This is a genomic window from Chryseobacterium endophyticum, assembly GCF_056333165.1.
In genome coordinates, this window is sequence record NZ_JBWGXE010000002.1 from 115,343 (window position 1) to 230,685 (window position 115,343).

84 protein-coding genes (2 of these 84 running past the window's edge) are annotated in these 115,343 nt (G+C 40.9%); 60 read left to right on the forward strand and 24 right to left on the reverse strand.

Annotated elements, in window-relative coordinates:
- The 4 genes from AC0N32_RS05005 to AC0N32_RS05020 form a co-directional block, all read left to right on the forward strand.
- Window positions 1-563: the 3' portion of a T9SS type A sorting domain-containing protein gene (locus AC0N32_RS05005; RefSeq protein ID WP_476392762.1), read on the forward strand. 367 nt of this gene lie to the left of the window's left edge; the window shows 563 of its 930 coding nt (coding positions 368-930); its start codon lies beyond the left edge, outside the window; its stop codon occupies window positions 561-563.
- A 139-nt stretch (window positions 564-702) separates the two neighbouring features.
- Entirely contained in the window at window positions 703-1,443 is a 741-nt protein-coding gene (locus AC0N32_RS05010) for a hypothetical protein (protein ID WP_476392763.1), read from the forward strand.
- A gap of 12 nt (window positions 1,444-1,455) precedes the next feature.
- Window positions 1,456-2,817, forward strand: a complete 1,362-nt coding sequence (locus AC0N32_RS05015) for a S41 family peptidase (RefSeq protein WP_476392764.1) — start codon at window positions 1,456-1,458, stop codon at window positions 2,815-2,817.
- Between the two features lie 2 nt (window positions 2,818-2,819).
- Window positions 2,820-3,086: a hypothetical protein gene (locus tag AC0N32_RS05020; RefSeq protein WP_476392765.1), complete on the forward strand. Its 267-nt coding sequence runs from the start codon at window positions 2,820-2,822 to the stop codon at window positions 3,084-3,086.
- A 74-nt stretch (window positions 3,087-3,160) separates the two neighbouring features.
- Here the strand turns inward: AC0N32_RS05020 and AC0N32_RS05025 are convergent, their stop codons facing one another.
- From AC0N32_RS05025 to AC0N32_RS05055, 7 genes are all read right to left on the reverse strand, one after another.
- Window positions 3,161-4,888: an FAD/NAD(P)-binding protein gene (locus AC0N32_RS05025; protein ID WP_476392766.1), complete on the reverse strand. Its 1,728-nt coding sequence runs from the start codon at window positions 4,886-4,888 to the stop codon at window positions 3,161-3,163.
- 187 nt (window positions 4,889-5,075) lie between these two features.
- A complete protein-coding gene (locus AC0N32_RS05030; RefSeq protein ID WP_476392767.1) occupies window positions 5,076-6,206 on the reverse strand; it encodes a serine hydrolase domain-containing protein in 1,131 nt (376 codons plus the stop codon).
- 198 nt (window positions 6,207-6,404) lie between these two features.
- On the reverse strand, window positions 6,405-6,686 hold the full coding sequence (locus AC0N32_RS05035; RefSeq protein ID WP_476392768.1) for a hypothetical protein: 282 nt from the start codon (window positions 6,684-6,686) through the stop codon (window positions 6,405-6,407).
- A 138-nt stretch (window positions 6,687-6,824) separates the two neighbouring features.
- Window positions 6,825-7,697 (reverse strand): helix-turn-helix domain-containing protein, encoded by an 873-nt coding sequence (locus tag AC0N32_RS05040; protein ID WP_476392769.1) that lies wholly within the window; start codon window positions 7,695-7,697, stop codon window positions 6,825-6,827.
- A gap of 81 nt (window positions 7,698-7,778) precedes the next feature.
- The gene (locus AC0N32_RS05045) at window positions 7,779-8,891 is read right to left on the reverse strand and encodes an alanine racemase (protein ID WP_476392770.1); all 1,113 of its coding nucleotides are present in this window, start codon (window positions 8,889-8,891) and stop codon (window positions 7,779-7,781) included.
- A gap of 1 nt (window position 8,892) precedes the next feature.
- A complete protein-coding gene (locus AC0N32_RS05050) occupies window positions 8,893-9,339 on the reverse strand; it encodes a GNAT family N-acetyltransferase (protein ID WP_476392771.1) in 447 nt (148 codons plus the stop codon).
- 10 nt (window positions 9,340-9,349) lie between these two features.
- Window positions 9,350-10,261, reverse strand: a complete 912-nt coding sequence (locus AC0N32_RS05055; protein WP_476392772.1) for a universal stress protein — start codon at window positions 10,259-10,261, stop codon at window positions 9,350-9,352.
- Between the two features lie 624 nt (window positions 10,262-10,885).
- Between AC0N32_RS05055 and AC0N32_RS05060 the strand changes: the two genes are divergently transcribed.
- Genes AC0N32_RS05060 through AC0N32_RS05070 form a run of 3 tightly spaced genes read left to right on the forward strand, consistent with a single transcriptional unit; the run spans window position 10,886 to window position 11,889 of the window.
- On the forward strand, window positions 10,886-11,173 hold the full coding sequence (locus AC0N32_RS05060; RefSeq protein WP_476392773.1) for a hypothetical protein: 288 nt from the start codon (window positions 10,886-10,888) through the stop codon (window positions 11,171-11,173).
- Window positions 11,079-11,639, forward strand: coding sequence for a hypothetical protein (locus AC0N32_RS05065; protein WP_476392774.1), 561 nt, complete (start codon window positions 11,079-11,081; stop codon window positions 11,637-11,639). Before AC0N32_RS05060 ends, AC0N32_RS05065 begins: the two co-directional genes overlap by 95 nt.
- Entirely contained in the window at window positions 11,632-11,889 is a 258-nt protein-coding gene (locus tag AC0N32_RS05070) for a hypothetical protein (RefSeq protein ID WP_476392775.1), read from the forward strand. The genes AC0N32_RS05065 and AC0N32_RS05070 overlap by 8 nt, the downstream gene beginning before the upstream one ends.
- Here the strand turns inward: AC0N32_RS05070 and AC0N32_RS05075 are convergent, their stop codons facing one another.
- Window positions 11,890-12,354: a hypothetical protein gene (locus AC0N32_RS05075; protein ID WP_476392776.1), complete on the reverse strand. Its 465-nt coding sequence runs from the start codon at window positions 12,352-12,354 to the stop codon at window positions 11,890-11,892. It abuts the gene before it with no gap.
- 71 nt (window positions 12,355-12,425) lie between these two features.
- On the opposite strand from AC0N32_RS05075, the gene AC0N32_RS05080 reads away from it, so the two are divergent.
- Window positions 12,426-12,857: a DUF6876 family protein gene (locus AC0N32_RS05080; protein WP_476392777.1), complete on the forward strand. Its 432-nt coding sequence runs from the start codon at window positions 12,426-12,428 to the stop codon at window positions 12,855-12,857.
- 29 nt (window positions 12,858-12,886) lie between these two features.
- Window positions 12,887-13,264, forward strand: coding sequence for a DUF6876 family protein (locus AC0N32_RS05085; protein WP_476392778.1), 378 nt, complete (start codon window positions 12,887-12,889; stop codon window positions 13,262-13,264).
- Between the two features lie 48 nt (window positions 13,265-13,312).
- Here the strand turns inward: AC0N32_RS05085 and AC0N32_RS05090 are convergent, their stop codons facing one another.
- The 4 genes from AC0N32_RS05090 to AC0N32_RS05105 all read right to left on the reverse strand — a co-directional run bounded on the left by AC0N32_RS05090 (window position 13,313) and on the right by AC0N32_RS05105 (window position 19,844).
- Window positions 13,313-14,119, reverse strand: a complete 807-nt coding sequence (locus tag AC0N32_RS05090) for a DUF4249 domain-containing protein (protein WP_476392779.1) — start codon at window positions 14,117-14,119, stop codon at window positions 13,313-13,315.
- Between the two features lie 2 nt (window positions 14,120-14,121).
- Window positions 14,122-16,455, reverse strand: coding sequence for a TonB-dependent receptor (locus AC0N32_RS05095; RefSeq protein WP_476392780.1), 2,334 nt, complete (start codon window positions 16,453-16,455; stop codon window positions 14,122-14,124).
- A 126-nt stretch (window positions 16,456-16,581) separates the two neighbouring features.
- Entirely contained in the window at window positions 16,582-17,271 is a 690-nt protein-coding gene (locus tag AC0N32_RS05100) for an AcvB/VirJ family lysyl-phosphatidylglycerol hydrolase (RefSeq protein ID WP_476392781.1), read from the reverse strand.
- Window positions 17,268-19,844, reverse strand: a complete 2,577-nt coding sequence (locus tag AC0N32_RS05105) for a flippase-like domain-containing protein (protein WP_476392782.1) — start codon at window positions 19,842-19,844, stop codon at window positions 17,268-17,270. The genes AC0N32_RS05100 and AC0N32_RS05105 overlap by 4 nt, the downstream gene beginning before the upstream one ends.
- A gap of 325 nt (window positions 19,845-20,169) precedes the next feature.
- Between AC0N32_RS05105 and gndA the strand changes: the two genes are divergently transcribed.
- From gndA to pgl, 3 genes are read left to right on the forward strand one after another with little or no spacing between them, the layout of a single operon-like run.
- Window positions 20,170-21,588 (forward strand): NADP-dependent phosphogluconate dehydrogenase, encoded by a 1,419-nt coding sequence (gene gndA / locus AC0N32_RS05110; protein ID WP_476392783.1) that lies wholly within the window; start codon window positions 20,170-20,172, stop codon window positions 21,586-21,588.
- 11 nt (window positions 21,589-21,599) lie between these two features.
- Entirely contained in the window at window positions 21,600-23,081 is a 1,482-nt protein-coding gene (gene zwf, locus AC0N32_RS05115; RefSeq protein WP_476392784.1) for a glucose-6-phosphate dehydrogenase, read from the forward strand.
- A gap of 25 nt (window positions 23,082-23,106) precedes the next feature.
- Window positions 23,107-23,820: a 6-phosphogluconolactonase gene (gene pgl, locus AC0N32_RS05120; RefSeq protein WP_476392785.1), complete on the forward strand. Its 714-nt coding sequence runs from the start codon at window positions 23,107-23,109 to the stop codon at window positions 23,818-23,820.
- A gap of 49 nt (window positions 23,821-23,869) precedes the next feature.
- Here pgl and AC0N32_RS05125 read toward each other — a convergent pair whose 3' ends face one another.
- A complete protein-coding gene (locus tag AC0N32_RS05125) occupies window positions 23,870-24,022 on the reverse strand; it encodes a hypothetical protein (protein WP_476392786.1) in 153 nt (50 codons plus the stop codon).
- 611 nt (window positions 24,023-24,633) lie between these two features.
- Between AC0N32_RS05125 and AC0N32_RS05130 the strand changes: the two genes are divergently transcribed.
- The 5 genes from AC0N32_RS05130 to AC0N32_RS05150 all read left to right on the forward strand — a co-directional run bounded on the left by AC0N32_RS05130 (window position 24,634) and on the right by AC0N32_RS05150 (window position 30,864).
- The gene (locus AC0N32_RS05130; RefSeq protein WP_476392787.1) at window positions 24,634-25,887 is read left to right on the forward strand and encodes a hypothetical protein; all 1,254 of its coding nucleotides are present in this window, start codon (window positions 24,634-24,636) and stop codon (window positions 25,885-25,887) included.
- A gap of 145 nt (window positions 25,888-26,032) precedes the next feature.
- The gene (locus AC0N32_RS05135; RefSeq protein ID WP_476392788.1) at window positions 26,033-27,463 is read left to right on the forward strand and encodes a TolC family protein; all 1,431 of its coding nucleotides are present in this window, start codon (window positions 26,033-26,035) and stop codon (window positions 27,461-27,463) included.
- Window positions 27,464-27,541: 78 nt separating this feature from the next.
- On the forward strand, window positions 27,542-28,537 hold the full coding sequence (locus tag AC0N32_RS05140; RefSeq protein WP_476392789.1) for an HlyD family secretion protein: 996 nt from the start codon (window positions 27,542-27,544) through the stop codon (window positions 28,535-28,537).
- A 15-nt stretch (window positions 28,538-28,552) separates the two neighbouring features.
- The gene (locus tag AC0N32_RS05145; protein ID WP_476392790.1) at window positions 28,553-29,719 is read left to right on the forward strand and encodes an ABC transporter permease; all 1,167 of its coding nucleotides are present in this window, start codon (window positions 28,553-28,555) and stop codon (window positions 29,717-29,719) included.
- Window positions 29,716-30,864 (forward strand): ABC transporter permease, encoded by a 1,149-nt coding sequence (locus AC0N32_RS05150; protein ID WP_476392791.1) that lies wholly within the window; start codon window positions 29,716-29,718, stop codon window positions 30,862-30,864. Before AC0N32_RS05145 ends, AC0N32_RS05150 begins: the two co-directional genes overlap by 4 nt.
- A gap of 208 nt (window positions 30,865-31,072) precedes the next feature.
- Here the strand turns inward: AC0N32_RS05150 and AC0N32_RS05155 are convergent, their stop codons facing one another.
- The 10 genes from AC0N32_RS05155 to AC0N32_RS05200 all read right to left on the reverse strand — a co-directional run bounded on the left by AC0N32_RS05155 (window position 31,073) and on the right by AC0N32_RS05200 (window position 42,405).
- Window positions 31,073-32,503: an anion permease gene (locus AC0N32_RS05155; protein ID WP_476392792.1), complete on the reverse strand. Its 1,431-nt coding sequence runs from the start codon at window positions 32,501-32,503 to the stop codon at window positions 31,073-31,075.
- A gap of 20 nt (window positions 32,504-32,523) precedes the next feature.
- Window positions 32,524-33,672 carry a porin gene (locus tag AC0N32_RS05160; RefSeq protein ID WP_476392793.1) on the reverse strand — a complete coding sequence of 383 codons (1,149 nt, stop codon included), beginning with the start codon at window positions 33,670-33,672 and terminating at the stop codon, window positions 32,524-32,526.
- A gap of 34 nt (window positions 33,673-33,706) precedes the next feature.
- Window positions 33,707-34,756, reverse strand: coding sequence for a linear amide C-N hydrolase (locus AC0N32_RS05165; protein WP_476392794.1), 1,050 nt, complete (start codon window positions 34,754-34,756; stop codon window positions 33,707-33,709).
- Window positions 34,757-35,083: 327 nt separating this feature from the next.
- Window positions 35,084-35,443 carry a prevent-host-death protein gene (locus AC0N32_RS05170; RefSeq protein ID WP_476392795.1) on the reverse strand — a complete coding sequence of 120 codons (360 nt, stop codon included), beginning with the start codon at window positions 35,441-35,443 and terminating at the stop codon, window positions 35,084-35,086.
- Window positions 35,444-35,570: 127 nt separating this feature from the next.
- A complete protein-coding gene (locus AC0N32_RS05175) occupies window positions 35,571-38,366 on the reverse strand; it encodes a COG1470 family protein (RefSeq protein ID WP_476392796.1) in 2,796 nt (931 codons plus the stop codon).
- A gap of 7 nt (window positions 38,367-38,373) precedes the next feature.
- Window positions 38,374-39,399, reverse strand: a complete 1,026-nt coding sequence (locus AC0N32_RS05180) for a hypothetical protein (RefSeq protein WP_476392797.1) — start codon at window positions 39,397-39,399, stop codon at window positions 38,374-38,376.
- A complete protein-coding gene (locus tag AC0N32_RS05185; RefSeq protein WP_476392798.1) occupies window positions 39,392-40,204 on the reverse strand; it encodes a fimbrial biogenesis chaperone in 813 nt (270 codons plus the stop codon). The genes AC0N32_RS05180 and AC0N32_RS05185 overlap by 8 nt, the downstream gene beginning before the upstream one ends.
- Before the next feature lie 81 nt (window positions 40,205-40,285).
- On the reverse strand, window positions 40,286-40,810 hold the full coding sequence (locus AC0N32_RS05190) for a hypothetical protein (protein WP_476392799.1): 525 nt from the start codon (window positions 40,808-40,810) through the stop codon (window positions 40,286-40,288).
- A gap of 291 nt (window positions 40,811-41,101) precedes the next feature.
- The gene (locus AC0N32_RS05195) at window positions 41,102-41,521 is read right to left on the reverse strand and encodes a hypothetical protein (protein WP_476392800.1); all 420 of its coding nucleotides are present in this window, start codon (window positions 41,519-41,521) and stop codon (window positions 41,102-41,104) included.
- A 53-nt stretch (window positions 41,522-41,574) separates the two neighbouring features.
- Window positions 41,575-42,405 (reverse strand): helix-turn-helix domain-containing protein, encoded by an 831-nt coding sequence (locus tag AC0N32_RS05200; protein ID WP_476392801.1) that lies wholly within the window; start codon window positions 42,403-42,405, stop codon window positions 41,575-41,577.
- Window positions 42,406-43,321: 916 nt separating this feature from the next.
- On the opposite strand from AC0N32_RS05200, the gene AC0N32_RS05205 reads away from it, so the two are divergent.
- The 37 genes from AC0N32_RS05205 (at window position 43,322) to AC0N32_RS05385 (ending at window position 103,506) form a co-directional block, all read left to right on the forward strand.
- The gene (locus AC0N32_RS05205) at window positions 43,322-44,029 is read left to right on the forward strand and encodes a polysaccharide biosynthesis/export family protein (protein WP_476392802.1); all 708 of its coding nucleotides are present in this window, start codon (window positions 43,322-43,324) and stop codon (window positions 44,027-44,029) included.
- A gap of 8 nt (window positions 44,030-44,037) precedes the next feature.
- Window positions 44,038-46,371, forward strand: a complete 2,334-nt coding sequence (locus tag AC0N32_RS05210) for a GumC family protein (protein ID WP_476392803.1) — start codon at window positions 44,038-44,040, stop codon at window positions 46,369-46,371.
- 2 nt (window positions 46,372-46,373) lie between these two features.
- A complete protein-coding gene (locus AC0N32_RS05215; RefSeq protein WP_476392804.1) occupies window positions 46,374-47,342 on the forward strand; it encodes an SDR family oxidoreductase in 969 nt (322 codons plus the stop codon).
- Window positions 47,343-47,360: 18 nt separating this feature from the next.
- Window positions 47,361-48,650, forward strand: coding sequence for a nucleotide sugar dehydrogenase (locus AC0N32_RS05220; protein WP_476392805.1), 1,290 nt, complete (start codon window positions 47,361-47,363; stop codon window positions 48,648-48,650).
- Window positions 48,651-48,852: 202 nt separating this feature from the next.
- On the forward strand, window positions 48,853-49,458 hold the full coding sequence (locus AC0N32_RS05225) for a sugar transferase (RefSeq protein ID WP_476392806.1): 606 nt from the start codon (window positions 48,853-48,855) through the stop codon (window positions 49,456-49,458).
- An 11-nt stretch (window positions 49,459-49,469) separates the two neighbouring features.
- Window positions 49,470-50,066, forward strand: a complete 597-nt coding sequence (locus AC0N32_RS05230) for an acetyltransferase (RefSeq protein ID WP_476392807.1) — start codon at window positions 49,470-49,472, stop codon at window positions 50,064-50,066.
- Window positions 50,067-50,086: 20 nt separating this feature from the next.
- Entirely contained in the window at window positions 50,087-51,244 is a 1,158-nt protein-coding gene (locus tag AC0N32_RS05235) for a DegT/DnrJ/EryC1/StrS family aminotransferase (protein WP_476392808.1), read from the forward strand.
- Between the two features lie 1,151 nt (window positions 51,245-52,395).
- Window positions 52,396-53,121 carry an NUDIX hydrolase gene (locus AC0N32_RS05240; RefSeq protein ID WP_476392809.1) on the forward strand — a complete coding sequence of 242 codons (726 nt, stop codon included), beginning with the start codon at window positions 52,396-52,398 and terminating at the stop codon, window positions 53,119-53,121.
- 18 nt (window positions 53,122-53,139) lie between these two features.
- Window positions 53,140-54,624: a xylulokinase gene (locus AC0N32_RS05245; protein ID WP_476392810.1), complete on the forward strand. Its 1,485-nt coding sequence runs from the start codon at window positions 53,140-53,142 to the stop codon at window positions 54,622-54,624.
- 98 nt (window positions 54,625-54,722) lie between these two features.
- Window positions 54,723-56,051: a xylose isomerase gene (gene xylA / locus AC0N32_RS05250; RefSeq protein WP_476392811.1), complete on the forward strand. Its 1,329-nt coding sequence runs from the start codon at window positions 54,723-54,725 to the stop codon at window positions 56,049-56,051.
- A 91-nt stretch (window positions 56,052-56,142) separates the two neighbouring features.
- Window positions 56,143-59,037, forward strand: a complete 2,895-nt coding sequence (locus AC0N32_RS05255) for a SusC/RagA family TonB-linked outer membrane protein (protein ID WP_476392812.1) — start codon at window positions 56,143-56,145, stop codon at window positions 59,035-59,037.
- Between the two features lie 11 nt (window positions 59,038-59,048).
- The gene (locus AC0N32_RS05260; RefSeq protein WP_476392813.1) at window positions 59,049-61,007 is read left to right on the forward strand and encodes a RagB/SusD family nutrient uptake outer membrane protein; all 1,959 of its coding nucleotides are present in this window, start codon (window positions 59,049-59,051) and stop codon (window positions 61,005-61,007) included.
- A gap of 88 nt (window positions 61,008-61,095) precedes the next feature.
- Complete coding sequence (uxuA, locus tag AC0N32_RS05265) at window positions 61,096-62,274, forward strand: mannonate dehydratase (RefSeq protein WP_476392814.1); 1,179 nt, start codon at window positions 61,096-61,098, stop codon at window positions 62,272-62,274.
- A gap of 45 nt (window positions 62,275-62,319) precedes the next feature.
- Entirely contained in the window at window positions 62,320-63,135 is an 816-nt protein-coding gene (locus tag AC0N32_RS05270) for an SDR family oxidoreductase (RefSeq protein WP_476392815.1), read from the forward strand.
- Between the two features lie 100 nt (window positions 63,136-63,235).
- Window positions 63,236-64,654, forward strand: coding sequence for a glucuronate isomerase (uxaC, locus tag AC0N32_RS05275; RefSeq protein WP_476392816.1), 1,419 nt, complete (start codon window positions 63,236-63,238; stop codon window positions 64,652-64,654).
- 102 nt (window positions 64,655-64,756) lie between these two features.
- The gene (locus AC0N32_RS05280; RefSeq protein ID WP_476392817.1) at window positions 64,757-65,755 is read left to right on the forward strand and encodes a sugar kinase; all 999 of its coding nucleotides are present in this window, start codon (window positions 64,757-64,759) and stop codon (window positions 65,753-65,755) included.
- The gene (locus tag AC0N32_RS05285; protein WP_476392818.1) at window positions 65,752-66,387 is read left to right on the forward strand and encodes a bifunctional 4-hydroxy-2-oxoglutarate aldolase/2-dehydro-3-deoxy-phosphogluconate aldolase; all 636 of its coding nucleotides are present in this window, start codon (window positions 65,752-65,754) and stop codon (window positions 66,385-66,387) included. Before AC0N32_RS05280 ends, AC0N32_RS05285 begins: the two co-directional genes overlap by 4 nt.
- Window positions 66,387-67,685, forward strand: a complete 1,299-nt coding sequence (locus AC0N32_RS05290) for an MFS transporter (RefSeq protein ID WP_476392819.1) — start codon at window positions 66,387-66,389, stop codon at window positions 67,683-67,685. Before AC0N32_RS05285 ends, AC0N32_RS05290 begins: the two co-directional genes overlap by 1 nt.
- Window positions 67,686-67,688: 3 nt before the next feature.
- The gene (locus AC0N32_RS05295) at window positions 67,689-70,184 is read left to right on the forward strand and encodes a glycoside hydrolase family 95 protein (protein ID WP_476392820.1); all 2,496 of its coding nucleotides are present in this window, start codon (window positions 67,689-67,691) and stop codon (window positions 70,182-70,184) included.
- A gap of 49 nt (window positions 70,185-70,233) precedes the next feature.
- Window positions 70,234-71,952 (forward strand): glycoside hydrolase family 43 protein, encoded by a 1,719-nt coding sequence (locus AC0N32_RS05300; RefSeq protein ID WP_476392821.1) that lies wholly within the window; start codon window positions 70,234-70,236, stop codon window positions 71,950-71,952.
- 69 nt (window positions 71,953-72,021) lie between these two features.
- A complete protein-coding gene (locus tag AC0N32_RS05305; protein WP_476392822.1) occupies window positions 72,022-73,644 on the forward strand; it encodes a glycoside hydrolase family 43 protein in 1,623 nt (540 codons plus the stop codon).
- 479 nt (window positions 73,645-74,123) lie between these two features.
- Window positions 74,124-76,049, forward strand: coding sequence for an alpha/beta hydrolase-fold protein (locus AC0N32_RS05310; RefSeq protein WP_476392823.1), 1,926 nt, complete (start codon window positions 74,124-74,126; stop codon window positions 76,047-76,049).
- Window positions 76,050-76,268: 219 nt separating this feature from the next.
- Window positions 76,269-78,713 (forward strand): glycoside hydrolase family 31 protein, encoded by a 2,445-nt coding sequence (locus AC0N32_RS05315; protein ID WP_476392824.1) that lies wholly within the window; start codon window positions 76,269-76,271, stop codon window positions 78,711-78,713.
- A 15-nt stretch (window positions 78,714-78,728) separates the two neighbouring features.
- Window positions 78,729-80,102, forward strand: a complete 1,374-nt coding sequence (locus tag AC0N32_RS05320; RefSeq protein WP_476392825.1) for a glycoside hydrolase family 43 protein — start codon at window positions 78,729-78,731, stop codon at window positions 80,100-80,102.
- A 123-nt stretch (window positions 80,103-80,225) separates the two neighbouring features.
- Window positions 80,226-82,241 carry an NPCBM/NEW2 domain-containing protein gene (locus AC0N32_RS05325; protein WP_476392826.1) on the forward strand — a complete coding sequence of 672 codons (2,016 nt, stop codon included), beginning with the start codon at window positions 80,226-80,228 and terminating at the stop codon, window positions 82,239-82,241.
- 26 nt (window positions 82,242-82,267) lie between these two features.
- Window positions 82,268-84,226, forward strand: coding sequence for a glycoside hydrolase family 97 protein (locus AC0N32_RS05330; protein WP_476392827.1), 1,959 nt, complete (start codon window positions 82,268-82,270; stop codon window positions 84,224-84,226).
- A 411-nt stretch (window positions 84,227-84,637) separates the two neighbouring features.
- Window positions 84,638-86,044 (forward strand): glycoside hydrolase family 43 protein, encoded by a 1,407-nt coding sequence (locus AC0N32_RS05335; protein WP_476392828.1) that lies wholly within the window; start codon window positions 84,638-84,640, stop codon window positions 86,042-86,044.
- 665 nt (window positions 86,045-86,709) lie between these two features.
- Entirely contained in the window at window positions 86,710-88,086 is a 1,377-nt protein-coding gene (locus AC0N32_RS05340) for a glycoside hydrolase family 43 protein (RefSeq protein WP_476392829.1), read from the forward strand.
- 2 nt (window positions 88,087-88,088) lie between these two features.
- Window positions 88,089-90,029, forward strand: a complete 1,941-nt coding sequence (locus tag AC0N32_RS05345; protein WP_476392830.1) for a glycoside hydrolase family 97 protein — start codon at window positions 88,089-88,091, stop codon at window positions 90,027-90,029.
- Window positions 90,030-90,061: 32 nt separating this feature from the next.
- On the forward strand, window positions 90,062-91,951 hold the full coding sequence (locus AC0N32_RS05350; protein ID WP_476392831.1) for a sialate O-acetylesterase: 1,890 nt from the start codon (window positions 90,062-90,064) through the stop codon (window positions 91,949-91,951).
- 47 nt (window positions 91,952-91,998) lie between these two features.
- The gene (locus AC0N32_RS05355; RefSeq protein ID WP_476392832.1) at window positions 91,999-94,527 is read left to right on the forward strand and encodes a glycosyl hydrolase 115 family protein; all 2,529 of its coding nucleotides are present in this window, start codon (window positions 91,999-92,001) and stop codon (window positions 94,525-94,527) included.
- 531 nt (window positions 94,528-95,058) lie between these two features.
- A complete protein-coding gene (locus AC0N32_RS05360; RefSeq protein WP_295200148.1) occupies window positions 95,059-96,285 on the forward strand; it encodes a DUF262 domain-containing protein in 1,227 nt (408 codons plus the stop codon).
- Window positions 96,278-97,414 (forward strand): AAA family ATPase, encoded by a 1,137-nt coding sequence (locus tag AC0N32_RS05365; protein ID WP_476392833.1) that lies wholly within the window; start codon window positions 96,278-96,280, stop codon window positions 97,412-97,414. The genes AC0N32_RS05360 and AC0N32_RS05365 overlap by 8 nt, the downstream gene beginning before the upstream one ends.
- The gene (locus AC0N32_RS05370) at window positions 97,411-98,307 is read left to right on the forward strand and encodes a hypothetical protein (protein WP_295200155.1); all 897 of its coding nucleotides are present in this window, start codon (window positions 97,411-97,413) and stop codon (window positions 98,305-98,307) included. The genes AC0N32_RS05365 and AC0N32_RS05370 overlap by 4 nt, the downstream gene beginning before the upstream one ends.
- A gap of 427 nt (window positions 98,308-98,734) precedes the next feature.
- Window positions 98,735-99,502, forward strand: a complete 768-nt coding sequence (locus AC0N32_RS05375; RefSeq protein ID WP_476392834.1) for a helix-turn-helix domain-containing protein — start codon at window positions 98,735-98,737, stop codon at window positions 99,500-99,502.
- 30 nt (window positions 99,503-99,532) lie between these two features.
- Window positions 99,533-99,919, forward strand: coding sequence for a VOC family protein (locus AC0N32_RS05380; RefSeq protein ID WP_476392835.1), 387 nt, complete (start codon window positions 99,533-99,535; stop codon window positions 99,917-99,919).
- An 863-nt stretch (window positions 99,920-100,782) separates the two neighbouring features.
- Window positions 100,783-103,506 (forward strand): T9SS type A sorting domain-containing protein, encoded by a 2,724-nt coding sequence (locus AC0N32_RS05385; protein WP_476392836.1) that lies wholly within the window; start codon window positions 100,783-100,785, stop codon window positions 103,504-103,506.
- A 168-nt stretch (window positions 103,507-103,674) separates the two neighbouring features.
- On the opposite strand, the gene AC0N32_RS05390 is transcribed toward AC0N32_RS05385, so the two are convergent.
- On the reverse strand, window positions 103,675-105,393 hold the full coding sequence (locus tag AC0N32_RS05390) for a S41 family peptidase (protein ID WP_476392837.1): 1,719 nt from the start codon (window positions 105,391-105,393) through the stop codon (window positions 103,675-103,677).
- Window positions 105,394-105,967: 574 nt separating this feature from the next.
- On the opposite strand from AC0N32_RS05390, the gene AC0N32_RS05395 reads away from it, so the two are divergent.
- From AC0N32_RS05395 to AC0N32_RS05420, 6 genes are all read left to right on the forward strand, one after another.
- Entirely contained in the window at window positions 105,968-108,604 is a 2,637-nt protein-coding gene (locus AC0N32_RS05395) for a glycoside hydrolase family 3 C-terminal domain-containing protein (protein ID WP_476392838.1), read from the forward strand.
- 68 nt (window positions 108,605-108,672) lie between these two features.
- A complete protein-coding gene (locus tag AC0N32_RS05400; RefSeq protein ID WP_476392839.1) occupies window positions 108,673-110,652 on the forward strand; it encodes an alpha-L-arabinofuranosidase C-terminal domain-containing protein in 1,980 nt (659 codons plus the stop codon).
- Between the two features lie 288 nt (window positions 110,653-110,940).
- Entirely contained in the window at window positions 110,941-112,656 is a 1,716-nt protein-coding gene (locus AC0N32_RS05405; protein WP_476392840.1) for a ribulokinase, read from the forward strand.
- A complete protein-coding gene (locus AC0N32_RS05410) occupies window positions 112,653-113,351 on the forward strand; it encodes an L-ribulose-5-phosphate 4-epimerase (RefSeq protein ID WP_476392841.1) in 699 nt (232 codons plus the stop codon). The genes AC0N32_RS05405 and AC0N32_RS05410 overlap by 4 nt, the downstream gene beginning before the upstream one ends.
- Before the next feature lie 202 nt (window positions 113,352-113,553).
- Complete coding sequence (gene araA, locus AC0N32_RS05415; protein WP_476392842.1) at window positions 113,554-115,050, forward strand: L-arabinose isomerase; 1,497 nt, start codon at window positions 113,554-113,556, stop codon at window positions 115,048-115,050.
- A gap of 23 nt (window positions 115,051-115,073) precedes the next feature.
- On the forward strand, window positions 115,074-115,343 hold the 5' end (the start) of the coding sequence (locus AC0N32_RS05420; RefSeq protein ID WP_476392843.1) for an aldose epimerase family protein. The gene runs 891 nt beyond the window's last position; 270 of the gene's 1,161 nt are visible here — the first part of the coding sequence; it begins with the start codon at window positions 115,074-115,076; its stop codon lies off the right edge, out of view.

Consider the following 115,343-nt stretch of genomic DNA (forward strand, 5'->3'; position numbering starts at 1 on the left):
GCGATTTGTGGATCTTTGTGAGCACGCCTCAGAAACCAGTACCTACTTTGGCTGATTTTCAGGCAATGACCGTAGACGGAAACGGAAATAATCTATCAAGTCCGTATGCCATTATTGCCGGAAATACCAATAATCCATGGCCTTCCACAGATCTGAACCAGACTGCTGAATCTTTGGTAAATCTTTCCAGTTTCGCAGGAAAGAAAATCTATATCGGATTCTGGTCAAACCGAATTTCAACAGGTCTTAACGTACAGAATATCAACATAGACGAAATAGGAATTTATGCTTCCTCACTCGTATTAGGTACGAAGGAATCCAAAAATCAAAAAAACAGTACGAAAGTAATGGAGAATCCTGTATCAGCTTCTTTACAGCTGCAGCTTAATCCTGCTCTTAAAGAAAGTACAACTACAATAAGCATTTATAATATGGCGGGACAAAAGGTTTTAATGTCGCGATATTCGAAAAATATCAATGTTAACACTTTATCTGCCGGAACTTATCTTGCCACCGTATCGGATGGGAAAACTACTGAAAATCTGAAGTTTATAAAAAAATAACAGTTTCTCACCAGGAGAAAACCATGAAAACTCAAACTAAACATTTCTTACGTAAATTTTTATAATTAGGTAATTGCCCAATGCTTTCGATGTTTTGGGCAGTTTTTCTAAAACAGATGACGAATTAATGATAAATAAGATGAAACACATTCCAGCACTTTTATTATTCACTGTATTTTTTTCATGTACGGATAATAATACTCTTGAGACCTATGATAAAGATCAGATCGCCGCTGAAGTCAATATAAAAGGATTTTCAAAACCGGACATCATCCAGATAAGAATGAACGGCAAACCGGTTTCCATCAACGGAGCATCTTCTTACACCGATAAAATAGAAACCCGGATCAATTTCGTGCTGGATAAAGGTGAATCCGACGAACTCGGAATTTATAATAGTCAGACAGGAAATCAGATTGCCAGGTACTCTATTGATTATGATAATGCCCAGAAGTATAAAAACCTGAATTTTTTTAATCTGCCCGGAATTTTTTTGCAGGCTTATGCCGTAAAGCCATCGGTAAATTTAGGAAAGGTAGGCTTTGAATTTATCTTTCCCAACCTCGGCGAGTTTTCAGGATCCAATGGCGAAGGGGTAAAAGGGATATTGAAAAGAGAAAACGGACTCGTACTTGCCGAATTCGAAAGCATTGGAAAAAAGGATTTTACCAATGTTAAGATTTATAATTATTTCAGCGCCACAGCTCCGGTTTACCTGGAACTCTACAAACCCGGAACAACAGAACCTTACACCGGATCGACCATTATAAAAGCCACCTTAAAGCAGGATATTGGTGCCAACATGATCGTACTTCAGGAAAAAATGGAAAATGGTGTTATGGTCGTGAAAGGTGACATTGATGTAGCTGATTATTTATAAGGATAATGATTTATGAAGGATTTTTTTAAAATTCAGTTTTTGCTTTTAATGCTGGGGTCCGTTTTTGCGGTCTCCTGCAACCGTACTGATGATGACGCACCTGAATTCGAGGAAGGCACTGTGGAATACACGAATCTTTGGATCCGGGACAGTATGCGGCGCTATTACTACTGGGCCGACCAAATGCCTGCAAAGCCCGATTATCATCTTCCTGCAAAAGATTTTTTTAAAAGTTTGCTGTCTCCTCAGGATCGTTTTTCATTCGCTGTCAATACGGCAGATGAGTCTTCTTATCCAAGGTCAGTAAGGAATATGTTCGGTTTCGATTATGCGATTTTGCAGTCAGCCGATGGGAAAGTGCAAACGGTCATCAAACTGGTTTTAAAAAATTCTCCAGCTTCAAATGCCGGGCTGGAACGCGGAATGCTGATTAAAAAAATAAACGGTAAGGAAATTACGGCATCAAACGCAGAACAGCTTGCCGGGGATATTCCCGGACATACCGTTTTGGAGCTTTCGGTCGGAAACTGGCAGAACGGTTCTTTAACCAATGAAAAAGAAATAACGGTATATTACGGTTATACGCTCGATCAGCCTTTGATATCCAAAATATTTGAGCAGAATGGCAAAAAAACAGGATATCTTTATATCTATGATTTTCCGGACGGAATGGCCTCGGCTTTGAATCAGAAGTTTGCAGAGTTTAAATCTTCAGGAATCCAGGAACTTATTCTGGACCTTCGTTACAATTACGGCGGTTCAGTTTCTTCGGCTGCGGCACTGTGTTCGATGATTCCGGCGGGAATTTCTTCGGGCTCACCTTTTATCACTTATAAAGGCAACAAGAATGGAGGCGAAGTACAACGGTCTTTTTCCCAGCAAATTGCCTATGATCCCGGTGCGATGCCTTTCAGTTCGCTGCACGCCCATTCTTTAGGTTTAAATAAAGTATATGTTTTAACCTCAAAAAGCACGGCTTCCGCAGCCGAAATCGTGATCAATAATCTGAAGCCTTATATGGAAGTCATCCAGATCGGGGATGTGACTTTGGGAAAAGATATGGCTGGGTTTTCCATAGAAGACAGGCGGAAACCGAAAAAAATTACCTGGCAGCTTCATCCTGTCATTTACAAAGTTTTTAATGCTGACGGAAACGGTGGTTATGTAAACGGAATCAGTCCGCAATTTACTGTCAATGAATTTAATACACTGCCTTTACTTCCCTTAGGCGATCCGGATGAAACCTTAATTTTCTATGTTCTGGGAAAAATTTATTCCAAACAGGCCAATATGATAATGGATAATAACTATAGTATATTGTTTCAGAGTGACAGTCCGGCAGCAGCATTTTCAAGGTTGAATCTAAACAGATAGTCATGCAGGGAATAGAACAGAAAATTCACACCAGCCTTATCGAACGGATGAAATATTATTCGGATCTAGTAAAAAACTGCGAACATCATTCTTTAATGGATACGAATGATCCACAACTGATAATGACTCAGCTGAATGAGCTTTATGAAGATTATTTAAACAAAAAAAGAAATCTTGAGAAAAGCATAAAAATCTACAGGGAATTCTACCAGGGACAGCAGAAAATCCTGACCCCTAAAATCCGTCAGCTGAAAAGAATCCGCAAATAATCATCACAACGAATTACAGAAAAAGCATGCCTAAGCAAGCTTTTGTATTAAATTATTATTGGTAATCTATTATATTATGATGATACGATCTTATCGGCAACGAAATCAGGTTTCAGGGAAAGGGCAACTCTTTTTCCGGCAGTATCACAAAAATCAAGTCCCGAATAATCCGGATTCAGGCCGGCAATATACGGAACAGCCATAATGAAAAGATTTTCCGTGGTTTTCCCATAATAATCAACCGCCTGAAAAGAATCGTTGATATTCAATCCGTCCACCCTCAGGTAATAATGATCAGGATCCGTTTTGAGGATTTTTGTATGGTCTTTTTCAAATTGCTCCCGTCCCGCATTCGTATCTTTAAATTTCAGATATCCTGAACTGATCAATCCTTCTTCACGCAAAGTTTTGAAAGGAATATCATTAAAATTGACGGGTTGCTGACCGATAGCGTCAACATACATTTTGTAGTGATCGGATTTTTTGTCACCGGTATGAGAATCGGTGTAATGGTATAGAACGCCTTCATCATCAGGTTCCACATAACTTTCGTCATCCACGCTTACAAGGCTGATCAATCCCTTATTGTACAAGGCAATAATTTCCCGGTAAGAAGATTGAGGAAGAGAAGCAATGATCACAGAAATCAAAGGAAGCAAAGTTTTTCGCATCCGGATCATATCTTCTGCGGCAAAGTGTTTCGCAGGATAATTTATGGCATAGCTAAAAGCGGCAAGCGTTTCTTTCCAGGCGATGGTCTGGTGTCTTTCGATTGATTTTTGTGCTTCGTAATATTCTGCTTTGAAAAGCTCAAAACTGTCGAGCTCCTCCCGAATGCTGAGCATTTTTTTTACAAATTCTTCAATGCTGAGGTCTTTGATCTCCTGGTAGAATTTTTCATTTTTCTTACGCAGGGGTTGCTTAAAATTTCGCTCGAATACGTAATCCAGATCTACAAAGCCGCCATGGTTTTTTTTATAATCATAAATTTCTTCCTGAGACATAATCCAGCCTTCTGAAAAAGCACTTCCTTCCGAGTGGAAACGTAGCGCGGGAAGATATCCTCTTTTTGAAAACAAAGTGAGTGAGAAATCACGGCTTTCTTCGTTTAATGTATACAAAATTTGATGATCGTTTTCAGTGAATTTCCCGTTGAGACGCGCCAGGGTTTTGATGGCATCTACGGCGGTCAGCGAAGTACCGCGTATCGCTACGGAATAATTGGTGGGACCGGAGAATTTTGAGGGCGGATAAGGAGAATCATACCAGCCTTGTACATGCTGTTCATATTTTTTTGGCCAGTGATGTCCCGTGCATAAGATCGTTGCGGAGCATTCGTAGACTTCATCATGATCGGTAACAATTTCAAATGAATCTCCTTTTTTGCGGATATCGGTAACTGTAGTCTCTGTACATACTTTTACGTGGATTCCCATTTTACCTGCGTTTCTGATCAGTATTTTAAATTGTTCCTCCATGTAATCGCCCAGTATAAGCCTGGGAATTACTTTATATTCATTAATGTTATGATAATCAGAAAATTCGGCGTGATGAGGATAAGGTTTTCTTTTGATAAAGGATGAAAAACTTTCGGGCAGCTCAGGAAGTTCATTGGATGAAACATTGGCCACATGCTCGTCGGAAGCTCCTTCGTGGCTGTAAGGCATTCCTGCTCCAAGCCGCTTGCCCTTCTCAAAAATATACAAATTTTGCGGGATAACGTTTTCTGAAAGAAGATGTTTTACAACAAATAATGCTGCAGGCCCACCCCCAACAATTCCGATACTGTCGATTTTTTCCATATCTATACTTCGATTTTTTGCAGTGATTGCTGTATAAAACCGGCTATAGCGAAATAATTAAACCGGTTTATGACCACAGTCATGATATTGTCTTCAAAGCGTATGCCAGCACCCCAATATGCTGATTTCTGTGGTACTTATTGTAGGAAGTCTGTTATATATTCAGATTTAATCTTAAATAATTTCATCACATCGTACGTGCAAATTCTTCCGCAAATAGTCTGACCTGAAGAGGCCTTTTCTTTTTATCAACTTCCAGTCTGTTGTAAAATCCTGTTTTTACGATTACCATTTTCTTTTCCGGGATCATGATGATAAACTGTCCCAGGAAGCCGTAAAAAAAGCGGTATTTCAAGGGCGTTTCATCATCTGCCCATATCGTAAAGCAGAAGGCGTCATTCACTTTTGTGGGAGTAAGCATTCTCTTGCAGTAATCTTCGCTGATGAGTTGCCTGCCTTTCCAGGAGCCGTTCTGCATAATAAGTTGTCCGATCTTTGCAAAATCTCTCGGAGTGGCATGAATACAGCAGAAAGCTTTCTCAATTCCCTTTTTGTCGATGCTCCATGTGGCAGGAAATTCCATCCCAAGCGGCTGCCATATTTTTTCAGACAGATAAGTAGCCAGATCTTTCCCGGTTACTTTTCTTAATGCCAGGCCTAAGAGTTGTGCGGCAACACTTTGATATTCATAATTTTCACCGGGCATTTCTTTAAAATCGATTTCAAAAGCCTGCTTCTCAAGATCTTCGACGAAGTATTGCTTAGAATTTTCAGAAAAAGGGTGGTGGTATTCTTCTTTCCAGTCAAGGCCCGTCTGCATCGTCATTAAGTGGTGTAAGGTGAGGTGCTTTCCATAAAAACTATTTTTATAGTGTGGAAATATGGATGAGAGCAGCTGGTGTTCAGACTGCAGATAACCGTCGTCGATGGCGCATCCGACCAGTATCGACAGCATGCCTTTAGCCATTGAAAAAGAATTCATCTGCGAAGAAGAATGGTGATCTTTCCAATATTCTTCGTGAATTAATTTGTAGTCTCGAATAACAATAAGCGAAGATGCTCTTGTTTTTTTGAGCTCTTTAACAATAGTTTCAGAAAGTCTGTTTGAATTATAATCAGCTGATTTTTGCCACGGATCAGGATTGAGGTTAGGAATGCTTCTTGAAGAAAATTTTTCTGCATCGTCACCGGAAGGCGTTAAGGGACCTTTTTTCATGTTCAGCGCAAAAGCTTTAAATATAAAATCATAGCCGGACAGATAGATAGCAGCCACAAGAGCCGAAGTGGTGATTACAAATGCAGACAATACTTTTTTCATAATTATAAAGTGAAAAGCGATCTTTGGTTACGGTACAGATGGCTTTTATCCTTATTCAAAGCCTATGCCGTTGGTTTTATCAACTATGAATTTTAGAAATGTGAATGATTCAATAAAGTATTGAAATGAAGATCGAATCGGAGGTGCCCTTAGAAGACAAAGGATGATTATAATTTTGACATTCTCAACGATAAATGCTTATTGCTTTATTATTTTTTCGATATTCGACTTTGCCATGCGTAAGGCTTCTTCAGCTTCCTCGTAAAGAACTTTCATGGAGATCTGGAAGCCGTTGCTCATAAAATAAGTAACCTTGCTTTCCGTGTCAAAACTCAGAAAATTAATTTGTTCAGCATTGATAATAAGAGGAAAACCTAAAACCTTTGCACCGTCCACAGAGTTGGGTTTACCGATCCTGATGATGACTGAGGCTTTAATATAAATTAATCCCTCTTGAGTCGTCTTTATGGTGTAAGCCACTTTTTATTTTTTGCTAAAATACTAAAACATCAGATAAAGACGGGGGAATGTGGTATGTGATATAAATTAAGAATTATTTATACATAAATTTTATAATAGATAATTTTTTTAAACCAATTAAGTTTAACCAATACATTTTCATGGCTTTTTTAGCGCTCTGTACTGATTGGGAGACATCGCGTTGGCCGATTTAAAATACTTGCCAAAATGTGAATTATCTGTAAATCCAAGTTCGTAAGAAATTTCCGTTACCGATAAAGTAGTGTGGAGCAGAAGTCTTTCCGCTTCAAGGATCACCCTGTTTCTGATGTAATTTCCGGCACTCATGGCAAGCTGATCTTTTACCAATGTATTCAGATAATTGGGCGTGAGGTTCAGCTTTTCAGCGTACGGCGCTGTGGTCTTAAATTCTTTATAAAACAGGTTGACAAGTTCTGAGAATTTTTCTACGGTTTCCTTTTTGTGATCGGCCGGTGCGGGAAGTTCATTTTGCCCGGCTGAAGCTCTGATGAACTGCAATATGAATATTTTCAGCTGCATGCAAATGATTTCCTTGCCATACAGCCTGTTTCCTGAATATTCCTTTTTAATGTTTTGTAAACTCTCATGGAATTCCTTTTTAAACGAAGCATTCATTTCGGTAATCGGTGGCAGATCTGCCAAGGCCGTGTCACTGCGAATAAGTTTATTTCCCGTATAGATATAATTGTAGAAAGATTTGGTAAACAAAATGGCGTACCCTTCAGGTTCGGAAGACGGATTAAAATAATACACCTGATTGTAATTTAAGAAAAGCATCTGGTTTTCACCCAGTTCATAAAGCTGGTTATCGATCACTACGGATCCCGATGCTTCTTTGAACATAAAGATTCCGTAAAACCGGTTTCGCCAGTGTTTTTTCAGATCAAATCTGGTGAACAATTCTGCAACAGGCCCAATCAACAGGTCGTTTTTCAGGCGATGTTTTTTTTCCAGATGGTGCAGCTGCAGTGTTTTAATGTTCTGTTTCAAAATATAAGGCTTTCCGTTATCATCTAAATATATAAAAAATACCGCAAATCTCTTCTGCGGTATTTTAGTCTTGTTTAAATTTTAACGTGCTGCTTTTTCGGGGATTTTTTTCATTTTGCCTGTATTGATGACCTTTTTATCCACATAATCAGAATTCATCGCCCGCAGTACGGCAAGATAGCTTACCCCGAAGTCAAGCTCGTCGCCCACATTTACCTCTTTATTTTCATCGGTAATATTTAAAATCATCATGTCTGAGCTGGCTCCCAGGATTTCAATACCTTCACCAAGAGGGTAGACCTGTTTTACATCGATGTCTAAAACCCCAAGATCCACAATTGCCCTGCATGACGTTTTACCCCTGTCATTCTGGTCATATTCCGGACTTTCACCCGTAAGGTTTTTACCTACTTTTCCTGTGGGGACCATCGGTTTTTCATTGACTTCGATCACTTCGGCCGTTAGGGCAAAAACATCACGGTGCATTCCTGTAATATAATGATCATTAAATACATCGGTTCCGAAAAACAGGCTTTCACCCACCCTGAAATGGTTGATTCCTTCAGGAACATTCCCGTCTTTTAGCAGCGGAATGGTAACGGAAGACCCGGCGCTGATATACGGAATTTTCTTTTTAAAATGAACCTCGGCATCCCGTCTGTATCGGATGAGGCTGTTGAGCTTTTCACGGTCAGGAAGGATCCCGTTAAGGCATTTCAGGTTGGTTCCGATTCCTGAAACCTCGATGTTGGGAAGCTTGATGACTTCAGCATAAAAATCAATCAGTGAGTCGGCCATGATTCCTTCACGCAGCTCGCCCATTTCGATCATGATAACGATTCGGTGAGTTATGTCTTGTTTAAAAGCTTCTTCCGATAATACTTTTATGGTTTCTATTTCAGAATTGAAGCTGACATCGGCATATTTCACAATGCTTGCTGCAAGACGTTTTGCAGGAGGTTTGATATAGACCGTTTTGGTTTCCGGCGACAGCGCTTTGATCTTTTTCAGGTTGCTGAGACGCGAATCGCAGACATCATTGTCGATCACGGAGAGGAGGCTTTTCAGAAAGATCTCATTTCCGCAGAGAAGTTTGGCAACGACGGCCCATTCAATATCGTGGCGGTCGAAAAGCTGGTTGAGAAAATTATAATTATGGGTTAGTTTTTGTTTATTTAAAGTGATATAAGACATATTATTTTTTTAATCGCATTTCAAGATATTTGGTTTTGAATCCCAGCTTTTCGTAAAGATGACGGGCCGGGTTTTCACTTTCGCAGTGGAGTGCGATATCTCCTTCTGCGGTTTCAATTACTTTTTCCATGATATTTTTTCCGATTCCCTGGCCTCTGGCCTGTTTGTCGGTGGCAATGTAAACCAGTATGTTCTCAGGAATATATCCGCTCATCCCTGTTTTATTGACTACACAGACACCTTTTAATTCCTGTGTATGCTGATCTTTGGCTGTTACGATAAGTCCACCGGGTTTACTGTCTTTTCCCAGGGCATAGTCAATGGCTTTTATAATATCAGACTGGTCATCTCCGTATTGCTCGAGATGTTCAAAAAGAAATCCGGAAATTTTTTTAATATCGGTGGTTTCGTTTGATGGTTTTGGTTTGTATATTTCTATTGTTATCATATTTATTCTGTTATCCCGGAAAGGGTAGGGTAATATCATATCCGCTGGGTTCCGGGTCCTGCGGTGTGGCTTCATCATCCTTAAAAAAGAGCAAAGGAACAGAAGTGTTGTTTATGATCTGTTTAAAGAAATTCTCTGCGAAGAAAGATTTCCAGCCCTCTTCGTCCTGATAATTCAGAATGATCAGATCAAATTTATCATCTTTAGAGGCTTTTGAAATTTCAACGGCCTTGTGATGATTGCTTACCACGAAAGAAGAATGGTGCATGGCTTCGTCTCCGCGCAGAGATTCCCTGGCTTTGATGAAAGCCTTCCGTACATCGCGGAAATGTTCATTGTCTGAAATGCCGAGAAGACCTATAAATCCCTTATTTTTTTCTGCAATAAGCTTTGAAATCTGAAGTTTTTCATCAAGCTTATTGGTAACCCTTACCGGAACGAGGATTTTTTCAAAAGTATACTGATGAGAATCTTCAGGCATGAGAAGAACAGAGCACTTGACCCCTGTAAGTATCTGATACGATGATGATCCCAAAATGAGCTCCCGAAGGCCTTGTTTTCCGGATGTGCCGGCAATGACAAGATCAACCGATTCGCTATCTATGATTTTGTTGATGCTGTTGACGATAGAGTCGTTGCCAATGATTTTGATAAAACTGACATCATGATATTTTACCTGAAGATTATCTTTCATCAGGCGCAGGCTGTTTTCCGCTTCCTTGTAATGTTTGCTTACGGTTTCTTCTCCTACCATCTGCCTTCCTGTTCTGTCGATGACATAAAAATGGGTCAGATTATGGAAAAGGATGACCCGTGCGTGGTGACGTCTGGCCATATGAACGGCAAGCAGTACTGCGCTGTCTGCTTTTTCACTGAAATCTACAGCAACGAGTATTGTTTTAATTCTGATCTGTTTTTCCATATCATTGTGATTTAGAATACAAAATTACGGACAACCCATAACTTTTCGTGTCACAAATCATTGTTATTATGGTATATTTTACATTGTTTTCGATGAAAATTTCACAAAAATTTAAATTTTTTATAAAAAAAATCAGTGAAAAAATAAATGTCAAATTTTGGTTTTTCTAGAACTTTTAAAGGTGAAATTCCTTAAAAATCATCAGCCGATAAAAAAATATGAAAAAAATATTCAGCGCATAATACTGTGCTGAAAAGTAGAGTTATTTTATTTTTATATATTTTTTTAAAACAAATCCGTTAAAAATTAATTTATGTAAATATTTGATAGTCAATTATTTGAAAATTTCCATTTTCAACTCAATAAAATTTACTTCATCACTTGTTGAATTATTAATTTTCCGATTATTAAATTATTTGGTTATTTAAGTGAATTTTAATTGTTTAAAGCTTTTAAAATCTGAATATATTTTAGTAAATTTGAATTCAATAAAAGGTGATATAAAAAACCGGAAAAATAATCCTCTGTCTTTTTTGATATAGGAAATGATAACTAATTATTTTAATTTTACTATTCTAAATTTGGGTCGTAAGGCTTATCTTTAGGTGCTAAATTTTTTTTATTATGAACATAAAACTATTATTATCCGGAATCTTATTACTGTCACTTTTAACGGCTTGTTCGGACAGAAGTGAAGAGGCAGACTCTTCCCCTGTTCAGACAAAAAGTTCCAAAATTTTCATGAAAACAGGTGAAGAAAACAGCGGAACGACAGCGAAAGTAGTAGCGGACTCAATGAAAACCAACGAAATTATCAATGCAACACAAGAAATCTCAGGCGGAATTTCCTCACAACAGGGAGACAATTCAGGAGAAACAATTGACCCGACAAAACCGGACAGGCCTAAGTAAGCTCATTATTGAGATCACGGCTTCTGTTTTTGTAATTATTTCTGCTATATTGCCTTTTCTGAACAATATAGTGGGGTATTTCATGGATGTGAGTGTGCAGCTTGATAACAACGCCGGGGTAAGAAGTCTCGATCTGGATTCTGCAATCTATTTCCTGTCGATACCGGTTTGTATGATACTGTTGGCGTTGGGCGGTCTGTTCAGAGCTAACAGGTTTACTTTTTATGCCGCATTAATATCCGGCTATTTTCACTTAAGCACGTATGTGAAATTTGTGTTTTTCAATCAGAACAAAATTTCTGCTATCGCCGATCTTGCTATTGTAAGTCTGCTTTTGGTGATTATAGTCCTTGTATTTCTGCTGGACAGGTACTACAGGAAAATTTATCTTCTGGATAAATTCAATAACAGTACATTAGAGAGGTTTTCTTCCATATTATTTAAACGATTAGGTAAAAATGAGTAGTCACAGAGATAGATTAAAGATTCTTGTTGCTCTCTCGGATAAATTATGGGAAGATTACGACAATGCAGTAATATCTGAAGAGGAATACATACGAAAAATGAATCTTGTAAAGAAAGAGATTAACAATGGTTTTATCAAAACCCTTGAGGATCTTGAAGTTTTCACCAATGAGCTTGGGTATCTTGTGATGTCTGTGCCTACGAAAAGCTTTATTTACGGATCGGAAAAAATAATCATCAACAAAAACTGATTATTTTACTGTTGTCTTCATGGCTGAAAGAATTTCATTCAACATTTTGTTTTGTTCCGAAATGGCTTTACTGTATTTCTGTTCAATTTTATTAATCTGGCTTTGTAAGAACATCAAACTTTTGTCCTGGGTATTGTACTGGGCAAAAAGGTTCGCAAGTAGATCTCCGATTTTATCATTAATATCATTCGCATAAAGATCATCATTCTGATGGTCTTTTTCATTTTGTGCTGTTTCCGTCAGCAATTCACCTTCACCGGTAATCAGCCAGATGAGGTTATCATTAAGTTCCGGATATATTTTTAGAATTCTGGCAAGTTTGTCTACGCCAAGGTCGCTTTTTAGACCAGCTCCCTTAAAATTCGATGCCGCTATTCCGGTTTCTCTGTAAAAAGACTCCTTTTTAATGCCGTTTTTTTCAAGAAAAATGAAAATTCTTTCTTTTGTGGTCTGAATTTTGTCCATAAATATTTTTTATAGTCGGAATTTAGTCTATATTTGCAAATATAAAACAAAATTACAGAATATCAGTATAAATGAAAAATTATATGCAGTCGGCCAATGACTATTATAGTCATTTTGTACAGCCAAATGATTTTGTTGAGTTTAAATCAGGATTTTTCCTCTCGGAAGGGATTTATAAAATATCCGTTGAAGAGCAGTGCTCCTGGCTTTTACAGATCATCTGTTTTCAGCCTAAATCATCAGAAGGAGAACTTTTGGAATTTTGGACACTGAAAAGAAATGAAGGACTACAATATCTGCTGCAGTGCAAAGACAGCCAAAGCAATATAATTTTTGAAAAGCCTTTTATCTCGCCTGATTTCTTATTTGAGGAAATCGTGATCTGGAAAATTGGCAATTACCTGATCCTGCCGAGTGAATATAATGAATTTGTAAAGCAGATCAGAAATGAAACAGGTACAGAACTTTATCAGAATATCGACAGTAAAACAAAATTGAATTAAAAACCTTTATAATTTATAAACTAAATCTCATGAGTATTATTAAACGAAACAAAAAAAGAAACTCTGCGAATACGCTTTACGATGCATATAAAGCAGCTGAAGATTTATACGAATATAAGCAAGGGTATAAATTGACAAAAGGAATTTTTGATGTATCCAGTGAAGAAGACTGCACGTGGCTACTTGAAATTATTTTAAACGAACAACCGAATTTATCCTGTGAGATCCAGCACTGGCATTTTAAGAGAGTGGAGGGTAATACCTTCACGCTGTATTGCAAGGATGAAGACGGAAATGTGCTTACGGAAGTAAACGATATATCAATACGTTTTTATTTCGACGATCTCTTTTTAATTGTAAAGAAAAATCTTCTGTGCCTGCCTATTGAATACAAAATGTACGCATAGAAAATCTATCATATATTAATATTTTTTGTTTAAGTGCTGATTCATTTATTATTGAATGACAGCACTTAACTTTTTTACCGTATGAGCAGAAAAATATCCCAATGCTCCGTTGCTGATGTTGCTCGGCGGATTCGCTGGCGTAGTTCCTCCACCGGGACCACTTCCTGAAAGCTGAAGAAGAGCAGAATAAAAGGTAAATATATTCTGATCGATACACTGCATTTCTACATTGATCGTGTCTCCCGCTGCAACTTTTATATCTCCCGGATCCGTGTCATCGTTCGGCAGCAGCAAAGGCCTCTGGTTCGGCAATCCATTATTTACATTATCGGAAAACTCTGAAAAAAACTTCTGCGAACTGTCATTTACGGTATACACAAACAGATAACGGTTGCCTAAAGCCGGCGGATCTGTGAACACCGGTAAAAGCGTATAGGTAGTTTCGCTTCCGATGGAGAAAGAATCCTGCTCAAGACCATTGAAGTCAACCGGCTGGGGCATTGTGCTGTTGGCGGTATATACATTTCCATCAACACTTACGCTTAGAGTATAAGTTTTTCCAGGTTCTCCCGTAAAGGTCTGTGCCTCATAATTTCCTCCCCCGATATGCTGAAGGGTTTCCTTGTGTCCCGCATTGTCGCTGAGGGTTACCTGCGCATTGTCGACCGAAGGATACTGGTTGTATTCCGTAAACGCTACGGACTTGGTAATTCTTACAAAATAGGGTCCCGGCTCATCAGTAATGTTTCCTTCAATAACGATTTTTCCGCTTTGATCCTCCAGGTCGAGGTCGATCTCTTTTTTACATGATATCAAACAGAGGGCTGATAATATAATGATGCACGTCTTTTTCATGATTAAAATTTAAAGTTATAAGTGATGTTGGGAACCCATCGGAATAATGAGGTTTGTACAGCTCTGGTCGTCCCGGGTTTGTCGGGATTGTTTTCAAAATTGATGATGTAGGCATTTTCACGGCCGTATACATTATAAACGCCGAATGACCACGAACCTTTAAAACGCCTGTTACTGGCCGGTTCATACGTCGCATTAAGGTCCATTCGGTGATAGGCCGGCATTCGGTCTGCATTTCTGTTGCTGTACTGAAATATAGTCTGCCCGTTGAGCTCATATTTTCCTGTGGGAAAAGTCACCGCATAACCGGTACTGTAAAGAAATAATCCTGAAAAAGACCATTTTGGATTCAGCTGATAAGTGGCAACCACGGAAATGTCGTGTGTCTTATCCAGTCTGGCATTATACCATTGATCGTCATTAATTCCATTGATTTTTCTTTCCGTTTTGGACAGCGTATAGGAAATCCAGCCGGTGAGTTTTCCGCTTTTTTTCTTGGCAATGATCTCAAGACCATAGGCTCTTCCTTCTCCGAAAAGAAGTTCGCTTTCGACATCGCTGCCGGTGTCAAACGTTATTTCGGCACCGTTCTTATAGTCGATCTGGTTCTGCATCGATTTATAATAAACCTCTGCATTCAGCTCAAAATTATTATTGCTGAAATTCCTGCTGTATCCAACGCTTATCTGATCAGCTATTTCAGGCTTTACCGTAAGGCTGCTTCCGATCCACTGATCGGTAGGATTTCCACTTCCGCTGGTGCTCAGCAGATGCAGATTCTGTGTATTCCTGGAATATCCTCCTTTGATGCTGCTGACTTCATTAAGCCGGTAATTGGCCGTGATTCTGGGCTCAAGATTGATATAGGTTTTCCCGAATTTTCCTTTTTCGATAAATTCCGAATTTGTTAAAATACCATTTTCATACGTGTTAAAGGTGTCGCCGCCCAATACACTGAACAGCGCAAGCCTTAAACCGTAATTAACCGTAAAACTTTCAGAGACTTTGTAATCGTCATTGATATACAGCGCATTTTCCCATGAATATCTCGGGTTTCGTGGATAGCTGCTGACACTTGTTCCCGAAGCACTGCTTGGGGTGATCGTATGGTAAACAGACTGAAGACCAAACTTTACAGAATGATTGTTGCCTGCAAACCAGCTAAAATCCTGCTTAAGATTCCAGTCTTCGATTTTGGAAGAAATGCCAAAAGTATTATTGTTACTGCTTAAACTTACATTATAGTTGTAATTGCTGTAAATCAAAGACGTATTGGAAAACAATTTGCTGTTGATGATGCTGTTCCACCGGAGGGTAGTCGTGGTATTTCCCCAATCCGTTGAAAAGGTATTTCCCAATCCTAAGACGTCTCTCCCGAAATATCCCGATAAATAAAGCCGGTTATTGTCGTCGATCTGATAATTAGCCTTTAAATTCAGATCATAAAAATAAAGCTTATTGTTTTTAAAATCGTCGGTCGTTTTCAGGAAAAGATCGGCGTACGTTCTTCTTCCCGACACGATGAATGAAGACTTTTCTTTCTGAATGGGTCCCTCCACGCTCAATCTGCTGCTGATCAGTCCTACACCGCCATTGATGTTATAATCTTTGTTGTTTCCGTCTTTCATCTTGACATCCAGTACGGAAGACAGTCTTCCGCCGTACTGGGCAGGGCTGTTCCCTTTGATGATGCTTACATCCTTCAGTGCGTCACTGTTGAAAGTACTGAAAAACCCCAGAAGATGCGAAGCATTATATACCGAAGCCTCATCCAGGAGAATCAGGTTCTGGTCGGTGGCGCCGCCTCTTACACTGAAACCGCTGTTTCCTTCGCCGGTGCTTTTAATACCGGGCAAAAGCTGTATCGTCTTCATAATGTCTTTCTCACCAAATAAGACAGGAAGTTTTTCGATATTTTTTATACTTAAAGTTTCCGTACCCATCTGGGCAGAGGTCAGGTTTTTGTCCTTTTTTACACCCGAGATTACTACTTCATCTATTTTCGCAACCCTTTCTTCCTCCTGCGGACTCAGTTGCAGATCCTGCTTTATATTGTCTTCAACCGTAACGCTTTGCCGGAAATCTTTGAATCCGGGATAAGAAATAATGAGGTGATAATCCCCTTTGGGAAGTGACAGAGAATAAAAGCCATATTCGTTGGACACTACGGAAACGGTAGGGTCCTCGGCTATTTTTACGGCAACACCAATCTGGAGCTCTCCGGTTTTTAAATCTTTTACGGTACCGCTTACCGAATATCGCTGCTGGGCAAAAACGGCTGTGCTTAAACAAATTGCAGCTGATGAAGCGGCAGTTTTAAATGAAAATATCTTCATTTGGTTTTTTTTGATGAAAATAAATTGAAATTTGACGCTGCTAAAAGTACAATTTTTCGGCGGACCAACCTATCGATCCGTCAATACTTTCAGCTTTCATAAGCCTTTCTGCAAAGAAAAACAAGGTTATTTCAGATGGGTGTTGATAAAATCGGCCAGCATTTTGGTATTGCCGCCATAGTGATGATCACCGGCAATATGTTTCATCTGATAATTGCTTTTTAGACTTATCTGCTGATAAGGAAAATGCGCAAATTCGAAATCACTGAGAATGACCATTAACGGAACCCCGGTCATCTTATTGATCTCCGGAATCACCGGTAAACTTCCCTTAGGTTCCTCCCCGAAATATTCCTCCAGATGTATTTTAAAATCATTGCTTTTTGAAGGTCCGATGATGAATACTTTTTGAATTTTATCCTTCAGGTCACTTGAAAACCTGTTGTATACAAAAGGGGTGACATCGGCTCCAAATGAAAATCCTACAATGATTACATGCTGGTTCTTTCTCCCTTTAAGCTGTTCATTAATATAGTTTTCGATATCGGATGAGGTTTGCTGCGGTGTTTTTTTATTCCAGAAATACGTCTTCGTATTCAAAGCAAAAACATCATAGCCGAAATGATGGAGGTTTTCTCCGAAGTTTTTCGAGAACGTATTAAAACCGGCGTCCCCGCTGATATAGAAAATGATCGGCTTATCGGTATGATCGTTCCATTGGGTGATCTTAAAATCTTGATCGGATTGGCATCCCACTAAACTCACCACGAAGGATACGCAGATGATCCTAAAAATTAAGGTTAAAAATTTTTTCACGGCTTCATTATTTTATTTAAAACGGCTGGCAGCTGAAGTAAGTCCAGATCGTTGTCGTAGATCAGATATTTGTTTTCCCACAGGTCGGCATATTTCTCTTTAAAATTTCTCAGGGTCTGATAATGTTTAAAGCTTCCCACGCGCTGGTAGGCAAATTTCAGGATTTCTTCAGCCGTGTTGTTGGGTTCTTCTATTCCTGCCATGGGGGTCATTCCCATGTTGATGAACTTGAGGTCTTTGCTTTTGGCGTATTCCACAAGCTTTACGATCAGGGCATCGGTACTTCCGCCGGGAGCATTTTCAGTTTTCCGGATCATATCGTAGCTGCATTCGTCAGGAGCACAGAAGGGGATGATATTAAGAAAAGCAATGCATTTCCCGTCAGGGTCGGAGATTGTTATGAGATCCTGGTTTTTTACAACCTCCCGCTCGTACATTCCCTCGGCAAAAACAATTTCTTTTTTGTCGAATTCCTTCAGCCATTCGTTAGAAACATATTCCACCTGATCCAGTGTTTTTTCATCATGCGGAGCATATTTTACCGCTGTGACATATCCTGATTTCTGGAGCGCATTGATTCCGTTTCTCACCGATTTTCTCTCTTTTCCCGTAAGACTGAAATTCTCTGCATCAAGAATGGCATCCTGGCCGATGTAAAGTTTCTGCTTATGAAGCGGATCAAAATAAATAAGACTGCTTTCCCCGACACGGTAATAAGAGGTTTTAAGGCTGTGGTGACGGCAATATTTTTCAAACTCCAGAATAAGATTGGTCTTATCATTCTCTGCACACACAGGATCTTCCAGCACCACCGCAAATCCATTGGCCGTTTTGTAAGAAAGAAAGCCTTCCTTGTTTTCATTAAAGAAAAACTGTTTATCCCAGGTCAGTTTAAAATAATCCAATGAAGAAACGCCGTATTCCCTTACCAGGTTTTCTGCATCGATATGGTCTTGCGTGTCATTTTGTTTTTTGTAGGCATTGGTTTTATAGAACGAAAAAATAAGAACCAGCCATGAAATAACACCTAGAATATAATTAAGCTGCTGAAAATCCCTGGCAAAACCCGTTCTGGGAACCAGTCCGGAATCTTTAAAAAGAAGAAAGGTGTGTAAGGTATAGTATAAAGCCTGCTGTTTCGTGAAGTCGATCCCGAAATGAGATTTACTAATAAAATAAAACGCCAGATAATTAAAAATAAAGATGGCGGCAAAAATCCCCAGAAACCAACCGAATCCGCGCTGAAGCGAAAACCTGCTGGTCCGGAATGTATATTCTTTACGGCTGTAAAACAGCAAGCCAAGCGTAAACAGTGCAAATAAGGCTTCTTCATAATCCAAAGCTTTGGCGATATTGAAAACCACGGAAGTGATAGCAAGGCCCACTGCAAAATACCATGCTCTTTTGGTTCCTTTAAAAAGATTGGCAGAAGTCACCAATAGCAAAACGCCCGCAATAAGTGTAAGCATTTTTGAAAGATGAATAAAATCTAATGATAAATAATTCTTAACCAGATCCAGCCGGTTGGCCAATGCCGGAGTAATAACGGAAAGTATGTTGATGACACCCAGCAGGAAAATCATGAGTACAGGCAACAGCCGGGCAAACAGTTTTCTTCCGCCCCAAAGAAATGCCGCTACGCCCAGGATCAGCGGGAGCCAGAACTCAAAGAAACGGTAAAGAAGCGTGATTCCCAATCCTTGTGAATGCTCGTATCCGAAAGCCGCAAGAATATATGTAAGCGAAAATTCCACAGCCCCCAGTCCTCTTAAAAAAGGAGATACGATCATCAGTAACACGGAAATAACGTATGAAATAGCCGCCGCAGAAAAAGATTCTTTTACGCCGAAGGCATACATGGCAATCAGCAGATGAAAAACCCCGCAAAATTCTATGGCAACCGAAACAGCGATGGTATAGCGGAAATTTTTCCTGTCAACCTCACTGCTGAAAATTTCTTCCGATGAGCTGATGATTTTAGGGAATTTCTTTTCAGTATAACGGTAGAGCCTGTTTTTTCTTTTAAATGAAATAAAGACTCCGTACAGCAAAGAAAGAACGAGAACCAAAACAAGTATTCCGATCCAGCTGTTTCCAAAATTTTTATGAATCGATACCGCATAGAACAGCAGTGGAATTCCAACGATGACCACCGTCAGCAGACCCACAAAGCCATAGATGGCACTGGCCTGGTGAACTTTTGAAGATTTGTAGCCGAGAATTCTTATATTTCTGGGAAGATAGGCCAGTGAACTTACGCCGCCGGCCGGAAGGAAAACACTTAAAAAGTTCCTTTTCAGAAACAGTCCGATGGCATCGGAAATACTGATATTCAGCCCGACACTTCTGAAACTGGTTACATACATTAATCCCTGGAGAAAAATATAGATAAGAGATAAAACAATTCCGGCGAGAATCCACATGGGATCGGAGTTCTTCAGTTGGGGCCCGATAGAGGCCAGTTCATGCCTTTCACTTCTGAAAAAAACAAATGCCAGAAGAAGAACAACGATAGCAAGGATCTCTTTCCAGCGGATTTGCCTGAACACTCCTGATATTTTAAGCGTTTTCATACCGGTTTAATTTCATTTAGCTTTTAACCAAAAATAATTAAAAGTTCCGGATTGCAAATAGGTATGCTCGGTAATTTTAATATTTAAAAAATCTAATGAATGTTTTGTTAAAATTTATTGATCGTCAAAACCGGATAAATATTATTTTAATGATGGTTAAATATGGTATATGTTGAATAAATTTTATTTTTTAACTGATTTAAATGAATATTTGATGATCTTTAATTATTAAGGAATAAACAATTTTTTCCGCATTATTTTTTTCATCATAAGCATTTACGTAATTTTATTCTCTGTATAACAGAATTTATATAATATCATTACAATGGAAGGATATAATTACGGGATGATCGGCCTCGGAGTGATGGGGAGAAATCTTCTCTACAACATTGCTGATAACGGATTCTCAGTGGCAGGTTTCGACCTCGATCAGGAAAAAGTAAACCAGCTGCACAGCGATGCAACTTCAGAAATGAAAATCACAGGAACAGGATCGATGCAGGAATTTGTCGCTGCGCTGGAAACACCAAGGAAAATTATTCTGATGGTTCCTGCAGGAAAACCTGTAGACGCTGTTCTGGATAGCATTTCACCACTCCTCACCAGGGGAGATATCGTTATTGATGCCGGAAATTCTTATTTTCAGGATACCAACAGAAGGGTGGCCGATATGGCAGTAAAAGGTCTGCATTTTATGGGAATGGGGGTGTCAGGTGGTGAAAAAGGAGCCCGTACAGGTCCCAGCATTATGCCCGGTGGCGATGCCGAAGCCTTCAGCCTTCTGAAGCCCATGCTCGAAGCCATTGCTGCAAAAGTAGACCATGAGCCATGTACCGCATATATGGGAAAAGGATCCGCTGGGAATTACGTGAAAATGGTGCATAACGGAATCGAATATGCCATTATGCAGCTCATCAGCGAAGCCTATGATCTTCTTAAAAGAGGAGCAGGTCTCAATAACGATGAGCTTTACGAAGTATTTAAAGAATGGAATAACGGTGAGATGAATTCTTTCCTTATCGAAATTACCAGGGATATATTCAAACAGAAAGATACTTTAACAAACAGTGATCTTTTAGATCAGATCCTCGACAAAGCCGGCGCAAAAGGCACCGGAAAATGGACCTCAGAGCAGGCCATGGAAATAGGTGTGTCGATCCCCACCATCGATATTGCGGTTACTTCCAGGATTTTATCAGCCTATAAAGAAGAAAGAATCCAGGCTTCAGAGATATATTCCGAAAAAGAAATCACAAACCCTGAAGACAAAGAATTGTTTATCCGTGAGGTAGGAGATGCCCTTTATTTGGCCACCCTCATCAGCTACGCACAGGGCTTGGCTTTATTGATAAAAGCTTCGGAAGAATATCAGTTTGAAATTCCTTTAAAAGATGTCGTAAAAATCTGGAGAGGAGGATGCATCATCCGTTCTTTACTGTTAGAGAAATTTTATGCCGCCTACACCGAAAATCCTGAACTGACCAATATTTTACTGGATAAAGAAATCTCTTTACTGGTAAAATCTAAAATAAAATCATTACGCAAAACGTCATCATACGCAGTTCTGAACGGGATTCCGAGTCTCGGTCTGCAGACAGCTCTGGGATATTTTGATGCTTATACCACCAGATCTCTGCCTGTCAATCTTATCCAGGCACAGAGAGATTACTTCGGAGCACACACGTATCAGAGAATCGACAGGGAAGGGGTCTTCCATACTTCTTGGAACAGTACAAATCAATAAATTTCGGAAAAATGAACGACAATAAAAGCCTGAGACCTACGACCGTAATTATCTTCGGGGCAACAGGCGATCTTGCAAAAAGAAAACTATTTCCGGCATTTTATAACTTATATATCGACGGAAGAATGCCTAAAGGATTCAATATTCTCGCTTTAGGCAGGGCAGACAATAAAGATGAAGATTTTAAGAACTATGTGAAGGAAAATCTTGAAAGCTTTTCAAGAAAGAAACTGACCCAGGAAGACTGGGCGGGTTTCCAGGCACATATTACCTATTTCAGACATCAGCTGGATGAAGAAAATTCATACAATGACCTTCAGAAGAAACTCGATGATTTCGATAAGATTTACGGAACAAGGGCCAACAGGTTATTCTACCTCTCTATCGGACCCAATTTCATATCTACGATCTCCAATCATATCAAAAGCAGCTCACTGGCTTCGGATCCTAAAAAAGACCGCATCATTATCGAAAAACCTTTCGGGCATGATAAGCAGTCGGCAATCGAACTCAATAACCTCCTTTCCGAAACCTTTGAAGAAGAACAGATCTACCGTATCGACCATTATTTAGGCAAAGAAACGGTGCAGAATATTCTTGCTTTCAGATTTGGAAATTCCATATTCGAGCCGCTTTGGGATTCCAAGCACATTGAATCGGTTCAGATTACCGTAGCCGAAGAAGTCGGTGTGGAGACAAGAGGAAGCTTCTATGAGCAGACCGGCGCACTGAGAGATATGATCCAGAATCACCTGCTGCAGATCCTCTGCATGGTAGCCATGGAACCACCTGCATCACTGGGATCCGGTGAAATCCGTGATCGCAAGGTAGATGTGCTCAAGTCGATCCGCAGAATTCCGGCAGATAAAGTTGATCACTATGCAGTAAGAGGGCAGTACGGAAGAAATGTAGTGAATGGCGTAGAGTCTAAGGGCTATCGCCAGGAAAATGGTATCGCACCCGACTCCAACACGGAAACCTTTGCGGCAGTCAAGTTTTATCTCGATAATGAGCGTTGGCAGGGTGTTCCTTTCTACGTTCGCACCGGGAAAAAAATGAAAGAGAAACACTCTTATATTACCATTCAGTTTAAGCCCCTTCCGCATTCCACTTTCTCAGATACCCAACATTTGCTGTCGGCCAACAGGCTGGTCATTAATATTCAGCCGCTCATGGATATCAGGTTGCAGTTTATGGCCAAAAAACCGGGACTTTCACTGGCTCTTGAGCCGGTAGAAATGATTTTCGATTATTTCGTATGCCAGGAAGACACGCCCGAAGCGTATGAAACGCTGCTCCTTGATGCGCTCTTAGGGGATCTAACCCTGTTTATGCGTTCCGACCAGGTAGAAGAAGCCTGGGACGTCGTAAAAACCATTCAGGAAGCATGGGCCAATAATAAAGATGCCTCGTTTCCGAATTATAAAGCCGGAACATGGGGCCCTGATGAAAGCTTTGCACTCGTTGAAAGACAGGGACACAGCTGGTGGTAAAATTGTTTAATATAAAAAACTGAAAATGAATATCACAGTATTTGATGATTTAGATACATTATATAAAGAAGCCGCCGATACTTTTGCAGAACTCGCCGGAAAATCAATACAGAAAAAAGGAAGTTTTGCCGTAGCACTCAGCGGAGGTTCCTCTCCAAAAGCTATTTTTAAATTGCTCGCCACAGAAGAATATGCCACGAGAATCGACTGGAACAAGATCGATTTCTTTTGGGTTGATGAAAGATGGGTGCCGTTAAATGACGACAAAAGCAACGCGAAAATGACTTTTGAAACATTGCTTGATAGAGTGCCGGTAGACCGTGGTCGTGTTTTTCCAATGTATAAAGACAATGTTCTTCCGGAAGATTTTGCAAAGGAATATGAAGCACAGATCCGAAATGTTCTTGGAGATGAAGGAATTTTTGATTTTATCCTTCTGGGGATGGGTGATGATGGGCATACGGCATCGTTATTTCCGGGTGAAAAAATTCTGCATGAAAAGGATAAATGGGTCGATGCCTATTACCTGAAACCCCAGGAAATGTTCAGAATCACACTCACCGCACCGATCATCAATAAGGCGGAAAATATATTAGCTGTTGCATTTGGCGAAACCAAAAGACATGCCCTGAATGAAATCCTCAACGGAGCCTACAACCCGGAATTATATCCGATGCAGCTTATCGAGAAAAAAGAAAATTTCAGGTTTTTTACCGATCATAAAGCGATGGGAAATTAAAATGTAAATAATCGGGCTGTCTCAAAACTGAGACAGCCCGATTTTATTTTTATTCTGAAAAACCGCTATCCGGTTTATCCACGATTTTGATGTAGCTGTTCTTTATTAAATCAGTGGGATAAATATGCTGATCCCCATCAGCACTCTTAACAACAATAGCCGGTTGTTCATCATTTAAGCATCGATCAATCTGCTGTTGCATTTCCTGCAGTTTTCCCGGTTCTACAGGTAAATGATACTCTCCGGTAGAGTGTCTGATAACAATGATTTTTTCGCCTATGCGCTTATTTTTTTTTGGTTAATATTGATTCTCTTTCAAAGTTAATTCTTTCCCGGTAACTTCGGAACATACATTTTAATAAGGTATAGTTATCAGGTTGTTTTCTGCTGAGCCGGATAACACCGGAACTCTGTAAAAGCATATTCTTGCCAGATAAGTTTACGTTAAGGCCAGGCAAGTTTACTTTTTTGCTTGGAAAGTTTATATTCTTGCATAGAAAGTTTACTTTCTTGTATGGAAATTTTACTTTCTCGTATGGAAAGTTTATGTTTTTGCATCTGCAATTAATATTCTCGCGCCTGTAAACTATATTCTTGCTCCTGTAGATTATATTTTTACACCTGCAAACCATATTCTTCCACCTGTAAACCATACTCTTACATCTTTACATCATATTCTCAAACCTACAGCTGATATTCCTGCAGTATCATCACGAAATCCCAAAACCGGCATTACACTTTTGTGGTATTTTTAATAAATCCGTTAAAATTTTTAGTTAAAAAAGGTAACTTTATGCTATAAAATAAGTAATTATGAAAGCATTAATTAAAAAAATGAAATACGGCCTGGGGATTATCCTGTTCCTTTTTGCCGGTGGAAGTTTATCTTCTCAAAACTATGTAGGGAAGATCATCGATCAGCTGCGGGGCCAGTCTTTCTCGCTGTATGACAACGGCCTGATCGTTCAGGATGGAAATCCGGGAAACAGAGGTTTTGCTCAACGTGACCCTTCAGGGGTGATGTTTCTCAGGCTGCCCGCTGTCAATCCCTACAGAAATGCCTACTTCCTCGATTATCGCGGAAACTTTATCGAAATCGATTATTCATTAGGCAGCAGAGTGATTGGTAAATACGATTTTCAGCCCCCGGCACCTCCTGTTGTAAATTATCAGCCCCCGCAGTTCAATCCCAATATAGGAATTATGACGGCCAGTGGAAATGTGACACCCATTCCGGTCAGTCTCGTGAATCGGGATCAGCCGTTTGGTGATGTGATGATGACCTCGGAGCAGGCTGCTCTTAATTGCTATAATCAGTCACTTACCTCAAGTAATCAGCTCAGTCAAAATGCATTCGGTGACTGTATGATCGCCAATATGACCGGAAAAAGAGAAAACGAAGTATATGAATGCGTTAAGAATTCCGCAACCGTTGAAGAGCAGACCTTATGTATGGTCTCCGTCATGGGAGGAAGCAGGGAACAGCAATATGCGCAGATGCTTACCAAATGCTACAAGGAATTCGGTGCCGACTACAGTAAATATCCTCTGTGCCTCGCAGGTGAAGTTTCAGACCCCGATCTGCAGAAACTTGTGTCCTGCGTAAAAGAGCAGGCGCAAACCGGTCAGGTTAATTTTATGAATACCGCCATGTGTTATGGAGCAGATAAGTTTAATCTGAATACGGAAGCAACCATCGCCGTTCAGTGTGCCGCAACATCCGGCGGACAGCCCTATGTGTTTGTAGGATGTGCCGGTGGTCAGCTTACGGCAATGGAACTGAATAAGTGTCTAACCAAAGGCGTCGGCGGAGACAGCGGATGTTTCGGAAAAAACAACACCATCGTGAAAACCCTCAATTCTTTAGGAAATGAAATCAGCAAACAGTTTGGCCCCAACAATGATCTGGTGAAGAATTTCAATAATGCGGTACAGGACTTTTCAACAGGTCCAGGATACAACCATGAAGCGGTTAAATTACTCAGGAACACAGGAAATGAGCTGAGTAAAGCCGGAGGAAATATCGAAAGAGAAGTGAAGAAAGTTCTCCCGAGGATAAAATGGTAAATAAATCATCAGTCTGATATCATTTAAATCATATAAAAAAAATAAAGATCATCTTTTTTTAACAGCCTTCCATAACCGGATTATGGAAGGTTTTCATTAAATTTGTTAGTGTTCTCAAAAAAATAATCACCACTCACAAATGTTTATGAACATAAAGAAAACTTCTGTGTCGCTTTTTTTGATGCTTTCAGCAAAAATATTCTGTCAGCAGTTTTCTTTACAGGATTGCATAGAAAAAGCACATCAGAACAGTACAGTCGTAAAACTCGCTGAGCAGTCCCTGGAAACCAGGCAGAAGCTTTTTAAATCTACCCAGAATAACGGACTTCCCAAGCTCGATCTCCTCGCAGGATACAACTATATCGGTGAGCCACTGAGGGTAAATCTCCAGCAGGTAAAAGACGGTATCGTGGAAGGCTCGGCCAATCAGGCAGTCTATTCGGCCAATACCGCTTATCAGCAGGTGACCGGAAACCAGCTGTCGCAGCAAGTGCAGGATGTCATTTACCAAACCTCAAAAGACATCATCAGTGCCGTATATCCCAATTACAATCCTGAAATTACCAAACAAAGCTACTTCCTGGCCGGACTGGTCGTACGCCAGCCGATTTATCTCGGAGGGAAGCTGAAATCATCCCGCAAACTTTCTGAAGAGCAAATGAAAAGCGGTGAAGCCAACCTTCAGTCATCAAAAGATATTACCACCTACAATATTGCATTACAATATATTCAGGTTATGTATCTCAATTCAATGATAGAGAAACAAAAGAACAGCCTGGAATCTTTGCAGAAAAATGAAACCTATGCCGGTAATCTCCTGAAAGCTGAAATTATCCCTCCCTATCAGAAAAACTGGACCGATATTGCCAAAGCTCATGGCGAAATAAACTTAAAGAGTTTGGTCATGGAAAAAGAGAATGCTTTATATATCCTGAAAGACATGATGGGAATTTCTCTTGACGAACCTGTAGAAATCAATGAAAAGCTAAATGAAACGACAGAAATTCCTGTTTTCATGTCATCTGGAAATAATGCAGATGTCAAACTTCTCCAAAGTAAAAAAGCCGAAGCCGAAACCGGACTGGATATCACCAGATCTTTATCCAGACCCAATCTCTTTGCGATAGGAAATGTTCAGTTTTTCCGGAAAGATCTTCCCGTTATCACCCCTCCGTGGCTCGTCGGGCTGGAGCTGCAATGGACACTTTTTGATCCGGAACGCCGCTCCAGGAATCTCGCCTCCGAATCCCTGGTTAAAGAAGCAGACCTTTTGATCGAACAAAAACAGAAGTCTGTGAATCTTGCCACTAAAATTGCTGAGAATAAGCTGGTAAGCCTTAAAGAACAGAGTGAAACTTTTGATGCCTCCCGGAAACAGGCGTATGCGACGACGGAAATGGTAAGAAAAAGAATGGAAAACAGCCTTTCATCCGTAAAAGATGTGAATGATGCTTTACAGCTGCAGTACGAAACCGAAAAGCTGTATTATACATCACTGGTAGCGTATCAGACTGCGCTGGCCACCTATTTTTACATCACAGGAAATCCTGAAAATATCACTAGTTATATTCCATAAATGGTCATGATTAAATGATCTTTAGCTAAAACAATAAATCATAAACCGGATCTGATCCGAAGAATAACCAACCGACCGATGAAAAATTTTATAAAAAACTACTGGGCTGTCTTTATACCAATCATAGTACTTGCAGCAGCACTTTTTTATCTTTTTAAAGAGAAGCCTTCCGAAAACCAGAAAGATGCCGTCATCGGAATGGTAGACGCTGAATTTGTCGATGTTTCCGCATCGCTTCCCGGCCGTGTCCTGGATATTCCGGTAAAGGAAGGTGATGAGGTAAAAGAAGGACAGGTCGTAGCCCAGATGAAAACTTCTGAAATAGAAACCATCCAGTCGCAGGTTGCCGATGCCGTTGAAATAGCCCGCAACCAGCTGGATAAAGTCGACCGTGGCGTAGAGCCTGAAGTACTGGCTTCAGCAAAAAATCTTCAGCAGATTGCCCAACAGCAGATGAATCTGATGTCTAAAACGTATAGCCGTTTCCAGAATCTGTATTCGGAAGGCGTCGTTTCCGGACAGGAGCGTGACGTGATTTATTTTAAATACAAAGCCGCCCAGAAAGAACTTGAAACCGCCAATCTGAATGTACAACTCTTACAAAGAGGAAGTAATAAAGAACTGAAGAACTCTGCACAGGCCATTCTTAACCAGACTCAGAATGCTGAAAAACTGACTCAGGAAATCAAAGACAATGCTTCTCTGAAAGCACCGGTCTCGGGAAGAATATCAACTATTGTTTCCAATAAAGGTGAAATGGTCAATGCGGGATATCCGATGATGACCATTCAGAAGGATGATTCGTACTTTGTAAAGTTTAACCTGCGGCAAAATCAGATGTCGGCCATAGAAAAAGGAAGTGCGGTTACGATGAAGATTCCCGGATGTGTTCCGGAAACGGTGAAAGGAAAAATTTCAGAACTGGCTCCTGCACTGGGTTATGCCGACTGGGTTCCTGAAAAGCAGAACGGAGAATTTGAACTCCGGACGTTTCAGATCAAAGTGAAGCCTGAAAATCCGGATGCCGTTAAGGGATTACGTTCAGGAATGACAGCACAGCTTATTTTACCCTAATTAAATTTTAATTCCTTGAAAAAAATCAGCATCATCATGGTACGGGAATGGAAACGGATCTTTTCGATTCCGAATTTCTATGTGGTTTTGCTGGTGATTCCGCCGATTATTTTTCTGTTTTACGGATTTATTTACCAGAAACAGTTTGCCCGGGAACTTCCGATGGCGGTTTGGGATGAGGACCGGTCATCGGTATCAAGAACGCTGACCGATATGATGGAGCAGAATGAGAACATTCATTTCACGAATGTAGTATTCAGCAATGCTGAAATCGAAACGCTGATGAAGGAAGGAAAAATCTTCGGAGCTGTTCATTTCCCTAAAAATATGGAATCGGATGCCAAGAAAAACCATCAGTCGAATATCACCTTATACACCAACGGCGCTTACCTGGTTCCTGCCAAAATGATTTATAAAGGAGCCGCCGAGATTATCATTAAGGCAGGTCTTGCCGTAGTTCTTCAAAAAGCGGAAAAACAGGGAATGCCTGCCGATAAAGCCAACACTCTTGTTCAGCCAATCAAGCTGAATACGACCGTACTTTACAATCCGGAATTCAATTACCAGATGTATCTGACGCCCGGGTTGGTAACGGTAGGACTTCAGATGGCTCTGATCGTTGCTTCGGTACTGATTCTTAACCTTGAATTTAAGAAAAATACCATCGGCAGTCTGCTCAGAATTTCCACTTCGTCTTCGCAGATCGTTATCGGGAAAATGCTGGCTCACCTTTGTATTGCCTGGCTTTTGTTTATCATGATCAGTTTTGTGGTGTTTCCGGTTTTTGATTTGGGGAAGCCACAGACGGATTTCAGCTTTTTTGTTCTGTATACTTTGCTGGCTTTGGCCTGTATCGGAATCGGGATGATGCTTTCTGCAATTTCTGATAATTTGCTGTTTGTGGTGGATGTGGCGTTGTTTTTCACTTCTCCGGCTTTTGTGTTCAGTGGTTTTACATTTCCCCGATGGGCTATGCCGTGGTATGATCAGGTCTACGCTGATATTATGCCTTATACTCATTTTCTGGACGGATTTATCAAGCTTTACTTTATGGAACTTCCCATTGGATATGCTTTTCCTGAAATGATCAGACTTTGTGTTTTCATTGGGATCACATTTCCGGTTGCGGTTGTTGTTTTCCAGAAGAAGATTAATCAATATTTAAAAAACATTCAGCATTGAAAGAAATTTTTGACATATTGAAAAGGGAAGTGAGAAATATCTCAAAGGATTCGAGTCTGTTTCTGATTCTGCTTATTGCTCCCGTGTTGTACGCATTTATGTACGGCAGTATCTACCTGAATAAAGGCGAAGAAAAGGTAAAGCTCGCCCTGATCGATGAAGACGGAACAGCAGTTTCCCGGTTACTAACCGAGCAGCTGAATTCAACACCGATGATTGAAATTATTCCCAGCTCAGATATTTCCGAAGCTCAGGAAAAAATGTACCAGGATGAGGTCGAGGGATATTTTTATATTCAGAAGGACCTTGAAAAATATATTCTTTCACAGAAGCAGGCTAATGTTAATCTTGTTCTGAATGCATCGCGTTTCCTGCCTTCCAGTGATTTACTGAGTACCGTGACGAAAGTCTGCCTTACCGTGGGAGCCGGTGTACGGAAAACCTATTTTAACAAGCAGGGAATGAACGAAGATGAATCGATGAAAATGACCAATCCTATTAATATGGATTACCGCCCGCTTTATAATTCAAGTATGACGTATGGGGCTTTCCTTTTGCCGGGATTACTGGCTATTATCCTTCAGCAGACGCTTCTGATCGGGGTAGCTGCCGGTTTTACCTCAGAAAGGGAGGAGAAAAAGCTTCGTGATCTTTATGAAATCTCAGGATGTAGCATCTCTAAGATGATCTTCGGCAAAGGAATGCTGTATTTCTGTGTTTTCATGATCTTCGGGGTGTTTTTTGCGGTTGTCAATTTTTCAGTTTTTGGCGTGACCATAAGAGGAAGTTTTCCTGATCTGGCATTTATTACAGCGATCTTTATTGCTTCGGTCATTATATTGGGAATGCTGATCGGCAGTTTTTTTAAAAGTAAGCTTTTTGCATTTCAGGTGTTGGTTTTTTCCTCTTATCCGATATTTCTGGTGACGGGATATTCCATGCCTTACCAGTCACTGCCTAAAGGGATTCAGGTATTTTCGGATCTTTTGCCGACTTCTCCGTTCCTGAAGGTGTATATCTCCATTGTTCAGACGGGCGGATCAGTCGTAGATAATATGGGTTCGGTTGTTCATCTTTTGATATTGCTGATTGCTCTTTTGCTCTTTCTGATGTTAAGGATTAAATATCTTGTCAGTAAAGCTTAAATGTCGTCTGTCTTCAATGATACTGTTTTAAAAGTTTGCTTGCTGTTTGTATCAATATTTTCAAGTTGATCACACTTAGGCGGCTAAGTGGATCTCACTTAGGATGCTAAGGGGAAACTCAATAGCAGGCTAAGGGAGACACACTTCTATGCGGAACATTAGACCTGCTTTTACTAACATCATTAAGAAATTGTTCAGTGAATAGCTTTTAATAATATCCTAACACTTTCATCCAGAGTCCGCCCAGTCCCATGTAAATAATAAGCAGGACAATTCCGATTTCTAATCCGCGGAGCCACCATGATTTAAGGTCTACATATCCGCTTCCGAAAAATACGGGTGCCGGGCCATGGCCGTAGTGGGTGAGTACTCCATAGATGGATCCCAGGAAGCCCAGCATCATGGCGAGCAGCATCGGAGGAATTCCTACAGCGATGCCTACACTGAGCAAAGCAGCATACATAGCGGCAACATGCGCCGTAGCACTGGCAAAAATATAATGGCTGAAAAAATACACCAGGATGATCACGGGAAAAGCAACTGTCCAGGTCATTCCGCCAATTTCAGCTTTGATAAGGTTGCTGAACCATCCGATAAATCCAAGTTCATTCAGTGAGCTGGCCATCATCACGAGCACGGCAAACCAGACAATGGTATCCCAGGCCCCTTTTTCAGACTTTACATCTTCCCAGGTGAGTACGGAAGTGAGCAAAAGCAAAGTAAGCCCGATGAAGGCTGTTGTGGTCGCATCAATGGAAAGGCTTCCTCCAAAAATCCACAGGGCGAGTAATATAAAAAAGGCGAGAAGCATGAGCCATTCGTTCTTGGTGATGGGACCCATTTCTTTAAGTTTTTCAGCGGCCATTCTCGGAGCGTCACCGGTTTTCTTTAATTCCGGCGGGTATAATTTATACAAAACCAGAGGAACAATAAAAAATGCGGCCAGTCCCGGAATGAAACCTGCGGCCGCCCATGACATCCAGGTAATGTCGATGCCCAAATTAGCGGCAAATTTCTGGCACATCGGGTTGCTGGCGGTGCCCGTAAGGAACATGGAGGAAGAGATGAGGTTCATGTAATAACTGTTTAGGGTTAAATAAGAGCCCAGTTTCCTATGGGTTTCCGGTTTCTCCGGGACTGAGTCGAAGCTGATCGCCATCGATTTCATGATCGGATAAATGATACCGCCGCCTCTTGCCGTGTTGCTCGGGATGGCAGGGGCTAAGCAAACGTCTGCCAGCCCGAGTCCGTACGCAAGTCCCAGGGAACTTTTACCGAAAATCCTGATGAATAAAAAAGCGATGCGGTTTCCCAGACCGGTTTTAATAAATCCCCTGGCGATAAAGAATGAGATACCGATCAACCAGATGACTTTATCTCCGAATCCCGACAGTGCTTTGGTGATTGATTTTCCGGCATCTCCCGGAGCTACGACCTGGGTAAGTGCGGTGAAGCCGATTGCCATCATACACATGGTTCCCATAGGTGCGGCTTTAAGGATAATTCCTAAAATAGTAGCTGCAAAAATCGCAAACAGATGCCATGCATTTTCGGTAACTCCTTTAGGAACGGGGATAAACCATAGAACAAGTCCCGCAGCAAAGGTGATCGCAATATTTTTAATGTTTATTTCTTTCATGATAATGGGTTTTAAATGGTTTAGAATCTGCTCTGAACCTGAATAATGAAAAGATTGTTATTGTACTGTGTGGTATTTTCGACCTGGTATTTGTAGCGGTCAAGCTGCATCCCCAGCTGTATTCTTGCGCCGTAGTTTTTCAGGAATTCAAGACCGAACATCGGGGTGATCGTCTGTCTGGGATTAGAATTCAGCCTGAAGTTGGTGTCTAAATATTCATACCGGCAGGAAAGCTCAAAGGCACTTAAGTTTCTGTGATTAACTTCATATCTTAGGTTGGGAAGGAAATAGGCTCCGCGAATTAAGTATTCATCGGGATTCTGTGGCCTTGTTTCGGGATTGGCGGCAAAGTAAAGAACATGGTTTGTAGCCTGTTTGGCTTCAAGCTGCATATCCAGACTCCATCTCGGATTAAAATTAACCAGTGAACTCACATCGACCCCTACCGCATAGATTTTTTTACCGAAGACTTCACCGGTGCCACCGTTTAAACCAAAATTCAGATGGTATTTTTCTGATAAACCGAAAACCAGCCGGCTTGAATACTGCTTACCGTTGTCATTGTCATTGATCTGGTTTTTACCGTTGCCATTAACGACAGAAACAGAATATTGAAACGGAATTTCACCCAGGTTAAGCTGTCCGGTTGCGGAAAGACCGATCTGAAAGCTCGTCCAGCCCAGTTTTCCGAATTCGGTATATTGATTGGACCAGTCCAGTGATTTGATGATATCGATAGGGTAGGTTTCCTCAATTCCGAACCACGGACGGAACTGCCCCGCGGTAAAGGCGAGTTTGGGATTAAAAGTATATTTCAGGTAAGCATTTTCCAGGACTCTCGATTTGGGATCATTCTTGAAATCGGCGAGATTGGCCAGGACTACCACTTCCGTGCGTTTGCTGATCTGGGCACGCAGTTGAACCCGCATATATTTAATCATGAAATTATTATCCGTACCGGTGTGGTCTGAGTGATGGAGACCGTTTACATCCACGTCTTCCGTTGTACCCACCAGGTAGCGGGCCTGGAATAATCCTTTGATCTGAAGCTGCGGATATTTTACGTCTTCCTTTTCAGGAGTACTATACAGGGAATCCGGTTTCTGCGCGGTAGTCAGGCTGAAAAGTATGATGAATAGAGGCAATAATGCCTTTTTTAGAAAAACCATATAAAATTGTATTTGATGAAAATGCTTTAAGAAATTACTTCAGCCCTAAAAATGTAAATGGCTTTGCTTCTTTAAAGCCTGGATTTGCTTTTCCGTTGTAGGTCTGAAAGTTGCTCAGATCAAGCTTCATGGTTTTTCCTTTGCTGCTGAGGTCAAATTCATTGAGATTAACCCAAAATGTATTTGGGGTAAAAACGGTTTCAAAATAATAGGTAAGGTTTTTCTGGTCGGCAACGGAGCGCCATCGGGTAGATGAAATATTCGGCTCTGTCTCTGAAGAGATGCCGTACGGAACGGAACAGTTTCTGATGACGCTGAACACACTGGCTACCGCAGTTCTGGTGTCTGCCGTTTTAGGAATGGCATCGATGTAATAGGAGGCCCTCACAAAGCGGTCGGCGGCACGGTTGGTCCCCGGCAGCATTACGGTTCCGGGAATTCCTTTCCAGTAGTTGTTTAGAGCCAGCTGCTGATCGAACACCGGTGAATTGGTCATTACCGTATAATCCGGTGAATGATGGATGACCAGTTTTCCGTTGATGTATTCAAAAACGGCGCTGTCTCCGGACGCATCGGAGATGGACAAATGTACGGTAGTGAATTTTTCGGTTCCGGGAATGTAATCGCTGACGATGACAAAGTTTTCTTTTCTTGCATCTTCCACCGCTTCTTTTACGGTTCCGAAATTATCGAGGAAATACTGTGCCCATAAAGAAATAGCAATTCCTTTTTGTTTGCCTTTGGGATCAAATTTGGGATATTGAGATTCGCCGAGCCATAAAAGATTGGCGACAAGACCTTTTTCGTTCATACCGTCGCAGGTAGCGATGTCCCATGAGGTGCTGACCACGCTTCCATATTTAGATTTCCATTTCATGGAGATCGGACCTACGGCGCCATTTCGATCTGTTCCTTTGGGGAGAATCCAGATGTTGGCGGGGATTTCATCACGCCAGTCCATGGAGCGGGCGGTGAGAATGGTATTTTCGTGACCTTTATAAACGACCCTTGTGCAGGCATCGGAATGGGTCCACAGCCCTGCAGAAAGAGCGACCAGTAATAGACTCAAGGAAATTTTTTTCATGATATAGTATTAGGTGATGTTCAAAGATTAATTATTATTACAAATAAATCTTTTAATGTTGAAATAAATTTAAAGAAATTATTTCTTAATTATTGATTTTATTGTCATAAATCTTTAATTATCTTCAAAATTTCCAGCTAATCATGAAATCTTAGATAAAGAATAAAGGGAATATTATAAAATGGGTGATCTTAAATGCCGATCAAATAAGATAAGCACTCATTGGTCTGTATATGAGTTCAGCCATCGGTGAAACCTTCCGTCAGGTTATGAATAACGAAACGGCTGTCATCTTCTGTGCTGACCAAACCCTATATACAGGCGGAATTAATTAAGTTCGTAGTTGAAGATAATCAGACTTAGCATAAAGTGGATGTAATTCTGATCGGCTTCTTTTCTGTTGATGAGTTTGTTTTTATAATCGTAAGAGTTTAGCACTCTGGATAATTGCTGATATTGTTCGAATTTGTCATCTTTGATTTTTACTCTCAGATTTCCGTCTCTTCTTTTAATAAGTTCATCATCCAGTGTTCTCAGCTTGAAAATAACTTCGCATAATTTAGGATTGAAATTCATTTTTCCGGTATATCGTTCAATGATATTAACCTTAAATGCATCGAATTTTATGGTGTTAAAGACAAGATTGGAGCCAGACTCTTGTGTGTTGAGCTCAAGCGTATAATTCATAAATTTAAATTTAGTACAAATGTAGTCAGAAGCTGAAAAAATTCAAAATAAATAGAACAACTAATATACCATTTATAGCAATTTATTTTTATTATGCCTTTTCCGGGAGCAATAATGGGGGGTAAAATTATTTACCGCCAAATTTTTTAACCCTGATTTTCTTTTCTTTCACTTTTATAATGAATACGTTGAGCTGGCTTATTTTTCCGGGTACCACTTCAAAATCCTGCATTATATTTTCGCAATAGGTATTGGAAGGCAATGAGTTTTCGTTGAGCTTTATTTTGTAGGTACCGGATTCTATAAAAGATACAATTTCACCATTATCATCCGTGATGCAATGTCTTACGAGCTGTTCGCCTTTATAGATTTCGAAAGCAATTCCTCCGGATTTCGGTTCAAACTCAAGAGCTGTTTTTTTATCGAACTCGTACATTATTTTTCCCTGAACAGTACCATTCTGATGCAGTGGAATCTGCAGGACATACTGGTGTGCAGTCACATCAAATTCAGATTCATTATAATACCATCCCTGCTGGACTACCGGTCTTAAGGTATATCGGTTGTAAGGAATCGCGCGGTATCCGATATTCCCGTCGTCGTCGGTTTTGAATGTAATGTCGTTGAGCATGATAATGTAGCCAGGTGCTTTCTCATCGCCTTCATCGTAGGTATTGTTATTATTGCGGTCATAATAGACAAAAGCGGTAAGATTGCTTTTCTTTCCGGCATCCAGGTTATTGCTCCGTAAATTAATGGTAACCCCGGCTTCGACGGTGAGAAGATTGTTGGTAAAATTATTCAGGGAGTAACTGAACCATGAAGAATTGAGATAGAATCCGTAACGTTCCTTTGAAAATTTCACATTAACAAACCCCGAAGGCGACTTCCCGTAAAGCGTATCATCGGTATACGACAAGCCTGAATTAATGCTCAGTTTGCCCTTCAGCATGGTATTGGTTATGAATGCTGACGCAGAGGTTTTTTCGTAATTACTGCTGGCCCCGAGTAATTTTGAAAAAGCATATTCTGAGAGATAGTAGCTTCCATACTGGTAGATGAACTGGAAATTCAGCCATTTGTAGGCATAGTTTCCCGTAAATTTCATCTGATATTGGCTTTTGTCGGCACCCGGGTAATTCACCAATCCTGTTTCTATTCCGACGATCGAAGAATGCTTTCTGTCGTTACTCGACCAGCTGATGCGCTCGATCAGTCTTTTTGCAGTCATTTCTTTCAGCTCCTTGTTTTCCGTAAGTCCGAAAAAAGTATTGTAGGTATTTGAATTTTCATTCTGATACTGAAAACTGATGCCCAGACCGAAATTTTTTCTCTTTGGGAAATTAAATCCTGCTTCCAGCCTGCTGCTGTTGGTTTCGAGATTGTTATTGTAAAAATAAAATTTAGGTGAAAAATTAGATACCATCATATTGGCATAAATGGAATTATCTTTAAAAATATTGCTGGAAATATTCTGTTGCACCTGGAATATTCCTCTCTGGTTGCCCGGATAATAATTGCTGCTGAATGAATAATTACCACTGAGATTGATCTTATTGATGATCCCTGAATACTGCGTTTCCAAAGCGCCTGAAGGTTTTGTGATATTGAGGCTTTCGTAAGTACTTAATCCGCTGTATAATTTTCCGCTTACTTTCCATTCTTTGCTTAGAGTATATTGGAAATCTGCCCCTAAAAGACTATGCTTAGCTTTTTCGAAAGGATCATTTTTAAACACATAAGCGGCCGAAATATTGCGGCTTGCATTACTTGCCCCGAGTGTCCCGCGAACATAAAATCCATAACCCAATTTCAGGAAAGGAGTTCTTTCTATAAGACTGAAGCTCTGGTCGATAAACCCGAATTCCAGCTTTTTATTTTTGTCGGATGAGGTGAAAGCGTATTCCGCGCCTCTTCCGTATAGTGAAAGTTCGATAATTTTACTGATATTTCCTACGGTAAATTCACTTTTTTCCCTTTTGTAAGTCACGAACGTGTTGTTGATGACAGGATCTTCCGGACCGTTTGTCTTGTAAATGTTTCCTCTTATGAAAACATATCCGGACGGAAGATTGAAGCCTCCTGAACCAATCATCTGGTATAGGAAAGATTCTCTTCCAAGATAACGGTAGCTTGCTGTAATGCTGTTTTTCGTATAGCTTAAAGTATTATTGTCCAAAGACTGATATCGCTGTGTAGACGAGTTATTCTGAATTGAAACCGTACTGTTCCCGAATATTTCCTTATCGGGATCCCGGAAGCCTACAATATTTACACTGAACTGAGGCGTTCTTACCAGATTGTTTGAAGGCCTGAACCTGTAAATGAAAACGGAGTCTTTCTGGATGGCAATACTTCCTTTCTTTTCAACAAAAAAGTTTCCCTGGTCTGCTTCAGGAATTTTAAATACAATAGTGACATCCTGCCTTTTATTTCCCAAATTAGAAACTCTTGCCCGTACCTCAATAGAATCATTTACATTGCTCATATAAATAACAGGGGTGTCGGTACTAATCGCCATTGAGTTGTTTTCAGCGATATGATGGGTAATTGTCTTGGTCACTAAGTTCTTATTCTGAAGGTCGGTAAGGTTAAAATCAATTTTACTTTCACCAAAACCGGCGTTGCTGTTGATAAGAATTTTTACAGGCAGATAAATATTTCCGCCCGGCTGAATATCAATATCCGAGATATTTCCTGAGATATTTCTGAATCCTGTGGGAACTATAATGTTTAATTTTCCGTTAAAACGGGTTTGAGAATCGTTTTTAATTTCGGCAACAGTGCTTATGATTCGATCTCTTCCCATAGTGGATTCCTCACGGATTTTCATGCTGAGGCCGTTCCCGGTCTGAGCAGAAACCAGCAATGAAAGAAAAGGAATGAGAAGGATGATGATTCTCCGAAAATGGTTAAAAGGCATTAGTTTTTTATTGAGGTGTTATCTCGTATTGAAGAGTCGCAGTATAGTCATCTGATTTTGCGCTGATGAAAATTTCATCATTATGGGTGGTAGAATATTTTACGTCGTAACTCACCGTATTTCCCTGAGTAGCGTTCCCTTTGGCAATGAGCTGGGACAACGGACTCAATGAGATAGGAAAAACATTGGTGTTGGCTGTTGCTGAAGAAAGTACCATTTTTACGGCATCTATGGGGATGGTATTGCCCAGGGATGAGGTAAACTGAGACTGTAAGGATTTCAGTTTGATCTGGTAATTCGTATTGCTCTTTACAATCAGAGCATTATTATAAGTAACACTTACGCCATTGGTATAGTCATCCAAACTTTTGAATTCCAGAAGGGCATTTTGTGCGCTGGGAGCAAAAGTGAGTGACAATTCAGGAATATCTGTTGGTGGTATTCCGGAAAGTGTGCCGATCTGTAGCTCAAAATTGTGGCTCATTTTACCGATCACATTATTATACTGATCATACAAGGTAAATTCTACCGGAGCGTAGAATTTCATCCACGCCGGATAGCTTCCGAGATAAGCTCCACCCATAACGGTAAGGCTGAACTTCAGCTGCAGATTGTAATATCCGTTAGGCTGGCTGGGCTGATTGTATAACGGTGCATTGGAACTGGGAACCAGAAATACTTCCTGTCCTTCCTGAAGGAAAACATTCAGAGGCATGCCAATCTGCGGGATCGAAGGCACCGGATTTGGATAAGCCTGTCCCGAAGAAGATACCGGATGCAAAGATATTTTGTTGCCGGGGATGGTATAATTCCCGTCGGTAGATTTTATAGGTTGCTGCAATTTTGCGGACAGCCGCCATAAAGGAACATTGAAATTGCCGTTTCCGCTCAACATGGCGGTGTAGGCATCAGGATTTGTGTTTCCGTCGTACGAATTGATCTGAAGATAACTATTAACCCATGAATAGTAAGAAATCTGTGAATAGCAATATTGACATATTAATAAAAGTACGACTGAGATTGTTTTAATCATACATAAAATTTAACTCGCCGAGTTCAAGATTATTGTCTCCGTAATCGATCATTACGGATGCTGTATATTTTCCTTTCGGAAGATCGGCAGGAAGCAGGATATCCATCTCCCTTTTATTACCCGGCATGGTATAAAATATAATAGGATCTATGGAAATCTTCTTGCCATCTTCAGTATTGACCAGATCTGTATACACTTTGCCATCTGTCCAGATATTTCCCTGATTTTCAAAAAACAGATCGAGCTGTTTTTTTGTTTTATCAAAGGTAAGATTCTGAATTTCAATTTTTTTAGTCTTAGCAGCAGGCAGTTTATGGAAAATTTTTATTCCGGACCTTATGCTTACCTTGATTTTGGCCCCTTTACTGTCTACATCATCTACAGGATTCATCTGGCTTACATATAGAACAGCCGTATGCGCAGCTAATGTGTCAATAGGTTTATTGGGAACCGTAATGGTAACATCGATATCTTTTCTTTGTCCCGGAGCCAGTGAAAAATAGTTGTCTTCTTTTTTTACACTGATCCATCCTGCACAGGAATTTTTGAGTGTATTGGCAGCATACATCATATTTTCGCCTTTTTCATTGTATTCCCAGTCTCCGAGGCTCAACGCGAGATCGAGCGTGTTTTTGGTGCTTACGTTGGTAACGGTGATTTTCTGCGTATTACTGTTTCCTGCGGTAGATTCAAAATATACTCGCGGTGGCGATACAGACACCCCTGTCTGTGCGTGGCCCTGAGGTAAAAATGAAACTAAAATAAAGATAAAAATAAGATGTATTTTGTAGGTCTTGTTCATCATGAAATTTAAGACTAAAACAGCAGAAAAAATGCCACAATTACTTGTAGCATTTTTATTTTTGTAAATGATCTACAATATTTATTATTGCGCGATAATAGTGTAGGTAAGCTCAGTAGAATATACTGTAGGATCCTGTCCTACAATATAATTGTCTAAATACGCGTTTCCTCCTGCACCTTTATATTCAATGCTGATTTGCTTATTAACACCTCCTGCTGCAGATGTAACCAATAGTGCATCGTTATTAGATAGAGTAGCAGCCTGAGAGTACTGCGCTCCGTTTACGGCGTTTGTACCTGCACTTGCTTTTACCTGAATACTACTGGCCTGAATATTTTTATTTCCGTTTTGTAAAGCTACACTAGCGCTTTTCACTTTCACCTGGAATCCACCGGTACTGTAGATTGTTAAGTGATCTGGATTTGGAGAAGATACACCGCTTGCGTAATCATCTTTAGTAACGTAGTCTAAGTTTACTATTTTCTGTGAACTGTTAACCACCAAAGTCTGGATTGGTTTTAATCTAACGTTTAAAGTAACGGTTTGTTGTGCCTTCATTGCTGCGAACCCTAACAAAGCAAATGAAGCTAAAATACACTTTTTCATAATACGATTATTGTTTTTAATATTAATTCAAAAATTATGGTGCAAATGTATTGACTAGATTTATTAGGATCTTTGTGAAAAAATACCAATCTTTTGTAATTTTTGTAGCTGAGAATAAGCAATATAGGAATATGTTTTTATTGATAATTCAATAAAAAATAATTATGAAAATGGAAATAACTCCACAAAATGCGATTATTTTAAAATTAAATAATCATTAATTAAATATGTGTGCTAAATTAATAAAACTTTAAATCTATATTTTTTTTGTTTTTATTAGTTAATTTTTATTTAATTAGACATCATTGTCAAGACATAATAGTCTTCTTCGGGCAACGTTGCCATATTTTTCTCACTGTCTTTCAGATGATGGTTGATTTCAAATATTTTTTCAATAACTCCCTTTTTGTATTTAAGAAGGTTGTAGGCTTTATCCTCATTCAGTGACTGACGTTTGTCATCACGATCTTTAAAGTCGCTAGAGTGATCATTGGTGTGCTGCATTTTTATTTCAAATCCTGAAGGACTTGAAATCATGACAAATCTTGATTCCTGATCGTCTTTTGTTGTATAGGAGTCCTTATCCGGAGAAGTGATGGCAAGCATCTGGACAGGAAATAACCTCACGTTTACAGTCGTTCCGTCGTTTTGGGCACGGAAGCAAGTGAAAGCAAGAAGACAGATTGTAATAATAAAATACTTGGTATACATTTCCTGATTTATCACCGTGTGGTTACATAATCAAATATACAAATATTTTTTAATTATCGCATTTCTGAAGGGTTTTTTTCTGTGTGTTTTTTAAAAAAGTTGGTAAAGTTTCCTTCGTCCGTGAATCCCAACTCGTACGCGACTTGTGAAACAGTAAGATTGGTATAGGTTAGCATTTTTTTAGACTCACTGATAAGTTTCTCAATAATAACATGTTTCGCACTTTTACCTAATACATACTCTGTCATTTCCGTCAGTTTTCGTGGGGTTATATTTAATTCGCTGGCGTAATGAGATACTTTTTTAGCTGTTTTGTAATCCCGCTGCAGAATGACCTTAAATCTGTTTACACAATAAAGATAATCAAATTTTATATCTTTTTTTACTTCTTCTGTAGGAATATGAAGAAAAGCATCAAGAATTAATCTTTCAATGGCATTATGAGCTGCGGAAACATACAGGCTTTTGTCTTTACGGCGGAAACTTTCCATCCTTTCCATAAAGACCACACGCATCTGTTCTATATTAATGAATGGCGCTACGAAAATATCGGAATTATAATTGAAAAAGAGTTGGGAGTTTAAAAACAAGCTGTCCTTGATCGATCTTTCATAAAAGCTTGAAGAAAATGCGATGATAAAAGTATCGTAACCCGGAGTACTCCCGAATTCAAAAGTTTTTTGGGGTCCAACAAATACGATATTTCCAGCAGTAATAGGGTGGGTATTATTTTCAACTTTCATTTCAATATCTTCCATGGCGATAAAAATGAAAAAGTATTCCAGGCTATTGAATTTTCTGTTGTTCTTATTTCTTTTGATGATTTGATCCAACCGATTTATACTGAAACCATTTTCCTTTAGCTGATTTGTAATGATATACATATTATTTTCTGCTGAATTAATAGCGCGCTAAGATAATTTTTTGCGGAGATTATATTGATATCATTTTATTAGATATAATTCTATAAAATTATTAAATAATATAGTATTTATTCCTTATATATAATGCGCTATCAATGCAAAGAATAACGATTGTTTTGTTTTTATAATAAAGATTAAAATTATAATTATTGTTATACAGTTCTACATATAATTTGAAAAACATGATTAAATCAAAATTCTTCACTAGGAAGCATTATAAAAAGTGAGATAATTTTCACATTCTTAACATAAATTACGATTCCGGAAATGCATAAAAATTTTTCTATGATGTTTTAAAAATGAATAAAATCTAAAAAAAGTAAATTTCAGTCTTGTCTTTTTTTATTGTAATGATAAAACCCATTATGTCTTAAGATTTTCAGAATGTTGCTCCTTTTATCACTGTTATATGATATTTAACAGCCTTTACCATGGCAATCCGTATTATCCCGGTACTTAGAATTATTGTAGTTATTGTATACATAATTTATTATCTTTGGGGTGTAAAAACAAGATATGTTAGAAGAGGCTAATAATGTATAACAATTTTACTTTTATTAATACTGATTTTGATTTACGAAAAAAGCAGTCATAAATAATTATGCTGATAATGTGATCATTCTGTGGGATGCAGAATTTATTTTCCTAATAATGTGTTTTCGGCAGAATAATTGTTATAGGAAAGCATTAAAAAAATCCACAGTTAAAAGTGAGTTTACAAATTAATATTATAACCTTAAAAAATAATTTAGCTCTTTTTAAAAACAGAGTGCTATCTTTAGCTGATTAAATAACTATGAGTAAAAATATTATTAAATATCTTTTGTTGGTATCTATTACATTATTATCGTGTAAACCAAAGCAAAACATGGTATACATGTCGAAGGATAATATGGAAGAAGAAGTAGCGAAAGCCAAGTTTCAGGGTTTGCACATTCAGGAGGGAGACGTTCTCCTTATTCTTGTTTCTGCACTGGATGAAGCTGCGGTAAAACCTTTCAACCTTAATACCGCAAATAAAGTAGGCAGTGAAAATACGAACGGCGTGAACCAATATGTACAGCCAAGCGAATATCTTGTAAATTCTGAAGGTTACATCAATTTTCCCGTAATAGGTGATGTATATACTAAAGGAATGACCCAAATTCAATTGAAACAGGATCTGGAAACTCGTTTAAAAAGATATCTTACAGATCCTTTGGTGACAATTACCCTGAAAAACTTTAATGTAAGCATATTAGGAGAGGTAAAACAACCCGGACAGAAAGAGAGTTTGTCACAGAAAATCAATGTATTCCAGGCGCTTGGCCTTGCTGGAGATATGACGGATTTCGGTGATCGTACACATGTGAAGCTTATAAGAACAACAGACGAAGGAAGTGATGAGATCGTTAATCTTGATCTTACCAGATCAGACATTGTAAGCTCTCCGTATTATTATATGAAGCAAAACGATATATTGTATGTTCAGCCTGATCATAATAAGCAGATCCAGGCAAATTCAAATCCGAACAGGGCCTTAACCTTCCAGATTATTGGTACATTGGTCACTGTAGCTACCTTAATTATTGCTTTAAAAAGATAACTGTAAATATGCAACAAATTGAACTTCAGGAAAAGGAGGAAACATTAGACATAAGGAAAGCAATTGCAAAATACCTCTATAAATGGCCTTGGTTTTTGGCATCAGTATTCGTTTTTTTAATATTCGCTTTTGGCTATTTAAGATACAGTGTTCCAAAATATCAGACAAAAACAACTTTAAAATTTGACAAAAAAGAAAATGATCTGACTTCAGCGCTTTCTGATCTCAGTAACCTTGGAATAGGCCTGGGAAATTCTGATGAGCTTAAAAGTGAAGCGGCGGTAGTCACATCAAGACCAATATTAATGCAGGTTGTAAAAAATCTGAATCTTAATGTTGAATATTACAATACAGGAGAAATTAAAGATTATCAACTCTTTACTAAAGTTCCTGTCGCGGGTAAAATTTTGAATTTTGATCCTAAATTTGTTTCATCCGAATATCATCTCACAAAAATTTCTGGAGACGATTTCACTATTGTAAATGAACATAATAGAAAATTTTCCGGAAAATTCAATGCTCCTTTGAAGCTTGATTTTGGAACAGTGGTATTAACCAGAAATTCTCTTTATGAGGTGAAGCCGGGATATAAAATTGTCTTTTGGAGTCCTATTGAAAAAGTAAAGAAACTTGAAAAAACAATTCAGGTAAATTTACCAGATGAAAAAGCTATGTTGATGGACATAAGCTTAGTTGGGTCGGTACCAGAGAAGTCGGAAACAATTCTTAATGAAGTTACACGCCAATATAATTTAGACGGTCAGAGAGATAAAAACTTACAAGCTGAAAATACACAGAAGTTTATCGATAAGAGACTGGAGGTGATTACCCGTGATCTTTCTGGAGTTGAAAACCAAAAGGAAGATTTCCAAAACCGAAATCGTATTGTTGATCTTCAGGCGCAGGCTCAATTAGCGATGCAAAATACAAGTGAGAATACAAAGGCACTTTTACAGCAGCAGGCTCAGCTTGATCTCTTAAATTCACTTACTACTGAGGCTTCTAAAGGCAATAATCAGTTAATGCCTTCAAATCTTGGCTTAAATCCTTCTCTTGAGCAATCTATTGCGCAATATAACCAAATTTTAATCAGTAGAAACAAGACGCTGAAACAGGCCACGAATGAAAACCCGGCCGTGGTAGAAATGAACAGGGAGATTGCATCATTAAAAGACATTATCAGGGATAATATCAGAGAACAGAAAGATGCAGTGAAAGCAACCATTTCACAATTACAAAATCAGATTACAACAGCTAATACGATGATTGAAAAAGTACCGGGACAATCAAAAGTATACCGGGGGATCGAACGCCAGCAAAATCTTAAGGAACAGCTTTTTCTCTTTCTTCTTCAAAAAAGGGAAGAGAACGCAATCAATTTATCAGTTGATGTTCCTAAGGCTAAAATTGTGAATCCTGCCTTTACTGAAGATGAACCGGTTTCTCCTAAAAAAAATATTGTTATTCTCGGAGCGTTTTTTCTTGGTTTGATTATTCCTTTTGCTATTTTTTACCTAATATTCCTTTTAGATGATAAAATTTACAGTAGGGATGACATTAAAGAAAGATCTAATTTAGGTGTTTTGGTAGATATCCCTTCTTTAAAGGAAACAGATAATCACTTGGTACAGAAAAATGACTTTTCCGAACTGGCAGAAGCATTCAGAGTTTTGGTTTCAAATCTTAAATTTGTATTGCCGAAGAAAGATTCTGCAAAAATTATTATGGTTACTTCTTCTGTAAAAGGTGAAGGTAAAACCCTTGTTTCTGTTAACCTTGCTTTAACCATCGCCAATAAAAACGGAAGGGCTCTTTTGATCGGTTCAGATATACGGAATCCACAAATTCAGAGATATGATAGTGAACCTGTAAAAAGAAAAGGTCTTACAGAATTTTTATACGATGAATCCGTACATGTTGAAGAACTTATCCACAATTCATATACCAACCCTTATTGTGATGTAATCTATGCGGGAACTATTCCTCCAAATCCTCAGGAACTTCTTTCGAATGGGAGATATCAAAAGCTCATCGCTCAAATGTCATCCATGTACGCTTATATCATTATAGACTCGGCACCACTCATGCTGGTTTCTGATACACTAAGTATAGCAGATGTTGCAGATGCTACATTATATGTTGTAAGATCAGGAGAATCAAAGAATATACTTATTGATTTTGCCAATGATCTTGTTAAAGATGGTAAGCTTACTAATGTATCTTTCATTGTAAATGATGTTACCAAGAGAGCAGGAGGTTATGGCTATAATTATAGTTATGGATATGGCTACAGTCAGGATACCAACAAGAAAAAGTGGTGGAATAGAATTTTTAAAATTTAACGATGGGTAAAATTTTAATCACCGGGGGAGCAGGGTTCATAGGTTCCAACCTTACTGAGCATTTTTTAAATAAAGGCTTTGAAGTGGTTTGTCTTGATAATTTTTCCACGGGGCACCGCTATAATGTAGAGCCTTTTCTGGAAAACCCTAATTATGTATTGATCGAAGGAAGCATCTGCGATCTTGAAGTTTGCAGAACAGCAGTTGAAAACGCGGATTATGTTTTACATCAGGCTGCACTCGGTTCGGTTCCAAGATCAATCAACGATCCGATCACCAGCAATGAGGTAAATGTTTCGGGCTTTCTTAATATGCTCGTGGCTGCGAGAGATGCAAAGGTGAAGCGTTTTGTATACGCCGCATCATCATCAACGTATGGTGATTCAGCTTCTTTACCGAAAGTAGAAGATGTCATCGGCCGGCCTTTGTCTCCGTATGCGATTACCAAATATGTAAATGAATTGTATGCAGATGTTTTTTCAAGGACGTATGGTATAGAGTGTATAGGATTAAGGTATTTCAATGTTTTTGGAAGAAGACAAGACCCCAACGGTGCATATGCTGCAGTAATTCCTTTGTTTGTAAAGCAGTTAATGAATCATCAGTCTCCCAAGATCAACGGAACCGGGGATTATTCGAGAGACTTTACCTATATTGATAATGTGATTCAGATGAATGAACTGGCTATGCTTACTGACAATCCTGAAGCTATTAATACCGTTTATAATACGGCTGTAGGTGACCGGACAACACTGAATGACCTTGTGAACTATATTAAAAAATATTTAAGTGATTACGATGCAAAGATTGCTGACGTCGAAATTGTACATGGTCCGAACCGTGTAGGAGACATCCCACACTCGCTTGCTTCCATAGAAAAAGCTAAGACTCTTCTAGGATACAGGCCTACCCATCCTATTGAAAATGGTCTAAAAGAAGCCGTCAAATGGTATTGGGAAAATTTAAGATAACGATCAAATAGAATTTTTATGGGAAAACAATATAAAATCGCAGTTATTGGTCTTGGGTACGTAGGACTTCCTCTAGCGCGTTTATTTGCCACAAAATATCCGGTCGTAGGATTCGACATTAATGAGAGCAGAATTGGTGAGTTGAGATCAGGAAAAGATAGTACATTAGAAGTAGAAAGCGAAATTCTGAAATCGGTTTTAGTTGATGAAAATCCTTTCGGCAAAAAGAATAGTGGTTTTTTTACTTCGGCGGACCTTAAGGATATTAAAGATGCCAACGTCTATATAGTAACGGTTCCTACGCCTGTAGACAAACATAACCGTCCGGATCTTACCCCATTATATAAGTCGTCAGAAACAGTAGGTAAAGTGCTTTCTAAAGGCGATATTGTTATTTATGAATCTACAGTATATCCAGGGGTAACAGAAGAAGAATGTATTCCGGTTTTAGAAAAAATTTCTGGAATGAAATTTAACGAAGATTTTTTTGCAGGTTATTCCCCGGAACGTATTAATCCGGGAGATAAAGACCATACTGTAGAAAAAATTCTAAAAGTAACTTCCGGTTCTACCCCTGAGATTGGTCAGGTTGTAGACAATCTTTACAAATCAGTAATTGTAGCAGGTACTCATCTTGCTCCCACTATAAAAGTTGCCGAAGCCGCCAAAGTCATTGAAAACTCACAAAGAGATATCAATATTGCCTTTGTTAATGAACTGGCAAAAATTTTCAATTTACTTGAGATAGATACCCACGAAGTCCTAAAAGCTGCAGGAACAAAATGGAATTTTTTACATTTTAAACCAGGGCTGGTAGGCGGTCATTGTATCGGCGTAGATCCTTATTATCTTGCACAGAAGGCACAGGAAAATGGTTATCATCCTGAAATAATTCTGGCAGGGCGTCGTCTTAATGATTCTATGGGGCAATATGTGGCATCGCAGCTTGTAAAATGCATGATTAAGAAAAATCTAAACATCAATGGTGCAGAGGTATTAAATTTAGGAATAACCTTTAAAGAAAACTGCCCGGACGTCCGTAATACAAAAGCGGTAGATGTTATTCACGGGCTTGAAGATTATTCTTTGAAAGTCACTACTTATGATCCATTGGCTAATGCTAAAGAGGTTGAGCATGAATATGGGCTAAATCTTGTCAAAAAAATGCCTGACCGAAAGTTTGATGCGATCATCCTTACTGTCGCCCATAATGAATTTATGAATCTGAATCTGAATGATTACCTGAAAGACGATGGTGTAATTTATGATGTACAAGGAATTCTTGCAGAATGTGATTCCAGACTTTAAAGGGAATTATAGATATAAATATATTTAAAATTCATTTCATATTTCCTGAATTTAAGTTTATCTAAATTTTAAAAGAAGTAAATTATTTAGATAATTTTGTATGTAAGCATGCTATTGACAGATTTTAGTTTGTAAAGTTAATATTAGATCGATCATAATTCATTATGAAAGAATTTAATGCATATTAAAATAAAAATACAGAATGTATAAAAGTGTATTTAAAAGAATAATCGACTTTCTGATAGCCCTTATTGGATTGATTATACTTTCACCTATATTTGTGATCGTTTTGATTATCTTGTATTTTCAGAATGATGGAAAGCCATTTTTTTTTCAGTCAAGACCCGGGATGCATGAAAAAATGTTCAATATCGTCAAGTTTAAAACCATGACGGACAAAAAGGACAGCCAGGGTAATCTTCTGCCGGACGCTGACAGGCTAACTTCCATAGGGAATTTCATTCGCCAGACTTCTCTGGATGAGATTCCCCAGCTTATCAATGTGCTCAAAGGTGATATGTCGCTTATAGGACCCCGTCCGCTGCTGCCCCAGTATCTTCCGCTATACAATACCACCCAGAGACGTAGACATGAAGTACGCCCCGGAATAACAGGCTGGGCACAGGTAAACGGAAGAAATGCTATCTCATGGGTGAAAAAATTTGAATTAGACGTCTGGTATATTGACCATCTTTCTTTTATTCTGGATTGTAAAATCATACTTCTTACTTTTAAAAAAGTTTTTAAAAAAGAAGGGATTAATAAAGAAGGACAGGCAACCACTGAGGCATTTAACGGAAATAATTAAACAGATAACGAATGTATTTGTACGGAGCAAGCGGTCATGGCAAGGTAGTTGCTGAAATTGCTGAAGAAAAGGGATATCACATTAAAGGATTTATAGACGAAGATCGATCTAAAAAGACACTTCTTAATTATGAGGTCATTCACGAAGTGCCATCGGAAAGTATAGACATCATCATTTCAATAGGAAATAATAGTATAAGAAAGAATATTGTTGAACAGAACACGTTCTTTACGTATGTTACTTTACTTCATCCAAAATCATCGGTCTCCAGGAGGGTTGATATAGAAGAAGGAACAGTTGTAATGTCCGGGGTCAGTATAAACTCTTCAGTAAGTATAGGGAAACATTGTATCATCAATACCAATTCATCAGTAGATCATGATTGTTTTATTGAAGATTTTGTGCATATTTCGCCAAATGCGGCATTAGGAGGAAGTGTTTATGTTGGAGAAGGTACCCATATAGGCTTGGGTGCAAGTATCATCCAGGGAATACGGATAGGAAAATGGTGTAGTATTGGAGCAGGTGCAGTAATCATCAAAGATATACCTGATGGTGCCACAGTAGTTGGAAATCCTGGTAAAATTATAAAAATCACCGAATTATAAACAATTAAATAAAGTAAATTATGAACATTGAGGTATGGCTTTCTTCCCCTCACATGGGTGGCGGAGAAATCAAATATATCAACGAAGCATTTGATACGAATTGGATAGCTCCTTTGGGACCTAACGTAAACGGCTTTGAAAGTGATCTGGAAAATTTTCTGGGTCAGGAAGTAAAAGTCGCAGCACTTTCTTCAGGAACAGGTGCATTGCATCTGGCACTGATTGAATGTAATGTAGGCTATGGTGATGAAGTGATTTGCCAATCGCTAACATTTTCAGCATCTGCCAATCCTATTGTATATCTCGGAGCAACACCTGTTTTCATAGATTCTGAAAAAGATACATGGAATATATGCCCGGTAGCCTTAAGGGAAGCCGTAGAAGACCGAATTGCAAAAGGTAAGAAGCCAAAAGCCGTCATTGCTGTTAATCTATACGGAATGCCCGCAAAAATGGATGAGATCATGGCGATTTGCTCAGAATATGATATTCCCCTGATCGAAGATTCCGCAGAGTCACTTGGATCTAAATATAAGGGCAGAGCCTGCGGTACTTTCGGACGTTTCAGCATTTTATCTTTTAACGGAAACAAAATCATAACTACTTCCGGAGGAGGTGCGTTGGTATGTCATTCAAAAGAAGATAAAGACAGAACCGTATTTCTGTCGACACAGGCGAGGGATAAAGCACCGCATTACCAGCATTCTGAAATAGGGTACAATTACAGAATGAGTAACATTTGTGCAGGAATTGGAAGAGGACAGATGGAAGTTCTGAACAGCAGAGTAGAAGGACGCAGAAAAATGCATGAGTTCTATGCTCAGATTTCAAAAGATCTGGAAGGTGTTGAGTTGTTTGGCGAGCCAAACGATGATTTTTACAGCAATCATTGGCTGTCAGTGATTACTATTAACGAAAAATTGGCATTAAAGAACAGAGAAGACCTTCGCCTGGCTTTTTTAGAAGATAAAATTGAATCAAGACCGATCTGGAAACCAATGCACATGCAGCCGGTATTCAAAGATGCGCCTTATTATGGAGGTGATTTTGCAGAAAAGCTCTTTGAAACAAGCCTGTGTCTTCCTTCCGGATCTAATCTGACTGATGAAGATAGAGGCAGAATTGAAAAAGTCATGCTGAATGTTCTTACTCAGAAGAAAAGTCTGGTATCACATTAAAAAAAATTGTTGCTATTGATATATAGGCAATTCACATTTAAACTTACCAAAAAGATATCAGTAAACTACTGATAAAGGCTATTTACACACAGGATTGAGCAAAAAAATAAAAGCAGGAATTAGATTATTCCTGCTTCTTTTTATCTTGTTTGATAACAGCTAATGAAATTTCCTGTTGCCATTATTGTAGGTATTTTGACTAATCCCATGAAAGTTATTATAAGTGTAATACAGGTCCTTAAAATAAATATCTGTTTCTGCATCGATCCTTTCTGTAGCCGGGATATTTTTCTCCTTTTTTGAAGCACTATAAATGTATTTCTTTTTAGATGCTGCCTTTTTCTTTAAACAATGACAATGAAGATGATCCTGTTTCTGATGATCTTCAAGTTCTAATATTCTGATTTCAGTATTTTCATACTTTTTGAATTTTTCGAAACCAATAATATCCAGTGTAAACCAAGGTTCGCCATGGTAAAAAAAATGATCGGTAATTTCCGGATTTGAGATATCTTTTTTTTCTAAAGGAGCAGAAGCGTACTAGCCGCTACAATCTGTACATACGGCAACCTGTATTTTTATTGACATAACATTTTGATTTAAGTGATTACCTTTCCTATATCAGAAGTTGTGCCATTAGCGCAAATCTTAAATAAAAAAATAAAGCCCGGTATCGATAAGTCACCATTGTTTAATTACAAAGCAGATCATAGGTTTATTTAATTTTTGGTTATCATAAATTTTAATAGTGCTTTTTCGACATATTTCCTTTTTAGCACAAATTTTACGTCTTGCATATAAAAATGGTAAATAAAAAATCAAAATTTCAGAGAATTTTAACGTTAAAAAGTGTTTTTTTTACACTTTTTAATAAAAATTATAATCTTTTTTTTTCGCTTTCTTATCATAGTATTTTATGACAGATTTTCCGTTGATTTTTTTTAACATTTTTTTTACAAAATGTTGTAAACTCACGTCTTAAGATTATTATAAGTGTACTTTTAATGATAACCTTATCATAAATTATATACAATTGTTATCATAAAAAATCGATATGTAAATGGTTGATATGTAGGTAATAGGAGTAAATTTATTTTTTTTATTCATTTGAATTTTTATATTTGTGATGTTACATAAATGTTAACAATTAAATGAGCCCCAACTTTATTCATACGTATGTATCTGTAGATTGTGTAGTATTCGGATTTGATTACGAAAACCGCTTAAACATTTTATTGGTTCAGCGTCATGTAGATGATATACCTTTAGAGAGACAGCGAAAATTACCAGGCAGTCTGATTTTTAGTGATGAGGATGTAGATGATGCGGCTCAGAGAGTACTTCATGAACTTACGGGGATCAAGAAGATGGTCCTGAAACAGTTTAAATGTTTTGCAGATCCCAGCCGTGCCAATAATGCACACGACATCAAATGGATGGGCAAAGAGTACAAGCATGATATAGACCGCATCATTACGGTAGCCTACCTTTCACTCTGTAAGATCGACCACAAAATTAACAGTACGAAATATGATACTGTAGACTGGTTTCCGATCGATGAGGTACCGCAGTTGCCATTCGATCACAACAAGATCATCAGTGAATCGCTCGTGGAAATCAGAAAATGGATAGAAACGGATTTCTCGATCATTTTTGAGCTGCTGCCGAAAAGATTTACCATCAGACAGCTATATCAGCTTTACAGCGCATTAAGTGAAAAATATATTGATATTAAAAATTTTCATAAAAAGATATCCTCCTTCAACTATATTGTTCCGTTGGATGAAATTGAAAAAAATGTGTCGCATCGGGCAGCAAGATATTATAAGTTCGATGCTAAAATTTACAAGAAAAACAATACTAAACTAATCAAATAACACGCTTCTATATAAATTATGTATTTACTAGGCTATGACATCGGCAGTTCTTCCGTAAAGGTTTGTCTCATCGAGGCATCCAGCGGAAAAGTGATTGCTTCAGAATTTTCCCCAAAAAAGGAAATGAAAATCACCGCTGTGAATCCCGGATGGGCAGAGCAGAATCCTGCAGACTGGTGGACGAATCTGAAACTTGCTCACGAAGCTGTCATGCATGAATCGGGAATACATGAAGAAGATATCAAAGGGATAGGAATCACATGGCAGATGCATGGCCTGATCCTGGTTGATAAAGACCAGAATTTATTAAGACCTTCGATCATCTGGTGCGACAGCCGCGCAGTGCCGTATGGTGAAAAAGCGTTTAAAGAAATCGGAGAAGAGAAATGTCTGTCGCATTTATTAAACTCACCGGGAAATTTCACCGCATCGAAATTAGCCTGGGTAAAAGACAACGAACCGGAAATTTTTGAAAAGATTGACAAGATAATGCTTCCGGGAGATTATATCGCTATGAAACTTTCCGGACAGATCGGAATGACGATAGAAGGGCTTTCCGAAGGTATTTTCTGGGATTTTAAAAACAACTGTATTTCGGAAGATGTAGTCGGCTATTACGGTATTCCTAAAAGCTTCTTCCCTGAGATTATCCCTACATTCGGAATTCAGGCTACGGTATCTGCAGACGCTGCCCAGGAATTGGGTTTAAAAGAAGGAACACCGATTTCTTACAGAGCCGGAGATCAGCCGAACAACGCTCTTTCACTGAATGTTTTTAACCCTGGAGAAATCGCTTCCACGGCCGGAACTTCAGGAGTCGTGTATGGAGTGCTCGATCAGCTGGAATACGATAAATTATCAAGAGTAAATACCTTTGCCCATGTTAATTACACCCCGGAACAGACAAGACTGGGTGTTTTGCTCTGCATCAACGGTACGGGAATTCTGAATTCATGGCTGAAACATAATTTTGCCACTTCACTGTCCTCGTACGGAGATATGAACGAACTGGCATCACTTTCACCGGTGGGTTCGAAAGGGCTTAGCATCGTGCCTTTCGGAAACGGAGCAGAAAGAGTATTGGAAAATAAAGAGACCAACTGCTCGATTCACGGAATCAATTTCAATATCCATACAAAAGGGGATATTCTGCGCGCGGCGCAGGAAGGAATCGTATTTTCTTACGAATACGGAATGAACATCATGAGAAATATTGGGATGGATATTCAGGTGATTCGTGCGGGAAATGCCAATATGTTTTTAAGTTCAATTTTTCGCCAGTCGCTTTCCAGTGTCAGCAATGCGGTTATTGAGCTTTACGATACCGACGGAGCTGTGGGAGCTGCAAGAGCGGCGGGAATTGGAATAGGGTTTTATGCAGATTCCAAAGAAGCATTTGCATCACTCGAAAAAATTGCAGTGATAGAGCCTGAACACGAGAAACAGGAACAATATCTGGAAGCCTATACAAGATGGAAACATCATCTTAATGAAATAATCTAAAACGAATCAGCGGAAAAAATTCCTTGGCACTTACTGATCTTTCTACATCAGTGAGAAGGGAATCACTACGCAAACTTTAAATAAAATAAATAAAAAATATGAACACTTTAACAGGTACGAAAGAGTTTTTTACAGGTATCGACAAAATTAAATTTGAAGGAAAGGAAAGCAGAAATCCAATGGCATTCCGCTATTATGATGCTGAAAAAATTGTCATGGGAAAACCTATGAAAGACTGGACGCGTTTTGCGATGGCATGGTGGCATACCTTATGTGCAAACGGCAGCGATCCATTCGGGGGGCCTACCATTCACCATCCTTGGGATATCGGAAACGATACCGTTACGAGAGCAATGCACAAAATGGACGCTGGTTTTGAGTTTATGTCTAAAATGGGCTTCAGTTACTATTGTTTCCACGACATCGATCTGGTAGATCCTGCGGATAACTGGAAAGATTATGAGAAAAACCTTCAGGCCGTCGTAGAATATGCCAAGCAAAAGCAGGCAGAAACTGGCATCAAGCTTTTATGGGGAACAGCGAACGTTTTCACGCATGAAAGATACATGAACGGAGCTTCTACAAACCCAAATTTCGATGTACTGGCCTGCGCTGGTACTCAGGTGAAGAATTCAATCGACGCAACGATTGCTTTAGGTGGTGAAAACTACGTATTCTGGGGCGGTAGAGAAGGATATATGAGCCTTCTGAATACCGATATGAAACGTGAAAAAGATCACCTGGCGCGTTTCCTTTCCATGTCAAGAGATTATGCTCGTCAGCAAGGTTTTAAAGGAACTTTCCTGATCGAACCTAAACCGATGGAGCCTACAAAACACCAATACGACTACGATTCTGAAACGGTAATCGGCTTCCTGAGACATTACGGATTGGATAAAGATTTTAAATTAAATATCGAAGTAAACCACGCTACACTGGCAGGACACACTTTTGAGCATGAACTTCAGGTGGCAGTAGATGCCGGTCTTTTAGGAAGTATCGATGCCAACAGGGGGGATTACCAGAATGGCTGGGATACAGACCAGTTCCCGGTAGATTACCTGGAGATGGTTCAGGCTTGGCTTGTGCTTCTTCCTGCAGGAGGGTTAGGAAACGGAGGAGTTAATTTTGACGCAAAGATCAGAAGAAACTCTATCGATCCTGAAGACTTGTTTATCTCTCATATCTCAGGAATGGACGTATTTGCAAAAGGACTTTTGGCAGCAGCGGACATCCTTGAACAATCAGATTATAAAAAATTAAGAACAGATCGCTACGCTTCTTTTGACAACGGAAACGGAAAGGCATTCGAAGAAGGAAATCTTACCTTGGAGGATCTTCAGAGAATAGCACATGAAATCGGGGAACCACAGCCAAAAAGCGGAAAACAGGAATTGTTTGAAGCTATTGTGAACATGTATATCTAATCAATCCAAAAAAGGCTGCTAACACTAAGGATTTTAAGAATTATAATTATTAATGGCCTTTTTTCAACCCTAATATTTAAAAATAATAATTATGAACCGATTTTATTCAGCTAAAACCAATAAAGCGGCAGTGTTTTTTGCCATGGCTTTATTACCTTCCGGTTTAGTGTACTCTCAGGCTAAGAAAGATACTTTGGCTAAGGAGACCAAAATAGAGGAAGTTGTCATGATCGGATACGGTACCCAAAGGAAAGAAGCCGTAACCGGATCTGTGGCGACGGTAAAGGGAGACGCACTTCGCGAGGTACCTTCCGCCAATATTACGCAGGCATTACAAGGAAGAACAGCAGGTGTTGATATTTCTCAAACCTCCACCAAGCCAGGTGCTGCCATGCAGATCAGGATCAGAGGAACAAGATCATTAACAGGTGATAACAACCCGTTAATTGTTCTTGACGGAATTCCGTTTGTAGGATCTCTAAGTGACATTAGTGCGAGTGATATTAAAAGTCTTGATATCCTTAAAGATGCTTCTGCAACCGCTATTTATGGTTCAAGAGGAGCGAATGGGGTTATCCTTGTAACGACGAACAGAGGTTCAAAAGGACAAAAACCTAGGTTTACTTATAATACATTTACTGGAGTTCAGACCCTTTTCTCAAAGTATCCCATGATGGATGGGCCGCAATTTGCACAGCTCCGTGCTTATGCCACTCCCGCCGGAAACACGACACCGCTTTACACCAATGGTGCAGATGAAAGCAACAGCAATAATACAGATTGGCAAAGTTTATATTATAAACCTGCTATGATGACCAGTCATGACATCGGTGTTTCAGGAGGTACAGAAGGAGGTAACTATAACGTAGGATTATCTTATTATAAGCAGAATGCACTTGTTCCTCTACAGAGCTATGAAAGATTTGCTTTGCGTGCTGCAGTTGATCAGCAGGTAGGTAAAATGTTCCGTTTTGGTTTTACTACAAATACCAATTATGCTATCTCCGAAGGAAATGGAGTGAATCCGGGAGCTGTATTAGGATATTCTCCACTGGTAGATCCTTACAGAGCTGACGGAACTCCTAAAACTATTATGACAACGGCAGGTGGTATTGATCAGAGCTGGATTTATACCCGCCAGAACCTGGAAGCATTACGAGATAAATATGTTGATGAAAGTAAAGCATTCGCATCTTATAACAACTTATATGGGGAGGTTAATCTCCCGTTAAACGGTTTAAAATACAGGTTGAATGTAGGTTTGGACTACCGTACGGCAAATAATGGAAATTATACAGGGGTCGGCGTATTCAGTACTAACCCGTCAGCTCCGTCAGCAGCAGGAAGAGGAAACAACCAGACTTACCATTGGGTTTTGGAAAATTTGCTGACTTATGATCGTACATTCGGTAAACATAAAATTAATGCAGTAGGATTGTATTCTGCCGAAGGAAACCGTTTGATAAGCTCTTACATGAGTGCAAAGAATGTTCCTGCTGATTTCTTCCAGTATTATAACTTGGGACAGTCTCCTCAAGCTGACATTACCGTAAGACCGGAAGATCAGAGCTATTCACAGACCGGATTACTTTCTGCAATGGGAAGAGTGATGTACACCTATGATAACAAGTATATGTTGACGGCGACACTTCGTGCGGACGGATCTTCAAGGCTGGCTCCAGGTAACAAATGGCATACTTATCCTGCGATCTCAGTAGGATGGAATGTTACCAATGAATCTTTTATGCAAAACATAAAGGCACTAAACCTTCTTAAATTCAGAGCAGGATGGGGTCAAACCTCAAACCAGGCTGTGAATCCTTACTCTACAATGGGAAGAATGAATGTCGCTCCTTACAACTTTGGGGGAACGGGAAGTACAGGTGTTTATGGTGACCAGGCTCCGAATCCGGGATTGGGTTGGGAATATTCAAGAACACAAAACTATGGGATTGATTTCGGGTTATTCGCAAACAGGTTAACAGGTAGTGTTGAATATTACAAAACGCATACGGTGGACCTCCTTACTCAAAAAAGTCTGGCACCGTCAAGTGGTTGGGGATCAATAGTTCAGAATGTTGCAGAAACCGAAAATAAAGGTTTTGAAGTTTCTCTAAACGGATTGATTCTCGATAATCCTGATGGTTTTTCTTGGGAAGCCGGAGTGAATTTTTATACAAACAGAAATAAAATATTATCCCTTGCTTCAGGAACACAACGTGACGTAAATAATCTTTGGTTTGTTGGTCATAACATCAATTCTCTGTATGATTATCAGTACATTGGATTATGGCAGGCGGGAGATCCTTATCAGAATATTCTTGAGCCGGGAACAGCTGCCGATGTCATAGGATCAATCAAAGTTCTATATACCGGAGGCTATAACGCTGATGGCACGCCAACGAGAGCTATCAATGCCGATGACCGTCAGATTTTTGATACGGCTCCTAAATTTCAGGGAGGTTTTAATATGAGATTTTCATATAAGAATTTTGAACTCAGTACAGTGGGAGCATTTCAGCAAGGTGGTATTCTTGTAAGTACATTGTACGGATCTGCAAGTTATCTAAACAGACTTACAGGTAGAGGTAATAACGTTGATGTAGACTATTGGACAGAAAACAACACCGACGCTTATTTTCCACGTCCCGGAAGACACCTGAGTGGTGATAACCCTAAGTATTCTTCCACACTCGCTATGTTTGATGCTTCCTACCTCAAATTGCGTACCATTACATTAGGGTATAATATTGATAAAGAATTCCTGAAAGATTTAAAAATCAATAGCTTCAGAATCTATTTTACTGTAACAAATCCTCTCGTATTGTTTTCCCCGTACCACAAATTCTCAGGAATGGATCCGGAACCTAACTCTCTAGGGAATGAAAACCAGGCCGTAAGCGGATATCAAAGCCGTCAGCTTGTGATCGGAACAAACAATCCATCTACAAGGAACTATTTAATGGGACTTAACTTAACCTTCTAAACTGTAGAGTCATGATAAATATTAATAAAAAAATGATTTTGGGAGCCATCTTCCTGTCATTAACATTTACAGGTTGTAACGAAATTCTTGACGAGCAGCCAAGATCGGGATATAGTGTTGATTATTTCAATACACCCGATGGTGTAAAGCAGAGTTTTACTGCATTATACAGACAAATGAGACTTCTGTACGGAAATGGTTACTTTATGAGTAACTGTCAGAACGGAACAGACGAATCAACATGGGCACAAAGTGCCGATGGAAACTTTAAGGAACTTGACATGTCTGGTCAAGGAAATATTAATCCTAACACGTTTCCGACAAGTATGGTATGGGGAGCGGTGTTCCCTTATATCAATACCGCAAACGGAATTATTGAAAAAGGTCCTGGGTTCGGTATCGCAGAATCCATGATCTCAGAAGCAAGATTTTTCAGAGGGTTTGATTATTTTATGCTTGTACAGACTTATGGAGGGATTCCTTTAGATATGGGACAGGGAGAACTAAAATATAATACACTTCCTTCTACTTCATTTGTAAGAAATACTGTTCCGGAAGTTTATACGAAAGCAATATTTCCGGATCTTAAGATGGCCATAGATAATCTTCCTACGGCACCGCGCGTAACAGGAGGGGTAACAAAAAATGTAGCCAGACTTATGTTGGCCAAAGCCTATCTTACATATGGATGGTGGCTCCAGAATCCCAATAATATACCTACGTACCCGGAAACATCAAGAACCGATCCTAATGGACATAACGCACAGTGGTATTTTCAGCAGGCTTATGATCTAGCTTTAGAAGGAATCAACAACCCTAATGGTTATGCTCTACAGCCTACATTTTATGATGTTAACGTAGGTTCGAACGACAGAAATACAGAAAGTATGCTGTATGCAGACCATACGCAATCCAGCACGTATTATAACGAAAGTGATCCTGTTGGTTTCGGATCTGGTTGGGCTCCTGATAATTTTGCTGCATGGATGCAGACCTGGAATTATACAGCTATCAAAAGTAGCAAAACCACGGCTTGGAATCCTGCTACCGATATTGTTAGTTCAGTACAGCGTGAAGCAGCTCAGTCTCTGGGTCGTCCTTGGGTACGTATGTGTCCTACATTAGGCGTAATCAAAAATACATTCGCAGATAAAACCAATGACTCAAGATACGATGGTACTTTTGTAACCACATACCGTGGAAACTGGAACAAAAACGGAACAGGCCTTACTACGGTAGGAACACTTTACAATGCGAATAACTTACCGGTACAGCCGGGTGGAGCTATTTTAAGTTTCCTTAATGATGATTCACAAACCCCTTCATATCCTACCGGTGCAGGACAAAGCGGGGTAGGGGCCGGAACACTTGCTGGCAGGGCAGACTGGATAATTGCTCCTAATGGAATCAATAGAATCGTTTATCCTGGTTTATGGAAAATAGGAACCTACCGTACAGACGACCCGAACGGTCTTGGATATCCTAACGCAGGCCTTACCCGTCCTTTTTCAGTAGCTAAGTTCTCTGAATTCTACTTTATTGCAGCTGAAGCAGCAGTGAAGGGTGCTTCCGGAGCTATGAGCGCAAGAGATCTTATCAACGTTATCCGTGCAAGAGCAGGGAAATGGAAGTTTAACAATGCGCAAAATACTGCTTTTGTAGCAGATAATAGTGCAGCAATGATCTCTGCGACCCCTGCTACAATCACTATTGATTACATCCTTGCGGAAAGATCAAGAGAATACTATGGGGAATTCTACAGATGGTATGATTTGGTACGTACGCAGAAGTGGGCAGAATACGCAGCAACCTATCAGATTGGAGGTGCATCATATGGTGATCACACTCCGCAGACTGTAACAAGAAATATTCAGCCTTTCCATTATCTGAGACCAATTCCACAGGGACAGCTTGATGCGATGGAAGTGAGTGCAGATGTGAAAGCGAAATTCCAGAATCCTGGATACTAATTAATTTTATTCTTACATTCATATTAATAACAAAGTAGGTGTTCGTGAAAAAGCACCTGCTTTGTTTAATGAATAAAAATTGAAGATTATGGAAAAAACATGGCGTTGGTTTGGCAAAAAAGATAAAATAACATTGAAGACGCTCCGTCAGATCGGAGTGGAAGGAATTGTTTCAGCACTTCACGATATTCCCAACGGACAGGTCTGGAGTTTAGAGGCGGTCAATGATTATAAAAACTACATAGAAAGTCACGGTCTTCGCTGGTCTGTAGTGGAAAGTCTCCCTGTGAGTGAAGCCATTAAATACGGAGGTGAAGACCGCGACTTTTTAATAGAAAATTACATCACAAGTCTCGAAAACCTGGGCAAAGCCGGTGTAACAACTGTTTGTTACAACTTTATGCCGGTGCTCGACTGGGCCAGGACCGACCTTTTCCACGAATGGGAAGACGGTTCTTCATCCTTATATTTTGATAAAGCCAAATTCGCTTATTTTGAAATTCATATTTTAAAAAGAAAAGGGGCAGAGGGAGATTATACGCCGGAAATCCTTCAGAAAGTGGAAGAACTTAAAAATACCCTTACCGAAGAAGATAATAATAATTTGATTGATTCGGTGATTGTAAAAACCCAGGGATTCGTAAACGGAAATATTAAGGAAGGCGATCTGAACCCGGTAGAAAAGTTCAATAATTTATTGGCTTTGTACGATGGAATTGATAAAAACAAACTTCGTGAAAACCTGAAATATTTCCTGGAAAAGATAATGCCGGTTTGTGAAAAGTGGGACATCCAGATGTGTGTGCATCCCGACGATCCGCCGTTTTCATTACTAGGCTTACCGAGAATTGTAACCAATGAAGAAGACATCGACTGGTTCCTGAATGCCGTAGACAATCCACATAACGGACTGACATTCTGTGCAGGATCTTTAAGCGCAAATCTTAATAACGATGTTCCAAAGCTTGCCAAGAAGTTTGCGCACCGCACGAAATTCGTTCACCTCAGAAGCACCAATGTTTTTGACAATGGCGATTTCATCGAAGCGCATCATTTAGGCGGAAGAGGAAAATTGATCGATGTTATAAGAGTTTTTGAAAAAGAAAATCCGGATTTACCAATGAGAATAGATCACGGAAGACTTTTAACCGAAGATATTGATAAAGGCTACAATCCTGGCTATTCGTTTTTAGGAAGAATGCTGGCTTTAGGTCAGATTGAAGGCGCAATGGCCGCCATTCAAAACGAAATGGCCAGACAAAATTAGCACTCGTTTTTAATCAATATCAATCATCATTTATCAATCATAAAAATGAACGAAATATTCAGCATAAAAGATAAAGTAGCCATTATTACGGGAGCTTCCGGTGTTTTAGGCGGAAGTCTGGCAAAAAGTTTCATAGATGCAGGGGCAAAAGTAGTGGCACTGGGCAGAAGCCAGGAAAAACTGGATGCCTTTGTTAAGGAATTAACGGTATCAGGCGGTGACGCATTCGCCGTTGAAGCCAATGTGATGGACATCCCAAGCCTTGAAGCAGCTTCAAAAAAGATTACAGAAAAATATGGCAAAATAGATATTCTTTTAAATATCGCAGGCGGAAATATCCCGTCGGCAACCTTATCTCCAGAGCAGTCATTTTTCGACATGAAAATAGAAGGCTGGAATGAGGTGACCGATCTGAACATCAACGGAACCGTTTATCCAAGCTATGTATTTGGAAAAGTGATGGCCGAACAGGGAATTGGAAGCATCGTAAACATTTCCTCCATGGCAGCTTATTCCGCGATTACAAGAGTAGCGGGATATTCGGCAGCAAAATCGGCGATTACCAATTTTACCCAATGGCTGGCTTCGGATGTTGCTTTGAAATTCGGCGATAAAATAAGAGTGAATGCAGTAGCACCGGGATTTTTCATCGGTGACCAGAACCGCGCAATTCTCCTGAACCCGGATGGCTCATTAACGGAGAGAAGTCAGAAAGTTATTGCCAAAACACCGATGCAGCGATTTGGCGAAGTAGAAGAACTGAACGGAGCTGTACAGTTCCTCTGTTCAGAAGCCGCAAGTTTTATTACCGGTGCCTTACTGCCTGTTGATGGCGGTTTCAGTGCTTTTAGCGGCGTTTAAGATAAAGTTATATTTTCTTCATATTTAAATAAACAAGATCTTAATCAACATAAGGTCTTGTTTTTAAAAAAAATAATTTTTGAATCATTAAAACCAGATAATGACTCATTCAAATAACAATAAAGAAGTTTTCGGAGCGTCATTTTTACTAGGATCCGCAAAAGCAGAAAATCTCTACTTCGGGTATGCGAAGGAAATGCCGATTATCGATTATCACAACCATTTGGAACCGGATGTTATCTCCAGGAATCTTAATTTCCGTTCTCCAACAGCAGTCTGGCTGGATGGCGACCATTACAAATGGCGCGCTATGAGGAATTTCGGTATTGATGAGCAATTCATTTCCGGAAATGCCTCAGACTTGGAAAAATTTAAAAAATGGGCAGAAGTCGTTCCAAATACACTCAGAAATCCATTATTCCACTGGACGCATCTTGAGCTTAAAAATCCTTTCGGAATCAAAGAATATCTTTCGCTAAAAAATGCGGAATCTGTTTACAATCAGATGAATGCGAGTCTGCAGACATCAGAATTTTTGCCACAATCTATCATTGAAAATTTTAAGGTAGAAGCGCTTTGCACAACAGACGATCCGGCAGACGATCTGGCTTATCATAAAGCTTTGAAAAAAAGCAGCTTTAAAACGGCTGTTTTACCGGCTTTTCGTCCGGATGCTTACATCAACATCATCAATCCGGAACAATATTTATCTGGTATCAAAAAACTTGAAAAGGTCTGCGGGACCGAAATTAATTCATCTTCAGATTTGCTGAATGCACTTCAATCCAGAATTAATTATTTTGCAGATAATGGAGCAAAAGTGGCAGACCACGGCTTCGAATATTTTCCCTGTACAACCCTTTGGAATCAAAGTCTGGAAACCGAATTTTCAGAATTTTTAAAGGGAAATAAACCGGCTTTTTCAAATCCCGAAGCTTTATGCGGACACCTGCTGAAAGAGCTTTGCCGTATGTATCATGAAAAAGGCTGGGTACAGCAGTTTCATGTGGGCGCAACCAGAAATAATAATTCCGACATGCTCCGTAAAATCGGCGCCAATTCCGGATATGACGCTATTGGCGAACAATATTTTTCCCAAAAGATGAGCATTCTTTTAGATGAATTAAATGCTAAAGATCAACTCACTAAAACGATCATATACAATCTTAATCCTACGTTTAACGAAGTGCTGGCATCATTAGCGGGGAATTTCAACCAAAGCGGTATCAAATCTAAAGTGCAGTTTGGTGCAGCGTGGTGGTTTTTAGACCAGCTCGACGGAATGAAAAAGCAGATGAATACGCTGTCCAATATCGGACTGATCAGCACATTTGTGGGAATGCTTACCGATTCCAGAAGCCTTCTGTCATTCTCAAGACACGATTACTTCAGAAGGCTGCTCTGCAATATGTTTGGCAGCGAGATGGAAAAAGGACTGCTGCCTGACGACGAAGAATGGGTCGGAAAGATAATACAGGATATCTGTTATTACAATACCAAAAACTATTTCGGATTCTAATCGTTTGAAATAAATCTAATGAAAAGTAGTTATCCCGCAGAAGTTTACAATGCTTTTGCGGGTAAACGAAAACAAAATTAAAATTTAAAACAGAAAAAGCCAATGGCATCTTCAGAGAAAATAGTATGTTTTGGAGAACTGCTGCTCCATTTTGCTCCTGATTCAGAAGGAAACTGGCTGAATGAACAGGCGATGAAAATTTTCATTGGTAGTGCAGAATATAATGTGGCTTCTGCACTTTCGCAATGGGAAAATCCAGTTAAATTACTTTCCGTTTTACCGGAAAATTTTGTCGGAAATCAATTGGAAGTTCAACTTCAAAACAAAGGAATTGAGATTCTGGCAGAAAAAAATAATGGGAGAATCGGAACTTTTTACCTATCATCGGACGGTGATATGCAGAACGCTTCGGTAGTGTATGACCGCTTTCCATCCGTTTTTACACAGTCCGATTTTTCTCAGTTTAGTTTTGATGAAATTTTTTCTGAAGTTAAATGGCTTCACATCAGTACAATTACACCGGCATTGAGCGAAAACGCTTACCAAAAATGTCTTGATTTAATGAAGGAGGCGGTGAAAAGAAATATCACAGTCTCTTTGGATTTAAATTACCGTGCAGCACTTTGGAAAGACAAAAATCCATCTGAATTGATCAGTAAAATGATACCTTTTGTGAATGTTCTGATGGGAAATATCTGGTCGATTCAGCAATTTTTAGAAATCCCGATTGAATATGAACTGAACGGAGATTTTGATGACGAAAATCTTTTAAAGCAAGCCGAAAAATCAGCATTGCAAATTCAGAAACAATTCCCGAATGTGGAAATGATAGCCAACACATTTCGTTTCACAAATGGTGAAAAAGTGAATTATTATGCGACTTTATTCACTGACCAGCTTTTGGTTTCGGAACAATACCAATCCGATAAGATCGAGGAAAGAGTCGGCAGCGGCGATTCGTTTATGGCAGCATTAATTCACGGAAAAATCAAAGGAAACCCTTCACAGAAAATCTTGGAAGATGCGACAAGGGTGGCCTTCAAAAAACTATTTGTAAAAGGCGACACCATTGACGAATCTATAAATATCGAAAAATTATGAATCCAGTCATACAGAAAATAAAAGACCAGAAAATCGTTCCGTTGTTCTACAACGAATCTTTTGAGGTTTCAAAAAATACGGTGAAAGCCCTTTACGACGGTGGAATCCGTGTCATAGAATATACCAACCGCGGCGCGCAGGCTTTGGAAAATTTTACCAAACTTAAGGAAATTTCATCCACAGAATTCCCCGGACTTTTATTAGGAATCGGAACGGTGAAAAATACAAATGAAATGGACGATTACACCAATGCAAAAGCTGATTTCATCATTACACCGGTTATTAGCAGGAAGCTTATCAGACATTCGGTAAAGAAAAATGTGCTGCTGATTCCGGGATGTTTTACACCGTCGGATGTTAACCAGGCTTTTCAGAGCGGACTTAATTTAGTTAAAATATTTCCGGCCGATGCTTTAGGTAAAAATTATATCAAATCGATCCGGCCCGTTTTTCCGGGAATGAATTTCATGCCGACTGGTGGTGTAAATGCCGATGTTGAGGATATCAATGAATGGTTCAATGGCGGTGCAATCGCTGTTGGATTAGGAAGTTCCCTGGTAAAATCAGATTTGAAAGAACAGGAACTCACCGAAAAAGTGAAAAATTTATTACAACAACTTAATCAAAACTAATGCAGGCTCAAAAAAACCGCAATATCAGATGGTTCATGCTGTCTCTGGTCTTTCTCGCGACGACCATCAATTATCTCGACCGTCAGGTAATGGGGTTGTTAAAACCTATCCTGGAAAAAGAATTCGTATGGGATGAAAAAGACTACAGCTATATTGTCATGGCATTCACAGCAACGTATGCCATCGGATATCTGGCGATGGGAAGATTCATCGACAGGGTAGGGACCAAAATCGGATATGCCGTTTCTTTGATTGTATGGAGTCTTGCGTCTATCGGTCACGGATTTGTGAAAAGCACGGTTGGATTTATCATTGCAAGGAGCACATTGGGAATCAGTGAAGCAGGAAATTTTCCGGCTGCCATTAAATCGGTCGCAGAATGGTTTCCTAAAAAAGAACGGGCTTTGGCCACCGGTATTTTCAATTCCGGAGCCACGGTTGGGGCTATCCTGGCACCACTTCTTGTTCCGTTTATTTTAGGACATTACGGCTGGAGAGAAACTTTTGTCTGGATCGGAGCATTAGGATTATTATGGATCCTACTCTGGTGGAGATTTTATCAGATTCCCGAAAAAACAAAAAAACTGACTTCTGAAGAGCTTCAATATATCAAAAGTGATCAGGACGGAAAAACAAAGGAACAGTCAAAAATTCCGCTTTCAGAATTACTGAAGTACAAAGTGACATGGTCATTCGCTATCGGGAAAATGCTTACCGACCCGATCTGGTATTTCTTTATGTTCTGGCTTCCTGCCTATTTTTCAGATGTTTTTAAAATGGATTTGACCAAACCTTCCATCCCGTTGATTATCATCTACAGCGGAACCACGATCGGAAGTATCGGTGGCGGCTATTTGTCTTCAGTTTTGATTAAAAAAGGCTGGGCCATCGGGAAAGCAAGAAGTTTTACCATGCTTTTATTTGCTTTAATGGTCGTTCCGGTCATGTTTTCAAAATATGTCGACAATATGTGGCTGATTACCATTATTATTGCCTTTGCTACAGCGGCACATCAGGGTTGGGGCGCCAATCTGATGACGACGGTGGGAGACAAATTACCCAATAATTATGTCAGTTCGGTCATCGGTTTTGGCGGAATGCTGGGTTCGGCAGCCGGAATTCTTTTTCCACTTTTTATCGGGATAGTTTTGGATACATTCAAAAAAGCAGGAAATATCAACGGAGGCTACAACATCATTTTCTTCATTGCAGGAATTTCGTATGTCGCCGCTTGGGGGATTATTTGGCTGATTAATAGAAATGCTGCCGGAAATTCTTTTTCAGAAAAGAAAATTTAAAAAATGAATATCAGGTTTTCCATATTAACCCTTTGTCTTTTCATAAGCGCATTTTCCTTTGCCCAGAAAGGCGGAAAATACAAGCTGTGGTACGGCAAACCTGCCAAACAGTGGGTGGAAGCATTGCCGATCGGAAACGGGCGGCTTGCAGCAATGGTTTTTGGAGATCCTGCTAAAGAAAAAATTCAGCTGAATGAAAGTACCTTCTGGTCCGGCGGCCCTTCGCGGAACGATAATCCTGACGGTCCGAAAGTCCTGGATTCTATCAGATATTACCTTTTTAACGGAAATTACAAATGTGCCCAGATTCTTGCGGATAAAGGTTTAACGGCAAAAACCCTTCACGGTTCAGCCTTCCAGAATATTGGTGATTTAATTCTTGACTTTAAAAATAGTAGTGATTTTAAAAATTACTACAGAGAATTAGATATTGAAAAAGCAATTACAACAACCACTTTCTCAGCCAACGGGATCAATTTTAAAAGAGAGGTTTTCGCTTCGATTCCTGATAATGTAATTGTTATCAAATTAAGTTCAGACAAAAAAAATGCCCTGAGTTTTTTAGCTCAATTCAACAGTGAACTCAAAAAAAACAGCAAAGCAATTGATACTAATACATTGCAAATGGAAGGTTTGTCTTCAACTTTAGACGGCGTTCAGGGACAAGTCAGATTCAGTGCAATCGCAAAAATCCTTAATAAAGATGGCAAAACGGAAGTTTCAGAAAACAGTATTGCCGTAAGCAACGCCAGTGAGGTCACCATTCTGATTTCCATTGCAACCAATTTTACCGATTACAAAACTTTAAGCACCGACGAAGTTTTAAAAAGCAAAAAATACATTTCGGAAGCAGAACCTAAAAGCTTCAACACTTTACTTAAAAATCATCTGAATACCTATCAGAGCTATTTTAAAAGAGTTAATTTAGATTTAGGCACTTCCAATGCGGCAAAAAATCCCACCGATATCAGGATTAAAAACTTTGCCACATCTTACGATCCTGAGCTGATTGCATTGTACTACCAATTCGGACGTTATTTGCTGATTTCCTCATCACAGCCAGGCGGTCAGCCCGCCAATCTTCAGGGTATCTGGAACAATTCCAACAAACCGGCGTGGGACAGCAAATACACCATCAATATCAACACGGAAATGAATTACTGGCCGGCGGAAAAAACCGGTCTGCCAGAAATGCATGAACCGCTGATTAGGATGGTAAAAGACTTGAGTGAATCCGGAAAGGAAACGGCAAAAACCATGTACAACAGCCGTGGCTGGGTCGCTCACCACAACACCGATATCTGGAGAATTACCGGGGTGGTGGACTTTGCCAATGCCGGCATGTGGCCGATGGGCGGAGCCTGGCTTTCCCAGCACCTGTGGGACAAATACCTGTATAGCGGGGATCTGAATTACCTCAGATCGGTCTATCCGATTCTGAAATCCGCCGCACAATTCTACGAAGATTTTCTTATCGAAGAGCCTATGCATCACTGGTTGGTCGTAAGCCCGTCCATGTCTCCCGAAAATATTCCGAATGGACATCAGGGAAGTGCTTTGGCAGCTGGAAATACAATGGATAATCAACTGATGTTTGACCTTTTTAGCAAGACAAAAAAAGCAGCAGAAATTCTTAATGTAGATTCCGATAAAATAAAAGTTTGGAATAAAATTATCTCTAAATTACCGCCGATGCAGATCGGACATTACGGCCAGCTGCAGGAATGGATGGGCGATTGGGACGACCCGAAAGACAATCACCGCCACGTTTCTCATCTGTACGGATTATTTCCGTCCAATCAAATCAACCCGTTCACCACGCCGGAACTCACAGATGCTGCAAGAACCGTCCTCATCCATCGAGGCGACGTTTCCACAGGATGGAGTATGGGGTGGAAAGTGAATCTCTGGGCAAAACTGCTCGACGGAAATCATGCGAATAAATTAATTAAAGACCAATTAACTTTGGTGGAAAAAGACGGCTGGGGAAGCAAAGGCGGAACCTACCCGAATCTGTTCGATGCCCATCCGCCGTTCCAGATCGACGGAAACTTCGGCTGTACCTCGGGAATCACCGAAATGCTGCTACAGACGCAGAACGGTTTCATTGACATTCTTCCGGCACTTCCTGACGAATGGAAAAACGGCAACATCTCCGGACTGAAAACCTATGGCGGATTTGAAGTGAGCATCGTCTGGGAAAATCATAAAACTAAAGAAATTACCATACAATCAGCATTAGGCGGAAATTGCAGAATCAGGATTCCGGACGAAATGGAATTAAAAGGAAAAACAAAACTTAAAAAAGCGGAAGGCAAAAACCCGAATCCTTTTTTTGAAATTCCTGAAATTAAAAAACCGTTGATCTCAAAAGAGGCAAAACTGAATCCCGTTGAAATGAAAAACCATTTGATTTACGATTTCCCGACGGAAGCCGGAAAAATCTATAAATTAAAAATAAAACAAAAAGTCCCGAAGGGACGGCTTAATATAGAATAGGATAAAATCCTATTAAAATATAACAGAAAAAAAATTAAGAAATTTACATATGAAAAAGAGACCCATGAATCCGAATTTTTTAAAGAACAAATTCACCCTGCTGACGGCAGCAGCGTTCTTAAGCGTGAGCAACATTTCTGCTCAGACCTTTTCCGATTTCAACTACCGTGGAAACGACAAAATATACAATGACAATCCACTGAAACCGGACGAATTCTATTCGCCGATTCTTCAGGGCTGTTACCCGGACCCGAGCATCACCAAAAAAGGAGACGACTATTATCTGGTGAATTCTTCATTTTCCATGTTTCCGGGAGTTCCGATCTTCACGTCGAAAGATATGGTCAACTGGAAGCAGATCGGCCACGTATTGGATCGGCCTTCTCAATTAAAAGTAGAAAAAGGAGGTGTTTCCCAGGGAATTTATGCACCGGACATCAAATATAATAAATACAACGACACGTTCTACATGATCACCACGCAGATCGCGGGCGGAGTTGGAAATATGGTCGTGAAAACCAAAGATCCGGCAAAGGGCTGGAGCGAAGTCCAGAAGCTGAATTTCGACGGGATCGATCCTGCCATCTTCTTTGACGACGATGGAAAAGCGTACATCGTTCACAACGATGCACCGCCAAAGGGAACCGAGCAGTATCAGGGGCACCGCGTTATCAAAATGTGGGATTACGATCTGGAAAAAGACCAGTTGGTAGCAGGATCTGACAGGATTATTGTTAATGGCGGTGTCGATATTACTCAGAAACCGATCTGGATCGAAGGTCCGCATTTATACAAATACAAAGGAAAATATTACCTGATGTGCGCGGAAGGCGGTACCGGCGGATGGCACAGCGAAGTGATCTTTATGGCCGATTCTCCGAAAGGACCGTTTGTTCCGGCGAAAAACAACCCGATCCTTACCCAGCGGTATTTCCCGAAAGACCGCAAGGAAAAAGTAGACTGGGCGGGCCACGCCGACTTGGTGGAAGGACCGAACGGACAATGGTACGGTGTATTTCTGGCCATTCGTCCGAATGTCAATAACCGCGTGAACAAAGGCCGGGAAACCTTCCTGCTTCCGGTAGACTGGAGCGGAACGTATCCGGTGTTCCAGAACGGACTGGTTCCGATGAAACCGAAATTGAAATTACCGGAAGGCACTCAAAACCAGACCGGACAAAATGGATTCTTCCCGAACGGAAACTTTACGTACAACGATAAGCTGACCGATAAAAACCTGGATTACCGCTGGATCGCCATGCGCGGACCGCGTGAAAACTTCATTACTTCTACGAAAAATGGGGTAAAAGTGAATCCGATGGAAACGAATATCAAAGCTTTGGCCCCGGTATCCGCGTTGTTCCACAGATTACAGCATGAAGATTTTGAGACGTCCGTAACCCTGGATTTCAAACCGAAGTCCGAAAAAGAACTGGCCGGAATTACCTGCTACCAAAGTGAAAGGTTCAATTATGTCTTCGGAATTACCAAAAAAGGCAAAGACTATTACATCGTGCTGGAAAGAACCGAAAAAGGAGTTTCAAAATTAATTGCCAGCGAAAAAATTTCATTGTCAAAAACCATTAAACTTCAGGTGGCGGGCGAAAATGATAACCTGAGCTTCAACTATGCATTGGATGGTAAAAACTTCAAAAACCTGGGCGGACCGGTTTCCGGAGACATTTTATCCACCGATGTGGCCGGCGGTTTCACCGGAAGCTTGATCGGGCTATACAGCACGTTGTCTAACGATATTGTACCGAATTAATCTGGCTCCATATCAATAGAAACGGGCTTCAGCCCGTTTGCAACTTACCAAACACCTAAACCACCAACCGTGAATATTAAAAAATCATTTTATATAGTTTCTTTTTGGGGATTTATCGGGCTGAATTCACTTTCAGCCCAGATAAACCCTTTTCAGAGAAAAGCGACAACAGAATTTACCAATCCCATCATCTGGGCCGACGCTCCGGACTTGTCCATCACCCGCAACGGCGATGATTTCTATCTGATCAGCACCACGATGCACCTCATGCCGGGCGCACCGGTGATGCATTCAAGAGACCTGGTGCACTGGGAAATGTCTAGCTACGTTTTTCAAACTCTGAATGATAATTCCAAATACGATCTGCTGGACGGAACCGTTTACGGTCGCGGGCAATGGGCATCGTCCATCCGGTATCACAAAGGAAAATACTATGTTCTGTTTTCCCCGAATGACGAGCCTTTCAGATCCTATTTCTATGTTACCGACAATCCCGAAAAAGGAAACTGGAAGCTGTTGACCAGAACAAGACATTTTCACGATGCGTCTTTGTTGTTTGACGATGACGACCGGGTGTATGTCTTCACTTCCAACAAAGTTTTTGAGCTGAGCCCGGATTTTAAAACCATCATCGGGAATCAGGACGGTACAGAGGTTTTTCAGAGAGATGAATCTGAAACAGGATTGCTGGAAGGCAACCAGATCATTAAAAAAGATGGGAAATATTACATGATGATGATTTCCTGGCCGAGAGGCGTGAAGCGTCGTCAGGAAGTATACAGGGCCGATAAAGTGACCGGGCCTTTTGAGAAGAAAGTCGTTCTCGAAGACAACTTTTTAGGATTTTCTTACGCCGGTCAAGGTGCTCTTATTGATGATAAAAACGGCAACTGGTATTCCCTGATCTTTCAGGACAGAAACGGGGTAGGACGGGTTCCGATTTTACTTCCCGTGAAATGGGAAGACGGCTGGCCGGTATTGGGTGACAACGGAAAAGTTCCTTTGAAAGGAGAAGTTCCGCTTCCGCCGTTCAGACCGAAAAACCATCTGGTAGAAAGCGACGAATTCTCCGATAAAAAAATGAAAATCCAATGGCAGTGGAACCACAATCCGGTGAATGAATCCTGGTCCTTATCCGATCGAAAAGGCTTTTTAAGACTGAAAACCAGCAGGGTAGTGGACAACCTTTATCTTGCACCGAATACATTGACGCAGAGAATGGAAGGCCCGAAATCCAGCGGAGTAGTAGCCTTGGATGTAAAAGGAATGAAAGATGGTGACGTGGCTGGGTTCAGTGCATTCAACGGAGATTCCGGGATCCTGTCTGTGGTGAAGGAAGGTGGCAAAAAATACATTGTATTTTCGACTAATGAAGTCAGCCTGGATAATAAAACAAAAGCTGTGACGGGCGTTAAAAAAGAAGAGAAAAAACGGGTTCCTCTGAATGCCGACAAGGTGTATTTCAGAATTGACGCCAATTTCAACCTGGGAAAAGACCTGGCAGATTTTTATTACAGCACCGACCAGAAAAACTGGACCGAAATGGCAAAAGATTACAAAATGATTTTTGATTACCGGAGATTGTTCATGGGCTCCAAATTTGCGATCTTCAATTATGCCACCAAAGATCCGGGCGGTTTTGTGGATGTCGATTTCTTCAGGGTCAATACAGATTTGAATAAGGCTGAATAATCCGGAAACTTTAATGTTAATTTTAAATTCGCAAAACCCGGCAACATCGGTAAAATCAGAACACTGTTCAATGAAATACATACCACAATGTAAACCTATGAAAGAAAAAACACATAAATTTAACAGCCGGATAGAATTTAAAGATCTGAAAAGGCGATATCCATCAGTGTAGGGTGTAACGTTATAAAAATCAATTAAATAAAATATACATCATTTAAAAAACCAGATAGAATCTTAAAGCCTTGAAAGGGCGGCTTACATCAGAATAGGGTGTGAATCCTATGACAAGAATAGCAGAACGATACCAAGCTTTGAAAGGGCGGCTTACATTAGCATAGAGTGTAAGTCCTATGACAAAAACAGCATAACAAAGCCAAGCCCTGAAGGGGCGAAATCAATATACAACCAAAAAAATAATACCGGGAAGGGTTTATTTTTTTATCTAAATTAATAAGTGTAAAAATTACAAATAAAAACCAATGAAAATTACTTCTCTACTTATGATAGGTGCCTTAATGATCGTGGTACCGATCACCGCCCAGAATACACAGAGACAGGCACCTGCGGGATTCGATGTGACTAATGCCGGGATCCCCCACGGCAAAATCGACTCCATTCAATATCCTTCAAAAACAGTTGGGGTTACGCGAAAAGCATTGGTATACACGCCTCCGGGTTTCAAAAAGGGGACGAAATATCCGGTATTGTACCTGCTTCACGGAATTGGCGGGGACGAAAAAGAATGGTACAAGAACGGAACACCGCAGATCATCCTGGATAACCTCTATGCACAGGGCAAACTTACCCCGATGATTGTAGTGCTGCCAAACGGAAGAGCGATGAAAGACGACCGCGCAACCGGCAACATCATGGCCAAAGACAAAGTGGAAGCATTCGCTACTTTTGAAAAGGATTTACTGAATGACCTAATCCCTTATGTAGAAAAGAAATTTCCGGTTAAAAAAGACCGCGAGAACCGCGCCATTGCCGGACTGTCCATGGGAGGCGGACAAACCCTGAACTTCGGGCTTGGAAACATCGACAAATTTGCGTGGGTAGGAGGCTTCTCATCGGCTCCGAATACCAAAGAACCACAGCTTTTGCTGCCGAATCCTCAAAAGGCGAAGGAATTAAAACTGCTCTGGATTTCCTGTGGTGATGCAGACGGACTCATGCCGTTCAGCAAAAGAACCCACGATTATCTGGCGCAGAATAAAATTCCGCATATTTTCTACATCGAACCGGGTGGCCACGATTTCAAAGTATGGAAAAACGATCTGTATATTTTCTCCCAGCTGATTTTTAAACCTGTTGATAAAAAAACCTTTTCAGATTTTACTGTATTGGGTCTTCCTGCCGAAACCAATATCAGGAATGCGCAGTACCCACAAATCATGCCCAACGGAAAAGCTATCTTCAGGGTAAAAGCTCCGGAGGCACAGAAAGTTCAGATCGATCTCGGCAAAAAATATGAACTGACCAAAGATTCGGACGGCGTTTGGAAAACCACCACCGATTCTTTAAGCGAAGGATTCCATTATTATTCGATGGTCATTGACAATGTACCGGTGGCTGACCCTTCCAGCAAAACTTTTTACGGAATGGGAAGATACGCCAGCGGAATCGAAGTGCCGTTTGCGGGTGATGGCTATTATGCGATGAAAGACATTCCGCACGGAGACATCAGAATTCAGAATTTCTTCTCGAAAGTAACCAATTCCTGGAGAAGGGTATTCATCTACACGCCGCCGGGCTATGATAAAAATATCGCTGATTCTTACCCGGTGCTGTACATCCTGCACGGCGGCGGTGAGGACGAAAGCGGATGGGCCATGCAGGGAAAAACCAACCTGATTATGGATAACCTGATTGCCGAAGGCAAAGCCAAACCGATGATCGTTGTCATGCCGGACGCCAATATCGGACCTGCCGGATTTGGGAACTTCGGGGCGAGAAACCTGCAGATGTTTGATAAGGAACTGAAAGAATCGGTAATCCCGTTTGCCGAAGCTAACTTCAGGATTAAAAAAGATGCGGCCAACAGGGCATTGGCTGGACTTTCAATGGGCGGAATCTACACGCTGCACACAGGTGTTAAGAATTACAATATGTTTTCCTCGCTGGGTGTTTTCAGTTCAGGATGGATCCTGCCTTCACTTCAGGAAGTAGCGGACAAAGAATATCAGTTTATGACCAATAACCAATCGCAGATCAATTCCAACATCAAGAACTTCTGGATTTCGATGGGCGGAAAAGAAGACATCGCTTACAAAAACTGCCAGGTGATGATGAAAAAACTGGATGATCTGGGCATTAAATATACCTATTCCGAATATCCGGGCGGTCACACCTGGCCGGTATGGAGGAACAACCTGTACAACTTTGCGCAGCTGCTTTTCAAATAAATCCGGAGACCAGCGTACATTTTAGAAGGAGATGCAGAGCGACAGTGCCGGTGATGAAGCAGATCGATGATGTGCACACTTCATCAGATCAGCCTGCCGAACATTTCTTTGCCTGCTTACATGATAAACCAGGAAAAGTTAACCTTGTGTCAACAAAAATCCGGTAAGGTAAATAAACTTTAAGTCCGTAAAATTTAGTCTTATTCCAAATCACAAAAAATGAATTTTAACACAGTAAAAACCAGAATATTTGTCCTTACGGTGGTCATGCTCTCCGGAAATATTGATGCGCAATCCTATAAAAAAACGGATTCCGGATTGATCCTTTCTGCGGGAAATCTGGCCATTGAAGTAAAATGGTATGGTGATAATACGGTTAGGATAATGAAATATCCGGTTGGAAAATCATGGGTCAAGAACAGCCTGGCAGTCATCCAAAAGGAACAGCAGACCCGGTTTTCGGTTTCCGAAAACAATGATGTTATTTTATTAAAATCGGATCAGCTCCAGCTTTCCATTGATGTTAAAACCGGGAAAATAAGTTACCGGTCACCGTCAGGACAGGAACTTTTAAAAGAAACCGGAAGTAATTTCAAGCCATTCAACGATGCCGGGAATCAAACCCTTTCTGTTTCACAGTCTTTTCAGCTGGACGAAGAAGAGCCGATCTATGGCCTGGGAATTCTGCAGAACGGGAAAATGTCTCAGCGGAATACCGATGTTAAAATGATTCAGAACAACACCTGGGATTTTATTCCGTTCTTTCAGTCGGTGAAAGGATATGGCGTTTTCTGGGATAACGAATCGCCGACCCAATTTACCGATACGCCGCAGCAGACGTCTTTCTCTTCCGAGGTGGGCGAGGGCATTGATTATTATTTTATTTATGGAAAAAATGCCGACGGTGTTGTAGCCGGAATGCGGAACCTGACCGGGAATGTGCCGATGCTCCCGCTCTGGACTTACGGCTATTGGCAGAGCAAAGAACGTTACAAAAGTCAGGATGAACTGGTAGATGTAGTGAAAAAATACAGGGAATTAAAAGTCCCTCTTGACGGAATCATTCAGGATTGGCAATATTGGGGAAACAATTACCAGTGGAATGCGATGGATTTCATCAGCCCCGATTTTCCTGATGCCAAAAAAATGATTCAGGATATTCATGATAGGAACGCACATCTTTCCGTTTCCATCTGGTCATCTTTTGGGCCGATGACTCATCCGTACCGGGAAATGGATCAGAAAGGAATGCTGTTCAACTTTAAAACGTGGCCGGAATCGGGACGTGATGTCTGGCCGCCTGATATGAACTATCCTTCCGGGGTACGCGTCTATGATGCGTATAACCCCGAAGCGCGGAATATATATTGGAAATATTTGAATAAGGGCCTTTTCAGCTTAGGAGTAGATTCCTGGTGGATGGATTCTACCGAGCCCGACCACCTCAGCCAGAAACCGGAAGACCTCGATACCAAAACGTATTTAGGATCATTCAGAAAAGTGAGAAATGCCTATCCGTTAATGACGGTAGGCGGTGTTTATGATCATCAGCGCGAAACAACAGGCGATAAAAGGGTTTTTATTCTCACCAGATCAGCATTTGCAGGACAGCAAAGATACGCGGCCAATACCTGGTCGGGTGATGTCAATTCTTCCTGGGAAATGTTGCGCAACCAGGTGCCAGCGGGTTTAAATTTCAGCCTGACAGGAAACCCGAATTTCAATTCCGATATCGGCGGTTTCTTTGCCGGTGTTTACAGAAGGAATGGCGGTGCGAAGAGCCCGGTGTTCCAGGAATTGTATGTTCGCTGGCTCCAGTACGGAACTTTCACTCCGATGATGCGTTCCCACGGGACCGATGTTCCCAGGGAAATTTACCAGTTCGGAAAAAAAGGTGATGTCGTGTATGATGCAATAGAAAAATTCATCAGGCTGCGCTACAGCATGCTGCCGTATATTTATTCCGTTTCCCATGACGTTTACAAAAACAATTCGAGTTTTCTCCGGGCATTGTCAATGGATTTTTCATCAGACAAAAACACCTGGGATATCAATAATGAATATCTTTTCGGGAAGTCATTGCTGGTAGCACCTGTTCTCCATGCGCAGTATACCCCGGAAAAAATCATAACCACCGATGAAAACCAGGGCTGGAATAAAGATAACGGTACAAAGAAAGAAAATCAGGATTCCGGGATCGATTTCACCCAAAATAAAACCGTGCAGGTCTATCTTCCGGCCGGAGCCAATTGGTTCGACTTCTGGACAAATCAGAAGCACAGCGGCGGTCAGAAGATTGAAAAATCCGTTAATCTTCAGAGCATTCCATTATACGTGAAAGCGGGAAGCATTATTCCGTTCGGTCCTGATGTACAATATGCGACGGAGAAAAAATGGGATCACCTTACCGTAAAAATCTATCCCGGAGCCGATGCCGATTTTGTCCTGTACGAAGATGAATTCGACAATTACAACTATGAAAAAGGAGCCTTTACCGAAATCCCTTTTCACTGGAACGAAAAATCAAAAACACTTACCGTTGAAGCCCGGAAAGGCAAATTTAACGGGATGATTGAAAAAAGAAATTTCAGTTTACTTCTTCCGGACGGTCAGCAAAAAACCGTGAGTTATTCCGGGAAAAAGATTAACGTAAGTTTTAAATAATCTTAAAGTATGACAATGAAATTTTTAAGTTTAACCATAATGTTCGGATGCTTCCAGGCCGCATTTGCCCAGAATCCCATCATCCAGACCAAATTCACTGCCGACCCTGCGCCGATGGTTTACAAAGACACGGTTTTCCTTTACACCAGCCACGATGAAGACGATGCTTTCGGATTCAAAATGAAAAACTGGCTGCTGTACACATCTACGGATATGGTCAACTGGACCGATCATGGCGTTATAGCTTCCCTGAAAGATTTTAAATGGACCGATCCCGAAAACGGAGCCTGGGCGCCTCAGGTCATTGAAAGAAACGGAAAATTCTACATGTATTGCCCAATGCCGGGACAACGCGGAATCGGCGTGTTGGTGGCGGACAGTCCGTACGGTCCTTTCAAAGATCCGATCGGAAAGCCGCTGGTTAAAAATTCCTCCGATGACATTGATCCGACGGTGCTGATCGATGATGACGGACAGGCCTATCTCTATTGGGGAAATCCCAACCTTTGGTACGTTAAGCTGAATGAAGATATGATTTCGGTAAAAGGCGATGTCGTGAAAGATCCGTCCATTGCCAAAGTAAAAGGGGCTGCTGATCCATTTCATTACCAGGAAGGGCCGTGGGCATGGAAAAGAAACGGAAAATATTATATGGCGTATGCCTCAACCTGTTGTCCCGAAGGAATCGGGTATGCGATGGGAAAATCGGCTACCGGACCCTGGGAATTCAAAGGAATGATCATGGACAGCGATAAACGTTCCAACGGAAACCATCCGGGAATTATTGATTACAAAGGCAAAACCTATGTTTTCGGATTCAATTACAACATCGGAAAACAGACGATGAGCAAACATTACGAACGCCGTTCGGTCTGCGTAAGTGAAATGAAATACAATGCCGACGGCACCATCCAAAAGCTGCCGTTCTGGAATCCTGAAGGCGTAAAAAGAGTAGGTACCCTCAACCCGTACAACAGGGTAGAAGCCGAAACCATTGCCTTCAGCGAAGGCCTGAAAACAGAGCAGATGACCGAATGGGAAAGGAACAATCCTTATGATACCGGGAAGAAAATTACCGACCGGATTGTAGTTTCATCCGTCAATAATGGCGATTACCTTAAAGTTCAGAGCGTGGATTTTTCTCAGGGAACCCAATCTGTGGAAGTCTCCGCAGCTGCTTTGTACGGCGGCAGTATAGAAATCCATACCGATGCTGTTGACGGACCGCTTTTAGGAACCGTCCGGGTAACCGGAAAAGCAGAAGGCGATCTTTTTAAAACAATTAAAACACCGGTAAAAAACATCAAGGGCATCCACGATCTCTATTTTGTCTTTAAAGGAGAAAAAGACCTTTTCTATTTCGATTGGTGGAAATTTAATAAAAATTAATGTTAAATTCAGGAATATCAATAGAAATGGGCTTTAGCCCATTTAACACAGAGAATAACGCGTAGGGCTTTAGCCAAAACATATTGTTATGAGTTGTATTAATCATTGGTTAAAATTTTAAAAATGTTCAGATTTAAACTTTTTGTTCTCAGCTTTCTCATTGCCGGATGCTTTTTAAATGCACAAACAACCATCTGGTTAGACCAATTGGACCTGAGCGTTGCCACGCAGGGAAACGGGAAACCCGGAATCAATACGTCCGTGGACGGGAAAAAACTGACGATTGCCGGCAAAATGTTCGACCGGGGCTTCGGAACCCACGCCGAAAGTTCTTTGCTGATTAGATTAGACGGAAAAGCCACAAAATTTTCAGCATCGGTCGGGATCGACGATGAGATGAAAGGCCACGAGCCCGCAGTAGAATTTGAAATTTACGGCGACAACAAAAAGCTCTGGTCAAGCGGCATTATGCATCTGGGCGACAAAGCCAAACCCGTTTCGGTATCGTTAAAAGGAATTAAACAGCTGGAACTGGTCGTTGCAGACGGCGGAAACGGCCCGTATTACGACCACGCCGACTGGGTAGATGCCCGGTTTGAAACCACCGGTGTTTCTACATTGGAAACCTACAACCCGATTGCCTCGGAACCCTATATCTTAACCCCTAAACCTGCGGCTGTACCGAAGATCAATTCCGCAGGGATCTACGGCATCCGTCCAGGCTCACCTTTTTTGTTCAGGGTTGCGGCAACAGGAGACCGTCCGATGACTTTTGCAGCGAAAAATCTTCCGAAAGGTTTAACAATAGATTCTCAAACCGGAATTATTACCGGCAAAATAAATACGAAAGGTACCTACGAAGTCCTTTTATCAGCTAAAAATGCTAAAGGCTCAGTTTCAAAAAAATTAAGAATAGAAAGCGGTGACAAAATAGCTTTGACGCCAACCATGGGCTGGAACAGCTGGAACTGTTTCGGGCACGAAGTATCTGCCGACAAAGTAAAAAGGGCAGCGGATGCGTTAGTGAGAACCGGGCTGGTTAACCACGGCTGGAACTACATCAATGTCGATGATTCCTGGCAATACAACCGGGACGGGAAAGATCCGTCTTTCAAAGGGCAGTTCCGGGATAAGGACGGTTATATTTTAACCAACTCCAAATTTCCGGATATGAAAAACCTGGGCGATTACATTCATGCCAACGGACTGAAAATGGGGATCTATTCCTCTCCGGGACCCTGGACCTGCGGCGGATGCACCGGAAGCTACGGCTACGAAAAGCAGGATGCCGAAAGCTACGCCAGATGGGGCGTCGATTACCTGAAATACGACTGGTGCAGCTACGGCGGCGTGATCGACGGTCTGCCGGATAACGACCCGAGCAAAGTTCCTTCACTGGCATTCAACGGCGGTGGAGATCTGGATAAAGGGGTAAGGCCATTTAAACTGATGGGCGACCTGCTCTACGGACAGCCGAGGGATATTGTCTACAACCTCTGCCAGTATGGGATGGGCGATGTCTGGAAATGGGGTGATGAAACCCACGCCCAGTCCTGGCGCACCACCAACGATATTACCGATACCTGGGCCAGCGTGAAAAGTATTGCGCTTGCGCAGGATAAAGCCGCTCCGTATGCAAAACCCGGCAACCGGAATGATCCGGATATGCTGGTCGTAGGCGTGGTCGGCTGGGGAAATCCCCATCAGAGCAAGCTAAAACCCGATGAGCAGTATCTCCACATCAGCCTTTGGAGCATCTTTTCCGCACCGTTGCTGATCGGCTGTGACCTTGAAAAGCTGGATGATTTTACCTTAAACCTTTTAACCAACGATGAGGTAATTGCTGTTAATCAGGACGCTTTGGGAAAACAGGGCGTCTGCCTGGACACCGTTGGTGAACTGAAAATCTATGTCAAAGATCTTGAAGACGGAGGCAAAGCGGTGGCTTTTGCCAATTTCGGCAGGGAAAAAGTGAAGATGTCTTACAAAGATTTTAAAACATTAGGAATTTCAGGAAATCAGGTGGTGAGAGATATTTGGAGACAGAAGGATGTTACGCAACTCAATACCGCTTCGGGAAACCTTGCTTTGGATATCCCGGCGCACGGCGTGGCTTATTATAAATTCATTTCAAAATAATTCAGTTAAAAATTCCAAATCAAAAAATGGATTGCATTACAGCTCATATCGAAAAAAACATTTTCTCAAAAGCAATTCTGATGATGCTTTTGCTGGGTTTTTCCAGTTGGATTTCAGCGAATAATTGGGTGGTAAAATCTCCGAATGATAAAATTATCGTCAATGTTTTCAATTCAAATACTACCGGAAATGGAAATTGGTTTTTGAATGTGAAATTTAATAATAATGGAAAAATGACTGAAACTATTTCAAAAATTGATTTGGGATTGATTCTTTCGGAAGGCAATTCTTTTGGTGAAATGAAATTATTAAAAACGTCGAAACCGCTTTTAATAAAGGAAAATTATTCGATGCCTCACGGGAAATCTTCACAGAGGCACAATGAAGGAAATGAAGTGGTGTTTACTTTTGAAAATAAAGAAAAGAAAAAGCTAAATCTTATTCTTCGTGCGTACAACGACGGCATTGCTTTCCGGTATTCGTTTTCAGAAAAAGGGAATTATACCGTGCTGGAGGAATTGACTTCCTACACTGTTGGAAAGGAAACGGCACGCTGGACCGAAAAATGGAATCCCGCCAATGAGGGCCTGTATTCCGCGATGGCCGGTGATAAAACGCAGCAGGAAGAATGGGGGTATCCGGCACTGTTCCAGACCAAAGAGAAGGACTGCTGGTTTTTACTGCACGAATCGGCTGTTGATGGAAATTACTGTGGTTCCAAACTGAGCAACAGATCCGATAAAAATACATATAAAATAACCTTTCCGGATCCGAAAGACGGCCGCGGAAAAGGAGAATCATTACCCAAAATTACCTTTCCCTGGAAATCGCCCTGGCGAGTGATCATTATCGGGAGTCTCAATGATATGGTCGCTTCCACATTGGTTGATGACGTGGCACCGCCTTCTGTCATCAAAAATACGGACTGGATAAAACCGGGAGCAGTTTCCTGGAACTACTGGTCGGATAACCACGGGACCAAAGACTTTAAAACGGTCTGCGAATTTGCCGATCTGGCTGTTGCCATGGACTGGCCGTACACTTTGTTGGACTGGGAATGGGATTCGATGGGCAACGGCGGAAATCTGGAGGACGCCTTACAATATATTCACTCCAAAGGTATCAAACCGTTGATGTGGTACAATTCCGGCGGCGACCACACCTGGGTTGCGTCCACTCCGAAAGACCGGATGCTTACCCATGAAAATAGGGTAGAAGAATTTTCCAAACTTAAAAAGCTGGGCGTTGCCGGGGTAAAAGTCGATTTTTTCGAAAGTGAAAAACAGGAAATGATTCAGTATTATCTGGATATTCTGGAAGATGCGGCGAAGTTTGAAATGATGGTCTATTTCCACGGATGCCTGGTTCCGAGAGGCTGGTCCCGAACCTACCCGAATCTCATGACTTATGAAGCCGTCCGTGGTGCCGAATGGTACAACAACGGACCTGAATTTACCGCCACCGCGCCGGTTCACAATACCATTTTGCCTTTTACCAGAAATGTAGTCGGCTCTATGGATTACACGCCGGTCACTTTTACCAATTCACAGTTTCCGCACCTCACTTCCTATGGCCATGAGCTGGCGCTGAGCGTCCTGTTTGAATCGGCACTGCAGCACTTTGCGGACCGGCCGGAAGGTTATTCCGACTTGCCGGATGCGCCGAAGCAATTTTTAAAACAAGTTCCGACCGCCTGGGATGAAACGAAACTATTGCAGGGATTTCCCGGAAAAGAAGTCATGATGGCCCGGAGAAAAAATAAAGATTGGTACATCGGCGGAATCAACGGCGAAAATGTTGAGAAAAACGTCCTGATTACATTTGATTTTTTAGAAAAGAATAAAAAGTACAAGCTAAGGATTATAAAAGACGGAAAGCACGACAAGCAACTGGTGACCGATGATCTGGTCATTGGAAGTGCAGATTCCGTTACCGTGAAAGAATTGAGGAGAGGCGGTTTTGCTGCCGTAATTTCACCGCTGTAACTAATAATGATCGTTCATTAGATTTTAAATACTTAAAAATTGTATGAGCTGATTGAAATATAATCTCACGCAGATTACGGTGATTACGCAGATCTGATGATAATAAAAATCTGCTGAATCTGCGGGCGTGTTTTTGGAAGTGCAGATTCGGTTACCGTGAAAGACTGAGAAGAGGCAGTTTTGCTGCCGTAATTTCACCGCTGTAACTAATAATGATAGTTCATTAGATTTTAAATACTTAAAAATTGTATGAGCTGATTGAAATATAACCTCACGCAGATTACGGTGATTACGCAGATCCGAAAATGATAAAAATCTGCTGAATCTGCTAAATCGGCGAGCGAATTTTTAAATACCCTGAAAATGTAAAATATAATTGGCTTAAAAGTCAGAAAATTAAAATAATAGGTAATGAATAATATAAAAACAATACTAGCCCTGATAGCCTGCAGTCTGGGATCTGTGGTTTCTGCACAGAATCCGGTGATCCAGACGCATTTCACACCCGATCCCGCGCCGATGATTTACAAAGGCAAGATGTACCTATACACGGGAGACGACCAGCCGGGATTCGATTTTTATACGATGACCAAATGGCATGTCTATTCATCGGATGATATGGTGAACTGGACCGACCACGGGTCTCCGATTTCGCTCGAATCGTTCACTTGGGCAAGAGACCGGGCGTGGGCGGCACAATGTGTAGAGCGCAACGGCAAATTCTACTGGTACATCTGCGCGCAGACGGTAAATAACAATATGGCGATTGGGGTAGCCGTTTCAGACAGCCCAACCGGTCCTTTCAAAGATGCGCTGGGAAAACCGTTGGTGACCACCGGAACCTGGGACAATATCGATCCGACGGCTTTTGTGGATGACGACGGGCAGGCCTATCTCTATTGGGGAAACAGCAAATTGTTTTACGTTAAACTGAACAAAGACATGACCACCTATAACGGACCCATCACGGAAGTTCCGCAGTCGGTGGAAGCTTTTGGCGGACTCAGACGGCCCGGAAAAAGCGATGAAGTTTTGCAGAAACAGGAAAAATTCGACGATGTTTATGTGGAAGGTCCGTGGTTTTACAAACGGAACAAACAGTATTATATGATGTATGCGGGAATGACCAACAGAACGGAATGCCTGTCGTACGCAACCAGTGCTTCACCCACCGGACCATGGAAATACCGTGGAAAAATCATGACCGATCAGCCCACCAACAGCTTTACCAACCACGGTGGAATCATCGATTACAAAGGAAAATCCTACCTGTTTTACCACAATGCTTTATTGCCGAACGGCGGAAGCTACGGGCGGGCAACAGCCATCGAAGAATTTAAATACAATGCCGACGGCAGCATCCCGAGAATTACCATCACCAAAGAAGGAGTAAATCCTGTAGGAACCTTAAATCCATATCAGAAAAACGAAGCTGAAACCATGGCGTGGTCGGAAAAATGCAGCACTTCCGAAAATAAGAAAACCGGGGTCTATGTTTCCGATATCCGGACCGGAGGTTATATCAAAGTCAGGGCGGTGGATTTCGGAACCAATGGGCCTGCCGAATTTTCAGCTTCGGTAGCTGCAGGAATCGATGGCGGAATCCTGGAAGTTCATCTGGATGATGTAAAAGGACCCAAAATCGCCCAGATCGAAATCCCGAGAACAGGCGGCTGGGAAGACTTCAACACCTTAACTTCAATGATATCAGAAAAGGTTTCCGGTATCCATGATGTCTATTTTGTCTTTCAGGGAAAAAACATCACCGCCGGAAGAAAACTGTTCAACTTCGATTCCTGGAGCTTCAAGAAAAAATAAATGGAACGTCTGAATTTGATCAACAAAAGTTTTAACATATAAGACACATGAGATTAGATTTTTATGCGTTGTGGGTATTTTAGATCACAGAAGAAAAAAATCAAAGATTTTCAGTAATGCAGCCAAAAGATGACTTGAACCATTAAAGAAAAATCTTAACCACAAAAGCCACAAAAGATAGTGACGCCGATTATTAAAGATGTATGTCATACGTTAAACAAGCTCACAAAGATTTTTAATCTGATGTGTTCTAAAATATGCAATATTTAAAACTAAACCTTATGTGTCTTATGTATTGAAAATTAAAATGAAATGTAAATTGTCAAATATCAACGGAATAAAAATTCCCCTCCCTTGGAGGGGTGGCGAAAATTCAAAGAATTTTTGACGGGGTGGTTTATCACGGACGTAGAAAATCTAACCACCAACCGCAGGTTCGACGAAGTCAAAAGTCACAAAAGATATTGATATTGCTTATCAAAGTTAAATGGAATACGTTAGATAAGTACATAAAAGTTTTTAAAAATCAAAGATTTTTAATCTGATGTGTTCTAAAAATATACGCAATAATTAAAACTAAAAAAATCTAATGTGACTCATGTGTTAAAGTTGGTGGTTATAAATACACATTCAGTATTCAAACAATAAACAATGAAATAGAAAATATGAAAAAGACTCTACAATCCATACTTTGCCTTTTGCTGATCGGATGTTCAGCGGATGCATTTGCCCAGAATCCCATCATCCAGACCAACTATACCGCCGATCCGGCACCGATGGTCTATAACGGCAGGCTGTATGTCTATACGACCCACGATGAAGACGATTCCACGTGGTTTACGATGAATGACTGGAAGGTATATTCCACCGACGATATGGTGAACTGGACTGATCATGGAACCATTCTTTCCTATAACGATTTCGATTGGGCCAAGCGGGATGCCTGGGCGGCACAATGTGTGGAAAGAAACGGCAAATTCTTTATATATGTGCCGATGTGGTCCAAAACCAATAACAAAGGCGCGATCGGCGTAGCAGTGGGCGACAGTCCGTTCGGGCCGTTTCATGACCCGCTGGGAAAACCGTTGGTACAGAGCGAATGGGGCGACATCGATCCGACCATTTTTGTGGACGATGACGGTCAGGCCCACATGTACTGGGGGAACCCGAAGCTGAAATATGTAAAACTCAATCAGGATATGATTTCCTATTCCGGCGATATTGTGGAGGTTCCGATGACCGCTGAATCCTTTGGGAAGAGGGACGGAAAAGAAAATCCGGAAAGACCGACCAAATACGAGGAAGGACCGTGGCTCTACAAAAGGAAAGACCTGTACTATCTCTTCTGGCCGGGTGGTCCGCTTCCTGAATTCATTGGTTATTCCACCAGCAAAAGTGCGCAGGGACCCTGGAAATACGGCGGAATCGTGATGCCGACCGAAGGGAAATCCTTTACCAACCATCCGGGAGTGATTGATTTCAAAGGCAAAACCTACTTTTTCTATCACAATGGTGCCCTGCCCGGCGGAAGCGGATTTACCCGTTCCGTTAGTGTTCAGGAACTGGAATTCAATAAAGACGGTTCCATTTCGCCCACCAAAATGACGAATGGAATTACCAAAGCTATTGCTTCCGTCAATCCGTACCGTTTCAACCAGGCCGAGACCATCGCCTGGTCGGAAAACGTCAAATCCTATCAGAACAAAGAAGCCGGTGTGTTTGTCAAGGCTAAAAAAAGCGGCGCTTACACCCGGGTAAAAAATGTAGATTTCGGCAAAAAAGGAGCAGCGGGTTTTACCGCAAGGGTAGGAACTACGCATAACAGCGATGTAACGATGGATGTCCGCCTGGACAGCCTTACCGGGCCGGTGATTGCTACGGTAAAAGTACCGCTCACCGGAGGTGACGACCGTTGGGAAACCGTGAAAACCCAATTGAAAGAAAAAATCACCGGGGTTCACGACCTGTATTTTATATTCAATGGGAAAGCAGCAAAGGATGTGATGTTTTTCGATTACTGGACTTTTCTTGAAAATAACTGATTATGAATAAACTTTTTTTAAAACTATCATTTACGCTGGGTATTTTCCTGGTGAATACCGTGACGGCGCAGGTTGCCGAAGTCTCGAGCCCTGATGGAAAACTGAAACTGAGCGTGTATTCGGAGAACGGGAAAGCGCTGTACAACGTAACCTTCCAGGGAAAAGCCATGCTGGAAAAATCCCCGTTGGGCCTTGTAACCAACGAATCCGACTTTTCCCAAAACCTGAAATTTGCCGACAGCAAAACAGACCGGGTCTCAAAAACCTACACCAACGAAAAAATCAAAAAATCTCAGGTGGCTTACAACGCCAATACCCTGGCCGTTCATTTTACCAATGCCGACCAGTACCCGCTTGGTATAGATTTTCAGGTAAGCAACAACAACATCGCTTTCAGGTATGATCTTCAGCCAATGAAAGACCGTTTAAGCGCTGTGGTACAGTCGGAAATAACGGGATATCGTTTTCCTTCCCAAACCACGACGTTCCTTTCTCCGATGATGAAGCCGATGACCGGTTTCGCGAGAACCGCCCCAAGCTATGAAAGCGGCTATAAAGCAGATGCGGAACTGGGAACAAAAGCGGATTACGGTCACGTTTTCCCGGGACTGTTCCATATCGGGAACGACGGCTGGATTTTACTGTCTGAAACCGGTGTGAACAGCCTGTACTGCGCGTCCCATCTCGATACAACCGCCGAAAAAAATCTCTACCAGGTGGCGTACCCGAATATGGCGGAAAACAACGGTTTCGGAAGCACCGGTGCGGCCATTTCACTGCCGGGAACAACACCGTGGAGAACCATTACCGTTGGGGAATCGTTGAAACCGATTGTAGAAACCACCGTTCCCTTCGATGTTGTGGAGCCGATGTATGCGCCTTCGCAAAAGTACGGCTTTGGGAAATCAACCTGGAGCTGGATCCTGTGGCAGGACAACAGCATGAATTACGACGACCAGAAGAAATTCATCGACCTGGCCGCGGCCATGAACTACCAGTTCATCCTGATGGACGCGCTTTGGGATAAAAATATCGGAAAAGAACGAATGAGGGAACTCGTTCAGTATGCACGATCTAAAAATGTAGGCGTTATGCTTTGGTACAACTCCAATGGAGCGGCGAATGATGCACCGATGGGTCCGAGGAATAAAATGAGCTCTGCCATCGAACGTAAAAAAGAAATGAAGTGGCTGAAAGAAATCGGCATCAAAGGGTTGAAAGTGGATTTCTTTGGTGGTGATAAACAGGAGACGATGCGCCTGTATGAAGACATTCTTTCCGATGCCAACGATTTCGGACTGACGATTATTTTCCACGGCGCCACTTTACCGAGAGGCTGGGAAGTGATGTATCCGAATTACGCCGGAAGCGAAGCCGTCCTGGCTTCCGAAATGCTGTATTTCTCAGAAGATGTCCGTAAGCAGGAAGCCTTTTTTGCGTCGCTTCACCCATTCATCCGGAACACAGTCGGAAGTATGGAATTTGGCGGAACTTTCCTGAACAAGTATTTAACCAAATCCAATAAAGAAAAAAACAAACGCTACACGACAGACGGTTTCCAATTGGCAACGGCGGTATTATTTCAGAACCCGATACAGATGTTTGCCGTTATGCCGAACAACCTGGAGGACGCTCCGAAATTCGAGCTTGATTTTATGAAGGAAATCCCGACCTTGTGGGACGAAACGGTTTTCATCGACGGCTATCCCGGGAAATATTCCGTTATTGCCAGAAGACATCAGGATCAATGGTATGTTGCCGGCGTAAATGCTGAAAACAACGCTCAGAAATTAACGCTGAAACTTCCGATGTTGGCCGGAAAGACGGTAAAACTCATCAATGATGACTCAAAAGGAATGACTTCAGAGAAATCCATGACCATCAATAAAAACGGGGAATTAAAAATAGAAATCCAGTCCAAAGGCGGATTTGTTATTCATTAATCCTGATTTACAACTTAAAATAAATCTTAAAAATGAAAACCGGATATTTCAGGCCGTCTCTGAATTTTAACATGTTCTTTCTGATGATTTTTTTCAGTCATCAGCTGGTGTTCGGGAAAATAAAACTTCCGGATCTGGTCAGTGATAAAATGGTGCTGCAGCGTGATGTGGAGCTAAATATCTGGGGCTGGGCGGATCAGGGCGAAAACATTACCATCAGGTTCCGCAATGAAACCTACAATACTTCGCCGGACAAGACCGGAAAATGGTCTGTACGGTTGAAGCCGCAGAAAGCAGGAGGTCCATTTGTAATGGAAATCAATGAAATTACGATCCGGGATATCCTGGTGGGCGATGTCTGGCTCGCTTCGGGACAATCCAATATGGAAACGCCTATTGCCCGGCTAACCGATCGTTTCCCGGAAATAAATGTTTCGGATTTCAATAAAATCAGGTACTTCAAAGTCCCTACTCAGAACAATGTGGAATCCGTTCAGGAGAATATTGCACCCGGAGGAAAATGGTTCACCGGAACGGCTTCGGAAGTGATGAACTGGACCGCCTTTGCTTATTTTTACGCCCTGGAAGCATATGAACATACCAAAATTCCACAGGGAATGCTGGTTTCCAGTCTGGGCGGTTCTGCCATTCAGAGTTGGATCAGCCAGGAGCATCTGAAGGATTTTCCCAATGATCTGATTGACAAGCAGGCATTGGCTGAACTCAATTCCTCAAAACTCGACAAAGGAAGAAATCTTTGGAATCAGAAGGATTTTGACGACGCAGACTGGCAAAAAGCAAAAGTTCCCGGAAAATGGAAAGACAACGGCATCCAGGCCAAAGGTACCGTTTGGTTCAGGAAAAATTTTGAGCTTCCGGATTCTATGGAAGGTAAGTTTGCCCGACTGTACCTGGGCGTCATGGTCGACAGCGACTCGGTTTTCGTCAACGGAAAATTCGTAGGCGCCACCTCATACACGTATCCCCCAAGGAAATATGATATTCCCGGCGGAATATTGAAACAGGGGAAAAATACCATTGTCATCCAGCTGACGTCCAACTTCGGGAACGGTGAATTCGTTGCCGATAAGCCTTATAAGATCGTAGGAGACGGTGTTGTGGTTGATCTGACGGGCGAGTGGAAATACAACATCGGCCGGGATATGAGTAAGGATGAAGATTATAAATCAAAGCTGAAAAACCTGCGGAATACACCTTCCGGATTGTACAACGGGATGATTTACCCGATCTGCGACTACAAAGTCAGGGGAGCCATCTGGTACCAGGGGGAAAGCAACGCCGGTCAGTCTGAAAACTATGCCGGTTTACTGAAAAATCTGATCGAAAACTGGCGGGAAGTATTTCAATGGGAGCAGATGCCGTTTTTACTCGTTCAGCTTCCCAACTTTATGGAAAAAACAAACGATCCCAACACACCAAGCGGATGGGCGGGAATCCGTGAAGCTCAGTTTAAAACCTCACAAACCGTTCCGTACACGACAATGAGCGTGAATTATGATCTTGGGGAGTGGAATGACATTCATCCGCTCAATAAAAAAGATATGGCAAAGCGCCTATTCCTGGCTGCCCGGAAACTGGTGTACGGTGAAAAACTGGTCAGCAGCGGCCCTGTTTTTAAGTCGATGAAGATAGAAAATTCAACGGTGATTCTTTCATTCGACAACGTAGGAAAAGGATTGAAAAGCAGAGACGGAGCACTGAAACATTTTGCCATTGCCGGAAGCGATAAAAAGTTTGTCTGGGCCGAAGCCAAAATCAAAGGCAATACCGTTGTGGTCAGCAGCAAGGAAATCAAAAACCCGGTAGCGATGCGGTATGCATGGAGCAACAATCCCGAAGAGGCAAATCTTGAAAATGCAGAAGGTCTGCTGGCATCGCCGTTCAGAACCGATGACTGGTAAGTTTTGGTTTACCTTATATATTAAATAAATACGATAAAATAAAGATTATGAAGACGATATTCAATTATTTTTCTCTTTTGGTCACTTTGGTTTTTACAACCATGGTGAAAGCCGCCGACCCGTTTATTTCTTTTGTGAAGACGGAAAATTCGATGGTATTGAAAGAAGGCAGTTCAGGACTGACGCTGTTTTCGGATAGCGATTCGGACAAAGGGATTCTCCGTGCAGTGGCGAACCTTCAGTCCGATTTCCAGAAAGTCACCGGCATTCAGCCTAATTTTATTTCCCAGAATTCCGGGGTCAACGGAATGCTGATCATCATCGGTGAGGCTGGTAAGAGCAAGGCCATCGATGCTTTAATTAAGCAAAAGAAGATTGACGGAAAATCCCTGATGGGAAAAAATGAAAAATTTATCATTCAAAACATAAGCAATCCGTTTCCCGGTGTTTCCGAAGCAATTGTGATTGCGGGAAGCGACAAACGGGGAACCATTTATGGCATCTATGAAATGTCGCAGCAGATCGGCGTTTCGCCCTGGTATTACTGGGCAGATGTTCCGGTTGAGAAAAAGGAAAATCTATACTTTAAAAAAGGGATCTATACCGACGGAGAGCCTGCCGTTGAATACCGCGGGATTTTCTTAAACGATGAAGAACCTTCATTAGGAAGCTGGGCCAGAGCCACTTTCGGCGGTATCAATTCCAAATTTTACGAGAAAGTTTTTGAACTGATCCTGCGGATGAAAGGGAACTACATCTGGCCGGCGATGTGGGGGAAAGCGTTTTATGACGATGATACTTTAAGCGGACCATTGGCCAATGAAATGGGTATCGTGATGGGAACTTCCCACCATGAACCGATGGCCCTGGCGCAGACCGACTGGCACCGGTACATCAAAAGAAACAACCTGCCGAATGTCTGGGATTATGCTAAAAACGCTGAGGTCCTGCAAAAATTCTGGAAATCCGGATTGGAAAGAAGCAAGAATTGGGAGAAGCTGGTAACGGTAGGCATGCGGGGCGACGGTGATGAAGCGATGGGAGAGGGTACCAATATTTCCTTACTTGAAAAAATCGTGAAAGACCAACGGAAGATCATTGCCGATGTCACCGGGAAAAAACCGGAAAGAACACCGCAGGTCTGGGCTTTGTATAAAGAAGTTCAGGATTATTACGACAAAGGAATGCGCGTTCCTGATGATGTGATTCTGCTGTTCTGCGACGACAACTGGGGCAACGTGAGAAAACTTCCGGACCTTTCCAAACCACTACACAAAGGCGGTTACGGAATGTACTACCATTTTGATTATGTGGGTGGACCGAGAAACTCCAAATGGATCAACATCAGTCCGATCCAGCGCGTCTGGGAACAGATGAACCTTTCCTACGAGCATAAAGTGGATAAGGTTTGGGTTGTGAATGTCGGTGACCTGAAACCGATGGAATTCCCAATCAGCTTTTTCCTTGATATGGCCTGGAACCCAAAGCAGTTTAACTCAAAAAACCTGTTCCAATATACCGAAAAATGGTCGGCTCAGCAGTTCGGCGAAAGACACGCGAAAGAAATTGCGGAAATGATTAACCTTTACACCAAATACAACCGCCGCGTAACTCCCGAAACTCTAAACTGGAATACCTACAGCCTGCAGAATTACAACGAATTTGAAACGGTTCTCAATGATTACCGGGCTTTGGCTTTAAAAGCACTGCGTCTGAAGGAAGACATTCCGGCGGAATATCAGGATGCGTATTACCAGCTGGTGCTGTACCCGATTGATGCGTGCAGCAATCTTTACGAAATGTATTATGCTGTTGCTAAAAACCGGGAATTAGCTGCAAAATTCGATCTGAAGGCAAACTATTATGGCGATAAAGCCAAAGAATATTTTGAGAGGAATGCCTATCTGGACCATAAGTACAACGATGTGATGGCCGGCGGAAAATGGAAGCACATGATGGATCAGATGCGGATCGGTTATAAAACCTGGGCCGACGGAAAGGAAAACATCATGCCTGAAGTAACCTACGTGTATGATGACAATGCTTCGAAAGAAAAAATATTCCGGGAGAAGAACGGCTATATCTCAATAGAAGCGGAAAACTTTGCCCGGATGCAGAATTCAGATCGGATCCATTGGGAAGTGATTCCTGATTTCGGCAAGACCAAATCCGGCGTGACAACCTTTCCGCAGAATGCTTATCCGAAACCTGATGAAAATATCTATCTGGAATACGATATGAATTTTGAATCAAAAGGTGAATTTGAAGTCCAGCTGCTATTGGCTCCGACGTTGAATTTCAATCACAACAAAGGATTACGCTACGAAATCTCATTCGATGGACAAGCTCCGCAGGTGGTGAATTTCAATGGACATTACAAAGGAGAATTGGGAAGATGGCAGTCGGAACACATCATCCGATCGATGACCAAACACCAGATTGCACAGCCCGGAAAGCATACGCTGCGGTTCAGGGTGCTGGAACCGGGAATTGTACTGGAGAAAATCCTGATCGACACTGGCGGACTAAAACCAAGCTATCTCGGTCCCCCGGAAAGTGAGTATACCGGAAAATAATTTTATAAAATGTGAAACCATCGGATTTTTCCGGTGGTTTTTCTTTCCTCTTTCCAATTCTATATTTTCGTAATTTGGGTTAATGAAAACATTGTTTTCGTTTCAGATTTAACTAGGCTCAAATTAAAGAAAATCTGTGTTTCAATAGTGCTTTTTCATAGTAAATAAACTGAAAATAAAAACTTTAAAAGAAATATTGAAAATGAAAAAGCGTAGTACTAATGAGTATATCGGTAGCAGGATATCTTTCCTGTAAGCAATTAAATACGTCAAAAGAAATTGACGAAACGGAGATTTCAGATTCGTTAAAGCATATCCACAGTAAAAAAACATTTAATCATAAAGACATTTATAACAACCTTCGATATATCGTGTTAACAAATAGTGTCGTAGTGTCTAGATCTTATTAATACATTATAAGTAAATAGGCTTTATATTTATAAGAAAGAATTAGTAATTTTGTATACAAAGAAAGGATCAGTATATATAAATAATAATTAATCCTTCAGTACTTTGAAGAAGTTTAGAATTATGAATAAGGAAAACTTAGATAATAATGATTCAGTATTAGACCCAGATGAACATACAGGAAATGTTTCAATAGAAATCCCTTTTAATCCTGACCTAATTCAAGTAGAATATGAACCCTATTCTATTGGCTTATTGTTGCAAGATTATAAATTAGGCGCAATTAATACAGATACTGAATTTCAACGAAAAGCAGGACTTTGGGATATTGAGAAAAAGAGTAGATTTATTGAATCATTAATATTAAACTTACCCATACCTTCTTTTTATTTCAGTGAAAATGAAAAAAATACATGGGATGTAATTGATGGGTTGCAACGAATTACTACTATAAAAGAGTTTTTTATTGATAAAAAGTTTGCTTTACAAAATTTGGAATTTCTTGGTGAGAGATTTAATGGTAAAAGTATTGATGAGTCAGATGCTTTTCCGATTACGTTAATTACAAAATTAGAACGATATAAAATAACAGCACATATTATTAGAAAAGGAACGCCAGGAGAAGTAAAATACAATATTTTTAGAAGAGTAAATACTGGAGGTTTGGTATTAACACAACAAGAGATAAGACATGCACTTAATCAAGGGAAGCCAGCAGAATTATTAGCTGATTTAGTTCGTTGGTATGAGGATAAAGATGACTTTGGAATAGTTAGAATAAGAGAAAATAAAGACGGGAGTTCCACAGAATTAAGACCTACTGAAGAAGGCCGGGCTTTTGCTCAAGCAACAGATTGGAGGATTGCTACAGATAGAATGGAAGATCGGGATTTTGCTAATCGTTTTCTGGCTTTTTATATTTTAGGATATGAAAACTATAAACCCGATTTGGATAGTTTTTTGAGTGTAGGCTTATCAAAAGTTAAAGAGATGTCAGTAATTGAAATTCAGAATGTAAAAGATGATTTTAGGAAATCGATGGAGTTGTCTTTTGATATATTTGGGAATGATTCTTTTAGAAAACGACTTAATAAAAGTGATAGAAGAAAACCTATAAATAAAGCTTTGTTTGAGGTAATAAGTGTGCAATTTGCATTGTTAAATGAGCTACAAAGAACAGTTCTTAAAAAAAGAAGAAGAATGTTGTTCAATAAACTTATTGAACTTCAAAATTTACCAGATGAAAAATTTTGGCGTTCTATTACTTCAGGTACTGCGCAAAAAGAATTAGTGACACAGAGGCATAATGATTTCAAAAAAATAATTATGGAAATTTTGCAAAATGATTAATAACCTAAAAATAAAAAACTTTAAATCCCATAGTAATACTTCTATAGAATTTAAAAATCTTACCGTTTTTTGCGGTGGTAACGGAGTAGGAAAATCATCATTTATACAAGTTTTACTTTTGTTAAGGCAAACTTTTATAGAACGAAATAAATTAAGTGAATTACTTTTTTTAAATGGCAGATTGTATAATATTGGTACCGTTCAAGAAGCGCTTCATGTTAATAATAAAGATGAAAAGAAACAGATTATTTTTGAAATGCTTTTTAAGGAAACACAGTCAAATACTTGGATTTTTAATGCAGAAAATAATTTTTCTTTTTTGGATTTAATAAATACAGTAGCACAAAATTATAATTATACTGATTTAGCTTTATTCAATGAGAATTTTCAATACATCAGTGCATATAGAAATCATGAACAAATTATTGCAGACCATTTTGAGGTTGTTCGTAATAAACAAATATCTTTTAATAAAGGAAAAGGGGATATGGTTGCCCATTATTTATATGAATTTGGAAGAAAAATAGAAGTTATTCCCAAATTAAGGCATCCTGATGCAAAATTTCCTTTTTTACAAGAACAAGTAAATGCTTGGGAAAGTGAAATTTCTAGTGGTGTAGAAGTTATTACAGAAAAAATTACTGAAAATCAATATATTGTAAAATATAAATTCAAAACATATACGATAGAAACTCCAGAACATTTGTTTTCGGCAGAAAATGTTGGTTTTGGACTTTCATATACATTACCAATAATAGTTGCCATTCTTTCTGCGCAACCAGGAGCATTAATTATAATTGAAAATCCAGAAGCTCATTTACATCCTAAAGGAATTTCTAAATTAACTGAATTATTGTGTATTGCAGCACAAGCAGGAATTCAAGTGGTACTAGAAACCCACTCTGATCATATCATCAATGGAATATTAGTGCAATGCAAAAAACATGAGTACATACCTGAAGAAGGAATTGCTCGGGAAAATGTTAGCATCTATCAATTTGAAAGAAATGAAACCGAACATTGTTCGATTGCTCAAAAAATAGAAGTGGAAGGAGGCGGAAGAATTTTTGGGAAACCATTTGGCTTTTTTGATCAGATTTCACAAGATTTAAAGCAGTTAATGAGATGAGGAATTTTTATTTGGTTTTTCCAACAAAAACTGATTCTATTGAAAATCTTTTAATTACTAAACTTGATTGTATTAAGTTTTGGAAAGAAATAGAAATGACTCTTATTAGAATTGACTGCGAAGCAAACACGCAATTATTCTGTACACAAGAAAATAAAAATGAGTTTATTGATGAGATTGAAAGTTTAGGTAATCTATTGCAAATTGGACATTATGAAAAAGAAGACATTTTTAATTTATGGATTTATGAGTATGATATTAAATTCAAAGATCATCGTGAAGATATTATTTATAAAGAATGGATTACCAAAAATGAACAAACTACTGATGCGCCAGATTACTTGAAAGGAATAACAGAAAATAGTTTTATTAATCCTAACCAAAAGTTTGAAATTTTACATTTTTCTGAACAAATTAATGAAAGTAATTTAAGAATAATTAGAGATGATAAAATTAGTTGTCCAAAATTTTTTTGTTTTGACGTTTATAAAGGGTTTAGAGGAATTGATGAAAATTTTACAAAAATAAACGAATCTAGAGTTTTAAATACTAATGATTTTAGACACTGCGAAAATCATACAGATTATATATCTGGAAAAGATCCCTTAATAGGAGGAATTAATGGTTTCGATAATGCAAAAAATTTTTTATCATCTGCTATTGGGGATTGCAAAACCGGAAAGAAAATTCTAGTCAATATCGATACCAATAACAAATCTTTTTTTATACGTTTTGAAGATGAAAATTTTAACAATCAATTCCATACTTTTCACCTTGTAAAAAATGAAGAAGGTAATTATATAGAAGATTTTGAAGGTGTGAAATTATCAAGATCCAAAAATAAAGGAATTTCAAGAGCTTTTGATTTATTAGAGTATAGAAATAATATTTAAGAGGCTATCTGAACTATTTGTGAAAAAAATTAAGAAAGATTATATACATTAAGTTTGGCTAAAAATCTATATCTTATATCTTTTTCCAAAATATGGCAGTTTATAAAAAATATAATATCAGTGAAAAAATCAACTGGAATTTAAGCTAAGTAAAAACCTCATATTTTATCTTTAACGACTATTTGGGCTAGCGATACATTTCAGGAGTGTTTCCACGCTTAAAATTATTGTTTGCATACCGGATAGGGATTGATCACAACTGATAATATAAACAGTTATACAATATAGGTTAACAAATAGAATGGTAGCTTGAAATAACAATAATTGATAGAAAGTCTTTAGTATGATGTAATAAATATTTTTAAATAAGGCTTCGGCTAAAGTGTAAACATATAATTCATCTAGAATCTTGTAGAATCAATCTGTTATGATACACTCAACAAAAAATCAACTGGAATATACCTCGCTGAAACCTGATGGCGTTCTGAAAGACCTCGTGGAAAGCATCTGGATGATGAGGTATTATGCGGATGAAAAGCAGGAAAGTATCATCGTTCCGGACGGAAAATTAGACATTGCCCTTTTAGCGGTGGAAAACGGAAGTTTTGAGATGTTTATATCCGGAATATCGACAGGTCCGGTCATCAAACCGCCGTTTCCGAAATCAACGATGTTTGTCATCAGTTTTCACCCGATTGCAGCGGAATATATTTTTCAACGGTCCTTTGCAGATTTAAAAAACAACAGGCAAAAGCTTTCCGGCGATTACTGGGAATTCCGTGCAGAAGATCTTTCGGATTTTAAACACTTTTACGAAAAAGCGTGCAACCGTATTGAATTGCAATTGACAAAAGAAGTGGATCCCCGCAAACTCAAATTGTTTGAACTGATTTATTCCTCGAAAGGAGCGACTACCGTAAAGGAATTATCCGAACAGGCAGGCTGGAGCAGCCGGCAGATCAACCGGTACTTCAATCATTGGCTGGGGGTTTCCTTAAAATCATACCTCAACATGATCCGTTTTTCAAATTCCCTGAAACAGCTGAAAAAAGGTGATTTTTACCCGGAACTGAATTACGGGGACCAGTCCCATTTTATCCGGGAAGTCAGGAAATTCGCAGGTGTAAGGCCTACCATCTTAAACAAAAACGAAAACGACCGATTTATCCAATTGAGCATGATGCCTGAAGGCTAATTTTGTCTTATTAATCAAACAAAAGAAATCATGAATTTAAATCATATCAATCTTGTCGTGAAAGAGGTAGATCAGGCCGTGCATCTGTTTACCCATTGTTTAGGATTCAGCTTAATAGTGAATCGCAACAGCAAAATGGCCGTACTGGAAAACGACCATAACTTCGCCCTGGTTATTTGGGGACAGGTCCTGAATAAGAAAGAAGAAGTGCCGGAATATCCGGAGAATTTCCATATCGGATTTTATCAGCCGGATGAAGAAGCGGTTTGGGAACTGTACAACAAACTCAAAGAGGAAGAAAGTCTGAAATTGGAAGCCGAACCCAGGAAAATCAGGAATACATTCGGGTTTTATTTTTACTTTGAACAATTGATGATTGAAATAAGCGTTAATCCGTTTCAGGAAAAGGCCGCTTAGAATTAAGCTGTAACTACCAATTTCAGCAGATCTTAAGTTTAACTAAAACGAGCTTCCATTAAAGTCATTTGATGGAAGTTTTTTTTTGATGATTGTTTGTCATTAAATGAGCGAAAAAATCCCGGACGTATAATCCCGCTTAATGCTCATCCTGTACATCCATTCTTAATCCGACAAAGTATCTCAGGTCTTGTCCGATTTATGGTGACAGACCCTGTTTTTGGTTAATTTTTTTTCATTAAAATAAGACTTTTGGTGATGAAAATGACGTGTAATGTGGTTTCAAAAGCAGAATGTATGAAATTTAAATCATTATATTTATGATATTTATAATTTTGATTTTCAGATATATACATTTTAATCTTAACAGTTTAAATATCAGGTTGTAAAGGTTTTAAAAAATAAAGTGTATTTTATACATTTATTTCAAATAGAATGTTATATTTGTTTATAACGGAATATGAAATTTTTGTTCATAATGGAACATCATTTCGGACTTATTGAATTTTTTGGATAAAGAATGTGTTTTTCGCAGATGATTTAAAATCATGGTGATTTTCAAATAATGAAGGGCTGTATTCAATAACTAGTTCCGGCAATAAATGCTTTCCCGAAGATAAAATATATAAGCAAAACCAAACAACAGAATATTATGAATACATAATTCCGCTTTGTCTTTCGTATTTAAATGGTTCAACAGATGATCAGAATACGAAAGGAATATTTCAAACAAATTTGTGTACCGATTTTAGCCTGACTATATAACAGCCAGGAAGGTTTCTCAGTGACCCAACCGATCATTCTGAAACAGATATAAATACGCTTCAGCGGCTTGCTGGAGCTTAACCTAAAACAATAAGACTATGAAAAAACTTGCTCAGCGCATTGCCCTTGCTGCCGTTTGTATACTTACAGGCATCAGTATTTCCGGGCAGCTTACCACGGTAAGAATCAACAAAAACACCAACTACCAGAAAATTACCGGATTCGGCGGATTCGTCTGCAGTCCGCAGTTCGGGTACAACCACATGACGACTTCGGAAATCCAGACCCTGTGGGGAGCCGGCAGCCAGGGAGGCTATAACATTATGAGGCTCTACATCCCGGAAGACAGCAACAACTGGAGTTCCGTGCTGGCAACGGCGCAATTGGCCAAATCCATGGGACTCACCATCTTCGCCAGTCCGTGGACCATGCCTGCCGCGTGGAAGACCAACAACCATGTGAATGCAGTCTACACCGATGCCAATGGCGTACAACAAATCGGTTACCTGAAAACTGCCAATTACCAGGATTATGCTCTGTATCTCAACAGTTTCGTTACCTACCTGCAGAGCAACGGGGTAACCCTGGATTATATTTCCATCCAGAACGAACCGGATGAAATGGCGCAGTATCAGGGATGTATCTGGACACCGGCGCAGATTGCCACTTTCGTACGCGATTACGGCCAGCTCATCAATTGTAAAGTCATCGCTCCCGAAAGTGTGGGCCTTACCGATAATTTTGCAAGTGCCATGCTCAACCAGCCTACCATGGATAATTTTGAAGTCTATGGAGGCCACCAGTACGGACTCATGCAATCCACCTACAAGCAGTTCCAGAATTACAACAAAGAAATCTGGCAGACGGAGTACCTGATCAACTGGAACCCTTCTACCGGGACGCCGCGCGATTTCAGCTGGAACCTGGATGCCTTTAATTTCGCATCCAGCATCAATAATGCCATGCTCGGCAATGTGAATGCCTGGATCCATTATGCCGCCAAGCGGTATTATGCCCTGATGGGCGACGGAACAAACGGAACGACGACCGGAGTGATGACCAAAAGAGGCTATATTCTATCCCATTATGCCAAATATACGATCGGGAAAACGCGTATTGCCGCAACCTGGGGCGACGCAACCGGAATGCTTCAGGGCTCTTCCTATATTTCCCTGGATGGCAACCAGATCGTGCTGATGGTCATCAATCCGTCAGCGAATGCTTATAATCTTAAAATCGATCTTCCGTTTTATTCCACTTCCGGCACCAAGGTGCTGACAGATGCCCAGAACAATATGGCCACCACGCCCATCACAATGGCACAGACCTTCCGCCCGGGCGTAACGATCAATGCCTCCAGTGTGATGACTTTCGTATTCAATAAGAGTGGTGACCGCCCGGTTTCAACGATGACCGGTAGCGACATCCGTTACAACAAGATTGAAACGATGACCACGACCAATTCCGCTTTTGGAACAGGGTTTAACATCAGCAATACAACGGCAACATTCTCCAATGCCAGTCCGTTGATCAGCACCAATACCACTGCGGCAAACGGCTATTTACAGCTGAACGACCGCTACAACAAAATGGTGCTTCATGTGAACAGCTTTACCACAGCGGGACAGAGCTATTCAGACAATACCACGTTGTATTACATTAACAGCCAGGGGGTGACGAAATCTTATAATTATGGTAAGATCACCTTCCCGGCAGGCGGCAATTTCGATATCACGCTGGATATTTCCAGACAGGTATTAACCGACGGCTGCAAAGGCATTCTGGGAATCCGCAATTCCAATTACAGTTCCGTGCTGACGCTGAACTTAGGCGATGTCTATTTCAATGTTGGCAATGAAGTGGCTTCCAAATTTGCAGGATCATATTCCGATGGCGACAGCAACCTGATGGATGCCCTGGAAAACGGTTATTATACTTCCGTAGATTTCAGAAATACAACCGGAACAACCTCCGCCAACAACTGGCAGCCGATAAGTGCCAATTCCAACAGCATTTATTATGTACCGGCTTCGGTAACTTCTTCCAACAACAATGTGGTTTCCGGAACCGCTGCGGCCAATCTTGTCCTCTCAGACCAAGGCAAAGATTTCCAGGTTCCGTTTACTTTCAGTGCTTCAGCCGCATCGTATTCGCGCACGTTTAACGGATTTGAAATGCTGCTTTTACCTTTCACGGCTACAATTCCATCCGGCGTGAGCGTTTATCAATTGGTACCTAATGCTACCGGAATAAGCTGCACGGCGATTACCAACGGAACCATTCCGGCCAATACACCGGTTTTGGTGAATGCCACAGGAGCCATTACCTTCCAGGGAACCGGAAATGTTTCCACGCCGAAAGCCATCACCGTCAACCAGATGAACGGGGTGTACAACACTATTAAAGTTCCGGCCAACAGCTATGTTTTACAGACCGTCAACGGAACACCGCAGTTCTCTAAAGTAGCAGCAGGGAGCGAGCCGATGATCAATCCTTTCAGAGCGTATTTAACTGAAGAGAATACCTACACCGCATCGGTACTTCCGTTAAGTTTTACGACACTGGCTACCGAAAATCTTCTTGCCGATAAGAACGGACCTAGCCTTTATCCAAGTCCGGCAAAGAATGAAATTTTCATCGACCTGAAAACTTCCGGCACAGCTTCCGTATTCGATACCAAAGGCAGCCTGGTAATCAGAGAAACAACGTTACGCTCCGGTAAAAACCGTATCGATATCGGCCATCTTCCTGCAGGAATGTATCTGGTAGAAATTTCCCAATCCGGAAATAAATCCGTTCAGAAAAAGTTTATTAAACAGTAAATTTAAACCAGGATTATTTTTTATACTTCAAAGCCACCATAGCCGGTGGCTTTGTTTTTTGAAGTTCAACCCTCACAGGTTTTCAAAACCTGTGAGGGTTTTTAGTGCTATCAAGCATTATAACTCATTAATAAGGTTAAATGTAAGTCCGATTTACTAAGTGCTGATTTATTTTTTCTGATCAATCACTTCCAGCGCTTTTAAAAGAAGAAGATCTTCCTTGTTACGGGTGCTCTGGATCGTGGGACGTACTACGACATCCGGTTTTATACCAATACGCTGGGTTTCCCCTCCGTCCGGATAATAAATACCCAGTCCAGAAAAAATGATCTTATTGCCGTCAGTCAGTTTTATAGATGTTTTATTGCCGTCAGCTCCTGCGGTCTGGCTGCCCACAAAAATAACATTGGGGACTTTCTTGAAAACCATGGCCCACATTTCCTCCGCACTTACGGTATGTTCATTGATCAGGACGACCACCTGTCCCTTGTACGGATCAGGATTCTCTTTTCCTGCGAATTTATACTCTTTATTTACAATATTGTCTACAAAACAAAATCTACCCGGTTGAGTGAAATTGGGCTGGGTTTTTATTCCGTAAACCACGGGCTTGCTGAGTAAATAATCAAACACTTTAAGCAGGGAACCATTGTCATTGTAGCCGCGCAGGTCAAAAACCATCCCTTTGGTATTTTTGTATTTTTCCATGAGTGCAGGAATTTCCGCTCCTTTCAGTGAAGAAAACTCGAAATACACTTTATCATCGATGGGGAAGCTTGGGTTCAGGCGGCTTTCTTTCTCATTATAAGTTAAATAGTTATAGGTTTTTCCTTTGTACACCAGGTGAAGATCCGGTATTCCATCTTTATCCCATTCATTGTTAAAAATGCGCTTCATCCGTTCCACGGTGGTCCGGAAGTTTTCCCCGTTCTTGTGAACTCCTTCCACTACGAAGGTTTCCTCATCCCCGCTGAAAAGGTAACTGTATGCCTCACGCAGTTCAACAGACTTGTTGGAAAAGGCAAAATACTTTGATTTTTCCTTTATATTTTTAAAAATAGATTTGCCGTTAATTTTAGTAAGTAGATCACCAACTTCCAGATGGGCTTTTTTCATCTTCGCCTCATCTTTGATTCCGGTGATAAGCACAGTATCTTCAACCGTCTGAAAAGTAAAGGGGGAAGACAATTTCCCGACCACATCATATTGGTAAGTCTTTTCAATTCCGACATGGGTATCCTGCAGCTCAGCAGCAAGCTGCATCACTGCCGATTCGTAATCTTTTTCATTGCTAATTTTTTTGAATAAAGGAATGTATTTTTTCAGGATATCATCCCAGTTATGGTCAAGCAGGTACTTATAAGGATAAAAATACTCGACTGCATTCCAGATCCTGAACAGATCCAGCATTTTAACCTCTTTTGAAAAGGTATCGTAAACTTTTTCATTGGCACTGCTGAAGTAGATACCGCTTTTAGCCGTATTGGAATAAAATGAACCGACATCCGCCGGTTGATTAACCAATTTTGTCAGTCGGGTTTTATTTTCAGGCGAAATTTTTAATTTATTAATCCACGAAGAGTTAAAATTACGGAGGGTGATGCTGTCGCATTCATTATCTTTTTCAGTGATCTTATCAAACTTCTGTTGGTCTGCCTTGCTCAGCCAATTTTTAAAAAGTCCGTCGACCCCTTCTTTTGAGCCGGAACGGAAACTTTCCAGCAGAACACCGTCCCAATCTGTTTTTCCCTGCGATACGGCGGGGTGATAATATTTCATCAATCCCCAGACTTTTCCGATCTGGTATAATTCGCGATCAGAAAAAGTACTCAATTGCGCAGACAGGGTAGAAGTAACTAAAAATGAGATGAGAATAATGGATTTCATAGTGGGATTTGGTTTTTGCTATTGGTAAATGTTGATAACGATTTTCAAGGCTTTAATTTACTGTATTTTGTGAAACTTAGACCATTTATTGTTGAAATAAAGATTTGGAAGCAGTACAGGTTAAAAATATTTCCTTCAAATTGCGCGGATTTTCACCAATTATTTTGCATAACTGCTTCTTTATTCAGTTTGCGCAAGTTTAGTTATTCGGATTGAATAGATAGATGAATAGAACGCCCGCTTCATCAGATCAGCTGGCTGATCAAATCTTTGCTCCCTAAATTATGCGTAAGGAGAATAAAATCTTTGCGTCTAAGAAATCTTTTTGACTCAACTTTACAACGGATGATTACAAGTTTTTATGTTTTAATTTCTATGTCAGAAGCTTTTATCAATGAAAACTACCACTTGAAATTCAAACCATCGGCAATATTCTCAAAAATTAAGTGTTAATTACACATTTATTTAAAAGAGAATCCTATATTTGTGCTTCTCTCAACAACTACCGGAAACCCTTGATGAATTTAAAATGACGAAAAGCTTTACAGAAACGTTTGACCATTGACATTCATATATGAAAAAAATCACTTTAGGCATCAGCCTTCTCATCAGCTCCGCATCGGCACTACTGGCACAGTCTGTCGGTACAGCACCGTTCAGAAATACAAAATTACCCGTAGAACAGCGAATTGAAAACCTTCTCGGGCTACTTACGGTAGATGAAAAGATAGGCATGATGATGGATAATTCCAAAGCCGTTCCCCGGTTGGGTATTCCCGCGTACGGATGGTGGAATGAGGCCCTGCACGGCGTGGCCAGGGCCGGAACCGCTACGGTTTTTCCACAGGCGATCGGACTGGCGGCAAGCTGGGATGTTCCTGAACACCTGAAAACATTCGAAATGATCTCCGATGAAGCCAGGGCCAAATACAACCGTTCTTTTGACGAAGCCGGCAAAACCGGGCGCTACGAAGGACTTACGTTCTGGACACCCAATATCAACATCTTCCGCGACCCGCGATGGGGAAGAGGGCAGGAAACCTACGGAGAGGACCCGTTCCTGACAGCAAGCCTGGGTGTAGCAGCCGTAAAAGGACTGCAGGGTAACGATCCCGATTACTTTAAAACCCACGCCTGCGCCAAACATTTCGCCGTACACAGCGGCCCGGAATGGAACCGTCATTCCTACAATGCTGAAATTTCACACCGCGACCTTTATGAAACTTATCTTCCGGCATTTAAGGCTTTGGTGATCGAAGGAAATGTAAGGGAAGTGATGTGTGCCTACAACGCATTCGACGGTCAGCCGTGTTGTGCCAATGATTTCCTGGTAAGCGATATCCTGAGAGGAAAATGGAAATACGACGGAATGGTCGTGTCCGACTGTTGGGCACTCGCCGATTTCTACCAGAAAAAATACCACGGAACCCATCCGGATGAAAAATCCACGGCAGCCGACGCACTGAAACATTCTACCGACCTCGAATGCGGAGATACTTATAATAATCTTAATAAATCCCTTGCGAGCGGGCTGATCACCGAGAAAGATATCGATGCTTCCATGCGCAGAATTCTGAAAGGCTGGTTTGAATTAGGCATGCTCGACCCGAAATCTTCCGTTCACTGGAACAGCATCCCGTACACAGTAGTCGATTCCGAAGATCATAAGCAGCAGGCCCTTAAAATGGCTCAAAAATCAATCGTTCTCATGAAAAACGATAAGAATGTTCTGCCTTTAGACAAAAATATCAAAAAAATTGCCGTCGTAGGACCGAATGCTAACGACGGACTGATGCAGCTCGGGAATTATAATGGAACGCCTTCTTCGATTGTGACCATTTTAGACGGAATAAAAACCAAATTCCCCAACGCGGAGATCATTTACGAAAAAGGAAGCGAGGTGACCGATCCGTCTTCAAGAACATCACTGTACCGGAACTTTTTAAGTCAGAAAAACGGGGAAAAAGGAATGAAAGTGGAGTTTTTCAACAACAATGAATTCAAAGGATCACCGGCCAATATTTCCGTTAATAAAACCGGAATCAGCTACAACAGCTTCGGCGGTACCCAGCTTGCCCCGAATGTCGGCAGGGAAAATACCGCTGCAAAAATTTCGGGAATTTTTAAAAGTACCTACACGGGCGATGTGATTTTTTCAGCATCCACTTCGGATGTGTATACGCTCTTTGTGGACGGCAAAGAAGTGGCAACCCGGAAAGGTCCCGATGCAAGGCATACTTCGGAATTCCCTGTGAAAATGGAAAAAGGAAAAGAATACAACATCGAGCTTCAACATAGGCAAATCGGCAAATATGTGAGCATCACATTTGACGTGTACCGAAAAGATCCTGTGAATTTCGCTGCTGTAAAGGAGAAAGTGAAAGATGCGGAAGTCATCATTTTTGCCGGCGGACTTTCCCCAAGCCTGGAAGGAGAGGAAATGATGGTGAATGCAGAGGGTTTCAAAGGCGGTGACAAAACCAATATCGAGCTTCCGAAAGTGCAGCGCGAACTGTTGGCCGAATTAAGAAAAACCGGAAAGCCCGTTGTTTTCGTTATGTGTACAGGAAGCGCCCTCGGATTGGAGCAGGATGAAAAAAATTATGATGCCCTGTTGAACGCCTGGTACGGCGGACAGTCCGGTGGTACGGCTGTAGCAGACGTACTTTCCGGGGATTACAACCCGTCCGGAAAGCTTCCGGTTACTTTCTATAAAAATATCGCACAGCTGGATAATGCCCTGTCCAAAACCAGCAAACATGAAGGTTTTGAAAACTACGACATGCAGGGAAGGACCTACCGTTATATGAAAGAAACGCCGTTATATCCGTTCGGTCACGGGTTAAGCTATTCCACCTTTTCTTACGGAAATGCAACCCTCAGCAAAAACAGCATCGGTACGGATGAAAACGTAACCATTTCAGTTCCTGTTACCAATACTTCAGGAAGAAACGGAGAAGAGGTTGTTGAGGTGTACATCAGACGGAATAATGATCCGCTGGCCCCGGTAAAAACACTCAGGGCATTCCAAAGGATAGCCGTTCAGGCCAAAACTTCTAAAACTGTTCAGCTGACCCTGTCTCCGGATTCGTTTAGGTTCTATGACGAAAAAGCGGATGACCTGGTATCGAAACCAGGCGATTATACTATCCTTTACGGCGGAACCTCGGCAGATTCGGGATTAAAAAGCCTTTCTTTGAAAGTAAAATAATAATTAAACTTAAACCCCACAAAACCTCATAGGTCTTTAAAATCTATGAGGTTTGATAAACAGACTTCATGAAAACAAAAAATATCATCTCAACCGCTGCGATCTTCCTGTCGGTTACTTTCTTTTCCGCTCAGTCTCAGAAGTCAAGCTATGTGCTGGATCTCAGCGGAGCTTCCACCGGCATTAAGATCCAGCCCACGATGTACGGGATTTTCTTTGAGGATATTAACTTTGCGGCCGATGGCGGAATTTATGCCGAACTGATCAAAAACCGCAGCTTCGAGTTCGACGAACCGCTGACAGGCTGGAAGCAGTCTAATACCAAAACGCTTTCTCCTAATCTGGATTCCGGGTTTCTGACCATCATTACCGATACATCCAAAACCAATAAAAACTACGCAAGGATCACAATTCTGAATGATAAAAACTATTCGCTGGAAAATGAAGGTTTCCGGGGAATCGGGCTGCATCAGGGGGGTAAATATGACTTAAGTTTTAATTTGGAAAACGTTTCAGGAAACATTTCTGCCGTCAATATCAGTCTTGTCGACGAAAACGGAACGGCAGTTTCTTCAGTTTCCAACATCATAAAAGGTACTGGCTGGCAAAAATACAATGCGGTTTTTACTCCTTCCAAAACGATTGAAAAAGCAAAGCTCCAGATCACATTTACCGGAAATGGAGTCGTGAATATGGATATGATCTCCCTGTTTCCCCAGGATACCTGGAAAGGGAGAAAAGGAGGCTTACGAAAAGATTTAGTGCAGAAATTGTATGATCTGCAGCCGGGATTTTTACGTTTTCCGGGGGGCTGCATCGTAGAAGGAAGAACCCTTGCTGAGCGTTATCAATGGAAAAAAACAATTGGGAAAGTGGAAGACCGGGAAAATTTAATTAATAAATGGAACAACGGATTTGCGCATCGCCTTACCCCTGATTACTGGCAGTCTTTCGGTCTTGGCTTTTTTGAATATTTCCAGCTGGCAGAGGACCTGGGTGCCGAACCGCTTCCGATTTTAAGCTGTGGAATGGCTTGCCAGTTTAATACCGCCGAACTCGTAAAAATGGAAGATCTGGATCCGTATGTTCAGGACGCTTTAGATCTGATTGAATTTGCCAATGGCAGTGCCGGGACAAAATGGGGTAAAGTACGGGCTGAAATGGGACATCCGGAACCTTTTAACATGAAATTCATCGGTGTAGGAAACGAGCAGTGGGGAGCAGATTATATCGAACGCTATAAAGTTTTTGAAAAGGCCATCCACACCAAATATCCGGATATTAAGATCGTTTCCGGAAGCGGGCCTTCTCCCGACGGCGAATTTTTTGATTACGGCTGGAAAGAGCTGAAAAAGCTCAACGCCCAGATCGTCGACGAACATTATTACAATTCACCCGAATGGTTTATGAAAAATGCCGGGCGATACGACAAATACGATCGTTCCGGACCCAAAGTTTTCGCCGGGGAATACGCCGCGCAATCGGTTGGCGTTGTAAAACCCGACAATAAAAACAATTGGCTTACCGCTCTTTCCGAAGCGGCATTCATGACCGGCCTTGAAAGAAATGCCGATGTGGTGACCATGACGTCGTACGCACCGCTTTTCGCCCATGCCGAAGGATGGCAATGGACACCAGACCTGATCTGGTTCAATAACCTGAAGTCTTATGCAACACCGAATTATTATGTTCAGAAACTTTTTTCCAACAACAAAGGAACGGAAGTCCTGAAAATCACTGATCATCGTAAACCCGTAACCGGTCAGGATCAGCTGTATGCTACGGCCGTAAAAGATGCAAAGACTAAAGAAACCATTATCAAGATCGTGAATACGGATGCTAAAAGTAAATCCGTAACCATTAATCCGGAAAACATCAGTCTGGGCAAAAAACTCATCAAAATTACGTTGACCGCACCGCAGCTTTCTACGGAAAATAGTTTTGAAAATGAGCCCATTCAGCCTAAAGAAGAAACTTCAACCGTCAAAAAAGGGAAAATGACGGTGGAGATTCCTTCCCAATCATTGGTTATTTTAAAGATAAAATAATTTTAAACAACTGATAATCAGTTTTAAATAAAAATTAAGTGTATTTATTACATTTAATTAAAAAGAATCTTATATTTGTTTGAATCTCTGGAATGAACAGATAAGAATTGTAAAAAGTTATGATCGCTCACAGCTTGTGAGTGTAAATACAAAAATCTGTTGAGAAGGTAAATCGGTTTTCTACGGATAACCCTTGTACTTATCTTAATTAATTTTTAACAGTTTAGCATCAGATAAATTTTCAGTCAGAATTTAAAACAGATAATCAAAAATTAAGAATTCCCATTCATGAAAAAATATGTTATAGGATTAGATTACGGGACCGATTCCGTTCGGGCAGTCCTTATCGATACCGAAAACGGAGCCGAATTGGCGTCCTCCGTAAGCTATTACCAACGCTGGAAAGAAGGCCTTTTCTGCAGTCCTGAGAAAAACAGGTTCAGGCAACATCCTTCAGACCACATCGAGGGACTGGAAAAAACCATCACCGAAGTGGTTCGGCAAAGCGGTGTACAGCCGGAAGAGATCGTCAGCATCTGCATCGACACCACCGGATCTTCTCCGTTGCCTGTAACTCAGGAGGGAATAGCTCTTTCCGTGACACCCGGTTTTGAAGAAAACCCGAATGCCATGATGGTGCTCTGGAAGGACCACACATCGATCCGTGAGGCCGAAGAAATCAATACCCTTGCCAGAACATGGGGCGGTGAAGATTATACCCGTTTTGAAGGCGGCATCTATTCCTCCGAATGGTTCTGGGCTAAAATTTTGCACATCAACAGGGTAGATGAGGACGTAAAAAATGCAGCGCACAGCTGGATGGAACATTGCGATTACATTACCTTCCTGCTGTCGGATCATAAAGATTTAAAAACATTCAAGAGAAGCCGTTGCGCAGCCGGGCACAAAGCCATGTGGCATGAAAGCTGGGGCGGACTGCCTTCCGAGGATTTCCTCAACAGGCTGGATCCTTCTTTGGGAGAACTGAGAGAAAGGTTATATGACAAAACGTATACTTCCGACGAAATCGCCGGCCATCTTAATGAAGAATGGGCGGAACGGTTGGGTTTAACGACTTCTACCGTGATTGCCGTCGGAACTTTTGATGCCCATTCCGGTGCGGTAGGTGCCAAAGTGGAGGAGAATACCCTGATCCGGATCATGGGAACTTCTACCTGCGACATCATGGTTGCTCCCAACGACATCATCGGTGACAAAACCGTAAAAGGAATCTGCGGCCAGGTAGACGGATCTGTCATCCCGGGAATGGCCGGACTCGAAGCGGGACAATCTGCCTTTGGAGATGTATTAGCCTGGTTCCGTGACATTCTGATGTGGCCGGTAAACAACATGCTGCAGCATTCAGAAATCATTTCACCGGAACAAAAAGCCCAGCTTAAAGAAGAATTTGAAAATAACCTGATTAAAAATCTAACCCTGGAAGCGGAACAAATTCCTGTTGGTGAAGCCATTCCGATAGCCTTGGATTGGGTGAACGGAAGAAGAACGCCGGATGCCAACCAGGAACTGAAGGCGGCCATCAGCCATCTTTCCCTGGGAACCAAAGCCCCGCATATTTTCAAAGCTTTGGTAAATGCCATCTGCTTCGGATCGAAAAAAATCGTCGACCGTTTTGAGGAAGAAGGTGTAAAAATCGAAAAAGTGATCGGGATCGGAGGCGTTGCCAGAAAATCGCCGTTCATTATGCAAACTTTGGCCAATGTGCTGGATATGCCGATCATCGTTGCCGCTTCAGACCAGGCTCCGGCATTGGGGGCTGCCATCTATGCTGCCGTTGCTGCGGGAATTTACCCGACTGTTCAGGAAGCAAGTCAGAAAATGGGTTCCGATTTCGAGGCAGAATATCATCCGCAGCCGGAACTGGTTCAGCAATACGCCCGACTGATGCAGCAATACCAGCAGCTTGCCGATTTTACGGAAAGCGTAATTAAGAGCCCTGTTAAGGTTCTTAACCTTAACAGGGCTAAAAACCAAACAACATGAATAAATATAAAGAACTTCAACGGGAATGTTACGAAGCCAATATGCAGCTTGATGCTTTAAAACTGGTGGTTTATACATTCGGAAACGTAAGTGCCGTCGACCGTAATGAAGGCATTTTCGCCATCAAGCCAAGCGGCGTTCCGTACGCGGATCTGAAACCGGAGGATATGGTCATCCTTGATTTTGATGCGAATGTCATCGAAGGCAAGCTGAGACCGTCTTCCGATACCAAGACTCACGCGTACCTGTATAAAAACTGGGAAAACATCGGTGGGATTTCCCATACCCATGCCATTTATTCTGTGGCGTGGGCCCAGGCGCAGATGGACATCCCGATTTTCGGAACCACCCATGCGGATCACCTGACATCTGATATTCCGTGTGCACCTCCGATGGACGACCGCCTGATTGAAGGCAACTACGAATACAACACCGGCATCCAGATCCTCGACTGTTTCAAGGAGAAAAACCTCTCTCCTCAGGAAGTGGAAATGGTGCTGATCGGAAATCATGGTCCGTTCACCTGGGGGAAAAATGCAGAAAAAGCAGTTTATAACAGCAAAGTGCTGGAAACCATTGCTGAAATGGCCTACCTCACAAGACAGATCAATCCGAACGCGCTTCGGTTAAAAGATTCTTTAATCAAAAAGCATTACGAAAGAAAGCACGGCAAAGATGCTTATTACGGACAGTAAAAGGCGGCTGGCGATTGGCTTATTACTTCTGGCTTTATTATAAACCTCATAGTTTTTTTAAACTTATGAGGTCTGACAAAAAACGAATTCAAAGGCTTCAGCCAATAATCATGTAAACCTAACGGATTTTTAAAATCCGTTAGGTTTCACAAAAAACAGCATTAATAATCAATCATCAATTATCAATCATCATTTATAAACTATGTTAACACCTCTCAATACGAAAGAAATCTGGTTCATTACCGGAAGCCAGCACTTATACGGCCCTGAAACACTGGCGCAGGTTGCCGAACATTCGGCGAAAATCGTGGAAGCTTTTAATGCTTCGTCACAGATTCCTGTAAAGGTGGTTTTAAAGCCAACCGTAAAAACAACGGAAGAAATTTTTGAAACCCTGGTAGCTGCTAATCACACCGCCGACTGTATCGGCGTCGTTACCTGGATGCATACCTTTTCACCGGCTAAAATGTGGATCCGCGGGCTGACCGCTTTGCAAAAACCTTTGCTGCACCTTCATACCCAGTTCAACCAGGATATTCCGTGGTCGACGATGGATATGGATTTCATGAATCTGAACCAGGCGGCGCATGGCGACCGTGAATTCGGGTTTATGGTGAGCCGCCTCCGTAAGAACAGGAAAGTAGTGGTAGGACACTGGGCAGAGGAAAGGGTACAGAAACAGATCGGTGACTGGAGCCGCGTGGCTGCAGGCTGGGATGACTGGCAAGGTGCCAAGTTCGCACGTTTCGGAGACAATATGCGATATGTTGCCGTAACCGACGGTGATAAAGTGGAAGCGGAAACCAAATTCGGATTCTCCGTCAATACCTGGGGAATCGGTGATCTGGTAAGCGTGATCAACGGCATCGGGGAAGGTGAAGTGAAAACTTTGATCGAAGAATATGAAGCATCCTACAGAATGGCAGAATCCCTGCTTTCCGGTGGTGCCAACAGAAAATCCCTGGAAACCGCTGCCAGAATTGAACTCGGTCTTGAAAAATTCCTGAAAGACGGAAATTTCAAAGGATTTTCCGATACTTTCGAAGACCTTCACGGGATGGAACAGCTTCCGGGAATTGCCGTACAGCGACTGATGGAAAAAGGATACGGTTTTGCCGGCGAAGGCGACTGGAAAACAGCAGCCCTGGTAAGAGCCATGAAAACGATGGGACAGGGGTTGCACGGCGGAAACGCATTCATGGAAGATTATACCTATCATTTGAATCCATCCAATCCTTCGGTGTTAGGTTCTCACATGCTGGAAGTGGATCCTGTTTTGGCAGCCGATAAACCGTCTTGTGAGATTCATCCGCTGGGAATCGGTGGTAAAGCAGATCCGGTTCGTCTGGTATTCAATTCCCGGGGAAATATTGATTCCCTGAACGCTGCTTTAATGGATTTCGGAAATCATTTCAGATTATTAATCAACAAAACCAAAGCGTTGGAGATCACTGAAGAACTACCAAAACTTCCGGTGGCAAGAGTACTCTGGAAGCCACTTCCGGATTTATACACCGCAGCAGAGGCATGGATCCTGGCCGGTGGTGCACACCATACGTGCTACAGTGAAAACATCAGCGCAGAACAGTTGGAAGACTTTGCGGAAATGGCCAATATCGAATCACTGGTCATTGATGAAAACACGAAAATCCGTGATTTTAAGAATACCCTTCGCTGGAATGAAATCTATTACCGTTAAATCTTCAACAAATATCATGTATTATGAAAAAAATAGGAGGCAGTTTATTCATTTTATTAGCAGTTTTATGTATTTTCGGCTGCAATAAAAAGGAAAACAATAATAAAACGAACTCAGATACCATGGAAAATGTACAGGTTTCAGATTACGGGGTTACCGCAAAAGGGGATTCCATCAAAAAATATACGTTAAGCAACAAGAACGGGATGAAAGTGGAGGTCATCAACTATGGTGGGATTATCACTTCGCTTACGGCTCCCGATAGAGACGGGAAATATCAGGACGTGGTTCTT

Coding starts and splice junctions, on each gene's coding strand:
- AC0N32_RS05010 (WP_476392763.1), top strand. CDS start 703: ATGAAACACATTCCAGCACTTTTATTATTCACTGTATTTTTTTCATGT.
- AC0N32_RS05015 (WP_476392764.1), top strand. CDS start 1,456: ATGAAGGATTTTTTTAAAATTCAGTTTTTGCTTTTAATGCTGGGGTCC.
- AC0N32_RS05020 (WP_476392765.1), top strand. CDS start 2,820: ATGCAGGGAATAGAACAGAAAATTCACACCAGCCTTATCGAACGGATG.
- AC0N32_RS05025 (WP_476392766.1), bottom strand. CDS start 4,888: ATGGAAAAAATCGACAGTATCGGAATTGTTGGGGGTGGGCCTGCAGCA.
- AC0N32_RS05030 (WP_476392767.1), bottom strand. CDS start 6,206: ATGAAAAAAGTATTGTCTGCATTTGTAATCACCACTTCGGCTCTTGTG.
- AC0N32_RS05045 (WP_476392770.1), bottom strand. CDS start 8,891: ATGTCTTATATCACTTTAAATAAACAAAAACTAACCCATAATTATAAT.
- AC0N32_RS05050 (WP_476392771.1), bottom strand. CDS start 9,339: ATGATAACAATAGAAATATACAAACCAAAACCATCAAACGAAACCACC.
- AC0N32_RS05055 (WP_476392772.1), bottom strand. CDS start 10,261: ATGGAAAAACAGATCAGAATTAAAACAATACTCGTTGCTGTAGATTTC.
- AC0N32_RS05060 (WP_476392773.1), top strand. CDS start 10,886: ATGAACATAAAACTATTATTATCCGGAATCTTATTACTGTCACTTTTA.
- AC0N32_RS05065 (WP_476392774.1), top strand. CDS start 11,079: ATGCAACACAAGAAATCTCAGGCGGAATTTCCTCACAACAGGGAGACA.
- AC0N32_RS05070 (WP_476392775.1), top strand. CDS start 11,632: ATGAGTAGTCACAGAGATAGATTAAAGATTCTTGTTGCTCTCTCGGAT.
- AC0N32_RS05075 (WP_476392776.1), bottom strand. CDS start 12,354: ATGGACAAAATTCAGACCACAAAAGAAAGAATTTTCATTTTTCTTGAA.
- AC0N32_RS05080 (WP_476392777.1), top strand. CDS start 12,426: ATGAAAAATTATATGCAGTCGGCCAATGACTATTATAGTCATTTTGTA.
- AC0N32_RS05085 (WP_476392778.1), top strand. CDS start 12,887: ATGAGTATTATTAAACGAAACAAAAAAAGAAACTCTGCGAATACGCTT.
- AC0N32_RS05090 (WP_476392779.1), bottom strand. CDS start 14,119: ATGAAAAAGACGTGCATCATTATATTATCAGCCCTCTGTTTGATATCA.
- AC0N32_RS05095 (WP_476392780.1), bottom strand. CDS start 16,455: ATGAAGATATTTTCATTTAAAACTGCCGCTTCATCAGCTGCAATTTGT.
- AC0N32_RS05105 (WP_476392782.1), bottom strand. CDS start 19,844: ATGAAAACGCTTAAAATATCAGGAGTGTTCAGGCAAATCCGCTGGAAA.
- gndA (WP_476392783.1), top strand. CDS start 20,170: ATGGAAGGATATAATTACGGGATGATCGGCCTCGGAGTGATGGGGAGA.
- zwf (WP_476392784.1), top strand. CDS start 21,600: ATGAACGACAATAAAAGCCTGAGACCTACGACCGTAATTATCTTCGGG.
- pgl (WP_476392785.1), top strand. CDS start 23,107: ATGAATATCACAGTATTTGATGATTTAGATACATTATATAAAGAAGCC.
- AC0N32_RS05125 (WP_476392786.1), bottom strand. CDS start 24,022: ATGCAACAGCAGATTGATCGATGCTTAAATGATGAACAACCGGCTATT.
- AC0N32_RS05130 (WP_476392787.1), top strand. CDS start 24,634: ATGAAAGCATTAATTAAAAAAATGAAATACGGCCTGGGGATTATCCTG.
- AC0N32_RS05135 (WP_476392788.1), top strand. CDS start 26,033: ATGAACATAAAGAAAACTTCTGTGTCGCTTTTTTTGATGCTTTCAGCA.
- AC0N32_RS05140 (WP_476392789.1), top strand. CDS start 27,542: ATGAAAAATTTTATAAAAAACTACTGGGCTGTCTTTATACCAATCATA.
- AC0N32_RS05155 (WP_476392792.1), bottom strand. CDS start 32,503: ATGAAAGAAATAAACATTAAAAATATTGCGATCACCTTTGCTGCGGGA.
- AC0N32_RS05160 (WP_476392793.1), bottom strand. CDS start 33,672: ATGGTTTTTCTAAAAAAGGCATTATTGCCTCTATTCATCATACTTTTC.
- AC0N32_RS05165 (WP_476392794.1), bottom strand. CDS start 34,756: ATGAAAAAAATTTCCTTGAGTCTATTACTGGTCGCTCTTTCTGCAGGG.
- AC0N32_RS05170 (WP_476392795.1), bottom strand. CDS start 35,443: ATGAATTATACGCTTGAGCTCAACACACAAGAGTCTGGCTCCAATCTT.
- AC0N32_RS05175 (WP_476392796.1), bottom strand. CDS start 38,366: ATGCCTTTTAACCATTTTCGGAGAATCATCATCCTTCTCATTCCTTTT.
- AC0N32_RS05180 (WP_476392797.1), bottom strand. CDS start 39,399: ATGATTAAAACAATCTCAGTCGTACTTTTATTAATATGTCAATATTGC.
- AC0N32_RS05185 (WP_476392798.1), bottom strand. CDS start 40,204: ATGATGAACAAGACCTACAAAATACATCTTATTTTTATCTTTATTTTA.
- AC0N32_RS05190 (WP_476392799.1), bottom strand. CDS start 40,810: ATGAAAAAGTGTATTTTAGCTTCATTTGCTTTGTTAGGGTTCGCAGCA.
- AC0N32_RS05195 (WP_476392800.1), bottom strand. CDS start 41,521: ATGTATACCAAGTATTTTATTATTACAATCTGTCTTCTTGCTTTCACT.
- AC0N32_RS05200 (WP_476392801.1), bottom strand. CDS start 42,405: ATGTATATCATTACAAATCAGCTAAAGGAAAATGGTTTCAGTATAAAT.
- AC0N32_RS05205 (WP_476392802.1), top strand. CDS start 43,322: ATGTCGAAGGATAATATGGAAGAAGAAGTAGCGAAAGCCAAGTTTCAG.
- AC0N32_RS05210 (WP_476392803.1), top strand. CDS start 44,038: ATGCAACAAATTGAACTTCAGGAAAAGGAGGAAACATTAGACATAAGG.
- AC0N32_RS05215 (WP_476392804.1), top strand. CDS start 46,374: ATGGGTAAAATTTTAATCACCGGGGGAGCAGGGTTCATAGGTTCCAAC.
- AC0N32_RS05220 (WP_476392805.1), top strand. CDS start 47,361: ATGGGAAAACAATATAAAATCGCAGTTATTGGTCTTGGGTACGTAGGA.
- AC0N32_RS05225 (WP_476392806.1), top strand. CDS start 48,853: ATGTATAAAAGTGTATTTAAAAGAATAATCGACTTTCTGATAGCCCTT.
- AC0N32_RS05230 (WP_476392807.1), top strand. CDS start 49,470: ATGTATTTGTACGGAGCAAGCGGTCATGGCAAGGTAGTTGCTGAAATT.
- AC0N32_RS05235 (WP_476392808.1), top strand. CDS start 50,087: ATGAACATTGAGGTATGGCTTTCTTCCCCTCACATGGGTGGCGGAGAA.
- AC0N32_RS05240 (WP_476392809.1), top strand. CDS start 52,396: ATGAGCCCCAACTTTATTCATACGTATGTATCTGTAGATTGTGTAGTA.
- AC0N32_RS05245 (WP_476392810.1), top strand. CDS start 53,140: ATGTATTTACTAGGCTATGACATCGGCAGTTCTTCCGTAAAGGTTTGT.
- xylA (WP_476392811.1), top strand. CDS start 54,723: ATGAACACTTTAACAGGTACGAAAGAGTTTTTTACAGGTATCGACAAA.
- AC0N32_RS05255 (WP_476392812.1), top strand. CDS start 56,143: ATGAACCGATTTTATTCAGCTAAAACCAATAAAGCGGCAGTGTTTTTT.
- AC0N32_RS05260 (WP_476392813.1), top strand. CDS start 59,049: ATGATAAATATTAATAAAAAAATGATTTTGGGAGCCATCTTCCTGTCA.
- uxuA (WP_476392814.1), top strand. CDS start 61,096: ATGGAAAAAACATGGCGTTGGTTTGGCAAAAAAGATAAAATAACATTG.
- AC0N32_RS05270 (WP_476392815.1), top strand. CDS start 62,320: ATGAACGAAATATTCAGCATAAAAGATAAAGTAGCCATTATTACGGGA.
- uxaC (WP_476392816.1), top strand. CDS start 63,236: ATGACTCATTCAAATAACAATAAAGAAGTTTTCGGAGCGTCATTTTTA.
- AC0N32_RS05280 (WP_476392817.1), top strand. CDS start 64,757: ATGGCATCTTCAGAGAAAATAGTATGTTTTGGAGAACTGCTGCTCCAT.
- AC0N32_RS05285 (WP_476392818.1), top strand. CDS start 65,752: ATGAATCCAGTCATACAGAAAATAAAAGACCAGAAAATCGTTCCGTTG.
- AC0N32_RS05290 (WP_476392819.1), top strand. CDS start 66,387: ATGCAGGCTCAAAAAAACCGCAATATCAGATGGTTCATGCTGTCTCTG.
- AC0N32_RS05295 (WP_476392820.1), top strand. CDS start 67,689: ATGAATATCAGGTTTTCCATATTAACCCTTTGTCTTTTCATAAGCGCA.
- AC0N32_RS05300 (WP_476392821.1), top strand. CDS start 70,234: ATGAAAAAGAGACCCATGAATCCGAATTTTTTAAAGAACAAATTCACC.
- AC0N32_RS05310 (WP_476392823.1), top strand. CDS start 74,124: ATGAAAATTACTTCTCTACTTATGATAGGTGCCTTAATGATCGTGGTA.
- AC0N32_RS05315 (WP_476392824.1), top strand. CDS start 76,269: ATGAATTTTAACACAGTAAAAACCAGAATATTTGTCCTTACGGTGGTC.
- AC0N32_RS05320 (WP_476392825.1), top strand. CDS start 78,729: ATGAAATTTTTAAGTTTAACCATAATGTTCGGATGCTTCCAGGCCGCA.
- AC0N32_RS05325 (WP_476392826.1), top strand. CDS start 80,226: ATGTTCAGATTTAAACTTTTTGTTCTCAGCTTTCTCATTGCCGGATGC.
- AC0N32_RS05330 (WP_476392827.1), top strand. CDS start 82,268: ATGGATTGCATTACAGCTCATATCGAAAAAAACATTTTCTCAAAAGCA.
- AC0N32_RS05335 (WP_476392828.1), top strand. CDS start 84,638: ATGAATAATATAAAAACAATACTAGCCCTGATAGCCTGCAGTCTGGGA.
- AC0N32_RS05340 (WP_476392829.1), top strand. CDS start 86,710: ATGAAAAAGACTCTACAATCCATACTTTGCCTTTTGCTGATCGGATGT.
- AC0N32_RS05345 (WP_476392830.1), top strand. CDS start 88,089: ATGAATAAACTTTTTTTAAAACTATCATTTACGCTGGGTATTTTCCTG.
- AC0N32_RS05350 (WP_476392831.1), top strand. CDS start 90,062: ATGAAAACCGGATATTTCAGGCCGTCTCTGAATTTTAACATGTTCTTT.
- AC0N32_RS05355 (WP_476392832.1), top strand. CDS start 91,999: ATGAAGACGATATTCAATTATTTTTCTCTTTTGGTCACTTTGGTTTTT.
- AC0N32_RS05360 (WP_295200148.1), top strand. CDS start 95,059: ATGAATAAGGAAAACTTAGATAATAATGATTCAGTATTAGACCCAGAT.
- AC0N32_RS05365 (WP_476392833.1), top strand. CDS start 96,278: ATGATTAATAACCTAAAAATAAAAAACTTTAAATCCCATAGTAATACT.
- AC0N32_RS05370 (WP_295200155.1), top strand. CDS start 97,411: ATGAGGAATTTTTATTTGGTTTTTCCAACAAAAACTGATTCTATTGAA.
- AC0N32_RS05375 (WP_476392834.1), top strand. CDS start 98,735: ATGATACACTCAACAAAAAATCAACTGGAATATACCTCGCTGAAACCT.
- AC0N32_RS05380 (WP_476392835.1), top strand. CDS start 99,533: ATGAATTTAAATCATATCAATCTTGTCGTGAAAGAGGTAGATCAGGCC.
- AC0N32_RS05385 (WP_476392836.1), top strand. CDS start 100,783: ATGAAAAAACTTGCTCAGCGCATTGCCCTTGCTGCCGTTTGTATACTT.
- AC0N32_RS05390 (WP_476392837.1), bottom strand. CDS start 105,393: ATGAAATCCATTATTCTCATCTCATTTTTAGTTACTTCTACCCTGTCT.
- AC0N32_RS05395 (WP_476392838.1), top strand. CDS start 105,968: ATGAAAAAAATCACTTTAGGCATCAGCCTTCTCATCAGCTCCGCATCG.
- AC0N32_RS05400 (WP_476392839.1), top strand. CDS start 108,673: ATGAAAACAAAAAATATCATCTCAACCGCTGCGATCTTCCTGTCGGTT.
- AC0N32_RS05405 (WP_476392840.1), top strand. CDS start 110,941: ATGAAAAAATATGTTATAGGATTAGATTACGGGACCGATTCCGTTCGG.
- AC0N32_RS05410 (WP_476392841.1), top strand. CDS start 112,653: ATGAATAAATATAAAGAACTTCAACGGGAATGTTACGAAGCCAATATG.
- araA (WP_476392842.1), top strand. CDS start 113,554: ATGTTAACACCTCTCAATACGAAAGAAATCTGGTTCATTACCGGAAGC.